This window comes from Enterobacter sp. Ap-1006 (assembly GCF_011752835.1).
Classification (GTDB): domain Bacteria; phylum Pseudomonadota; class Gammaproteobacteria; order Enterobacterales; family Enterobacteriaceae; genus Cedecea.
On sequence record NZ_VWWU01000003.1, the window covers coordinates 563131 to 678473 of the forward strand.

General features: G+C 54.0%; 106 protein-coding genes, 11 tRNA genes, 2 other RNA genes and 2 pseudogenes (1 of these 121 running past the window's edge). 57 read left to right on the forward strand and 64 right to left on the reverse strand.

The genetic code is table 11. The features are described from left to right. Nucleotides 1–24: 24 nt before the first annotated feature. Nucleotides 25–1077, reverse strand: a complete 1053-nt coding sequence (gene aroG, locus F3J28_RS10860) for a 3-deoxy-7-phosphoheptulonate synthase AroG (protein ID WP_166875767.1) — start codon at nucleotides 1075–1077, stop codon at nucleotides 25–27. A 331-nt stretch (nucleotides 1078–1408) separates the two neighbouring features. On the opposite strand from aroG, the gene zitB reads away from it, so the two are divergent. Further along, nucleotides 1409–2344 carry a CDF family zinc transporter ZitB gene (zitB, locus tag F3J28_RS10865; RefSeq protein ID WP_166875770.1) on the forward strand — a complete coding sequence of 312 codons (936 nt, stop codon included), beginning with the start codon at nucleotides 1409–1411 and terminating at the stop codon, nucleotides 2342–2344. On the opposite strand, the gene pnuC is transcribed toward zitB, so the two are convergent. The 26 genes from pnuC to sdhC form a co-directional block, all read right to left on the reverse strand. Further along, nucleotides 2345–3061 (reverse strand): nicotinamide riboside transporter PnuC, encoded by a 717-nt coding sequence (gene pnuC, locus F3J28_RS10870; RefSeq protein ID WP_166875773.1) that lies wholly within the window; start codon nucleotides 3059–3061, stop codon nucleotides 2345–2347. Between the two features lie 23 nt (nucleotides 3062–3084). After that, on the reverse strand, nucleotides 3085–4146 hold the full coding sequence (nadA, locus tag F3J28_RS10875; protein ID WP_166876608.1) for a quinolinate synthase NadA: 1062 nt from the start codon (nucleotides 4144–4146) through the stop codon (nucleotides 3085–3087). 369 nt (nucleotides 4147–4515) lie between these two features. After that, a tRNA-Lys gene (locus F3J28_RS10880) sits at nucleotides 4516–4591 on the reverse strand. Between the two features lie 40 nt (nucleotides 4592–4631). Further along, nucleotides 4632–4747: non-coding RNA, RtT sRNA (locus F3J28_RS10885), on the reverse strand. 13 nt (nucleotides 4748–4760) lie between these two features. Continuing rightward, nucleotides 4761–4836, reverse strand: a tRNA-Lys gene (locus tag F3J28_RS10890). 46 nt (nucleotides 4837–4882) lie between these two features. Continuing rightward, nucleotides 4883–4998: non-coding RNA, RtT sRNA (locus tag F3J28_RS10895), on the reverse strand. 13 nt (nucleotides 4999–5011) lie between these two features. Then, nucleotides 5012–5087: transfer RNA gene (locus tag F3J28_RS10900), tRNA-Lys, on the reverse strand. Between the two features lie 164 nt (nucleotides 5088–5251). Beyond that, nucleotides 5252–6037 carry a cell division protein CpoB gene (cpoB, locus tag F3J28_RS10905; RefSeq protein WP_008456174.1) on the reverse strand — a complete coding sequence of 262 codons (786 nt, stop codon included), beginning with the start codon at nucleotides 6035–6037 and terminating at the stop codon, nucleotides 5252–5254. Between the two features lie 9 nt (nucleotides 6038–6046). Further along, a complete protein-coding gene (gene pal, locus F3J28_RS10910) occupies nucleotides 6047–6568 on the reverse strand; it encodes a peptidoglycan-associated lipoprotein Pal (RefSeq protein WP_008456172.1) in 522 nt (173 codons plus the stop codon). Between the two features lie 31 nt (nucleotides 6569–6599). Then, nucleotides 6600–7892 (reverse strand): Tol-Pal system beta propeller repeat protein TolB, encoded by a 1293-nt coding sequence (gene tolB / locus F3J28_RS10915; protein ID WP_008456170.1) that lies wholly within the window; start codon nucleotides 7890–7892, stop codon nucleotides 6600–6602. Between the two features lie 131 nt (nucleotides 7893–8023). Further along, complete coding sequence (gene tolA, locus F3J28_RS10920; RefSeq protein WP_166875776.1) at nucleotides 8024–9319, reverse strand: cell envelope integrity protein TolA; 1296 nt, start codon at nucleotides 9317–9319, stop codon at nucleotides 8024–8026. A 32-nt stretch (nucleotides 9320–9351) separates the two neighbouring features. Then, nucleotides 9352–9777: a colicin uptake protein TolR gene (tolR, locus tag F3J28_RS10925; RefSeq protein ID WP_008456166.1), complete on the reverse strand. Its 426-nt coding sequence runs from the start codon at nucleotides 9775–9777 to the stop codon at nucleotides 9352–9354. Nucleotides 9778–9790: 13 nt separating this feature from the next. Continuing rightward, complete coding sequence (gene tolQ, locus F3J28_RS10930; protein ID WP_008456164.1) at nucleotides 9791–10477, reverse strand: Tol-Pal system protein TolQ; 687 nt, start codon at nucleotides 10475–10477, stop codon at nucleotides 9791–9793. Further along, nucleotides 10474–10878 (reverse strand): tol-pal system-associated acyl-CoA thioesterase, encoded by a 405-nt coding sequence (ybgC, locus tag F3J28_RS10935; protein WP_008456156.1) that lies wholly within the window; start codon nucleotides 10876–10878, stop codon nucleotides 10474–10476. The genes tolQ and ybgC overlap by 4 nt, the downstream gene beginning before the upstream one ends. A gap of 148 nt (nucleotides 10879–11026) precedes the next feature. Next, nucleotides 11027–11320 (reverse strand): cyd operon protein YbgE, encoded by a 294-nt coding sequence (gene ybgE, locus F3J28_RS10940; protein WP_008456154.1) that lies wholly within the window; start codon nucleotides 11318–11320, stop codon nucleotides 11027–11029. Then, entirely contained in the window at nucleotides 11320–11433 is a 114-nt protein-coding gene (gene cydX / locus F3J28_RS10945; protein ID WP_008456153.1) for a cytochrome bd-I oxidase subunit CydX, read from the reverse strand. Before cydX ends, ybgE begins: the two co-directional genes overlap by 1 nt. Before the next feature lie 13 nt (nucleotides 11434–11446). Beyond that, the gene (cydB, locus tag F3J28_RS10950) at nucleotides 11447–12586 is read right to left on the reverse strand and encodes a cytochrome d ubiquinol oxidase subunit II (RefSeq protein WP_008456151.1); all 1140 of its coding nucleotides are present in this window, start codon (nucleotides 12584–12586) and stop codon (nucleotides 11447–11449) included. Between the two features lie 15 nt (nucleotides 12587–12601). After that, nucleotides 12602–14170 carry a cytochrome ubiquinol oxidase subunit I gene (gene cydA / locus F3J28_RS10955; RefSeq protein WP_166875779.1) on the reverse strand — a complete coding sequence of 523 codons (1569 nt, stop codon included), beginning with the start codon at nucleotides 14168–14170 and terminating at the stop codon, nucleotides 12602–12604. An 820-nt stretch (nucleotides 14171–14990) separates the two neighbouring features. Continuing rightward, complete coding sequence (gene sucD / locus F3J28_RS10960) at nucleotides 14991–15863, reverse strand: succinate--CoA ligase subunit alpha (RefSeq protein WP_008456147.1); 873 nt, start codon at nucleotides 15861–15863, stop codon at nucleotides 14991–14993. After that, a complete protein-coding gene (sucC, locus tag F3J28_RS10965) occupies nucleotides 15863–17029 on the reverse strand; it encodes an ADP-forming succinate--CoA ligase subunit beta (RefSeq protein WP_008456146.1) in 1167 nt (388 codons plus the stop codon). The genes sucD and sucC overlap by 1 nt, the downstream gene beginning before the upstream one ends. Before the next feature lie 98 nt (nucleotides 17030–17127). Continuing rightward, on the reverse strand, nucleotides 17128–18354 hold the full coding sequence (odhB, locus tag F3J28_RS10970) for a 2-oxoglutarate dehydrogenase complex dihydrolipoyllysine-residue succinyltransferase (RefSeq protein ID WP_166875782.1): 1227 nt from the start codon (nucleotides 18352–18354) through the stop codon (nucleotides 17128–17130). Between the two features lie 15 nt (nucleotides 18355–18369). Next, nucleotides 18370–21177, reverse strand: a complete 2808-nt coding sequence (gene sucA, locus F3J28_RS10975) for a 2-oxoglutarate dehydrogenase E1 component (protein ID WP_166875785.1) — start codon at nucleotides 21175–21177, stop codon at nucleotides 18370–18372. Nucleotides 21178–21438: 261 nt separating this feature from the next. Further along, nucleotides 21439–22155, reverse strand: a complete 717-nt coding sequence (locus F3J28_RS10980) for a succinate dehydrogenase iron-sulfur subunit (protein WP_166875787.1) — start codon at nucleotides 22153–22155, stop codon at nucleotides 21439–21441. Nucleotides 22156–22170: 15 nt separating this feature from the next. Further along, nucleotides 22171–23937, reverse strand: a complete 1767-nt coding sequence (gene sdhA / locus F3J28_RS10985) for a succinate dehydrogenase flavoprotein subunit (protein WP_008456142.1) — start codon at nucleotides 23935–23937, stop codon at nucleotides 22171–22173. Beyond that, on the reverse strand, nucleotides 23937–24284 hold the full coding sequence (gene sdhD, locus F3J28_RS10990; RefSeq protein WP_008456141.1) for a succinate dehydrogenase membrane anchor subunit: 348 nt from the start codon (nucleotides 24282–24284) through the stop codon (nucleotides 23937–23939). The genes sdhA and sdhD overlap by 1 nt, the downstream gene beginning before the upstream one ends. Next, complete coding sequence (sdhC, locus tag F3J28_RS10995; RefSeq protein WP_034808195.1) at nucleotides 24278–24682, reverse strand: succinate dehydrogenase cytochrome b556 subunit; 405 nt, start codon at nucleotides 24680–24682, stop codon at nucleotides 24278–24280. Before sdhC ends, sdhD begins: the two co-directional genes overlap by 7 nt. 645 nt (nucleotides 24683–25327) lie before the next feature. Here sdhC and F3J28_RS11000 point away from each other — a divergent pair. Beyond that, nucleotides 25328–26614: a citrate synthase gene (locus F3J28_RS11000; RefSeq protein WP_008456139.1), complete on the forward strand. Its 1287-nt coding sequence runs from the start codon at nucleotides 25328–25330 to the stop codon at nucleotides 26612–26614. Between the two features lie 46 nt (nucleotides 26615–26660). On the opposite strand, the gene nei is transcribed toward F3J28_RS11000, so the two are convergent. The 6 genes from nei to F3J28_RS11030 form a co-directional block, all read right to left on the reverse strand. Further along, nucleotides 26661–27452, reverse strand: a complete 792-nt coding sequence (gene nei, locus F3J28_RS11005; protein ID WP_166875790.1) for an endonuclease VIII — start codon at nucleotides 27450–27452, stop codon at nucleotides 26661–26663. 18 nt (nucleotides 27453–27470) lie between these two features. Beyond that, a complete protein-coding gene (gene pxpC / locus F3J28_RS11010; RefSeq protein ID WP_166875793.1) occupies nucleotides 27471–28403 on the reverse strand; it encodes a 5-oxoprolinase subunit PxpC in 933 nt (310 codons plus the stop codon). Further along, entirely contained in the window at nucleotides 28397–29053 is a 657-nt protein-coding gene (gene pxpB, locus F3J28_RS11015) for a 5-oxoprolinase subunit PxpB (RefSeq protein ID WP_166875796.1), read from the reverse strand. Before pxpB ends, pxpC begins: the two co-directional genes overlap by 7 nt. A gap of 13 nt (nucleotides 29054–29066) precedes the next feature. Continuing rightward, complete coding sequence (locus tag F3J28_RS11020) at nucleotides 29067–29810, reverse strand: type 2 GTP cyclohydrolase I (RefSeq protein ID WP_166876611.1); 744 nt, start codon at nucleotides 29808–29810, stop codon at nucleotides 29067–29069. A gap of 15 nt (nucleotides 29811–29825) precedes the next feature. Beyond that, a complete protein-coding gene (gene phrB, locus F3J28_RS11025; protein ID WP_166875798.1) occupies nucleotides 29826–31235 on the reverse strand; it encodes a deoxyribodipyrimidine photo-lyase in 1410 nt (469 codons plus the stop codon). A 207-nt stretch (nucleotides 31236–31442) separates the two neighbouring features. Beyond that, nucleotides 31443–31649, reverse strand: coding sequence for a YbfA family protein (locus tag F3J28_RS11030; RefSeq protein ID WP_008456133.1), 207 nt, complete (start codon nucleotides 31647–31649; stop codon nucleotides 31443–31445). A 313-nt stretch (nucleotides 31650–31962) separates the two neighbouring features. Here F3J28_RS11030 and kdpF point away from each other — a divergent pair, with 313 nt between their 5' ends. Genes kdpF through F3J28_RS11065 form a run of 7 tightly spaced genes read left to right on the forward strand, consistent with a single transcriptional unit; the run spans nucleotide 31963 to nucleotide 40226 of the window. After that, on the forward strand, nucleotides 31963–32052 hold the full coding sequence (gene kdpF, locus F3J28_RS11035) for a K(+)-transporting ATPase subunit F (RefSeq protein WP_008456132.1): 90 nt from the start codon (nucleotides 31963–31965) through the stop codon (nucleotides 32050–32052). After that, nucleotides 32052–33737 carry a potassium-transporting ATPase subunit KdpA gene (gene kdpA, locus F3J28_RS11040; RefSeq protein ID WP_166875801.1) on the forward strand — a complete coding sequence of 562 codons (1686 nt, stop codon included), beginning with the start codon at nucleotides 32052–32054 and terminating at the stop codon, nucleotides 33735–33737. The genes kdpF and kdpA overlap by 1 nt, the downstream gene beginning before the upstream one ends. Before the next feature lie 13 nt (nucleotides 33738–33750). After that, nucleotides 33751–35799 (forward strand): potassium-transporting ATPase subunit KdpB, encoded by a 2049-nt coding sequence (gene kdpB, locus F3J28_RS11045; RefSeq protein WP_166875804.1) that lies wholly within the window; start codon nucleotides 33751–33753, stop codon nucleotides 35797–35799. 12 nt (nucleotides 35800–35811) lie between these two features. Then, nucleotides 35812–36387, forward strand: coding sequence for a potassium-transporting ATPase subunit KdpC (gene kdpC, locus F3J28_RS11050; protein WP_166875807.1), 576 nt, complete (start codon nucleotides 35812–35814; stop codon nucleotides 36385–36387). Between the two features lie 12 nt (nucleotides 36388–36399). After that, nucleotides 36400–39087: a two-component system sensor histidine kinase KdpD gene (gene kdpD / locus F3J28_RS11055; protein WP_166875810.1), complete on the forward strand. Its 2688-nt coding sequence runs from the start codon at nucleotides 36400–36402 to the stop codon at nucleotides 39085–39087. Further along, nucleotides 39084–39761, forward strand: a complete 678-nt coding sequence (gene kdpE, locus F3J28_RS11060) for a two-component system response regulator KdpE (RefSeq protein ID WP_008456119.1) — start codon at nucleotides 39084–39086, stop codon at nucleotides 39759–39761. The genes kdpD and kdpE overlap by 4 nt, the downstream gene beginning before the upstream one ends. A 36-nt stretch (nucleotides 39762–39797) precedes the next feature. Beyond that, entirely contained in the window at nucleotides 39798–40226 is a 429-nt protein-coding gene (locus tag F3J28_RS11065; RefSeq protein ID WP_166866165.1) for an EamA family transporter, read from the forward strand. Nucleotides 40227–40260: 34 nt separating this feature from the next. Here F3J28_RS11065 and pgm read toward each other — a convergent pair whose 3' ends face one another. After that, nucleotides 40261–41904 carry a phosphoglucomutase (alpha-D-glucose-1,6-bisphosphate-dependent) gene (gene pgm / locus F3J28_RS11070; protein WP_166875813.1) on the reverse strand — a complete coding sequence of 548 codons (1644 nt, stop codon included), beginning with the start codon at nucleotides 41902–41904 and terminating at the stop codon, nucleotides 40261–40263. A 27-nt stretch (nucleotides 41905–41931) separates the two neighbouring features. Continuing rightward, on the reverse strand, nucleotides 41932–42480 hold the full coding sequence (gene seqA / locus F3J28_RS11075) for a replication initiation negative regulator SeqA (RefSeq protein ID WP_166875816.1): 549 nt from the start codon (nucleotides 42478–42480) through the stop codon (nucleotides 41932–41934). 174 nt (nucleotides 42481–42654) lie between these two features. Between seqA and ybfF the strand changes: the two genes are divergently transcribed. The 4 genes from ybfF to fur all read left to right on the forward strand — a co-directional run bounded on the left by ybfF (nucleotide 42655) and on the right by fur (nucleotide 45278). Then, entirely contained in the window at nucleotides 42655–43422 is a 768-nt protein-coding gene (gene ybfF / locus F3J28_RS11080; RefSeq protein WP_166875819.1) for an esterase, read from the forward strand. Between the two features lie 141 nt (nucleotides 43423–43563). Next, nucleotides 43564–43842: a LexA regulated protein gene (gene ybfE / locus F3J28_RS11085; RefSeq protein ID WP_008456110.1), complete on the forward strand. Its 279-nt coding sequence runs from the start codon at nucleotides 43564–43566 to the stop codon at nucleotides 43840–43842. A gap of 179 nt (nucleotides 43843–44021) precedes the next feature. After that, the gene (gene fldA, locus F3J28_RS11090) at nucleotides 44022–44552 is read left to right on the forward strand and encodes a flavodoxin FldA (RefSeq protein ID WP_039291198.1); all 531 of its coding nucleotides are present in this window, start codon (nucleotides 44022–44024) and stop codon (nucleotides 44550–44552) included. 279 nt (nucleotides 44553–44831) lie between these two features. Beyond that, nucleotides 44832–45278: a ferric iron uptake transcriptional regulator gene (gene fur / locus F3J28_RS11095; RefSeq protein ID WP_008456106.1), complete on the forward strand. Its 447-nt coding sequence runs from the start codon at nucleotides 44832–44834 to the stop codon at nucleotides 45276–45278. Nucleotides 45279–45372: 94 nt separating this feature from the next. Here the strand turns inward: fur and F3J28_RS11100 are convergent, their stop codons facing one another. From F3J28_RS11100 to nagE, 4 genes are all read right to left on the reverse strand, one after another. After that, nucleotides 45373–45699, reverse strand: a complete 327-nt coding sequence (locus F3J28_RS11100; RefSeq protein ID WP_008456104.1) for a ChiQ/YbfN family lipoprotein — start codon at nucleotides 45697–45699, stop codon at nucleotides 45373–45375. A gap of 47 nt (nucleotides 45700–45746) precedes the next feature. Beyond that, nucleotides 45747–47153: a chitoporin ChiP gene (gene chiP, locus F3J28_RS11105; RefSeq protein ID WP_008456102.1), complete on the reverse strand. Its 1407-nt coding sequence runs from the start codon at nucleotides 47151–47153 to the stop codon at nucleotides 45747–45749. 464 nt (nucleotides 47154–47617) lie between these two features. Next, nucleotides 47618–49285, reverse strand: coding sequence for a glutamine--tRNA ligase (glnS, locus tag F3J28_RS11110; RefSeq protein ID WP_166875822.1), 1668 nt, complete (start codon nucleotides 49283–49285; stop codon nucleotides 47618–47620). A gap of 177 nt (nucleotides 49286–49462) precedes the next feature. After that, entirely contained in the window at nucleotides 49463–51487 is a 2025-nt protein-coding gene (gene nagE / locus F3J28_RS11115) for an N-acetylglucosamine-specific PTS transporter subunit IIBC (RefSeq protein ID WP_166875825.1), read from the reverse strand. Nucleotides 51488–51821: 334 nt separating this feature from the next. On the opposite strand from nagE, the gene nagB reads away from it, so the two are divergent. The 12 genes from nagB (at nucleotide 51822) to F3J28_RS11175 (ending at nucleotide 59080) form a co-directional block, all read left to right on the forward strand. Continuing rightward, the gene (gene nagB, locus F3J28_RS11120) at nucleotides 51822–52622 is read left to right on the forward strand and encodes a glucosamine-6-phosphate deaminase (RefSeq protein ID WP_008456097.1); all 801 of its coding nucleotides are present in this window, start codon (nucleotides 51822–51824) and stop codon (nucleotides 52620–52622) included. A gap of 175 nt (nucleotides 52623–52797) precedes the next feature. Beyond that, complete coding sequence (gene nagA, locus F3J28_RS11125) at nucleotides 52798–53946, forward strand: N-acetylglucosamine-6-phosphate deacetylase (RefSeq protein ID WP_166875829.1); 1149 nt, start codon at nucleotides 52798–52800, stop codon at nucleotides 53944–53946. A gap of 5 nt (nucleotides 53947–53951) precedes the next feature. Further along, nucleotides 53952–55172 carry a DNA-binding transcriptional regulator NagC gene (gene nagC, locus F3J28_RS11130; protein WP_008456092.1) on the forward strand — a complete coding sequence of 407 codons (1221 nt, stop codon included), beginning with the start codon at nucleotides 53952–53954 and terminating at the stop codon, nucleotides 55170–55172. A gap of 62 nt (nucleotides 55173–55234) precedes the next feature. Further along, nucleotides 55235–55990 carry an HAD-IIA family hydrolase gene (locus F3J28_RS11135; protein ID WP_008456091.1) on the forward strand — a complete coding sequence of 252 codons (756 nt, stop codon included), beginning with the start codon at nucleotides 55235–55237 and terminating at the stop codon, nucleotides 55988–55990. A 307-nt stretch (nucleotides 55991–56297) separates the two neighbouring features. Beyond that, nucleotides 56298–57959 carry an asparagine synthase B gene (asnB, locus tag F3J28_RS11140; protein WP_166875832.1) on the forward strand — a complete coding sequence of 554 codons (1662 nt, stop codon included), beginning with the start codon at nucleotides 56298–56300 and terminating at the stop codon, nucleotides 57957–57959. 412 nt (nucleotides 57960–58371) lie between these two features. Then, nucleotides 58372–58448 (forward strand) — tRNA-Met (locus F3J28_RS11145). Nucleotides 58449–58458: 10 nt separating this feature from the next. Further along, nucleotides 58459–58543 (forward strand) — tRNA-Leu (locus F3J28_RS11150). A gap of 22 nt (nucleotides 58544–58565) precedes the next feature. Further along, nucleotides 58566–58640, forward strand: a tRNA-Gln gene (locus tag F3J28_RS11155). A gap of 37 nt (nucleotides 58641–58677) precedes the next feature. After that, nucleotides 58678–58752, forward strand: a tRNA-Gln gene (locus F3J28_RS11160). A 21-nt stretch (nucleotides 58753–58773) separates the two neighbouring features. Next, nucleotides 58774–58850: transfer RNA gene (locus F3J28_RS11165), tRNA-Met, on the forward strand. A gap of 44 nt (nucleotides 58851–58894) precedes the next feature. Continuing rightward, nucleotides 58895–58969, forward strand: a tRNA-Gln gene (locus F3J28_RS11170). Between the two features lie 36 nt (nucleotides 58970–59005). After that, nucleotides 59006–59080: transfer RNA gene (locus F3J28_RS11175), tRNA-Gln, on the forward strand. Nucleotides 59081–59168: 88 nt separating this feature from the next. Here F3J28_RS11175 and ubiF read toward each other — a convergent pair. Beyond that, nucleotides 59169–60344 carry a 3-demethoxyubiquinol 3-hydroxylase gene (ubiF, locus tag F3J28_RS11180; protein WP_166875835.1) on the reverse strand — a complete coding sequence of 392 codons (1176 nt, stop codon included), beginning with the start codon at nucleotides 60342–60344 and terminating at the stop codon, nucleotides 59169–59171. A 123-nt stretch (nucleotides 60345–60467) separates the two neighbouring features. Here ubiF and miaB point away from each other — a divergent pair, with 123 nt between their 5' ends. The 5 genes from miaB (at nucleotide 60468) to lnt (ending at nucleotide 66155) form a co-directional block, all read left to right on the forward strand. Next, nucleotides 60468–61892 carry a tRNA (N6-isopentenyl adenosine(37)-C2)-methylthiotransferase MiaB gene (gene miaB / locus F3J28_RS11185; protein WP_008456083.1) on the forward strand — a complete coding sequence of 475 codons (1425 nt, stop codon included), beginning with the start codon at nucleotides 60468–60470 and terminating at the stop codon, nucleotides 61890–61892. Nucleotides 61893–62102: 210 nt separating this feature from the next. Next, nucleotides 62103–63164 (forward strand): PhoH family protein, encoded by a 1062-nt coding sequence (locus tag F3J28_RS11190; protein ID WP_166875838.1) that lies wholly within the window; start codon nucleotides 62103–62105, stop codon nucleotides 63162–63164. After that, a complete protein-coding gene (ybeY, locus tag F3J28_RS11195) occupies nucleotides 63161–63628 on the forward strand; it encodes an rRNA maturation RNase YbeY (RefSeq protein ID WP_008456081.1) in 468 nt (155 codons plus the stop codon). Before F3J28_RS11190 ends, ybeY begins: the two co-directional genes overlap by 4 nt. Nucleotides 63629–63727: 99 nt before the next feature. Next, the gene (corC, locus tag F3J28_RS11200) at nucleotides 63728–64606 is read left to right on the forward strand and encodes a CNNM family magnesium/cobalt transport protein CorC (RefSeq protein ID WP_008456079.1); all 879 of its coding nucleotides are present in this window, start codon (nucleotides 63728–63730) and stop codon (nucleotides 64604–64606) included. Nucleotides 64607–64613: 7 nt separating this feature from the next. Then, nucleotides 64614–66155: an apolipoprotein N-acyltransferase gene (gene lnt, locus F3J28_RS11205; RefSeq protein ID WP_166875841.1), complete on the forward strand. Its 1542-nt coding sequence runs from the start codon at nucleotides 64614–64616 to the stop codon at nucleotides 66153–66155. An 86-nt stretch (nucleotides 66156–66241) separates the two neighbouring features. Here lnt and F3J28_RS11210 read toward each other — a convergent pair whose 3' ends face one another. Then, the gene (locus tag F3J28_RS11210) at nucleotides 66242–66493 is read right to left on the reverse strand and encodes a hypothetical protein (protein ID WP_166866189.1); all 252 of its coding nucleotides are present in this window, start codon (nucleotides 66491–66493) and stop codon (nucleotides 66242–66244) included. Nucleotides 66494–66539: 46 nt separating this feature from the next. Between F3J28_RS11210 and F3J28_RS11215 the strand changes: the two genes are divergently transcribed. The 4 genes from F3J28_RS11215 to F3J28_RS11230 all read left to right on the forward strand — a co-directional run bounded on the left by F3J28_RS11215 (nucleotide 66540) and on the right by F3J28_RS11230 (nucleotide 69784). Beyond that, on the forward strand, nucleotides 66540–67445 hold the full coding sequence (locus tag F3J28_RS11215; RefSeq protein ID WP_039301102.1) for an amino acid ABC transporter substrate-binding protein: 906 nt from the start codon (nucleotides 66540–66542) through the stop codon (nucleotides 67443–67445). Between the two features lie 199 nt (nucleotides 67446–67644). Next, nucleotides 67645–68385 carry an amino acid ABC transporter permease gene (locus tag F3J28_RS11220; RefSeq protein WP_008456073.1) on the forward strand — a complete coding sequence of 247 codons (741 nt, stop codon included), beginning with the start codon at nucleotides 67645–67647 and terminating at the stop codon, nucleotides 68383–68385. Further along, nucleotides 68385–69059, forward strand: a complete 675-nt coding sequence (gene gltK, locus F3J28_RS11225) for a glutamate/aspartate ABC transporter permease GltK (RefSeq protein WP_166875843.1) — start codon at nucleotides 68385–68387, stop codon at nucleotides 69057–69059. The genes F3J28_RS11220 and gltK overlap by 1 nt, the downstream gene beginning before the upstream one ends. Beyond that, a complete protein-coding gene (locus F3J28_RS11230; RefSeq protein ID WP_008456069.1) occupies nucleotides 69059–69784 on the forward strand; it encodes an amino acid ABC transporter ATP-binding protein in 726 nt (241 codons plus the stop codon). The genes gltK and F3J28_RS11230 overlap by 1 nt, the downstream gene beginning before the upstream one ends. Nucleotides 69785–69835: 51 nt before the next feature. Here F3J28_RS11230 and F3J28_RS11235 read toward each other — a convergent pair whose 3' ends face one another. Further along, nucleotides 69836–70318: a zinc ribbon-containing protein gene (locus tag F3J28_RS11235; RefSeq protein ID WP_166875846.1), complete on the reverse strand. Its 483-nt coding sequence runs from the start codon at nucleotides 70316–70318 to the stop codon at nucleotides 69836–69838. A gap of 264 nt (nucleotides 70319–70582) precedes the next feature. Between F3J28_RS11235 and leuS the strand changes: the two genes are divergently transcribed. The 14 genes from leuS to lipA all read left to right on the forward strand — a co-directional run bounded on the left by leuS (nucleotide 70583) and on the right by lipA (nucleotide 85707). Further along, nucleotides 70583–73165: a leucine--tRNA ligase gene (leuS, locus tag F3J28_RS11240; RefSeq protein WP_166875848.1), complete on the forward strand. Its 2583-nt coding sequence runs from the start codon at nucleotides 70583–70585 to the stop codon at nucleotides 73163–73165. 14 nt (nucleotides 73166–73179) lie between these two features. After that, a complete protein-coding gene (lptE, locus tag F3J28_RS11245; RefSeq protein ID WP_166875851.1) occupies nucleotides 73180–73791 on the forward strand; it encodes an LPS assembly lipoprotein LptE in 612 nt (203 codons plus the stop codon). Further along, on the forward strand, nucleotides 73788–74819 hold the full coding sequence (holA, locus tag F3J28_RS11250; protein ID WP_166875854.1) for a DNA polymerase III subunit delta: 1032 nt from the start codon (nucleotides 73788–73790) through the stop codon (nucleotides 74817–74819). Before lptE ends, holA begins: the two co-directional genes overlap by 4 nt. Continuing rightward, nucleotides 74812–75459: a nicotinate-nucleotide adenylyltransferase gene (nadD, locus tag F3J28_RS11255; protein ID WP_166875857.1), complete on the forward strand. Its 648-nt coding sequence runs from the start codon at nucleotides 74812–74814 to the stop codon at nucleotides 75457–75459. The genes holA and nadD overlap by 8 nt, the downstream gene beginning before the upstream one ends. A gap of 312 nt (nucleotides 75460–75771) precedes the next feature. Continuing rightward, a complete protein-coding gene (rsfS, locus tag F3J28_RS11260; protein ID WP_008456058.1) occupies nucleotides 75772–76089 on the forward strand; it encodes a ribosome silencing factor in 318 nt (105 codons plus the stop codon). A 3-nt stretch (nucleotides 76090–76092) separates the two neighbouring features. Next, nucleotides 76093–76563, forward strand: a complete 471-nt coding sequence (gene rlmH / locus F3J28_RS11265) for a 23S rRNA (pseudouridine(1915)-N(3))-methyltransferase RlmH (RefSeq protein WP_008456055.1) — start codon at nucleotides 76093–76095, stop codon at nucleotides 76561–76563. A 27-nt stretch (nucleotides 76564–76590) separates the two neighbouring features. Beyond that, the gene (gene mrdA / locus F3J28_RS11270; RefSeq protein ID WP_039291156.1) at nucleotides 76591–78492 is read left to right on the forward strand and encodes a peptidoglycan DD-transpeptidase MrdA; all 1902 of its coding nucleotides are present in this window, start codon (nucleotides 76591–76593) and stop codon (nucleotides 78490–78492) included. A 2-nt stretch (nucleotides 78493–78494) separates the two neighbouring features. Further along, nucleotides 78495–79607, forward strand: a complete 1113-nt coding sequence (gene mrdB / locus F3J28_RS11275; protein WP_008456051.1) for a peptidoglycan glycosyltransferase MrdB — start codon at nucleotides 78495–78497, stop codon at nucleotides 79605–79607. A gap of 16 nt (nucleotides 79608–79623) precedes the next feature. Next, entirely contained in the window at nucleotides 79624–80853 is a 1230-nt protein-coding gene (gene rlpA / locus F3J28_RS11280) for an endolytic peptidoglycan transglycosylase RlpA (RefSeq protein WP_166875860.1), read from the forward strand. A gap of 143 nt (nucleotides 80854–80996) precedes the next feature. Then, nucleotides 80997–82208 (forward strand): D-alanyl-D-alanine carboxypeptidase DacA, encoded by a 1212-nt coding sequence (dacA, locus tag F3J28_RS11285; protein WP_039291151.1) that lies wholly within the window; start codon nucleotides 80997–80999, stop codon nucleotides 82206–82208. A gap of 109 nt (nucleotides 82209–82317) precedes the next feature. Continuing rightward, complete coding sequence (ybeD, locus tag F3J28_RS11290) at nucleotides 82318–82581, forward strand: DUF493 family protein YbeD (RefSeq protein ID WP_008456041.1); 264 nt, start codon at nucleotides 82318–82320, stop codon at nucleotides 82579–82581. A 74-nt stretch (nucleotides 82582–82655) separates the two neighbouring features. Continuing rightward, a complete protein-coding gene (gene lipB, locus F3J28_RS11295; protein ID WP_166875864.1) occupies nucleotides 82656–83300 on the forward strand; it encodes a lipoyl(octanoyl) transferase LipB in 645 nt (214 codons plus the stop codon). Between the two features lie 245 nt (nucleotides 83301–83545). Then, entirely contained in the window at nucleotides 83546–84502 is a 957-nt protein-coding gene (locus tag F3J28_RS11300) for a YbeF family transcriptional regulator (RefSeq protein ID WP_008456036.1), read from the forward strand. A 239-nt stretch (nucleotides 84503–84741) separates the two neighbouring features. After that, nucleotides 84742–85707, forward strand: a complete 966-nt coding sequence (lipA, locus tag F3J28_RS11305) for a lipoyl synthase (protein ID WP_008456035.1) — start codon at nucleotides 84742–84744, stop codon at nucleotides 85705–85707. 85 nt (nucleotides 85708–85792) lie between these two features. Here the strand turns inward: lipA and tatE are convergent, their stop codons facing one another. Then, on the reverse strand, nucleotides 85793–85999 hold the full coding sequence (tatE, locus tag F3J28_RS11310) for a twin-arginine translocase subunit TatE (RefSeq protein ID WP_008456034.1): 207 nt from the start codon (nucleotides 85997–85999) through the stop codon (nucleotides 85793–85795). A 129-nt stretch (nucleotides 86000–86128) separates the two neighbouring features. Further along, nucleotides 86129–86917, reverse strand: a complete 789-nt coding sequence (locus tag F3J28_RS11315) for a deaminated glutathione amidase (RefSeq protein WP_166875867.1) — start codon at nucleotides 86915–86917, stop codon at nucleotides 86129–86131. A 103-nt stretch (nucleotides 86918–87020) separates the two neighbouring features. Here F3J28_RS11315 and crcB point away from each other — a divergent pair, with 103 nt between their 5' ends. Next, the gene (crcB, locus tag F3J28_RS11320; RefSeq protein WP_166875870.1) at nucleotides 87021–87404 is read left to right on the forward strand and encodes a fluoride efflux transporter CrcB; all 384 of its coding nucleotides are present in this window, start codon (nucleotides 87021–87023) and stop codon (nucleotides 87402–87404) included. 215 nt (nucleotides 87405–87619) lie between these two features. Here the strand turns inward: crcB and cspE are convergent, their stop codons facing one another. The 7 genes from cspE to F3J28_RS11355 form a co-directional block, all read right to left on the reverse strand. Beyond that, entirely contained in the window at nucleotides 87620–87829 is a 210-nt protein-coding gene (gene cspE, locus F3J28_RS11325; protein ID WP_004100146.1) for a transcription antiterminator/RNA stability regulator CspE, read from the reverse strand. A gap of 195 nt (nucleotides 87830–88024) precedes the next feature. Beyond that, a complete protein-coding gene (gene pagP, locus F3J28_RS11330) occupies nucleotides 88025–88594 on the reverse strand; it encodes a lipid IV(A) palmitoyltransferase PagP (protein ID WP_166875873.1) in 570 nt (189 codons plus the stop codon). A gap of 197 nt (nucleotides 88595–88791) precedes the next feature. Then, a complete protein-coding gene (locus F3J28_RS11335) occupies nucleotides 88792–91911 on the reverse strand; it encodes an efflux RND transporter permease subunit (RefSeq protein WP_166875876.1) in 3120 nt (1039 codons plus the stop codon). Further along, on the reverse strand, nucleotides 91908–93374 hold the full coding sequence (locus F3J28_RS11340) for an efflux RND transporter periplasmic adaptor subunit (RefSeq protein WP_166875879.1): 1467 nt from the start codon (nucleotides 93372–93374) through the stop codon (nucleotides 91908–91910). The genes F3J28_RS11335 and F3J28_RS11340 overlap by 4 nt, the downstream gene beginning before the upstream one ends. Continuing rightward, nucleotides 93374–94627, reverse strand: a complete 1254-nt coding sequence (locus F3J28_RS11345; RefSeq protein ID WP_166875882.1) for a TolC family protein — start codon at nucleotides 94625–94627, stop codon at nucleotides 93374–93376. The genes F3J28_RS11340 and F3J28_RS11345 overlap by 1 nt, the downstream gene beginning before the upstream one ends. An 11-nt stretch (nucleotides 94628–94638) precedes the next feature. Beyond that, nucleotides 94639–95016, reverse strand: coding sequence for a copper-binding protein (locus F3J28_RS11350; RefSeq protein ID WP_166875885.1), 378 nt, complete (start codon nucleotides 95014–95016; stop codon nucleotides 94639–94641). A 66-nt stretch (nucleotides 95017–95082) separates the two neighbouring features. Then, nucleotides 95083–95436 carry a hypothetical protein gene (locus F3J28_RS11355; RefSeq protein WP_286178177.1) on the reverse strand — a complete coding sequence of 118 codons (354 nt, stop codon included), beginning with the start codon at nucleotides 95434–95436 and terminating at the stop codon, nucleotides 95083–95085. Nucleotides 95437–95903: 467 nt separating this feature from the next. Here F3J28_RS11355 and dcuC point away from each other — a divergent pair, with 467 nt between their 5' ends. The 5 genes from dcuC to rnk all read left to right on the forward strand — a co-directional run bounded on the left by dcuC (nucleotide 95904) and on the right by rnk (nucleotide 100654). Further along, nucleotides 95904–97280, forward strand: coding sequence for an anaerobic C4-dicarboxylate transporter DcuC (dcuC, locus tag F3J28_RS11360; RefSeq protein ID WP_008456010.1), 1377 nt, complete (start codon nucleotides 95904–95906; stop codon nucleotides 97278–97280). 87 nt (nucleotides 97281–97367) lie between these two features. Then, nucleotides 97368–98174 (forward strand): ribonuclease I, encoded by an 807-nt coding sequence (rna, locus tag F3J28_RS11365; RefSeq protein WP_205247156.1) that lies wholly within the window; start codon nucleotides 97368–97370, stop codon nucleotides 98172–98174. Nucleotides 98175–98265: 91 nt separating this feature from the next. After that, a complete protein-coding gene (locus F3J28_RS11370; RefSeq protein ID WP_166875888.1) occupies nucleotides 98266–98424 on the forward strand; it encodes a hypothetical protein in 159 nt (52 codons plus the stop codon). 281 nt (nucleotides 98425–98705) lie between these two features. Continuing rightward, nucleotides 98706–100082: a GntP family permease gene (locus tag F3J28_RS11375; RefSeq protein ID WP_166875892.1), complete on the forward strand. Its 1377-nt coding sequence runs from the start codon at nucleotides 98706–98708 to the stop codon at nucleotides 100080–100082. A 161-nt stretch (nucleotides 100083–100243) separates the two neighbouring features. Next, nucleotides 100244–100654 (forward strand): nucleoside diphosphate kinase regulator, encoded by a 411-nt coding sequence (gene rnk / locus F3J28_RS11380; RefSeq protein WP_166875895.1) that lies wholly within the window; start codon nucleotides 100244–100246, stop codon nucleotides 100652–100654. Nucleotides 100655–100869: 215 nt separating this feature from the next. Here rnk and F3J28_RS22545 read toward each other — a convergent pair whose 3' ends face one another. The 3 genes from F3J28_RS22545 to F3J28_RS11390 form a co-directional block, all read right to left on the reverse strand. Then, a complete protein-coding gene (locus F3J28_RS22545; RefSeq protein WP_502706900.1) occupies nucleotides 100870–101301 on the reverse strand; it encodes a C40 family peptidase in 432 nt (143 codons plus the stop codon). Then, entirely contained in the window at nucleotides 101286–101555 is a 270-nt protein-coding gene (locus F3J28_RS22550) for a hypothetical protein (RefSeq protein WP_353620577.1), read from the reverse strand. Before F3J28_RS22550 ends, F3J28_RS22545 begins: the two co-directional genes overlap by 16 nt. Nucleotides 101556–101721: 166 nt before the next feature. Then, complete coding sequence (locus F3J28_RS11390; RefSeq protein WP_502706901.1) at nucleotides 101722–102018, reverse strand: flagellin N-terminal helical domain-containing protein; 297 nt, start codon at nucleotides 102016–102018, stop codon at nucleotides 101722–101724. 792 nt (nucleotides 102019–102810) lie between these two features. Here F3J28_RS11390 and F3J28_RS11395 point away from each other — a divergent pair. Further along, the gene (locus F3J28_RS11395) at nucleotides 102811–103752 is read left to right on the forward strand and encodes a winged helix-turn-helix domain-containing protein (protein ID WP_166875898.1); all 942 of its coding nucleotides are present in this window, start codon (nucleotides 102811–102813) and stop codon (nucleotides 103750–103752) included. Then, the gene (locus F3J28_RS11400) at nucleotides 103745–104191 is read left to right on the forward strand and encodes a hypothetical protein (protein ID WP_166875901.1); all 447 of its coding nucleotides are present in this window, start codon (nucleotides 103745–103747) and stop codon (nucleotides 104189–104191) included. The genes F3J28_RS11395 and F3J28_RS11400 overlap by 8 nt, the downstream gene beginning before the upstream one ends. 68 nt (nucleotides 104192–104259) lie before the next feature. Here the strand turns inward: F3J28_RS11400 and F3J28_RS22490 are convergent. From F3J28_RS22490 to folD, 6 genes and pseudogenes are all read right to left on the reverse strand, one after another. Next, a pseudogene (locus tag F3J28_RS22490) lies at nucleotides 104260–104609 on the reverse strand (helix-turn-helix domain-containing protein); the annotation flags it as partial. Nucleotides 104610–104654: 45 nt separating this feature from the next. Continuing rightward, complete coding sequence (locus tag F3J28_RS11405; RefSeq protein ID WP_166875904.1) at nucleotides 104655–105647, reverse strand: lysozyme inhibitor LprI family protein; 993 nt, start codon at nucleotides 105645–105647, stop codon at nucleotides 104655–104657. Nucleotides 105648–105771: 124 nt separating this feature from the next. Further along, the gene (malI, locus tag F3J28_RS11410) at nucleotides 105772–106788 is read right to left on the reverse strand and encodes a Mal regulon transcriptional regulator MalI (RefSeq protein ID WP_166875907.1); all 1017 of its coding nucleotides are present in this window, start codon (nucleotides 106786–106788) and stop codon (nucleotides 105772–105774) included. Between the two features lie 70 nt (nucleotides 106789–106858). After that, complete coding sequence (locus tag F3J28_RS11415) at nucleotides 106859–108358, reverse strand: PTS transporter subunit EIIC (protein WP_008455993.1); 1500 nt, start codon at nucleotides 108356–108358, stop codon at nucleotides 106859–106861. Nucleotides 108359–108656: 298 nt separating this feature from the next. After that, the gene (ybcJ, locus tag F3J28_RS11420; RefSeq protein WP_166875910.1) at nucleotides 108657–108869 is read right to left on the reverse strand and encodes a ribosome-associated protein YbcJ; all 213 of its coding nucleotides are present in this window, start codon (nucleotides 108867–108869) and stop codon (nucleotides 108657–108659) included. Nucleotides 108870–108871: 2 nt separating this feature from the next. Continuing rightward, a complete protein-coding gene (gene folD, locus F3J28_RS11425; RefSeq protein WP_166875913.1) occupies nucleotides 108872–109738 on the reverse strand; it encodes a bifunctional methylenetetrahydrofolate dehydrogenase/methenyltetrahydrofolate cyclohydrolase FolD in 867 nt (288 codons plus the stop codon). A gap of 196 nt (nucleotides 109739–109934) precedes the next feature. Here folD and F3J28_RS11430 point away from each other — a divergent pair. Continuing rightward, nucleotides 109935–110011, forward strand: a tRNA-Arg gene (locus tag F3J28_RS11430). Nucleotides 110012–110617: 606 nt separating this feature from the next. Here F3J28_RS11430 and F3J28_RS11435 read toward each other — a convergent pair. The 4 genes and pseudogenes from F3J28_RS11435 to ebgA all read right to left on the reverse strand — a co-directional run. Next, nucleotides 110618–112052, reverse strand: a pseudogene (locus F3J28_RS11435) (amino acid permease). Nucleotides 112053–112234: 182 nt separating this feature from the next. After that, the gene (locus tag F3J28_RS11440; protein ID WP_008455984.1) at nucleotides 112235–113668 is read right to left on the reverse strand and encodes an amino acid permease; all 1434 of its coding nucleotides are present in this window, start codon (nucleotides 113666–113668) and stop codon (nucleotides 112235–112237) included. Between the two features lie 93 nt (nucleotides 113669–113761). Beyond that, nucleotides 113762–114211 carry a beta-galactosidase subunit beta gene (locus F3J28_RS11445; protein ID WP_166875917.1) on the reverse strand — a complete coding sequence of 150 codons (450 nt, stop codon included), beginning with the start codon at nucleotides 114209–114211 and terminating at the stop codon, nucleotides 113762–113764. Further along, nucleotides 114208–115343: the end of a beta-galactosidase subunit alpha gene (ebgA, locus tag F3J28_RS11450; protein WP_166875920.1), read on the reverse strand. The gene runs 1957 nt beyond the window's last position; only the last 1136 of its 3093 coding nucleotides appear in the window; the start codon falls outside the window, past its right edge; its stop codon occupies nucleotides 114208–114210. The genes F3J28_RS11445 and ebgA overlap by 4 nt, the downstream gene beginning before the upstream one ends.

Sequence of the window (115343 nt, forward strand, 5' to 3'; positions counted from 1 at the left end):
TTTTTTATTGCTCAAATCAGGCCATTAGCCGCGACGAGCTTTTACCGCAGCGGCAAGCTGACGCAGCGCCACTTCTGTATCATCCCAGCCGATGCAGGCGTCGGTAACGCTTTTGCCGTAGACCAGCGGCTCGCCGCTCTCCAGGCTTTGATTACCTTCTACCAGATGGCTTTCAATCATCACGCCGATGATAGCCTTTTCGCCACTGGCAATTTGGCCGCAAACGTCGGCAGAAACATCCATCTGCTTTTTAAACTGTTTGCTGCTGTTGGCGTGGCTGAAATCGATCATCACCTGTGGCTCAAGCCCCGCTTTAACCAGGCCAGCTTTGACTTCTTCCACATGCTTCGCGCTGTAGTTAGGCTCTTTGCCGCCACGCAGAATAATGTGGCAGTCACCGTTCCCGCTAGTGTTGACGATAGCGGAATGGCCCCACTTGGTTACGGACAGGAAGCAGTGCGGTGCTCCAGCGGCGTTGATGGCATCAATCGCAACTTTGATCGTGCCGTCGGTGCCGTTTTTAAAGCCAACCGGGCAAGAGAGGCCAGAAGCCAGTTCGCGGTGCACCTGTGATTCAGTGGTACGCGCGCCGATAGCGCCCCAGCTCATCAGATCCGCCAGATACTGAGGCGTGATCATATCGAGGAATTCCCCCGCCGCTGGCAGGCCGGAATCGTTGATATCCAGCAGCAGTTTACGCGCAATACGCAGACCGTCGTTAATCTGGTAGCTGCTGTCCATGTGCGGATCGTTAATCAGGCCTTTCCAACCCACCGTAGTGCGTGGTTTTTCAAAATAGACGCGCATCACCACTTCCAGCTCGCCCTGAAGCTCTTCACGCAATGCCAGCAGACGCGTGCCGTACTCTTTGGCGGCTTTTGTGTCGTGGATAGAGCATGGCCCAATCACCACCAGCAGGCGATCGTCGCTGCCTTTAAGGATTTTATGGATCGCTTTACGCGCCTGAGAGACAGTGTGGGCGGCTTTTTCAGTGGCGGGGAATTTTTCCAACAGCGCTACAGGGGGGAGAAGCTCGTTAATCTCTTTAATTCTTAAGTCGTCGTTCTGATAATTCATGATATTTCCGGGGTCGTCCTGATATTTTTCTTCGTTGCAATCCTTTCAATCTAACTCGCATAACCACAAGTGTAAACGGGCTTTTACACTTCTCATAAATTAATCCTGAAAACTCGAAAAAAACAGTGAAAACATAATGAGAATCTATGGATTAACGCCATATTTCAATGCTTACCACTGAAGGATGTTAAATTTTCAATATTGAATACTATTTTGAAAATTAAGGTCCCATTCCCATTTTTGACTCGCAGGATTTTTCAGCCTCTTTCAACCAGTTGAAACCATGGGCGGTTATAATTAGCCCACTGGGATTAATTTTTTGCGAGAGATCATGGCGCATTCACACCAACATACCTCTGCTGATAGCAACGTAAAACGCCTGCTGTTTGCCTTTCTCATCACGGCAATTTTTATGGTTGCCGAAGTTATCGGCGGCCTGCTTTCCGGCTCACTGGCTCTGCTGGCCGATGCCGGCCATATGCTCACCGACGCAGCGGCGCTGCTGTTTGCTTTGTTGGCCGTGCATTTTGCTCGTCGACCGCCCAACGCCCGGCATACCTTTGGCTGGCTGCGCCTGACGACGCTTGCCGCTTTTGTAAACGCTATCGCTTTAGTGGTTATCACCATACTTATCGTCTGGGAAGCGATTCAGCGCTTCTCAAATCCTCAGCCTATTGCAGGCTGGGCAATGCTGACTATTGCGATCGCCGGGCTGCTGGCGAACCTGGTTTCTTTCTGGATCCTGCACAGCGGCAGCGGAGAGAAAAACCTCAACGTCCGTGCGGCAGCGCTGCATGTGCTGGGTGATTTGCTGGGTTCAGTGGGGGCAATTGTGGCCGCGGTGGTGATCCTCTGGACCGGCTGGACGCCGATTGACCCAATCCTGTCGGTGCTGGTGTCCTGCCTGGTGCTACGCAGCGCCTGGAGTTTGTTGAAAGAGAGCGTCAATGAGCTATTAGAAGGTGCGCCGGGCGCCATCGACATTGCAGCCCTGAAGCGCAATCTTTCCCGCTCGATACCAGAAGTGCGTAACGTGCATCACGTCCATATCTGGCTGGTAGGTGAAAAACCGCTGATGACGCTGCATGTCCAGGTTGTACCGCCCCACGATCATGATGCTTTGCTGGCGCGCATACATCACTTCCTCGAGCACGAGTATCAGATAGAGCATGCCACGGTACAGATGGAGTATCAGGTTTGTCACGGCCCGGACTGCGACCTGAATGAGCATGACCACCACGCCGGTCATGCCCATCATCACCATTGATCAGGAGAAGGCGCGCGAGCCGGACTGCCGCGCGCTGTTAATCCACATCCGGCTGCCGTTCAGCGCAATGAACGTCAAAATGAGGTATTCCAGCGACATCGCGTAAACGCCCTGCAGGGCAAAGATAACCACGCTGATGACGTTAATGACCGTCCACAGCAGCCAGTTTTCCACGTATTTCCGCGTCATGAGAATCATCGCCACAATCGACAGCACCATCATGCACGAGTCCCAGAACGGATAAGCATCTGGCTGTAGTTCCGGCAAGGTGACGTTCAGCCCCAGACTCTGCATCACAGACACCGCAACCCGGGTCAGGAAGGCAAAGACCGGATCGATAAACAGCGTCATCAACCCAATCGCTGCGACGATAATCACCAGCCATGCAATTGCCTTAGGCAAAGGTAGCCAGCGAATTTGCAGCAAGGACTGATGGTTACTGCTTTGCCGTGACCAGGCGTACCAGCCATATATGTTCGCCACAAAAAAGAACAGCTGCAAAAGAAGGCTGGCGTAGAGCTGAATCTGGAAGAAAATGATGGCAAACAGCGTGACGTTGATTAACCCGAAGGCATAGTTGCCTATCTTCTCCAGGCTGGCAAGCCAGATACATAGCAATCCCGCCAGCGTTCCCACGGCTTCAATCCATGATAAGTCATACCCGCCCGCCCCAATGGGGATGTGGACGAGAATGTTCTGCGTGCTAAAAAAATCCATGAACTCCCCAGAGCGTAATGCTGTTACGCGTTGCCTTTAATCGTTCGACGCAATTCTGCCGCAAAGTCGAGCATGCGATTAAGTGGAACCAGCGCGCCTTCACGCAGCGCCGCATCCACTTCAATCGTGTGTGCGGCCCCGCCCTGCTCCAGCCCCTCAGCAATCGCTTTAAGCCCGTTCATTGCCATCCACGGGCAATGTGCACAGCTGCGGCAGGTTGCCCCTTCTCCTGCGGTTGGCGCCTCCAGTAGCTCCTTGTCCGGACACGCCTGCTGCATTTTATAAAATATCCCGCGATCTGTAGCCACAATAAGCCGCTGGTGAGGCAGAGTTTTAGCCGCATTGATCAGTTGGCTGGTCGAGCCTACAGCATCGGCCATATCCACCACGGCCTGCGGTGACTCAGGATGTACCAGCACTGCTGCATTCGGGTACAGCGCCTTCATCCGCGCCAGCGCCTGAGTTTTAAATTCATCGTGCACGATGCAGGCACCCTGCCAGCACAGCACATCGGCACCGGTCTGCTTTTGAACGTAGCTGCCAAGGTGACGATCCGGTGCCCAAATGATTTTCTCACCCAGGCTGTCGAGATGTTCAATCAGTTCTACCGCAATACTGGATGTCACGACCCAGTCCGCCCGAGCTTTTACCGCGGCAGAGGTATTAGCATAGACGACCACCGTGCGATCCGGGTGCTGGTCGCAGAAGGCGTTGAACGCCTCAATCGGGCAGCCGAGATCCAGTGAGCATTCGGCATTGAGGGTAGGCATTAAAATGGTTTTTTCGGGGCTAAGGATTTTCGCCGTTTCGCCCATGAAACGAACCCCTGCGACCAGTAACGTGGACGCCGGGTGGTTAGCGCCGAAGCGAGCCATCTCGAGCGAGTCAGAAATACACCCGCCGGTCTCTTCCGCAAGAGACTGGATTTCCGGGTCGGTATAGTAGTGCGCCACCATCACCGCATCCCGCTCTTTAAGCAGGCGCTTGATTTTTTCACGATAAAATTGTTTTTCATCCCTGCTCAAAGGCGTGGGTTTCGGCGGGAAGGGATAAATCGCAGTTTCCGGGTCAAACATTACGCTCATCATGCAATCTCGTTTTATTAACTTAACATTGCAGGCCAAATCAAGCGTAATTCACGCCATCTTTGGCACTCATTGTTTTATATGCTAAACAAGATAGCGAAATTTAGTCGAAATGTCGTGGGTTATTGCTCGATGCGCAGAGAGAAACAGAGCAATGGGGAATGAGTGCCGGGAATGACAGGGTTTTCAAATCGCAGTTAGCAAAAAGGCGCCTTTTTACACTGGTGGGTCGTGCAGGATGATTTCACCCTGCGGGTCGTCGCAAGCGACGTGCAAAATCAAAAAGCAATTTTGTCGAACCTGCTGCAGGCTCGAACCCTGCCCGAATTCAGAATAGCAAAAAGGCGCCTTTAGGGCGCCTTTCTACACTGGTGGGTCGTGCAGGATTCGAACCTGCGACCAATTGATTAAAAGTCAACTGCTCTACCAACTGAGCTAACGACCCGCTGTATGCGGTTACTACTAACTTCTTTACTACTTTAAAGTGGTGGGTCGTGCAGGATGACTATCACCCTTCGGGCCGTTGTTATCACAACGTTGTTTCGCTTTCGCTCAACTCAAACCTGCTGCAGGTTCGAACCCTTCACGCCTTACTACTGCTTACTACTTTAAAGTGGTGGGTCGTGCAGGATTCGAACCTGCGACCAATTGATTAAAAGTCAACTGCTCTACCAACTGAGCTAACGACCCGCTGTGCGGCTTACTGCAAACTTGTTTACTGCTTACTACTTTAAAGTGGTGGGTCGTGCAGGATGACTATCACCCTTCGGGCCGTTGTTATCACAACGTTGTTTCGCTTTCGCTCAACTCAAACCTGCTGCAGGTTCGAACCCTTCACGCCTTGCTACTGCTTACTACTTTAAAGTGGTGGGTCGTGCAGGATTCGAACCTGCGACCAATTGATTAAAAGTCAACTGCTCTACCAACTGAGCTAACGACCCACTTTTGCGTCACTTTGGGTTTGTTTAGTATCCCTTGGCAACGGCGGCATATATTACTGATTTAAGATTTTGACGCAACAATAATTTTGACGCAGATCGCTCAACTGCTTATGTTTCGCACGGCAAGACCAGAAAAACGACGATATCTGGTCAGGCCGCACGCATTATTGCGCATTCAGACGTTTTTGAGCCTGCTTTGCACCGTCAGTATTGGGATACTGTTTAACGACCTGCTGGTAGACGGCTTTCGCTTTTGCAGCGTCGCCTTTGTCCTGCATGATCACGCCAACCTTAAACATGGCGTCAGGCGCTTTAGGGGATTTCGGGTAGTTTTTCACCACGGAGGCAAAATAAAACGCCGCATCGTCCTTTTTGCCTTTGTTGTAATTCAACTGACCCAGCCAGTAATTGGCGTTAGGCAGATAAGTTGAATCCGGATACTTCTTCACAAAGGACTGAAACGCATTGATAGCATCGTCCTGGCGCGATTTATCCTGCACCAGCGCGATAGCAGCGTTGTAATCACTATTAGCATCACCGCCTTGCACTGGGGCAGCAGGCGCCGCGTTAGAGGCCCCTGCGTCCGGCGTGGCAGTCTGGGATGCACCGGCAGCAGGCTGTTGCCCTGCTCCCGCCGCAGCGCCGCTAAGGCTATCCATCTGCAGCAAAATTTGCTTTTGACGTTCCACAACCTGATTCAGTTGATACTGACTTTCCTGGATCTGACCACGCAGGGAATCAATGTCATTCTGGTTATCGGAGAGTTGCTGCTGGAGTTGGGTCAAAAGCTGACTGTGAGCGTTAGAAATACGCTCGAGTTGAGTGACACGGTCTTCGACCGAGCCTGAGCCGACACTACTGATTGGCGCCTGAGCAGTAGCGGCCCAGGGGGCCGCTATGCCAACCAGTAACGACAGACTCAACAAGTGATGTCTGAAGTTACTGCTCATGCGATTCTCTTAGTAAACCAGTACGGCACGACGGTTTTTAGCGTAAGCCGCTTCGTCATGACCCAGTACTGCAGGTTTTTCTTTACCGTAAGAAACGATGGAGATCTGGTCTGCAGAAACGCCTTTACCTTGCAGGTACATTTTAACAGCGTTAGCACGACGTTCGCCCAGTGCGATGTTGTACTCTGGGGTACCGCGCTCATCCGCATGACCTTCTACGGTCACTTTGTAAGACGGGTTGCTACGCAGGAAGTTAGCGTGTGCATCCAGCATTGCAGCGAATTCAGAGCTAACATCGTATTTGTCCAGACCGAAGTAAACGATGTTGTTCTGCTGCAGCTGTTGCATCTGCAGACGAGCCTGCTCTTCAGAAGACATGTTGCCGTGGCCGTTAGCGTCCATACCAGTGCCGGCACCCAGCATACCTTCACCGCTCTGACCATTGTTGGCGCTCTTGTTAGAAGAACACGCCGCGATAGCCATAACCGGCAGAGCAATCATCAGCCCTTTCAGCACTTTGTTCAGTTGCATTTCTTTGATCCTTTAATAATCAATATTGTTATCACAGATACGGCGACCAGGCAGGGAATTTGACCTGTCCATCAGTTGCCGGAAGACGCGCTTTGAAACGCCCATCTGTTGAAACCAAATTCAGCACGGATCCCATCCCCTGAGAAGAGCTGTAGATTACCATAGTGCCGTTAGGTGCCAGACTTGGCGTTTCATCCAGGAACGTTGACGATAAAGTTGTTACGCCACCCGCTACCAGATCCTGTTTGGCAATGTGCTGCTGACCGCTTGCGGAGCTGACCATTACCATAATTTTACCGTCGGCACTGACATCGGCATCCTGGTTCTGAGAACCTTCCCAGGACAGACGCTGCGGAGCACCGCCACTAATACTGACTTTATAAATCTGTGGACGACCCGCCTGGTCAGAGGTATAGGCCAGGGTTTGGTTGTCCGGGAACCAGGTCGGTTCGGTGTTGTTGCTGCGACCTTCAGTTACCTGACGAATCTGGCCAGAGCCCAGGTCCATCACGTACAGCTGCAGGCTGCCGGTTTTAGACAGCGCGAACGCCAGCTTAGAACCGTCCGGAGAGAACGCCGGTGCACCGTTGTGCTGCGGGAACGAAGCAATCTGACGTACTGCACCGTTAGCCAGCGTCTGCACCACCAGCGCAGAACGGCCGCTTTCGAAGGTCACATAAGCCAGTTTACTGCCGTCCGGAGACCAGGCTGGAGACATCAGCGGCTGCGGAGAACGGTGTACCACAAACTGGTTGTAGCCATCGTAATCAGACACGCGAAGCTCATACGGGAACTGGCCGCCATTGGTCTGTACAACGTAAGCAATACGGGTACGGAATGCGCCTTTAATTCCGGTCAGCTTCTCAAACACTTCATCGCTGGCGGTATGGCCGGCATAGCGCAGCCACTGTTTGTTCACTTTATAGGAGTTCTGCGCCAGCACCGTGCCCGGTGCACCTGAGGTGTCAACCAGCTGGTAAGCCACGGTGTAACTGCCGTCGCCGTTTGGCGTAACCTGACCTACCACGACGGCGTCAATACCGAGCGCGGTCCAGGCAGCAGGCTGAACTTCCTGAGCAGAACCCGGCTGCTGTGGCAGGCGAGATCTGTCGAGCGGGTTGAATTTACCGCTGTTACGCAGGTCAGCGGCAACAATACCGCCGATATCTTCAGGCGCGGCGCCAGGACCTGCCCAGGTGAACGGAACCACACCGATTGGACGAGCAGAATCCACGCCCTGGGTGATCTCGATACGAACTTCTGCGTGCAGCACTGCTGCCCACAGCATTAAGAAACTTAACGCTACACGAAATGCCTGCTTCATCATATCTCCCTTATCCGGGCGAAAAGCCCACGATAATTTAGCAGAATGTTAACAAACCCAAATACACAAAACTACCAAAACCCTGTAACTCAGCTTAGTGTGCTTTCCCCGTCGTGACGGGGAAAACCGCGTTAAGGCTTAAAGTCGATCGGTGCGTTCTTGAAGACTTCATAAACAGCTTCACTTGGCGGCTTCGGAATCTTCGCCAGACGCGCTGCCGCAACGGCAGCCTGACAAAGTGCTGGATCACCGCCTTCTGGCTTGATATCAAGCAGAAGGCCGTCTGGTGCCAACTTGATCCGCAGCGAACAGGTCTTACCGGCAAACGAAGGATCGTTATAGAACTTACTCTCGATCGCTGCCTTTATCTGACCAGCATAGCCGTTGATCTCCGCGCCACTAGCGCCGTTGTTCTTATTATTCCCTTTTCCAGCGGCAGCTGCGGCATTACCTTTCGCCCCACCGCCCGTTTTCGGTGCATTCTTACCTGAGCTTAAATCACCGAATAAATCGTCGACGCCCTGCGCTGCGGCCTTGTCAGAAGCAGCTTTCTCAGCAGCAGCCTTTTTCTTCGCGTCGGCGGCCGCTTTCTTATCTGCGGCGGCTTTCGCTGCGGCAGCCTTGTCAGCTGCGGCCTTCTCGGCAGCTTTTTCTGCCGCTGCCTTTTCTGCAGCAGCCTGTTTCGCAGCTTCAGCTTTTTCAGCAGCAGCCTGCTTAGCTGCTTCAGCGGCGGCTTTCTTCTCCGCATCCTGCGCAGCCTTCTTAGCGGCAGCATCTGCTGCTTTCTTCTCAGCATCCTGCTGAGCTTTTTTCGCTGCAGCAGCAGCGTCAGCGGCGGCTTTTTTCTCAGCGTCAGCTGCTTTCTTAGCAGCTTCTTCAGTGGCTTTCTTCTGAGCATCCGCAGCCGCTTTCTTCGCGGCTTCTTCCGCAGCTTTGGCCTGGGCATCAGCCTGAGCTTTTGCCTGCGCGTCAGCTTTTGCCTTCGCCGCTGCGGCCGCAGCTTCAGCCTGTTTTTGCTGCTCTTGAGCCTGCTTCGCGGCCGCTTCAGCCTGTTTCTGCTGTTCGGCCTGCGCTTTTGCCTGCTCCTGGGCGGCTAAACGCTCCTTCTCCAGCTCTTTCAGGCGCTGTTGTTCCGCCGCCTGTTTTTGCTGAAGCTCTTCTGCCTGCTGCTGCGCCTGTTTTTCACGCTGTTCGGCGGCGCGCTTGCTGCTTGCCTGCTGCTGCTGTTGGCGATTGTAGTTTTCCACTACCGCACCCGGGTCAACCATCACCGCGTCAATAGAAGAACCACCGCCACCGCCAGCGGATGCATCAATGTGCTCATCAAACGAGCTCCAGATCAGGATGGCAATCAAAATGATGTGCAGCACCACTGAAACGATGATCGCCCGTTTTAATTTAGCGTTCTCTTCGGTTGCCTTTGACACTCTCGGTTCCCAAACGGTTTAAGCGAAATGGATCAGATTGGCTGTGTCATCAAACCAACGGACTTCACGCCCGCCTGATGCAACAGATTCAGCGCCTTGATGATCTCGTCATACGGAACATCTTTTGCGCCGCCGATCAAAAAGACCGTTTTTGGATTCGCCTGCAGACGGCGCTGCGCTTCGGCAACAACCTGCTCTGACGGCAGCTGATCCATACGATCTTTTTCAACCACTACGCTGTACTGCCCTACCCCGGACACTTCAATAATGACCGGCGGTTCATCGTTACTGCTGACGGTCTGAGAATCTGTCGCATCCGGCAGATCCACCTCGACGCTCTGGGTGATGATCGGCGCTGTTGCCATAAAGATCAGCAGCAGCACCAGCAGCACGTCCAGCAATGGAACGATGTTAATTTCTGACTTCAGCTCACGACGACCACGTCCGCGTCTGGCCATGACTTACCCCTTGTTACTGCTTTTCGCTGCTGGTAAAAGCCTGACGGTGCAGGATAGCCGTGAACTCTTCCATGAAGTTGTCGTAATTCAATTCCAGTTTGTTCACGCGTTGGTTAAGGCGGTTGTACGCCATAACGGCCGGAATAGCAGCAAACAGACCAATCGCGGTCGCGATCAGCGCTTCGGCAATCCCTGGCGCAACCATCTGCAGCGTCGCCTGCTTCACCGCGCCCAGGGCGATAAACGCATGCATGATCCCCCACACCGTACCAAACAGGCCGATATACGGGCTGATGGAACCCACGGTGCCGAGGAAAGGAATATGGGTTTCCAGCGTTTCCAGCTCGCGGCTCATCGAGATACGCATCGCACGAGATGCCCCCTCAACCACAGCTTCTGGCGCATGGGTATTGGCGCGATGCAGTCGCGCGAACTCTTTAAAACCGGAATAGAAGATCTGCTCAGAACCGCTCAAGCTGTCGCGGCGGCCCTGGCTCTCCTGATACAGACGAGACAGTTCGATACCGGACCAGAACTTGTCTTCAAACGCCTCAGCTTCACGGCTGGCGGCATTAAGGATACGCGTTCGCTGAATGATGATTGCCCATGATGCGATGGAAAAACCAATCAAAATCAACATGATAAATTTGACCAGAAGGCTTGCCTTCAGGAACAAATCAAGGATATTCATGTCAGTCACTGCTTGAACTCCGCGACAATAGACTTGGGAAGCGCACGAGGCTTCATTAGGTGTGGATCAACACAAACAATCAGCACTTCAGCCTGGTTAAGCAACTGATTTTCAGCGTTGACTATTCGCTGCGTAAACACCATAGAAGTGCCGCGCATCGATGTAATTTCACTTTGGATTTCGAGTAAATCGTCGAGTCGGGCAGGCGCAAGATAATCAACCGTCATCCTGCGTACGACAAAGGCGACACGCTCCGCCAACAAGGAATGCTGATTAAAGTTGTGCTGGCGCAGCATCTCTGTGCGTGCTCTTTCATAAAAAGCAACATAACTGGCATGGTAAACCATACCACCGGCGTCTGTGTCTTCGTAGTAAACACGAACCGGCCATCGAAACAGCGTTGTACTCACTTTACATCCCGGTAATGCAATTAAACGCTGCTTACTATACGCAAGAGAATGAGGGTTTGGAATGGATTGTTTTAAACGTTAAGTAAATTTTTATGGGCTTGTTAAAGCCCATAATTTCTGCTTCAGGCGGGGGAATGTACGCAGACATTCAGAAGAAGAAAAACAGCAGTCCAGCAATGAGCACTAAATCGGCAACCAGCGGGCAGAAAATGCCCTGCCAGAGCACTTTGGTTGGGCGGAACCCCACCCCGTGAATGATCCCGGCACAAACGCCCCACATCAGCAGGAAGCCATGCCAAATCTCCAGCTCACTCGTTTTGGCGGCAAAACGAGACGGGTCCCAAAAAATACACCCAGCCAGCACCAGCGCCATCACTAAGGAAAGAGCCCGCAAGGGGCTCTTGTCCATTACCGCGTACAGTTTCGCGATAACGTATTCCATCAGTGCTCTTCTTTTCCGGCTTTGCTCGCCTCAACGTGCTCGAGAGCCAGCGCGGTAATAATCCCGAATGCACACGCCAGAAGCGTGCCCAGAATCCATGCAAAGTACCACATAATCAGCTCCTTATTAGTACAGAGAGGTGGAGTTGCTTTCGATGTGCTCTTTCGTGATACGACCGAACATTTTCCAGTAACACCAGGTGGTGTAGAGAAGAATGATTGGCACGAACACGATGGCAACATAGGTCATCACATTCAGCGTCAGCTGGCTGGATGTCGCATCCCACATGGTCAGGCTAGCGTTCATCATGGTGCTGGAAGGCATCACGAACGGGAACATCGCGATACCGGCCGTCAGGATCACACAGGCCAACGTCAGCGAAGAGAAGATAAACGCCAGAGCGCCTTTCTCCAGACGAGACATGAGAATGGTCAGCAGCGGCAGCACAACGCCCAGAGCAGGAATCAACCACAGCGCTGGTGTGTTGTTGAAGTTCACCAGCCAGGCACCCGCCTGACGCGCGACTTCTTTGGTCAGCGGGTTAGATGCAGCATGATGATCCAGAGCAGAAGTCACTACATAGCCATCAATGCCGTAGATCACCCAGACACCGGCCAGCGCGAAGCAAACCATCATCACCAGCGCAGCAATCTGAGCAGCCGCTTTAGCACGCAGATGTAACTCACCTACGGTACGCATCTGCAGATATGTTGCGCCCTGGGCCACGATCATCGACACGCTAACAACGCCTGCCAACAGGCCAAACGGATTCAGCAGCTGGAAGAAGTTACCGGTGTAGTAAAGGCGCAGGTAGTCATCAACGTGGAACGGAACGCCCTGCAGCAGGTTGCCGAAAGCGACACCTATCACCAGCGGTGGCACGAAGCTACCAATGAAAATGCCCCAGTCCCACATGTTACGCCAGCGGGTATCTTCGATCTTCGAGCGGTAGTCGAACCCTACCGGACGGAAGAACAAAGAAGCCAGCACCAGAATCATCGCGACATAGAAGCCGGAGAAGGCAGCGGCATAAACCATTGGCCAGGCAGCAAACAAAGCCCCGCCTGCGGTGATCAGCCAAACCTGGTTCCCGTCCCAGTGCGGCGCGATGGAGTTAACCATGATGCGGCGTTCAACGTCAGTACGGCCAATCACGCGCGACAGCATGCCCACGCCCATATCGAAGCCGTCGGTGACGGCAAAGCCAATCAGCAGAACGCCGACCAGCAGCCACCAGATAAAACGCAATACTTCATAATCGATCATTTGACGACTCCTGTCTTAGCGTGCCGGCTGAGAAGCCACGTTGGACTGCTCAAAGTGATAGCGCCCTGTTTTCAGACTGCTCGGCCCAAGGCGAGCAAATTTGAACATCAGGAACAGTTCCGCCACCATAAACAGCGTGTAAAGGCCGCAAATCAGTATCATGGAGAACAGCAGGTCGCCCACGCTCAATGACGAGTTTGCCACTGCCGTCGGCAGAACCTCACCCACCGCCCAAGGCTGACGCCCGTATTCCGCAACAAACCAGCCGGATTCGATAGCGATCCAGGGCAGTGGAATACCGTACAGCGCGGCACGCAGCAGCCATTTTTTCGAACCAATAGCGTTACGGGTCACGGTCCAGAAGGACACAGCAATAATGAACAGCATCAGGAAGCCACAGGCCACCATAATACGGAACGCGAAGTACAGCGGTGCTACGCGAGGAATAGAGTCTTTGGTTGCTTTCTGAATCTGCTCTTCGGTCGCGTCAGTGACGTTTTCCGTGTAGCGCTTCAGCAACAGACCATAGCCCAGGTCTTTTTTCACGTGGTTGAAGCTATCACGCACGCTTTGATCGGTTGAACCACTGCGCAGTTGCTCCAGCAGGCTGTAAGCCTTCATCCCGTTACGGATACGCTCTTCGTGCTGCATCATCAGCTCTTTCAGGCCCGTGACCGGCTTATCTACCGAGCGGGTAGCAATGATGCCCAGCGCGTAAGGAATTTGAATGGCGAAGCGGTTTTCTTGTTTATCCTGGTCAGGAATACCAAACAGGGTAAACGCCGCCGGCGCTGGCTGAGTTTCCCATTCGGCTTCAATCGCGGCCAGTTTGGTTTTCTGCACGTCACCCATTTCGTAGCCAGACTCATCGCCCAGTACGATAACGGAGAGAATAGCGGCCATACCGAAGCTCGCGGCAATCGCGAAGGAACGCTTCGCAAAAGCGACGTCGCGGCCTTTCAGCAGGTAGTAGGAGCTGATACCGAGCACGAACATGGCGCCACAAACATAGCCGGACGCTACGGTGTGTACGAATTTAACCTGCGCAACCGGGTTCAGGACCAGCTCGGCAAAGCTGACCATTTCCATACGCATGGTTTCGAAGTTGAAATCGGAAGCGATAGGGTTTTGCATCCAGCCGTTAGCGACCAGAATCCACAGCGCGGAGAGGTTGGAGCCCAATGCCACCAGCCAGGTGACGGCCATATGTTGAACTTTGCCGAGGCGATCCCAGCCAAAGAAGAACAGACCAACAAAGGTAGATTCGAGGAAGAATGCCATCAGGCCTTCGATCGCCAGCGGCGCACCGAAGATATCCCCTACATAGTGAGAATAGTAAGACCAGTTAGTCCCGAACTGGAACTCCATGGTCAAACCGGTTGCCACCCCCAACGCAAAGTTGATTGCAAACAACTTGCCCCAGAATTTGGTCATATCTTTATAAATCTGCTTACCTGACAGCACATAGACCGTTTCCATGATGGCCAGCAAGAACGCCATACCTAGCGTCAGCGGCACAAACAGGAAGTGGTACATCGCGGTCAAGGCAAACTGTAAGCGCGACAGTTCGACAATATCAAACATCTTGACTCCTTGCTCTTCGCATGAAGACTTCGACTGTGGTTCACCGGGAGGTTCACCACAAGCATGCCCTAATACAAATACATTCGCTTCCAGTCCCCTTTTTCTCGCCCACTTTATTCAAATGTGAAATCAAAAGGTGAAAGGTTACAAACACGTTAATTAAATCAAAAATAACCCGTAATTATATTACCCTGCAATTCCCTTACAATAAACAGGTCTTTGCTTAATGTTTTTTACGTTTTACGACGGCGATCAATTTATAGCTAAAACACCGTTATTCGGCCAGTTTGATCTGCAGCAATTTTGCCCCTTTATACCCCGCAACGCCAGCTTTAAACATTGGTCCAAAACAATTTACATTGGCAATGTTAATTATTTTTCAATAGAGAATTAATCGTGAATTTGTTGTTAATGATATGTTCCAACGCTTCGTTTGAGGTTAATTTCATGACGCTTATTCTCAACATAAAGCCGATATTTAAAGCTGAAGCTTAAATTTCTCCCATGCACGCCAGGTCATCTTTACACTATTTATCGGGCATCTTTTTCCGTAGTTTTGGCTCCCTCCTTTTAATATTCACAAATAATTCACTTTTGATATAAATTAAATTAACAAATCATTATTTTTTATAAGGTTACATCGGGAAAATATCGCAGAGAGAAATTATTCAGGAAAAGAATAAGTGCGTGGGAATGCGCGATACAACGTAAGAAGAGGCAGGGTTATCAAAGCCGAAACATAAAAAAAGGCCACCCAGGGTGGCCAACCATGTCGAACACTTATTATTACTGTTTCCCCCGCTTGCGCGGGGGCATCTGCTTACTGCGGCAGAATAGCTTTCAGCGCATCGCCAATGTCGGCGAGGCTGCGAACGGTTTTCACGCCAGCGGCTTCCAGAGCAGCGAATTTCTCATCCGCCGTCCCTTTTCCGCCCGCGATGATGGCGCCCGCGTGGCCCATACGCTTGCCTTTAGGCGCGGTAACGCCGGCAATGTAGCCCACAACAGGTTTGGTCACGTGCTCTTTGATATAGGCCGCAGCTTCTTCTTCTGCGCTCCCGCCGATTTCACCGATCATCACAATAGCTTCGGTTTTCGGGTCTGCCTGGAACATCTTCAGGATATCAATGAAGTTGGAGCCAGGAATCGGGTCACCGCCGATACCAACGCAGGTTGACTGGCCGAGGCCGATGTCAGTTGTCTGCTTAACGGCTTCATAGGTCAGCGTCCCGGAACGGGAAACGATGCCCACTTTGCCCGGCAGGTGAATGTGGCCCGGCATGATGCCGATTTTGCATTCACCTGGGGTGATAACGCCCGGGCAGTTTGGCCCGATCATGCGCACGCCAGCTTCATCCAGCGCCACTTTCACGGTCAGCATATCCAGCGTAGGGATGCCTTCAGTGATCGTGATGATAAGTTTAATACCCGCATCAATCGCTTCCAGGATGGAGTCTTTGCAGAACGGGGCTGGAACGTAAATCACGGAAGCGGTCGCGCCGGTAGCTTCAACGGCTTCACGCACGGTATTGAATACCGGCAGACCCAGATGTTCAGTACCGCCTTTGCCTGGCGTCACGCCGCCAACCATTTGCGTACCGTAGGCAATCGCCTGTTCGGAGTGGAAAGTCCCCTGGCTGCCGGTAAAGCCCTGGCAAATTACCTTGGTGTTTTTATCGATCAAAATGGACATTATTTCCCCTCCACGGCAGCAACAACCTGCTGTGCTGCGTCCGTCAGACTTTTCGCTGCAATGATGTTCAGGCCGCTATCTGCCAGTTTTTTCGCGCCCAGTTCGGCGTTGTTACCTTCCAGACGCACCACCACCGGCACGTTAACACCCACTTCAGCTACCGCACCAATGATGCCGTCGGCAATCAGGTCGCAGCGCACGATACCGCCGAAGATGTTCACCAGAACGGCTTTGACTTTGTCGTCGGACAGGATGATTTTGAACGCTTCGGTAACGCGCTCTTTGGTCGCACCGCCGCCCACGTCGAGGAAGTTAGCCGGCTCGCCGCCGTGCAGCTTAACGATGTCCATGGTGCCCATTGCCAGGCCCGCACCGTTAACCATACAGCCGATGTTGCCGTCCAGCGCCACGTAGTTCAGTTCCCACTGTGCAGCCTGGGCTTCACGCGGGTCTTCCTGAGACTGGTCACGCATTTCACGCAGATCCGGCTGGCGGAAAAGCGCGTTACCGTCAGCGCCCAGTTTGCCGTCGAGGCAGATCAGGTCGCCCTGCTTAGTGATCACCAGCGGGTTGATTTCGATCAGCGCCAGGTCACGCTCGAGGAAGATAGTCGCCAGCCCCATAAAGATCTTGGTGAACTGCTGAACCTGCTTACCTTCCAGACCCAGTTTGAACGCCAGCTCACGACCCTGGTAAGGCATTGGGCCCGCCAGCGGATCCAGCGCAACTTTGTGGATCAGGTGCGGCGTTTCTTCCGCTACTTTTTCGATTTCCACGCCGCCTTCGGTGGAGGCCATGAAGACCACGCGGCGAGAGCTACGGTCAACTACCGCGCCCAGATACAGCTCTTTGTCGATGTCGGTTGCAGCTTCAACCAGAATCTGGTGTACAGGCTGGCCAGTAGCGTCCGTTTGGTAAGTCACCAAACGTTTGCCCAGCCAGTGCTCGGCAAAAGCACGAATGTCTTCTTTGCTGTTAACCACTTTCACACCGCCCGCTTTACCGCGGCCACCGGCATGAACCTGACATTTCACCACCCAAGGACCCGCGCCAATTTTAGAGGCGGCTTCTTCCGCTTCACGCGGTGTGGTGCAGGCGTAACCGACGGGTGCCGGCAAACCATACCGAGCAAACAACTGTTTCGCCTGATATTCGTGTAAGTTCATGAGTTCTATCCATCCAGATAAAGAGCATTAATGCTCGGGGTAAGGTTAGATTTGGTTGTAGGGGCGGGTGTCATAGCACCCGCCAGAGTCTTGTTCGACTACACGTCCAGCAGCAGACGAGTTGGATCTTCCAGCAGCTCTTTAATGGCTACCAGGTAACCCACGGACTCGCGGCCATCGATCAGACGGTGATCGTAAGAGAGCGCCAGGTACATCATCGGCAGGATCTCTACTTTACCGTCAACCGCCATTGGGCGGTCTTTGATGGCGTGCATACCCAGGATCGCGCTTTGCGGTGGGTTGATGATTGGCGTAGACATCAGGGAGCCGAAGACGCCACCGTTTGTGATGGTGAAGTTACCACCGGTCAGCTCTTCCACGGTCAGCTTGCCGTCACGGCCTTTCACCGCCAGCTCTTTGATGCGTTTTTCGATGTCGGCCATGCCCAGGGTGTCAACGTCTTTCAGCACTGGAGTTACCAGGCCACGCGGGGTAGAAACCGCGATGCTGACATCAAAGTAGTTGTGGTAAACCACGTCTTCGCCATCAATGGAAGCATTCACTTCCGGATAGCGTTTCAGCGCTTCAACAACCGCTTTAATGTAGAAGGACATGAAGCCCAGACGCACACCGTGACGTTTTTCAAACGCTTCACCGTACTGCTTACGCAGTTCCATGATTGGCTTCATGTTCACTTCGTTGAACGTGGTGAGCATGGCGGTAGAGTTTTTCGCTTCCAGCAGACGCTCGGCTACGCGCTTGCGCAGACGGGTCATCGGCACGCGTTTTTCGCTGCGGCCAGCCAGTGGCGCAACCGGTGCCTGAGTGGCTTCGGCGGCTTTTGCCTGTGCAGGCTGTTTAGCTTTCGCTTCGCTCAGGTGTTTTTCAACATCTTCACGAGTGAGACGGCCACCTACGCCGCTGCCTTTGATAGCGCTGGCGTCGAGGTCGTTCTCTGCGATCAGGCGGCGGATAGCCGGGCTGAGGGCATCATTGCTCTGCTCTTCCAGGGAAGCCTGCTGGCGCTGAGCCGGAGTAGACTCTTTGGTATCAGCTTTCGCGGAGGTTTCTTTCCCGCCGCTATTGCCTTCACGCAGGCGGCCCAGAATCTGACGAGAGGTCACAGTTGTGCCTTCATCTTCCAGTACCGCATCCAGAACGCCGTCTGCAGACGCGGGTACTTCCAGTACCACTTTGTCAGTTTCGATTTCAACCAGTACTTCGTCACGTTTGACGCTGTCGCCCGGTTTTTTATGCCAGGTTGCCACTGTCGCGTCGGCTACGGACTCAGGCAGGTCAGGAACTAGAATATCTACGCTACTCATTATTTATCCTTTAATTTATTCGACGTTCAGCGCGTCATTAACCAGATCTTGCTGTTGCTTCTGGTGAACGGACATATACCCTACCGCCGGAGAGGCGGAGGCCGGGCGACCTGCATAACGCAGAGCGGACCCAAACGGAATCACTTCGCGGAAGTGGTGCTGGCTGCAGTACCAGGCGCCCTGGTTCAGCGGCTCTTCCTGGCACCAGACGAAGTCGTGTACGTGCGCGAACGGCTTCAGCGCTTCCTGTACCGCCTGATGCGGGAACGGATAGAGCTGCTCGATACGCACAATCGCCACATCCTTCTGCTCATTCTTACGGCGCTGCTCAAGCAGGTCGTAGTACACCTTACCGGAACACAGAACAACGCGCTTCACGCCTTTCGGATCCAGTTCGTCAATCTCACCAATTGCCGGCTGGAACGTGCCGTTGGCCAGTTCGTCGAGGCTGGATACCGCCAGCGGATGGCGCAATAGAGATTTCGGTGACATGACGACCAGTGGACGGCGCATCCCGCGCAGCGCCTGACGACGCAGCATGTGGTAAACCTGAGCCGGAGTCGACGGCACGCATACCTGCATGTTCTGCTCGGCGCACAGCTGGAGGTAACGCTCCAGACGCGCGGAGGAGTGCTCTGGGCCCTGGCCTTCATAGCCGTGTGGCAGCAGCATGACCAGGCCACACATACGGCCCCATTTCTGCTCGCCGGAGCTGATGAACTGGTCAATCACAACCTGTGCCCCGTTGGCGAAGTCGCCGAACTGCGCTTCCCAAATGGTCAGGGTGCGAGGTTCTGCCGTGGCATAGCCGTATTCAAAGGCCAGAACCGCTTCTTCAGACAACACGGAATCCCAGACTTTGAAGATGCCTTGGCTGTTGTGAACGTGCGCCAGCGGCGTATAGGTAGAGCCGTTGGTTTGGTTGTGGATCACGGCGTGGCGGTGGAAGAAGGTCCCACGGCCAGCATCTTCGCCGGACAGACGAACGGACACGCCTTCATCTACCAGCGTTGCATAAGCCAGGTTTTCCGCTGCACCCCAGTCGAACAGTTTGTTGCCGTTCGCCATGTCCTGGCGGTCGCTGTAGATTTTCGCCACGCGGGACTGCATTTCTACGGCTTCCGGCACGGTGCTGATGCGCTTAGCCAGTTCCTGAACGCGCTTCATCTCAACCTTGTTCGGGTAGCTTTCGTCCCACTCGTGGTTGAGGTACGGCGACCAGGTAAAGGAGTGCATGTTCATCGGACGCCACTCTTGCACGACACATTCGCCGGCATCCAGCGCATCGCGGTACAGATTCACCATTTCGGTGGCATCTTCCAGCGTGGCCAGTTTGTCCTGCTCCAGCTTGTCAGCATAGATCTTACGCGGGGTCGGATGTTTTTTGATTTTCTGGTACATCACCGGCTGCGTTGCGCTTGGCTCGTCAGCTTCGTTATGGCCGTGGCGGCGGTAGCAAACCAGGTCGATAAACACATCACGCTTGAAGGTATTACGGAAGTCCAGCGCCAGACGGGTAACGAAAGCTACGGCTTCCGGGTCATCCGCATTAACGTGGAAAATCGGCGCCATGACCATCTTACCGATGTCGGTACAGTATGGCGTGGAGCGCGCATCCAGCGGGTTAGAGGTGGTGAAACCAATCTGGTTGTTGATCACGATACGCACGGTACCGCCCACTTCGTAACCACGCGCTTTGGACATGTTCAGGGTTTCCTGAACCACGCCCTGCCCGGCTACCGCGGCATCACCATGAATGGTGATCGGAAGTACCTGGTTGCTGCCTGGCTTATCCAGACGATCCAGACGCGCACGCACGGAACCGATAACCACCGGGCTAACGATTTCCAGGTGAGACGGGTTAAACGCCAGCGCCAGGTGAACCAGGCCGCCTTCGGTTTCAACATCGGAAGAAAAGCCCATATGGTACTTCACGTCGCCGGTGCCGAGATGTTCTTTATGTTTGCCCGCAAATTCGTCAAACAGATCCTGCGGTTTTTTACCCAGCACGTTGATCAGCACGTTAAGACGACCGCGGTGCGCCATACCCAGCACCACTTCGCGCGTGCCGCTCTTACCGGCGTGGCGAATCATCTCTTTGAGCATCGGTACCAGCGCGTCGCCGCCTTCCAGCGAGAAGCGTTTGGCCCCAGGGAATTTAGCCCCCAGGTAACGTTCCAGACCTTCAGCTGCAGTCAGCTCGCTCAGGAAACGTTTTTTCTCTTCCTGAGTAAAGCTTGAACGCCCGGCTACCGATTCGATGCGCTGCTGGATCCAGCGTTTTTCTTCGGTATTGGTGATGTGCATGTATTCCGCACCGATCGACCCACCGTAGGTTTGCTTCAGCGCAGCGATCAGGTCGGCAAGCTTCATGGTCTCTTTGCCGATGGCAAACGATCCCACGTTGAAACTCTGCTGCAAATCTTCTTCGGTCAGGTTATGGAACGCCGGATCCAGATCGGCAACCGTTTCCTGCTGCCAAAGCCCGAGCGGATCGAGATTAGCAGCCTGATGGCCGCGGAAACGCCAGGCGTTGATCAGCTGCAACACTTTTACCTGTTTAGCATCGGTGTCAGGATCGGTGACTGCGGTGGAGTAACGTGAGGCATCCTTCGCCAGACGACGGAAATAATCACGCGTTTTTGAATGGAATTGATCCGGTCTGGCTCCGGTGCCAGGTAACTGCTGGAACATCGTGCGCCAGTGCGCATCAACAGAGTCAGGATCGGTTAAGAAGTCTTCATAGAGCTGCTCTATGTAGGACTGGTTTGCGCCCGCCAGCCAGGAAGAGTCCAGCCAGGGCTTCATCGCGCCGTTCTGCATCGTGATCCCTTAAGCATTTTATGCTTATTTCGCCGTGGATAACTATAACGCACACCGTAGGGTATACAGGTATACGTTCCAGGGTTCACTTTCTTCGAGCCTGTTGCCGTGGAGGGCGGCCCGCGAAGGAACCTTTAGAAACTGTCTGAAGGGTTTCCCCTCACCCCTTCCCCTTATAAGAGAGGGAAGATCGTCGGCAGTTTTTAAAGATTTCCTGCAATTTGTACCCTCTCCCCTGCAAGGAGAGGGTACTTTTCTGACTTAAGCGCTTTTTTGCAACAGCATCGACTTAATATGGCCGATAGCTTTCGTCGGGTTCAGCCCCTTAGGACAAACGCTGACGCAGTTCATAATGCTGTGGCAGCGGAATACGCTGAAAGCATCGCTCAGGCCGTCCAGACGCGCGTCCGTTTCGGTGTCGCGGCTGTCGATCAGGAAGCGATACGCAGCCAGCAAACCGGCCGGGCCGATAAACTTGTCCGGGTTCCACCAGAACGACGGGCAAGAAGTCGAGCAGCAAGCGCAAAGAATGCACTCGTACAGACCATCCAGCTTTTCACGCTGTTCAGGCGATTGCAAATGCTCGCGAGCGGGTGGATTTTGCCCATTATTCAACAAGTAAGGCTTAATCTTCTCATATTGAGCATAGAATTGCCCCATGTCTACCACCAGATCGCGGATCACCGGCAGGCCTGGCAGAGGACGGATGACTATCTTCTGCTTACCGTTGCCGAGCGCCGAGATTGGCGTGATACAGGCCAGCCCATTTTTGCCGTTCATGTTCAGGCCGTCGGAGCCACAAACGCCTTCACGGCAAGAGCGACGGAATGACAGACCAGGATCTTTTTCTTTCAGCTGCATTAAAGCGTCAAGCAGCATCATGTCGCGACCCTCTTCCGCTTCCAGGGTGTAATCCTGCATGCGCGGAGCGTCGTCTACATCCGGGTTATAACGATAAACTGAGAATTCGAGTTTCATTGTCCTGTCTCCGCATTAATAAGTACGAATCTTCGGCGGGAACGCCGGACGCAGTTTCGGTTCCATGTTAACGCTACGACGCGTCATGGATTCCGTCTCTGGCAGATACAGGGAATGGCACAGCCAGTTTTCGTCATCACGCTCCGGGAAGTCGAAGCGGCTATGCGCGCCACGGCTCTCGGTACGGAAGTTTGCCGACACAGCAGTGGCGTAAGCGGTTTCCATCAGGTTATCCAGCTCCAGGCACTCAACGCGCTGGGTGTTGAACTCGCTGGAAGTGTCGTCCAGACGGGCATTTTTCAGGCGCTCGCGGATTGCTTTCAGTTGCTCAAGCCCTTTGGCCATCGCGTCACCTTCGCGGAATACCGAGAAGTTGTGCTGCATACATTCCTGCAGCGCTTTGCGGATTTCCACCGGATCTTCACCGTTACGGTTGCCGTTCCAGCGGTTAAGGCGCTCAAGGGAGGCGTCGATTTCAGCGTCGGTTGCGTCAAGCAGATCGCCCTGCTCGGCAATGGATTCCTGCAGGTGCAGGCCAACAGCACGTCCGAACACCACCAGGTCAAGCAGGGAGTTGCCGCCCAGACGGTTCGCACCGTGTACGGAAACACAGGCAATTTCGCCCACGGCGAACAAACCAGGGATAACCACATCTTCGCCCTGCTCGTTCACGGTCAGCGCCTGGCCGGTCACTTTGGTCGGAATACCGCCCATCATATAGTGGCAGGTTGGGATAACCGGGATCGGCTCTTTCACCGGATCGACGTGGGCGAAGGTACGAGACAGTTCCAGAATGCCCGGCAGGCGGGATTCCAGCACTTCTTTACCCAGGTGGTCGAGTTTCAGTTTGGCATGTGGCCCCCACGGACCATCACAGCCGCGGCCTTCACGGATTTCAATCATGATGGAACGCGCCACCACGTCACGACCCGCCAGGTCTTTCGCATTCGGGGCATAACGCTCCATGAAGCGTTCGCCGTGTTTGTTCAGCAGGTAACCGCCTTCACCACGGCAGCCTTCTGTGACCAGAACCCCTGCCCCGGCAATGCCGGTTGGGTGGAACTGCCACATTTCCATATCCTGCACCGGCACGCCAGCGCGGATAGCCATACCAACGCCGTCACCGGTATTGATGTGGGCGTTGGTGGTGGATTGATAAATACGGCCTGCGCCGCCGGTTGCCAGCACGGTTGCGCGGGCTTTGAAGTAAACGACTTCACCGGTTTCGATGCACAGTGCGGTACAGCCAACCACTGCGCCATCGGCGTTTTTCACCAGATCCAGCGCATACCACTCGGAGAAGATGGTGGTGTGGTTTTTCAGGTTCTGCTGATACAGCGTGTGCAGTAAAGCGTGGCCGGTACGGTCAGCTGCTGCCGCAGTACGCGCTGCCTGCTCGCCGCCGAAGTCTTTCGACTGACCGCCGAACGGACGTTGATAAATGGTGCCGTTTTCCAGACGGGAGAAAGGCAGGCCCATGTGGTCCAGTTCCAGAATCGCTTCCGGGCCGGTTTTACACATATATTCGATGGCGTCCTGGTCACCGATATAATCGGAACCTTTTACCGTGTCATACATGTGCCATTCCCAGTTATCTTCATGGGTATTACCCAGCGCCACGGTGATACCACCCTGCGCAGATACGGTATGGGAACGAGTAGGGAACACTTTAGAAAGCAGCGCACAGGTCTGGCCGCTCTGGGAAATCTGTAGCGCCGCGCGCATACCTGCGCCGCCGGCACCAATCACTACAGCATCAAATTCTCTGACTGGCAGTTTCATTACACACCCCACACCACAACGAATCCATAAATGACGTAAACCAACAGCGCGACAACAATCAGCAGCTGTAAAGGAAGGCGAATCGCCAGTGGTTTAACGTAGTCGGTCAACACCTGCCACATGCCAATCCAGGCATGGATCAAAATAGAGAACAGTGCCAGCAGGGTGAAAACTTTGGTGAAGGCAGAGGCAAAGAAGCCGTGCCAGACGTCGTAGGTCAGCTCGCCGGTGACAGCGAAGAAGCCAATCATGTAGATGATGTACAGGGTGAGTACGATGGCGGTAGCGCGAACCAGCACATAATCGTGCACGCCATTGCGACCCAATGCGGAGGCATTGCTTACCATACGAGGACTCCTGCAAGAATTGAAAGCACGACAGTAATAACAAAGGCGATATGTGCGGATCGTTTGCCCGCTACAAAGGTCTCTTCCAGATAGCCAAAGTCCATCAGCAGATGGCGAATACCAACCACCACGTGATAGGCCAGAGCCGTCAGAATGCCCCACATTATAAATTTAACGATAAAGCTGCTCATCACGGCGGACGCGGTCAGAAAACCTTCCGGGGAGGAGAGTGACAGTCCCAGCAACCAAAGCAGAATGCCGACCGCCACAAATGTGATCACGCCGGAAACGCGGTGGAGGATGGAAGCGATTGCAGTGACGGGGAACCGGATCGTTTTCAGATCCAGATTGACAGGTCGTTGTTTTTTCACGTTTCTTATCATGAATAGCGCCCACATGCTCTTCTTATTGTTTCCTTCCTCCGGATCTGCATTCGGGGTCAGACAGCGCTAACTTTCTATAACTGTGCGTCATGCAAAAAACAGCTACATCCAGAGGCCAGAGATCTGGCTACAACGCTGGGTGGCTCCCGGTAGCAGGGTGTTCCGGAGACCTGGCGGCAGTATAGGCTCTTCACAAAATCATTACAATTAACCCACATAATGTTTGAAGGGTTTTGCTCGGAACAGTGAGCAGGATCACGATAACAACATTATTTTAAATTTTAATCATCTGATTTGACAAAAGTTAAACATTCTTGTTACAAACAGGGCCAGAAAAGCCGTATAATTCGTAAAAGTTATAGGGTCAGCCTTTCACCTGAGTAATAGTTATGTAACAGTGGATGGGTATTGACCCGAGAGATCAGGACAGTTATTAGTGATATACAGGTTTGAATGATACTGATTGCTAAGACGCTGATTTGCTGTAGTTTCGCCCTCAAAGCGAGTGTTACCTGCAAGCGCCCATCGCTCTGTACCCTGGTTGTACTCCTCTAAACAGAGCCGCGAGCCAATTAAAAAACTGGTAACCAACCATTGTGGGTTCGAATGCAAATCGGACGCCCGGCAGTCTTATGAAATAAGGCGCTAAGGAGACCGTAAATGGCTGATACTAAAGCAAACCTCACCCTTAATGGTGACGATGCTCTCGAACTTGATGTGCTAAAGGGCACGCTAGGTCAGGATGTAATTGATATCCGTAGTCTTGGTTCTAAAGGTGTATTTACTTTTGACCCAGGTTTCACCTCTACCGCATCCTGCGAATCCAAAATCACTTATATCGACGGTGACGAAGGCATTCTTTTGCACCGCGGTTTCCCGATTGACCAGCTGGCCACCGAATCCAGCTACCTGGAAGTGTGCTACATCCTGCTGAACGGTGAAAAACCGACTCAGGAACAGTTCGACGAATTCAAAACCACCGTTACCCGCCACACCATGATTCACGAGCAGATCACCCGTCTGTTCCACGGCTTCCGTCGCGACTCGCATCCGATGGCCGTGCTGTGCGGCGTAACCGGCGCGCTGGCGGCCTTCTACCACGACTCCCTTGACGTGAATAACCCACGTCACCGTGAAATCGCGGCGTTCCGTCTGCTCTCCAAAATGCCAACCGTAGCGGCAATGTGTTACAAGTATTCGATTGGCCAGCCGTTTGTTTACCCACGCAACGACCTCTCCTACTCGGCTAACTTCCTGAACATGATGTTCTCCACGCCGTGCGAAGAATACAAAGTTAACCCAATTCTGGAGCGCGCAATGGATCGTATTCTGATCCTGCACGCTGACCACGAGCAGAACGCATCGACGTCAACCGTACGTACCGCAGGTTCTTCCGGCGCTAACCCATTTGCGTGTATCGCGGCAGGGATCGCTTCCCTGTGGGGACCGGCTCACGGCGGCGCGAACGAAGCTGCACTGAAGATGCTGGAAGAAATCAGCACCGTGGAGCACATTCCAGAATTTATCCGTCGTGCCAAAGACAAGAACGACTCGTTCCGCCTGATGGGCTTCGGCCACCGCGTGTACAAAAACTACGACCCGCGCGCCACCGTGATGCGTGAAACCTGTCACGAAGTGCTGAAAGAGCTGAACCTGAAGGATAACAACCTGCTGGAAGTGGCGATGGAGCTGGAACACATCGCGCTGAACGACCCGTACTTCATCGAGAAGAAACTCTACCCGAACGTAGACTTCTACTCCGGCATCATCCTGAAGGCGATGGGCATTCCTTCCTCCATGTTTACCGTTATCTTCGCGATGGCGCGTACCGTGGGCTGGATTGCACACTGGAACGAAATGCACGACGACGGCATTAAAATTGCCCGTCCACGTCAGCTGTACACCGGCTACGACAAACGTGATTTCAAATCCGATCTCAAAAAGTAACATTTCTTACTTGATGAGTAAAAAACGCGCCCCGTGGCGCGTTTTTTTATTTCTGGCAGCGAGGGCACCAGTAAAACGGTCTTGAAGAGAGGTTGGTTCTTTCAATAATCCCTCCACATCGTTCGCACGGTTCACCCGCCCGGTGAAACACCCTAAAGCTGAACACAGCCCCGTGATGTTTGTTCTCATCTCCCTGGCCTCGGGTCTGATAAGAAAGCCGTGGAATCGCCAGCAAAGCAGTCGCTAACCGCTCAATCTGCTCTTCGCTTAAATCCTCCGCGCGGTGCTGCGGCGCAAGTTCCGCTTCCCAAAGGATTTCCACTCGCAGGTAATTCCCCAAACCGGCAAGAAAAGCCTGGTCGAGCAGTAACCCGCTGAACTGCCGACGGCGAAACTTCGGCGACAGCAAGCGTGTTTTGACCAGATCCACCGTCAGCTTTTCATCCAGCACATCCGGCCCCACGCGCTGCAAGAAAGGCTGTTGTTCAAGCTGCCCCTGATCGAGGATTTCGATGTCCGAGGCGCTGTAAAGAAGAATGGCTTTTTTAGCCGTTTGCAGCCTGACACGCAGCACACGGTTCGTTTCTGCTACTTTACCTACGTCAGCCACTCGCCATACGCCGTAAAGCTGATTATGGCTGTACAAGGTTAAGCCGTTGGAAAAATGCGTCAGCATTGCTTTCCCCCGGGTCTCGATACTGTCGATAGTTTTCCCCACCAGCATCGTTTCAAACGGCTTAAGCTCTTCAAAAGCAAACCAGGCTTCGGTTAATGGTTCCCCGCCCACGGCGGCTTCCAGCTTATCCGCCGCGCGGCGAATCTCCGGTCCTTCCGGCATACTAACCTCCCTGAAACGTTACGCTTCCTGTGCCAGTTGCCAGGCAATCTGCTCGAGATAAATAGCCTGTTCGCGGCGCGCTCTGAGCGCTTCCGCCAGCGTACACGGCACAAAATGAATGGGTTCCCCCAGCCTGACCTGAGCCAGATGATAAAGATCGGCCTCAATCACGCAGGCAATGCGAGGATAGCCCCCGGTTGTCTGGGCATCGTTCATTAACACAATCGGCTGGCCGTTATGTGGTACCTGAATCACGCCCGGCAGCAGGCCATGGGACAGCATTTCTCGCTGGGTCGTTCGCTCCAGCTCTGGCCCCTGAAGCCTGTAGCCCATCCGGTTACTCTGCGGGCTAATTTGCCAGGCCAATCGCCAGAAACTCTCCTGAGATGCCTGGCTGAACTCCTGATACTCCGGCCCGGTCACGGCGCGAATGCGATTTCCCCAAAGCAGTTGTTTTACGCCGCGGGGATGCTGAAATTTACGTTGAGGTTTACGCAAAGCTAAACGGTCACCATCCCGCAGCAAACGGCCATGATGCCCGCCGATCCCGGCTTTAAGATCGGTGCTGTAAGACCCCATCACTTCCGGCACATCCAGGCCACCGTCGACGGCAAGGTAGCTGCGCATACCGTGCGTAGGTTTTTTCAGCGTCAGCCTTTGGCCTTTTTTGACAGGCAGTCGCCAGCCCGTCCACACGGCGTTGCCATCCAGCTCCGCATGGCAGCCCGCCCCGGTAAGCGCAAACCATCCGCTACGCCCGAACTCAATCACGCATTGCCCAAGGGTGATTTCCAGCGCCGGGGCATCTGGCGCATTCCCAACCAGTAAATTGGCGACGGAGATGGCGGGGGTATCGAGCGCGCCGCAGCGGCTCACGCCCAAATGACGCTGCCCTTCCCGGCCCGTATCCTGCACGCTGGTTTGTATCCCGGCGCGAATAATATTCAGCATATGCCCCCCTGCTGCGGGACGAAACGCACGGTATCACCCGGCAACAATAAAGTGGGTGATGAGCCGTTGGGGTTAAACAAATCGAGTGAGGTGCGGCCGATGATTTGCCAGCCTCCCGGCGTCACCAGCGGATAAATGCCGGTTTGACTGCCACCAATGCCTACAGAGCCAGCGGCAACCTGCAGCCGGGGCTCCGCCCGGCGGGGCGTAGCGAGGACTTCAGGCAGCCCCCCGAGATAAGCAAACCCCGGCTGAAAGCCAAGGAAGTAGACGACATATTCCGCAGCAGAATGCAGGGCGACGACCTTTTCCGGCGTTAAGGTATTGTGGCGAGCCACGACATCAAGATCGGGTCCTGCCTCACCGCCGTACACCACCGGAATATCAATCTGGCGAGGCACAGGGATCACAGCCTCGCTTTCTTCCCACCAGCGCTGGAGCCATTCAATGCCATCCAGCGCCAGCCGCTGAGGATCTTTCAGCACCACGGTGATGTTATTCATGCCCGGAATAGCCTCGCTCACCTCGTCAGAGGCATTCAGGCGCTGCAGCAGTCCCCAAATGCGCTGCTGGCTGGCAAGACTTACGGGAGGATCCAGCTCCAGAACCACCGCTTTTTCACCCAATAAATAACAGCGAGCTCGTTGCACAGATCCTCCGGTATCAGGCTGGATTAGGAATATCGATAAAGATAACGTCGAGATCGGTTTCGCTGTTTAGCCAGTCGCTAAGTGCCTGGATCCCACCCCGCTCGGTGGCATGGTGACCCGCGGCGTAGAAATGCAGCCCCTGTTCGCGGGCGGAATGAATCGTCTGCTCGGAAACTTCGCCGGTAATAAACGCATCCACACCAAAGCGCGCCGCGCTATCGATAAAGCCCTGCCCACCGCCCGTGCACCACGCCACGCGGCGGATCTGATCCGGGCCGGTGTCTCCACACCACAGCGGCGTGCGGCCTAAGCGCATTTCAATCCAGGAAGCCAGCTCCACGCCGGAAAGCGGCGTCGGGAACTCGCCCCACGGGACCAGCGGCTCAACTTCCCCTTTCGTTTCAATCCCCAGCAGCGCGCCAAGTTGGGCGTTATTCCCCAACTGCGGATGGGCATCAAGCGGCAAATGCCAGCCGTAAAGGTTGATGTCGTTCGCCAGCAGCGTTTTCAGGCGGTTGCGCTTCATGCCGCGGATCACCGGCGATTCATTTTTCCAGAAATAACCGTGGTGGACGATCACCGCATCGGCCTGCTGGCGCACAGCTTCGTCCAGCAGCGCCTGGCTGGCGGTAACCCCAGTGACAATCTTGCGGATCGCTTCCCGGCCTTCAACCTGCAGGCCATTCGGGGCATAATCACTGATTGCCGCGTTGTTCAGCTTGTCATTAATCAGGCGTTCCAGTTCACTGTTTTTCATCATTATTCTCTTTGGTTATTTTCTTGCCGCTTCATAAGCCGTAAGCGTATTCAGTCGGGCCTGCCTATGGTCAACAATCGGGCGCGGGTAGTCCAGCGTTTGCTTTTGTTTATCAGCCCAGTCCCACGGCGAATGAATCTGTTTCCCTGGCACAGTTTTCAGTTCAGGTAGCCAGTGGCGAATAAAATCCCCTTCAGCATCAAAGCGTTCACCCTGAGTTGTCGGGTTAAAAATGCGAAAATAAGGCGCGGCGTCGGTGCCAGTAGAAGCCGCCCACTGCCAGCCCCCGTTGTTCGCCGCCAGATCTCCGTCAATCAGCTGCGACATAAAATAGCGCTCGCCCTGCCGCCAGTCGATCAGCAAATCCTTCACCAGAAAACTCGCCACGACCATACGTAAACGGTTATGCATCCAGCCCGTTTGGTTCAGCTGCCGCATCGCCGCATCGACAATGGGGTAACCCGTTTTACCCTGCTGCCAGGCTTCAAGCCATGCATTATTTCCGCTCCAGCGAACTTTATCCGTCCAGGCAATAAACGGCTGGTGACGGCAAAGTTTTGGGTACGCGACCATCAGATGGCGGTAAAACTCGCGCCAGATGAGTTCGTTGAGCCAGGTAGCTCCGGCTTCGCCCTCCAGCGCTTTAGGGTGCTCTTTTAGCAGACGATGCAGGCACTGGCGCGGAGACAAAACGCCGGTGGCCAGATAAGGCGACAGCCGGCTGGTACCTTCTATCGCCGGAAAATCACGCTGTTCCGGGTAGTCAGAAGCTGGCTTCAGGCAAAACTTACGCAGCATGCCGATAGCCTCTTGCTCACCCACCGGGAAGAGTTCGCGGTCAAACGCCTCACGGGGCATATCAAACGCAAAGCTTTCATTGAAGTCGCACTCTCCGCGGGCTTTTGGCGCAGGCACGCATTCCGGCAGCCCTTCCTGCAGGCGCCGAATAAACGCCTTGCTGAACGGGGTAAAGACTTTGTACATCTCGTGGTTGCCGGTAGTAACGCTGCCCGGCGCAAGCAGCAGGCTGTCATCAAATCCCTGCACGGTAACGTCCACATCCAGAGCTTTTTCCAGCGCGGCGTCACGAGCACGCTCGTTGACTTCATACTGGTAGTTGTAAAAAAGTGCATCGACTTTTTGTTCAGCGCAGAACGCTTTTATACAGTCTATCGACGCGGCAAAATCCGCAGCCTGTTGGATATGAAGTTCAATCCCACGCCCGGCCAGGGCATGACCCAATGCCCGTAAATGCTCAAAGATGAATTCGACCTGTTTTGGTGCCATGACGTGCTGCCGCCACTGTTCGGGCGTCACGACAAAAAATCCGATGACTTTTGCATCGGGATTACGGCAGGCGGCGTGTAAGGCGTAGTTATCGTGAATACGTAGATCGTTGCGGAACCAGACCAGATGGGTGGGCATAACTCTCCCTGGATTAATTACCTGACCGCCGCCATTGCGCGTTGGCGACGGTTCAATATTGGAAGTTATTCCGGGCAGCAGAAGCATACCAATGCCAGACTAAGCGACATCGCTGGCTGCCCGCGTCTCAGTTGTTAACTTAGTGTAGCAAGACGCAGGCAACAAAAAAGCTACCCGGAGGTAGCTTTCGTCAAATCGATTCAGCTTTTAGTAATAATCGAAGGCGGCGGCTTCAGATTGCGCCATCCACACCGGCTTGTCGCTGGTTTTGGACCAGACGCGGTGCAGGTAGCTGTAAAAACGCGCGCGATCTTTCCAGAACAGCATTACAGGCAGCGCCAGCACACCGGCAGCGACTGCGAAGGTGCGACGCAGGATGACCTGATGCGCAGGGTATTCTTTGTATAAAGACATAGGCTTCTCCTTATAATGTGTGACCGACACCGCATGTCGGAAAATCGAAACTTGTTATCTGGTCAAAATACTATCTCATTGTTTGAAAGCTTACTACTCCTCCGACCAGATAAATGCACTTTTTTGTGCGCTATTTATCTTTTTACCTGTAATTAAGTTACAAAATGGTTAAATAAATACTAACCATTAGTTAACTAATGGCTTTTGCCATTTTTATACTTTTTTTACACCCCGCCCCCGGACTTTTACGACATCTTTTCACCCGAAATCCTATTCTGCCGCGAAATGCTTAACGCACCGTTGGAGGTGGATTGTGAGTGCAGGCGTCATAACCGGCATCGTGCTGGTCTTCTTGCTGTTGGGTTACCTGGTTTATGCCCTGATTAAAGCGGAGGCGTTTTAATGGCTGCGTCCGGATTTTTACTGATCGCCAGCTTCCTGCTGGTGCTCTTTGCCCTTGCGAAACCGCTGGGCGCCGTGCTGGCACGACTCATCGACGGCGAACCGCTGCCGATCGTGGGCCGCATTGAGCCCATTTTGTGGTCCCTGATGGGCAGCAAAGGTGAAGAAATGGGCTGGAAACGCTATCTGATGGCGATTCTGGCATTTAACGTTTTTGGGCTGATCCTGCTGTTCGCGATGCTGCTGTTCCAGGACAGTTTGCCGCTTAACCCGCAGCATCTGCCGGGCCTCTCCTGGCATCTGGCGCTGAACACTGCCGTCAGTTTTGTCTCCAACACTAACTGGCAGTCGTACGGCGGCGAAACCACGCTGAGCTACTTCAGCCAGATGGTGGGCCTGACGGTACAAAACTTCGTTTCTGCCGCCACCGGCATTGCCGTAGTGTTTGCGCTGATCCGTGGTTTCTCTCGCCATTCCACCAGCACGCTGGGCAACGCCTGGGTCGATTTAACCCGCGTTACGCTGTACATCCTGCTGCCAATCTCGCTGGTGATGGCGCTGTTCTTTATTAGCCAGGGTTCGCTGCAAAACTTCTCTGCTTACCAGCCTTACACCACCATTGAAGGCGTTCAGCACCTGCTGCCGATGGGGCCGGTGGCTTCTCAGGAAGCGATAAAAATGCTGGGGACCAACGGCGGGGGCTTCTTCAACGCTAACTCCTCTCACCCGTTTGAGAACCCTACGGCGCTGACCAACTTCGTGCAGATGGTTTCCATCTTCCTGATCCCGGCCGCGCTCTGCTTCGCCTTTGGTGAAGCCGTGGGTGACCGCCGTCAGGGCCGCGCGCTGCTTTGGGCGATGACCATTATCTTCGTGGTCTGCGTGGTGGTAGTGATGTGGGCCGAGCTGCAGGGCAACCCGCACTTTATCCAGTTGGGTGCCAACAGCAGCATCAACATGGAAGGCAAAGAGAGCCGCTTCGGCATTCTGAATAGCAGCCTGTTCGCGGTGATTACTACCGCTGCATCCTGCGGGGCGGTCAACGCCATGCATGACTCCTTTACGGCGCTGGGCGGCATGGTGCCAATGTGGCTGATGCAGATCGGTGAAGTGGTCTTCGGCGGCGTAGGCGCTGGCCTGTACGGCATGCTGCTGTTCGTGCTGCTGGCCGTGTTTATCGCCGGGCTGATGATTGGGCGTACCCCGGAATACCTGGGTAAGAAAATTGACGTGCCGGAAATGAAGATGACTTCGCTGGCCATTCTTATCACCCCTGCCCTGGTGCTGCTCGGCACCGCGCTGGCGATGATGACGGAAGCAGGCCGCAGCGGCATGGCAAACCCAGGGATCCACGGCTTCAGCGAAGTGCTGTATGCGGTTTCTTCCGCCGCAAACAATAACGGCAGCGCCTTCGCCGGCCTGAGCACCAACACGCCGTTCTGGAACATGCTGCTGGCCGTGTGCATGTGGATTGGGCGCTTCGGGGTGATTATCCCGGTAATGGCTATTGCCGGTTCCCTGGCCGCGAAAAAATCCCAGGCCGTCAGCATCGGTACGCTGCCAACGCACGGCCCGCTGTTTATCGGTTTACTGATTGGGACAGTGCTGCTGGTTGGCGCCCTGACCTTTATCCCCGCCCTCGCTTTAGGCCCGGTTGCGGAACACCTTTCTCTGGTTAATTTCTGATTACGAGGCTTCCATGAGTCGCAAGCAACAGGCGCTGTTTGAACCTGGTCTGATCCGTCAGGCGCTAATTGATTCTTTTAAAAAGCTCGCCCCGCAGGTGCAGTGGCGCAACCCGGTGATGTTTATCGTCTGGGTGGGGAGCATCATCACTACCCTGCTCGGGATAGCGATGTTCACCGGCCTGCAGCAGGGGGATGCCCTCTTCACGCTCGCCATCAGCCTGTGGCTATGGTTTACCGTGCTGTTCGCCAACTTTGCTGAAGCGCTGGCAGAAGGCCGCAGCAAGGCCCAGGCGAACAGCCTGAAAGGGGTGAAAAAAACCAGCTGGGCGCGCAAACTGCGCAGCCCGCAGCATGATGCCCAGGTGGACCATATTCCGGCTGCCGATCTGCGTAAAGGCGACGTCGTGCTGGTGGAAGCCGGGGACATCATTCCTTGCGATGGCGAAGTCCTTGAAGGCGGCGCATCGGTGGATGAAAGCGCCATCACCGGGGAATCCGCCCCGGTTATCCGTGAGTCCGGCGGTGACTTTGCCTCGGTGACCGGCGGGACGCGCATTCTGTCCGACTGGCTGGTCATCCAGTGCAGCGTTAACCCAGGGGAAACCTTCCTCGACCGCATGATTGCCATGGTGGAGAGCGCCCAGCGTCGTAAAACGCCGAACGAAATCGCCCTGACTATCCTGCTGGTAGCGCTGACAATCGTCCTGCTGCTGGCGACCGCAACCCTGTGGCCGTTCTCTGCCTACGGCGGCCAGGCGGCTAGCGTAACCGTGCTGGTGGCCCTGCTGGTCTGCCTGATTCCCACCACCATCGGCGGTCTGCTTTCCGCCATCGGCGTGGCCGGGATGAGCCGCATGCTGGGTGCGAACGTGATCGCCACCAGCGGCCGTGCGGTTGAAGCTGCCGGAGATATCGACGTTCTGCTGCTGGATAAAACCGGTACCATCACGCTCGGTAACCGCCAGGCCTCAGCCTTCCTCCCTGCCCCAGGCGTGGATGAAAAAGAGCTGGCCGATGCCGCGCAGCTGGCCTCACTGGCGGATGAAACGCCAGAAGGCCGCAGTATCGTAGTGCTGGCAAAACAGCGCTTTAACCTGCGTGAACGCGACGTGCAGAACCTGCAGGCAACGTTTGTGCCGTTTACCGCGCAAACCCGTATGAGCGGCATCAATATTCAGGACCGCATGATCCGCAAAGGTTCTGTGGATGCCATCCGTCGCCACGTAGAAGTGAACAACGGCCACTTCCCGGCCCAGGTCGACACGCTGGTTGAAGGCGTGGCTCGCCAGGGCGGTACGCCGCTGGTGGTTGCCGAAGGCGCTAACGTGCTGGGCGTAATCGCGCTGAAAGACATCGTGAAAGGCGGCATTAAAGAGCGTTTCGCACAGCTGCGCCAGATGGGCATCAAAACGGTGATGATCACCGGGGATAATCGCCTGACCGCCGCGGCGATTGCCGCCGAAGCCGGGGTGGATGACTTCCTTTCTGAAGCCACACCGGAAGCCAAGCTGGCGCTGATTCGCCAGTATCAAGCCGAAGGACGTTTGGTGGCGATGACCGGCGACGGCACCAACGACGCCCCTGCTCTGGCGCAGGCAGACGTAGCGGTAGCCATGAACTCCGGGACTCAGGCAGCGAAGGAAGCCGGGAACATGGTTGACCTGGACTCTAACCCAACCAAGCTGATTGAAGTGGTCCACATCGGGAAACAAATGCTGATGACTCGCGGGTCACTGACCACCTTCAGTATCGCTAACGACGTGGCGAAATACTTCGCCATTATCCCGGCGGCGTTTGCGGTGACTTACCCGCAGCTGAACGCGCTGAACGTGATGCACCTGCACTCCCCTGCTTCGGCCATCTTGAGCGCGGTGATCTTCAATGCGCTGATCATCATCTGCCTCATTCCGCTGGCGCTAAAAGGCATTAGCTACAAGCCGCTGAGCGCGGCCGCGATGCTGCGTCGCAACCTGTGGATCTATGGCCTGGGCGGTATCGTCGTGCCGTTTATTGGTATCAAAGTGATTGACATGATCCTGACCGTACTCGGTCTGGTCTAAGAGGAAAAGAACATGACTACGTTACGCCCCGCTTTATTACTGCTGATTATCCTGACGCTGATTACCGGAGGGGTTTATCCCCTCCTCGCCACGCTGCTGGGGCAATGGTGGTTCCCGGCCCAGGCCAACGGCTCGTTAATCGTTGAAGACGGCAAGGTTCGCGGTTCAGAACTGATTGGTCAGGACTTCACTAACGCAAAATATTTCCAGGGCCGCCCCTCTGCCACCTCGGATAGCCCCTATAATCCAATGGCATCCGGCGGCAGCAACCTTGCGGCCAGCAACCCGGAGCTGGACAAAGAGGTTAAGGCTCGCGTTAGTGCGCTGCGTGCGGCTAACCCGGAGGCTAATCCAGCGGTACCCGTTGACTTAGTCACCACCTCCGCCAGCGGCCTGGACGGGCAGCTTTCTCCTGAAGCGACCGCGTGGCAAATCCCACGGGTAGCAAAAGCCAGAAATCTGCCGGTGGAGCAAATCGCTCGCCTGGTGGCGGAAAACACCACCACGCCGCTGGTGAATTTTATCGGCATGCCGGTAGTGAATATCGTTAAGCTGAACCTGGCGCTGGACCATCTCCAGGCGAAGTAAAAAGGACGTGTTATGACCGAGGAGCCGCTGCGCCCCAACCCCGATAAGCTGCTGGAAAAAGTCAACCGCCAGCCGCGTGGGAAACTGAAAATCTTCTTCGGCGCCTGTGCAGGCGTCGGGAAAACCTACGCGATGCTTCAGGAGGCGCAGCGCCTGCGGGCGCAGGGCCTCGATGTGCTGGTGGGCGTGGTGGAAACCCACGGCCGCCAGGAAACTGCCGAACTGTTAAAGGGGCTGACGATTCAGCCCCCTCGTCGTATTCACCACCGGGGGCGTCTGGTCCAGGAGTTTGACCTGGACGCCGCTCTCGCCCGCAACCCTGCCCTGATTCTGATGGACGAACTGGCGCACAGTAACGCGCCAGGCTCGCGCCACCCCAAACGCTGGCAGGACGTGGAAGAGCTGCTGGAAGCCGGAATCGACGTCCTGACCTCCGTTAACGTTCAGCATCTGGAAAGCCTGAATGACGTGGTGGGCGGAGTCACCGGGATTCAGGTACGCGAAACCGTCCCCGACCCTATTTTCGACGCCGCCGACGAAGTCGTGCTGGTTGACCTGCCGCCGGACGACCTCCGTCAGCGCCTGCACGAAGGCAAAGTTTATATCTCCGGCCAGGCCGAACGCGCCATCGAGCACTTCTTCCGTAAAGGCAACCTGATAGCGCTGCGAGAGCTGGCCTTGCGACGCACAGCCGACCGCGTTGACGATCAGATGCGCGCCTGGCGGGACAACCAGGGGCAGGAAAAAGTCTGGCACACGAGGGACGCCATTCTGCTGTGCATCGGCCATAGCAACGGCAATGAAAAACTGGTTCGCACCGCTGCTCGCCTTGCCGCCAAGCTCGGCAGCGTCTGGCACGCCGTCTACGTCGAAACGCCGCAGCTTCACCGCCTGCCGGAACATCAGCGCCGGACCATTTTAAGCGCTCTGCGGCTCGCCCAGGAGCTGGGAGCCGAAACCGCCACGCTTGCCGATCCCAATGAAGAAAAAGCGGTGCTGCGCTACGCCCGCGAACACAATCTCGGCAAAATCATTATTGGCCGTCATACCACGCGCCGCTGGTGGCACCGTACGTCTTTTGCCGACCGATTAGCCAAACGCGCCCCGGACCTCGACCTGGTGATTGTGGCGCTGGATGAAAAACCGCTCTCCTCCCCGACCAGAGCACCGGACACCAGAACGCTAAGCGAGAAATGGCGCATTCAACTGCGCGGCTGCGCCGTGGCGGTGGTGCTCTGTGCGTTTATTACCTTTATCGCCAATCAGTGGCTGGTGGCCTTTGATGCCGCCAACCTGGTGATGATCTACCTGCTTGGCGTGGTGATGGTCGCGCTGTTTTATGGCCGCTGGCCGTCCGTCCTCGCGACGGTCATCAACGTGATTAGCTTCGACCTGTTCTTTATTGCGCCACGAGGCACGCTCGCCGTGTCGGATGTTCAGTATCTGCTGACCTTCGGCGTAATGCTCACCGTCGGGCTGGTGATCGGTAATCTGACCGCCGGGGTACGTTATCAGGCACGCATCGCCCGCTACCGGGAACAGCGCACCCGTCATCTGTATGAGATGTCTAAAGCACTGGCCGATGACCGCACGCCGCAGGACGTCGCCGCCACCAGCGTGCAGTTTATTAACAACACCTTCCAGGCCCGCAGCCTGCTGCTGCTGCCGGACGATCACGGGAAACTCAGCCGTATCGCAGCCGAAGGGGAACCCGCTCAGTGGGATGAAGCGATTGCCCGCTGGAGCTTTGATAAAGGCCAACCCGCCGGTGCCGGAACGGATACGCTGCCGGGCGTGCCCTACCGCATCCTGCCGCTTAGCACCACGGAAAGGACCCTGGGTCTGCTGGTTGTTGAGCCGGAGAATCTGCGCCAGCTGATGATCCCCGAACAGCAGCGCCTGCTGGAAACCTTTACCCTGCTGGTCGCCACCGCGCTCGACAGGCTGCTGCTCACCGCCAGCGAAGAACAGGCCCGGCTTTCCAGCGAACGGGAGCAAATCCGCAACTCGCTGCTGGCCGCGCTTTCGCACGACCTGCGCACGCCGCTGACCGTGCTATTCGGCCAGGCGGAAATCCTCACGCTGGATCTCGCCAGCGAAGGATCAAAACATGCCCCGCAGGCCAACGAAATCCGTCAGCATGTGCTGAACACCACCCGACTGGTGAATAATCTGCTGGATATGGCCCGCATTCAGTCGGGCGGTTTTAACCTTCGCAAAGAGTGGCTAACGCTGGAAGAAGTCGTCGGCAGCGCGCTGAAGATGCTCGAACCGGGCCTCGGCGGCCGCCATATCGCCCTTAATTTGCCCGACCCGCTGATGCTGATTGAAGTCGACGGCCCGCTGTTCGAGCGCGTGCTGATCAACCTGCTGGAAAATGCGGTGAAATATGCCGGTTATAAAGCCAACATCGGTATAAAAGCGACCTCGACAGCAGACAAGCTGGACCTGGAAGTTTGGGACAGCGGTCCTGGCGTTCCCGCTGGCAAAGAGCTGCTGATTTTTGATAAATTTGCCCGAGGTAACAAAGAGTCAGCTATTCCAGGCGTTGGGCTGGGGCTGGCTATCTGCCGGGCGATTGTTGAAGTTCACGGCGGCACAATTTATGCGCTTAACCGCCCGGAAGGCGGTGCCAGCTTCCACGTTGTGCTACCTTTATCGCCTCCCCCCGAACTCCCTGAAATGATTGAGGTGCTGTGACAACGGTTCTGATAATTGAGGATGAAAAAGAGATCCGCCGCTTTCTGCGCACCGCGCTGGAAGATGAATCGTTACGCGTGTTTGATGCCGAAACCCTGCAGCGCGGCCTGATTGAAGCCGCTACCCGCAAGCCGGATCTGGTAATTCTGGATCTCGGCCTGCCGGACGGCGACGGCATCGATTTTATTCGTGACTTCCGCCAGTGGAGCCAGACGCCGGTCATTGTCCTGTCAGCGCGGAGTGACGAACAGGCGAAGATTGCCGCCCTGGACGCTGGCGCAGACGATTTTCTCAGCAAGCCGTTTGGCATCGGTGAACTGCAGGCCAGGCTTCGCGTTGCCCTGCGCCGCCATGCCAGCACCGTTCAGCCCGATCCGGTTTATCAATTTTCCGAAATCCGGGTCGACCTCGCCTCGCGCCGTATTACCCGCGGCGAAGAGGAGATTCACCTGACCCCCATAGAGTTCCGCCTGCTTGCCACTCTGCTGAATAACCACGGTAAAGTCCTGACCCAGCGGCAGTTGCTTAATCAGGTTTGGGGCCCGAATGCCGTGGAACACAGCCACTATCTGCGCATTTATATGGGCCACCTGCGCCAGAAGCTGGAGAGCGACCCCGCTCGCCCTCGCCATCTGCTCACCGAAACCGGGATCGGCTACCGTTTTATGCTCTGAAGGAGTAACCTCTGGCTCGTTCAAGAGGAGCCCGTTATGAGCGCATGGTTAGTCTACGCCCTGCTGTCTGCCGCTACGGCAGCGCTGGTCGCTATTTTTGGTAAGGTTGGTTTGCAGCATCTGGATGCTAATACCGCCACGGCCGTTCGAGCTGTGGTCATGGCATTATTTTTAGTTGGGGTGGTTGTCGTTCAGGGAAAACTGAACCTCATTAGCACCGTGTTTGCCGATAAAAAAGCGCTGCTGTTTATTTTGTTAAGCGGCGTGGCCGGGGCGCTGTCCTGGCTGTTCTATTTTATGGCGATCAAAAGTGGTGACGTGTCGAAGGTCGCCCCTATCGATAAGCTAAGCGTGGTGTTCGCGGTGATTCTGGCGGTGATTCTGTTTGGTGAGAAAGTGTCGCTGATTGCCGGGATAGGCGTGGCGCTTATCACCTGCGGCGCACTGATGGTGGCTTTGGGTTAAAAGAGAAAGGCTCCCTGGGGAGCCTTTTTGCATATTACTTCGCGCTTTTCAGCACTTCGCTGACAATCTCTACCGCTTCTTTCTCGATCTGCTCGCGGTGCTCTGCGCCGAGGAAGCTTTCACAGTAAATTTTGTAGGCGTCTTCGGTGCCGGACGGACGAGCGGCAAACCAGCCGTTCTTGGTCATCACCTTCAGGCCGCCGATGGAAGCGCCGTTGCCCGGAGCCGCCGTCAGACGCGCGGTGATCGGGTCACCTGCCAGCGTGTCTGCACTCACCATTTCAGGTGACAGCTTGGACAGCGCGGCTTTCTGTGCAGAAGTGGCTGGTGCCTGAATACGGTTATAGCTCGGTGCGCCAAAGCGCGCGGCTAACTCATCGTAATGCTGCTGCGGGTTTTTGCCCGTCACGGCGGTGATTTCTGCCGCCAGCAGACACATGATGATACCGTCTTTGTCGGTCGACCATGGGGTGCCGTTGAAGCGCAGGAACGATGCCCCGGCGCTTTCTTCGCCACCGAAGCCGAAGCTGCCGTCGAACAGGCCGTCAACGAACCACTTAAAGCCAACCGGGACTTCCACCAGCTTGCGGCCCAGATCTTCTACCACGCGGTCAATCATCGCGGAGGAAACCAGGGTTTTACCGACGGCCACATCTTTGCCCCACTGCGGACGGTGCTGGAACAGATAGTTAATAGCCACAGCCAGGTAATGGTTCGGGTTCATCAGGCCAGCCGGCGTGACGATACCGTGACGGTCGTAATCCGGGTCGTTGGCAAAAGCCAGATCGAATTTGTCGCGCAGCGCCAGCAGGCCTGCCATCGCACATTCGGAGGAGCAGTCCATACGGATTGCGCCGTCTTTATCCAGGTGCATAAAGCGGAAGGTCTGGTCGACCTGATCGTTCACGATGGTCAGATCGAGGTTGTAATGCTTCGCGATACGGTGCCAGTATTCGATCCCGGAACCGCCGAGAGGATCAACCCCCAGCTTCAGGCCCGCTTTTTGAATCGCGGCCATGTCGACGATATCCACCAGCCCTTCGATGAACGGCTGAACCAGATCCTGCGCCTGAACGTGGCCGCTTTCCCAGGCTTTATCCAGCGTAATGCGCTTCACGCCTTTCAGGCCGTCGGCCAGCAACGCGTTAGCGCGATCTTCAACGACTTTGGTGACGTTAGTATCAGCCGGGCCACCGTTTGGCGGGTTGTACTTGATGCCGCCGTCGTCCGGTGGGTTGTGGGATGGCGTGATAACGATCCCGTCCGCCTGAGGGCCGCCCTTTTGGTTATGCACCAGGATGGCGTTAGAAATCGCAGGCGTCGGCGTATAGCCGTTATCCTGCTGCACAATGACGTCCACGCCGTTAGCGGCCAGCACTTCCAGCACGGAGATAAACGCAGGTTCGGACAGCGCGTGGGTGTCTTTGCCCACATAGCATGGACCGGTGATCCCATTCTTTGCGCGTTCTTCAGCGATAGCTTGCGCAATCGCCAAAATATGAGGTTCGTTAAAGCTATGCCGTGCTGCACTGCCACGGTGGCCGGAGGTCCCGAATTTCACCGCGTGTTCGCTATTCCCCACCACAGGCTTAAGCACGTAATACTGCGCCGTAAGCTGGGCTACGTTAATCAAGTCGCTCTGTTGTGCAGGTTGGCCCGCACGATCGTGGTTAGCCATTGGCTCTTCCTTACTGACGCCAGGTTTTTAAATAGTGCCGCAAACCTTTTCAATCAGCTCCGCAGGGAACTGCATTGACTGCATGATGTGTTCGATCATGCTGCATTTACGACCAGTATTCGTATTGGTGATCACCCAGTATGGGGTGCCCGGAACATGTTTCGGCTTGGTTTGATTGCCGTTTGCCAGCAGCGTTTGCTCATCGCCAGCAAAATAGACGCGGGTGCGACCATGCAGCGACTCGGTGGCTTCGCCAAAGGTTTTTGCATCCAGCAGATACAGCGTGGACAGCACCATCATAAAGCGGTTTACGGCTTTATTCTGGGCAGCGTACTCGTCGGAAAGCAGCAGCTCACGAACGGCACGCACGCGATTACGAGCGGTGTTCGCAGGTTTTTCTTCGACAACGGGAGCCGCAGCGCGCTCAGGCGCAGCGGGCGTAGAAGTGGCTGCTGGTGTTTGCCCGGCGGTAAATTTAAGCATACGCCGTAAAATGTCTGACGCGCTCTCGCCGATGTGTTTAGTCTGGCTGGCAATATAGCGGTAAAGCTCGTCATCAACTTCGATTGTTTTCATCTTAATCCAGTGCGATATCTTTTCTGAATACAAGTCGTTGGGATTATAGGGTCAAATCCCAACAGCGAACAGGAGAGGCGACTCAAAGTCAGAGTAAACTGAATATTTGCCGCACGCCCGCGAGAATGCCAACATGATACCCTAACCAAACGAACCAAAATAAAGAACTTTGCCATGAAATTAAATGCTCGCCTGCAAACTGCGCAACAATTGAATAGCAATTCCCCTATCGTACTGATCCACGGCCTGTTCGGCAGCCTGGATAACCTGGGCGTTCTGGCACGGGATCTGGGTAAAGATCATGCGTTGCTGCAGATCGATCTGCGCAATCACGGGCTGTCACCGCGCAGTGATGATATGAGCTATGCCGCAATGGCCGGAGATGTTCTGGACACGCTGGACGAATACGGTATAGAGAAGGCCACATTTATTGGCCATTCCATGGGCGGCAAAGTGGTGATGGCGCTTACCGCAATCGCCCCTCAGCGTATTGATAAGCTTGTGATGATAGATATTGCGCCGGTTAACTATCAGGTTCGCCGTCACGACGAAATTTTCGCGGCTATCCGCGCGGTCACCGAAGCGGGCGTAAAAACTCGCCAGCAGGCGGCGCAAATCATGCGCGACCACGTAGCTGAGGAAGGCGTCATTCAGTTTCTGCTGAAATCCTTTGCTGACGGCGAGTGGAAGTTCAACGTGCCCGTGCTTTGGCAGCAATACGAAAATATCGTTGGCTGGCAGCCTGTCCCGGCCTGGCAACATCCTGCACTATTTATTCGCGGCGGGAATTCTCCATATGTTGATGAAAGCCACCGCGAGGCGCTGTTAAGTCAGTTCCCACAGGCCCGTGCTCACGTCATCGCTGGAGCGGGTCATTGGGTTCATGCGGAAAAACCGGATGCCGTTCTACGGGCGATCCACCGATTTATCGACGCAGAGTAGAAAAACTGATTAAAAACAGACCGACCGGGCAGTTGAAGTCGCTAACGCGTTGGCGGGAATGGCGCGCTGATGTATGATGGCGCGCTTAATTGCACCGGCACCCTGCCCCTGCAGCCAGAATTTCCTGTCAGTATTCTAATCATGGCAAAAGAACAAACGGACCGTACTACATTAGATCTGTTCGCGGACGAGCGTCGCCCCGGGCGGCCGAAAACCAATCCGCTCTCGCGCGATGAGCAGTTGCGTATCAATAAGCGCAATCAGCTGAAGCGCGATAAAGTGCGTGGTTTGAAGCGAGTTGAGCTAAAACTGAACAACGAGGCGGTCGATGCCCTCAACCAGCTGGCTGACGCCCGTAACATCAGCCGCAGCGAACTGATCGAAGAGATGCTGCTCGAGCAGCTTAAAAATCTCGGGTAACGCCTTCAGCCACCCTGCGGGTTATCTGAAATCTCAAAAGGGTGAGCAAAACCATGTTGCAGACTGTGCACCCGGGCGTGATAGCTGTTTCCGCTGCTGGAGCTGTTCTGCTATGATTGCCCTATACGTGGGCATTGAACGGCCAGCATACTATTAAGTTTCAAGAGGTTATTTTACTCATGGCAATCGTAGGCATTTTTTTCGGCAGCGACACCGGTAACACCGAAAATATCGCGAAAATGATTCAAAAACAGCTCGGTAAAGACGTTGCTGAGGTGCATGACATTGCTAAAAGCAGCAAAGAAGATCTCGAAGGTTTCGACATTCTCTTGCTCGGCATCCCGACCTGGTACTACGGCGAAGCCCAGTGCGACTGGGATGACTTCTTCCCTACGCTTGAAGAAGTCGATTTCAACGGTAAACTGGTGGCGCTGTTCGGCTGCGGCGACCAGGAAGACTACGCGGAATATTTCTGTGATGCGCTGGGCACCATTCGCGACATTATCGAACCGCGCGGCGCGGCAATTGTGGGCCACTGGCCAACCGCGGGCTACCACTTTGAAGCCTCCAAAGGCCTGGCGGATGACGACAATTTTGTCGGCCTGGCTATCGACGAAGATCGCCAGCCGGAACTGACCGCTGAGCGCGTTGAGAAGTGGGTTAAACAGGTTTCTGAAGAACTGAATCTGGCCGATATCATTAACGCCTGATTTCCATGGCGCAAATGCGATATTTGCGCCATCTTGATAGCTTGTAGCAATGAAAATAATTGCTACAAGTTTGTAACTTTCTCGTACATCCCTGTACAATGTCTTCCTGATAGCTTGGCTGATAATTACTGTAAATGGCGACGCCGCCACGATTTTTCAGCCTTATTTTGCACCATACTTGCGGTTCCCATTTAGAAGTAGCAGTTCTATAATGAGACGCATTACTCTTTACGCTCACTGCAGTTTGAGCGAATCGTTAAGCAACAGGACACTTTCCGCATGACTGACAACAATACCGCATTAAAGAAGGCCGGCTTGAAAGTCACGCTTCCGCGATTAAAAATCCTCGAAGTGCTGCAAGAGCCGGTAAATCATCACGTCAGCGCGGAAGACTTATATAAACGTCTGATCGACATGGGCGAAGAAATCGGCCTGGCGACCGTCTATCGCGTGCTGAACCAGTTTGATGATGCAGGGATCGTGACCCGCCATAATTTTGAAGGCGGCAAGTCCGTTTTTGAGTTGACCCAGCAGCATCACCACGACCACCTGATCTGCCTCGACTGCGGTAAAGTGATCGAGTTCAGCGATGATTCTATTGAATCCCGCCAGCGTGAAATTGCCACGCGCCACGGCATCCGCCTGACTAACCACAGCCTCTATCTGTACGGACACTGTGCTGAAGGTGACTGCCGCGAAGACGACACGGCCCACGATCCTAAATAAGTAATCCGCATTAACAAACGCTGCTTCGGTGGCGTTTAAAAGCAAAAACCGGCAGGTTTCCCTTGCCGGTTTTTTTATTGACTGAAAAAGGCTATCAGCTGTTATTGGCGCGAATCTCCTGCCAAATCTTATCGCAGCGTACCTTCGCGGCTTCATCATTGCCGCTCTTTCTTGCCTGGATACATTTCTGGTAATCCAGCACGTTCACCGTCTCTTTCTCAACAAACGCTTTATGCTGTTTTTCCTGACGCAGTACGTTCAGCACGCTCTGGCAGGCTTCAATTTTATCCGGATTGCCTTCCGCCGTATTGATACAGGCGCTATAGGCCTGCTTCAGGCGTGAATCTTCCGGAGGTGCGGGAGGTTGAACGCAGGCAGACAGCGTGAATACAGCGGCGGTAATCAGCAGAATCTTTTTCATGTTCGGTTCCTTATAGAAAAACGGGCGCTTGCGCGCCCGGTTTCACATCAGAAGATGGTGAACGGAGCAATCACGATGAATTTCACGTCACGCTCATCCTGGAAGATGTTGCCGTAACCACCGCCCCAGCTTGGGATGTCGGAGTGGTTGTCGTACTGAGTGAAGTGCAGTTTGAACAGCGTGCCTTTCGCACGGCCTTCCTGCACGGTATACATGGCGTCGAGGCTGTAAGAAGACTCTTTGATCTTGTTGGAAGCGAGATCCTGGCGGTTACCGGAAGCATCAAGCGCCCATGTAGATGGTTTTGCGTCCCATGCATAAACGTAAGAAGCACCGACTGCCCAACCCGGCAGGTTCCAGTTACTCAGGTCATACATTGCACCGAAGAACACGGCTTTTTCACCGTTGGCGTTGAAGTCAGAGCGGTTATCCCACCACACATCCAGACGACCGTTGGAAGACGCGTAGGTTGGCGTCATACGCTGCAGGAAGTAACCCTGCTGGCCTTCTGCCTTCACCATGGTCCCTTCCAGACGCAGGTCGACCTGGCCAATTTTATAGCCAAATGTCAGCGCCTGGAGCCATGCGGTGCCGTCATAAATATCATTGATGGTGTTGTTCGCGGCTTTATCACGGGTGCCGTAGAACTGGTAGCTGGTGCTCAGCGGGCTGCCTGCAACGTCGAATTTGTAGCTGGCTTTAGCGAAGTACTGATCAACAAAGCCCTGCGCCTGGCCAAATGCGGCTTCCAGAATCAGATCGTTTTTGAAGTCATACTTCGCGCCGATGGAGTGCAGATAATCAACTTTGGTCTTTTTATCGTTCTGGTAGAACTTATCGGTTTCAAGGTGCCATGGCGCCTTGTACTCGTTAGTCCACATGTAGGAGAAGCTCAGCGCACCGGCATCACCGTAGTCAAATGCAGCTCCTGCTTCAGCCCCCTGATAAGTACCAGGCATGAAGCTCCAGTGTGGTGCTAACAGCGTTTGACCGGTTGGCTGAATGTAACCTGCGCGAGCCCAAACCGGGCCGTATTTGAATTTGGCCGCCGCTTTATAAAGGCTGATGCCACCTTTATCGCCGGAGTAGTCTTCGTCGTAGGTTTTATTTTTAGAGGAGAATGCGATTTCGTTCGGGTGACCGCTGGCGCTGTCTTCGGCCATTTCAATGGCGGTGAAAGCGGCAATATCAAAACCAAACATATCGGCCGCATAGCCAGACTGGAAGTCGAGGTTGGCGTTCCAGGTTGAGTGCGACAGGTTAGTTTTGTACTTACCGTCGGACACATCTTTACGGTCACGTTCACGCTGCCAGTAATAGATGCCGCCGGTCAGCGTAGAGTCATCAACGAAGCCCGCGGCGCTAGCCTGCGGAGCCACGACAAAACCTGAAAGAGCGGTAACGCTTGCAATAGCAAGAGCAAGCGCACTACGTTTGCCACTAAACGTACGCATAGTTAAATTCCTCTTTGACGTAAAAATCATCGTCTGACGTGAAAAGCGCCAATGACGAAAAAAAGTAAAATTGCCTTACGGCTAAAAGCGGTTTTTGCCTAACACACCCGCATTACTGCTGCTCATAGACTATTTTTCGCGACGCGAATTATCAATGACTTTGTATCAGAGATTTCCTGGAGTATGACAGAGAGCACATAATCTATGTGCATTTGTAACAAAATTGCGCAGCAGATTATTAACCCTGATTACGATTGATTTTAAGAATAAAACTTCATTGAGAGCGCTTTCATTATAAGCATCAGGAGATTACGGGGAAGGCATGACTTCCTGTGAGGAGATTTTCACAAAAATGTGAATGAGAATTAATTCGCATCGCGAATGTGTACACAAGGTTAATAACAGGTAAGCAAAAAGAAAAAACGCCGCATTTAGCGGCGTTTTCATCAGGCAATAAACGGCAATTACTCGCCGATTTTAGCCCAGGTATCACGCAGGCCAACGGTGCGGTTAAACACCAGTTTTTCCGCCGTCGCATAGCGGCTGTCCAGGCAGAAGTAACCTTCTCGCTCGAACTGATATGCCTTACTTTTTTCAGCGTTCTGCAGACTAGGCTCAGCGAAGCCCTGGCGAATGACCAGAGAATCCGCATTAATGGTAGACAGGAAGTCTTCTGCAGCCCCTGGATTCGCGACGCTAAACAAGCGGTCGTACAGACGAATTTCAACCGGCAGCGCGTGTGCCGCGCTCACCCAATGAATAACACCCTTCACCTTGCGACCGTCCGCCGGATCCTTGCTCAGGGTTTCCGGATCGTAGGTGCAGTAAAGTTCGGTGATATTACCTTCTGCGTCTTTTTCTACGCGTTCGGCTTTGATCACATAGGCATTACGCAGGCGAACTTCTTTACCCAGCACCAGGCGCTTGTACTGCTTGTTTGCTTCTTCGCGGAAGTCAGCGCGATCGATATAGATCTCGCGGCTGAACGGCACTTCACGGCTACCCATTTCAGGTTTGTTAGGATGATTCGGCATGGTAACCGTCTCTTCTTCACCTTCAGGGTAGTTAGTGATAATAACTTTTACCGGATCCAGCACGGCCATTGCACGCGGCGCATTCTCGTTAAGATCGTCACGGATGCAGGATTCCAGAGAAGCCATTTCAACGGTGTTGTCCTGCTTGGTTACGCCAATGCGCTTACAGAACTCGCGAATGGATGCTGCGGTATAGCCGCGGCGACGCAGGCCGGAGATAGTCGGCATACGCGGGTCGTCCCAGCCTTCTACAATCTTCTCGGTCACCAGCAGGTTCAGCTTACGCTTGGACATGATGGCGTATTCGAGATTCAGGCGAGAAAATTCGTACTGACGCGGGTGAGCAGGGATGGTGATGTTATCCAGCACCCAATCATACAGACGGCGGTTGTCCTGGAACTCCAGAGTACACAGCGAGTGCGTAATGCCTTCCAGCGCATCGGAAATACAGTGGGTGAAGTCGTACATCGGGTAGATGCACCACTTGTTGCCGGTCTGGTGGTGATCGGCAAATTTAATGCGGTACAGCACCGGGTCGCGCATAACGATGAACGGCGAGGCCATATCGATTTTAGCACGCAGGCAGGCGGTACCTTCGGCAAACTCACCGTTGCGCATTTTCTCGAACAGCGCGAGGTTTTCCTCAACGCTACGATCGCGGAACGGGCTATTTTTTCCGGGCGCAGTTAGAGAGCCACGGTATTCACGAATTTGTTCCGGACTCAGCTCATCAACATAAGCCAGCCCTTTATTGATCAGCTCAACGGCATAATTAAAAAGCTGGTCAAAATAGTCAGACGAATAACGCACGTTGCCGGACCAGTGGAAGCCCAGCCATTCAACGTCGTGCTTGATGGACTCTACGTATTCGATGTCTTCTTTTACCGGGTTTGTGTCATCGAAGCGCAGGTTGCATTGCCCCTTGTAATCCTGGGCGATGCCAAAGTTCAGGCAAATAGACTTGGCGTGACCAATATGCAGATAGCCATTTGGCTCAGGCGGAAAACGGGTGCAAATACTGGTGTGCTTACCGTTCGCCAGGTCTTCATCAATAATCTGACGAATAAAGTTAGTTGGGCGGGCTTCAGCCTCACTCATCGCGGGTTCCTCAAAGCGTGTACCTTAGTTAACGGCGTATGATCTAATAAGCGGCCTCGGGAAACAACCTTTAGTTGCATAAATTAGGGTTATCCATGTCGACTAAAGGCAAGCAATAAAAAAGCGGCTGACGATTTACGTCAGCCGCTTAAGGCACAAATGCTTACTCAGGAGCGATTATTTGCCTTTAATCTCATACAGTGGCGTTTGGCCTGCAACCACCTGACCTTTAGCCTGGATAACCAGACCGCTGAAGTCGTCGATGTTGCTGCAAACTACCGGGCTAATCATGGAGCGAGCGTTGGCGTTCAGGAGATCGAGATCCATTTCCAGAATCGGCTGGCCGGCAACCACTTCGGCCCCTTCTTCCACCAGACGCGTGAAGCCTTTGCCACCCAGAGCAACGGTATCGATGCCCATGTGAACCACAATCTCTGCACCTTTTTCTGTTTCAAGGCAGAACGCGTGGTTGGTGTTGAAGATTTTCACGATGGTACCGGCGGCAGGAGAAACCACGGTTTTGTCCGTTGGCTTAACGGCTACGCCATCACCGACTGCTTTGCTGGCGAAAGCTTCGTCAGGCACCTGATCCAGTGCAACCACATCGCCAGTGACTGGAGAAACCAGAGCGGCAATAGTTGTGCTGGTCGCGTTTGGAACAGCCTGTGGTTTAGCCGCAGTAGCAGGTGCTGCACCAGCAACAGGCGCCGCAGCTTCTACAGTGCCCGCGGTTTTCATTGCGTTAGCAATTTTTTCTGCAGCAAAGCCGACGATGATTTGCACGCTAGTTTTGTTCAGGCGAATAACGCCAGTCGCACCCAGACGCTTAGCCAGCGCTTCGTTAACAACGGAAGAGTCTTTTACGCTCAAACGCAGACGAGTGATACAGGCATCAATACCGGTCAGGTTTGCAGAGCCACCTACCGCAGAGATGTACTGACGAGCCAGGCCAGAAACGTCCTGGTTTGCGTCACCGCTCACGTTCACGTCCTGACCATCAGCTTCGTCACCGGCTACAGCCAGTTCACGGCCTGGCGTCAGCAGGTTGAATTTGGTGATAGTGAAACGGAACACCACGTAGTAGAGAACGAAGAACACCAGACCCTGAGGGATCAGCATCCACCAGTGGGTTGCCAGCGGGTTACGGGAAGAAAGCACCATATCCACCAGGCCCGCGGAGAAGCCAAAGCCCGCAATCCAGTGCATGCTTGCTGCGATAAATACGGAGATACCGGTCAGCACTGCGTGAATCACGTACAGTACCGGCGCAACGAACATGAAGGAGAACTCCAGCGGTTCGGTGATACCGGTGAAGAACGCAGCGAAAGCAGCGGCCATCATGATACCGGCAACTTTTGCTTTGTTTTCAGGACGTGCACAGTGGTAGATGGCCAGCGCTGCACCCGGCAGACCGAACATCATGATTGGGAAGAAGCCCGCCTGGTAGCGACCGGTGATACCGACAACCGCTTTACCTGCTTCGATGGACTGAGCGCCACCCAGGAAGTTAGGGATGTCGTTAATCCCTGCCACGTCAAACCAGAACACGGAGTTCAGAGCGTGGTGCAGGCCAACCGGGATCAGCAGACGGTTGAAGAAGGCGTAGATACCTGCGCCCGCAGAACCCAGCTTCTGAATGTGCTCACCGAAGTTCACCAGACCGTCGAAGATCATCGGCCAGATGTACATCATGATGAAGGCAACAACGATCATCAGGAAGGAGGTGAGGATAGGAACCAAACGGCGACCGCTGAAGAACGAAAGCGCTTTCGGCAGCTCAACGCCGCTGAAGCGATTGTACAATTCCGCAGAGATAATACCGACCAGAATACCCACAAACTGGTTTTCAATTTTACCAAATGCCGCCGGAACCTGATCCACCGGAATTTTCTGGATCATAGCAACCGCTGCCGGTGAGCAGAGGGTGGTCAGAACCAGGAAGCCAACAAAGCCGGTCAGTGCCGCGGCACCGTCTTTGTCTTTGGACATACCGTAAGCGACGCCGATGGCGAACAACACGGACATGTGATCGATAATGGCGGAACCAGATTTAATGAAGAGCGCCGCTAACGCGTTGTCTCCACCCCAACTGACTGGGTCAATCCAGTAACCAACCCCCATTAATATTGCTGCTGCTGGCAGTGTAGCCACCGGCACCATAAGTGCCCGGCCCACGCGCTGTAGATAACCTAGAATACTCACTTTATTCCCCCTATGAGACCCCGTTAAGGCTCGCTCAAGCAGTGTTTTTATTGTCTTACTTACATTGAATACACGGCGACGATTCACATCACACGGTGAAGTGTGAAAAAAATTAATTCGTACCGCAAATTAAACACACCTTTTTTGTGATATTTATCACCAAATATCGCTTCAACCCTCCCCCTTCACTGGCTATCTCCGAAAACTTATTTTATGATTCAAAAAATCAAGGCGGATTGATCCCTGTTGGTTCAGTATAAAAGTGGTTTACCCTTATGCTTATCGAGATCGATTCAGCTAACCCTATTTTTACTCTTAAACTACGAGGTGAATGATGAGACTGATTCCCCTGGCTACCCCGGCACAAGTCGGCAAATGGGCAGCTCGCCATATTGTAAATCGCATTAATGCATTCAAACCGACCGCGGACCGCCCTTTTGTTCTGGGTCTGCCAACCGGCGGCACGCCGCTGGAAGCTTACAAAGCCCTGGTTGAGATGCATAAAGCAGGCCAGGTTAGCTTTAAGAACGTCGTCACGTTCAACATGGATGAATACGTCGGCCTGCCGAAAGAGCATCCGGAAAGTTATTATACTTTCATGCACCGCAACTTCTTTGATCACGTTGATATCCCTGCAGAAAACATCAACCTGCTAAACGGCAATGCGGAAGACGTTGATGCAGAGTGCCGCCGCTACGAAGAGAAAATTCGCTCCTACGGCAAAATTCACCTGTTCATGGGCGGCGTGGGTAACGACGGTCATATCGCGTTCAACGAACCAGCGTCTTCTTTGGCTTCCCGCACCCGTATTAAAACCCTGACCCATGACACACGCGTGGCAAACTCTCGCTTCTTCGGCGGTGACGTGACTCAGGTGCCTAAATACGCGCTGACCGTTGGCGTGGGCACCCTGCTGGATGCAGAAGAAGTGATGATCCTGGTGCTGGGCGGCGTCAAAGCGCTGGCGCTGCAGGCGGCCGTGGAAGGCAACGTTAACCATATGTGGACTATCACCTGCCTGCAGCTGCATCCGAAGGCTGTGATCGTGTGTGACGAGCCGTCCACCATGGAGCTGAAGGTGAAAACGTTGAAATATTTCAACGAGCTGGAAGCAGAAAACATTAAAGGCCTTTAAGGCCTGGTCGGCCACTGATGCGCCTCAAACGGCAACCGCTGAGGGCGTCAGTAGCTCTGGAAAATCAATGCATTGGTTTTCTAAAGTCAGTCATAAAGAGGAAGGTGTTTCGGCTTTTCCTCTTTATTAGCGCTCTTACAGTCTTAAAGCACGACGTTATTACCGGGGGTAGGATATGTATGCATTAATCCACGGTCGGATTTATACCGGCCACGAAATTTTGGATGACCACGCGGTAGTTATTGCCGATGGCCTGATTGAGCGCGTTTGCCCTGTTGATGCACTGCCAGCAGATATCGAAACGCGCGATGTGGGCGGAGCCGTCATTGCCCCCGGTTTTATTGATGTACAGCTGAACGGCTGCGGCGGCGTGCAGTTTAACGACACAGCAGAAGCCGTTTCCGTTGAAACGCTGGAAATCATGCAGAAAGCAAACGAACGCTCGGGCTGCACCAGCTACCTGCCAACGCTTATCACCACCAGCGACGAGCTGATGATGCAGGGCGTGAAAGTCATGCGCGACTATCTGGCGAAATACAGCCATCAGGCGCTGGGCTTGCACCTTGAAGGGCCGTGGCTCAACATCGTGAAAAAAGGGACGCACAACCCAGGCTTCGTCCGCAAGCCGGATGCGAAGCTGGTTGATTTCCTCTGCCAGAATGCCGATGTGATCACCAAAATCACCCTCGCACCTGAAATGGTTGAGCCAGAAGTCATTCAGAAACTGGTGGCATCAGGCATCATCGTTTCTGCCGGTCATTCCAATGCAACGATTAAAGAAGCCAAAATTGGCTTCCGCGCAGGGATCACCTTTGCAACCCACCTTTTCAACGCGATGCCGTATATTACCGGCCGTGAACCTGGCCTTGCGGGCGCAATTTTTGATGAAGCCGACGTTTACTGTGGCATCATTGCTGATGGTTTACATGTGGATTATGCGAACATCCGCACCGCAAAACGTGTGAAGGGCGATAAACTGTGCCTGGTTACCGACGCAACCGCGCCGGCAGGTGCCAACATCGATCAGTTCATTTTTGCTGGCAAAACAATATACTACCGTGACGGTCTGTGCGTAGATGAGAACGGTACGCTGAGCGGGTCTGCACTGACCATGATTCAAGGCGTTCGCAATTTGGTGGAACACGCGGCCATCGCCCTGGATGAAGTTCTGCGGATGGCAACCCTCTACCCTGCTCGCGCCATGGGCGTGGATAAACACCTGGGCGCAATCGAAGCCGGTAAAGTGGCCAACCTCACCGTGTTTAACCGCGACTATAAAATTATCAAGACCATCGTTAATGGTAACGAGGTCGTAACTGAGTAAATAGCATGACGACTGGCGGACAAGCCCAAATTGGTAACGTTGACCTGGTAAAACAGCTGAATAGCGCGGCGGTCTACCGCCTGATTGATCAGCACGGTCCTATCTCGCGGATCCAGATTGCCGAACAAAGCCAGCTTGCGCCCGCCAGCGTCACAAAAATTACTCGCCAGCTTATTGAGCGCGGCCTGATAAAAGAAGTCGATCAGCAGGCCTCCACCGGCGGCCGCCGCGCTATCTCTATTACCACCGAAACACGTAATTTTCACGCTATTGGCGTGCGTCTTGGTCGCCACGACGCCACTATCACCCTGTTCGACCTGAGCGCGAAATCCATCGCCGAAGAGCACTATCCGCTGCCGGAACGCACGCAGGAAACGCTCGAGCATGCGCTGCTTAACGCCATTAGCCACTTCATCGAAACCTGGCAGCGTAAAACCCGTGAACTTATCGCTATTTCCGTCATCCTGCCAGGGCTGGTTGACCCCGAAAGCGGCGTGATCCGCTATATGCCGCACATCGCCGTCAACAACTGGGCGCTGGTCGACAGCCTGGAAAAACGTTTCAAGGTGACCTGTTTTGTCGGCCATGATATTCGCAGTCTGGCGCTGGCCGAGCACTACTTCGGTGCAACCCACGACTGCGAAGACTCTATTTTGGTGCGAGTCCACCGCGGCACCGGGGCGGGAATTCTGTCAAACGGGCGGATTTTTATCGGCCGTAATGGGAACGTGGGTGAGATTGGCCACATTCAGGTCGATCCGCTGGGCGAGCGCTGCCACTGCGGTAATTTTGGCTGCCTGGAAACCATTGCCGCGAACGCCGCCATTGAAAAACGCGTCCGCCATTTGCTGGAACAAGGCTACAACAGCCGACTGACGCTGGATGATTGTAGTATTCAGGCCATCTGCAAAGCGGCCAATAAAGGCGATGCGCTGGCCTGTGAAGTGCTGGAACATGTTGGCCGCCATCTGGGGAAAGCCATCTCCATCGCCATTAACCTGTTTAACCCGCAAAAAGTCGTCCTTGCCGGCGAGATAATCGAAGCCGAAAAAGTGCTGCTGCCTGCCATCGAAGGCTGCATCAACACCCAGGTATTGAATGCCTTCCGTAAAAACTTGCCTATCGTCTGCTCAAAGCTGGACGACCGCTCGGCAATTGGCGCCTTTGCGCTGGTTAAGCGCTCAATGCTAAACGGCGTCTTGCTTCAGCATTTGCTGGAAAGTTAATGCTGCCCAGGCAGCATTTTACGCTATAGTTACCGACTTCATTCCGTGAGCCAGAGTTGTTAATGACCACCATCCAGAACGTAATTTGTGATATCGACGGCGTGCTGATGCACGACAACGTCGCCGTGCCGGGCGCTAATGAATTTCTGGCACGTATTCTTGAAAAAGAAATGCCGCTGGTGCTGCTAACCAACTACCCTTCCCAGACCAGCCAGGATCTTGCCAACCGCTTTGCCTCCGCGGGCATCGACGTGCCGGAGAGCGTGTTTTACACCTCGGCCATGGCCACGGCCGATTTCCTCCGTCGTCAGGAAGGTAAGAAAGCCTACGTCGTGGGTGAAGGGGCGCTGATTCACGAGCTCTATAAAGCTGGATTTACCATTACCGACATCAATCCTGATTTTGTCATCGTGGGTGAAACCCGCTCTTTTAACTGGGAGATGATGCATAAAGCCGCTTACTTTGTGGCGAACGGGGCGCGTTTTATTGCCACCAACCCTGACAGCCACGGCCACGGATTTAGCCCGGCCTGCGGCGCGCTTTGCGCTGGCATTGAGAAAATCTCCGGGCGCGAGCCGTTTTATGTCGGCAAACCAAGCCCGTGGATTATCCGCGCGGCGCTTAACAAAATGCAGGCGCATTCCGAGCAAACCGTTATCGTCGGCGATAACCTGCGGACGGATATTCTCGCGGGCTTCCAGGCCGGCCTTGAAACCATCCTTGTTCTGTCTGGCGTCTCCAGCCTGAACAACGTTGACGATATGCCCTTCAGGCCGAGCTGGATTTACCCCTCTGTGGCTGAAATCGATATCTTCTAATTCAGAATGCCGGTCCAGAGCCGGCATTTTTATATCGATAAAAAATCGCCGCGTAGCAGAAGCAAACCTCAGTGCAAATTGTTAAAAATTGACGATCCGTTAATTCTCACGCCCAAAACATCATCATTTTTCATAAATCAGCAATCCTCATTGCACTATTTATTAGCTGAAAGCTAAAAGCCTTGCATTCCCTTCAGCGATTGAGCATTTTCATTACTAAGCAACGCAGCAAAGCCGCAGTAAAAGCAAAAATCGGCAACGCAGCACCACAACTCAAATCGCTCAGGCAAGTGTACGGAGAAGTTATATGTGTTCTATCTTTGGCGTTCTGGATATCAAAACTGATGCAGTTGAATTGCGCAAAAAAGCGCTGGAATTATCGCGCCTGATGCGCCACCGTGGCCCGGACTGGTCAGGTGTTTACGCCAGCGATAAAGCGATTCTTGTGCACGAACGTCTGTCCATCGTTGACGTCAACGCGGGCGCTCAGCCGCTGTACAACACCGAAAAAACTCATGCCCTGGCGGTTAACGGCGAAATTTACAACCACCAGGCTCTGCGCGCCGAATACGGCGACCGCTATACCTTCCAGACCGGTTCAGACTGTGAAGTGATCCTGGCGCTGTATCAGGAAAAAGGCCCTGACTTCCTTGATGAGCTGCAGGGGATGTTCGCCTTCGCACTTTACGACAGCGAGAAAGACGCTTACCTGATTGGCCGTGATCACATCGGTATTATCCCGCTGTATATGGGCCACGATGAACACGGCAACCTGTACGTCGCTTCAGAAATGAAAGCCCTTGTGCCTGTTTGCCGCACCATCAAAGAGTTCCCGGCGGGCAGCTACCTGTGGAGCAAAGACGGCGAAATTCGCAGCTACTACCAGCGCGACTGGTTCAGCTACGAAGAAGTAAAAGACAACGTCACGGACAAAAACGCGCTGCGCCAGGCGCTGGAAGATTCCGTGAAGAGCCACCTGATGTCCGACGTGCCTTATGGTGTTCTGCTGTCCGGCGGGCTGGACTCTTCGGTGATTTCCGCGATCACCAAGAAATTTGCCGCACGTCGCGTAGAAGATGAAGAGCGCAGCGAAGCGTGGTGGCCACAGCTGCACTCCTTCGCCGTCGGCCTCGAAGGTTCTCCTGACCTGAAAGCCGCGCAGGAAGTCGCTAACCACCTGGGCACGGTACACCACGAGATCCATTTCACCGTGCAGGAAGGTCTGGATGCGATCCGGGATGTTATCTATCACATCGAAACTTACGATGTGACAACGATCCGCGCTTCAACACCGATGTACCTGATGTCGCGTAAGATTAAAGCGATGGGCATCAAAATGGTGTTGTCCGGGGAAGGCTCTGATGAGGTATTCGGCGGATACCTGTACTTCCACAAGGCGCCAAATGCCAAAGAACTGCATGAAGAAACCGTGCGTAAACTGCAGGCTCTGCACATGTTTGACTGTGCCCGTGCGAACAAGGCGATGTCTGCCTGGGGCGTTGAAGCCCGCGTGCCGTTCCTGGATAAAAAATTCCTCGACGTGGCAATGCGCATCAACCCGCAGGACAAAATGTGCGGCAACGGCAAAATGGAGAAGCATGTCCTGCGCGAGTGCTTCGAATCCTACCTGCCGGCAAGCGTGGCGTGGCGCCAGAAAGAGCAGTTCTCTGACGGCGTTGGCTACAGCTGGATTGATACGCTGAAAGAAGTGGCCGCTGAGCAGATTAGCGACCAGCAGTTGGCCACCGCCGCCTACCGCTTCCCGTACAACACACCGGGCTCGAAAGAAGCCTATTTGTACCGCGAAATCTTTGAAGAGCTATTCCCGCTGCAAAGCGCGGCAGAATGCGTACCTGGCGGCCCGTCAGTAGCCTGTTCTTCCGCAAAAGCAATCGAATGGGATGAGTCGTTCAAAACCATGAACGATCCATCAGGACGCGCGGTAGGTGTGCACCAGGCCGCCTATTAATCGCTGATTTAGCTTAAAACAACGGGCCTTATGGCCCGTTGAAGTTACTGACAAAGAGGGAAAAAGCGTGGTTTTTCCCTCTTTGTGGTGAGCAGCCGAAAATCAACGAATTGATTTTCCTTTTTTTAAAGATATGCGGTCTGGTATTTTCTCTCTCATCAGAGCGTTGCCAGCCGTCTGAACGGGCCTTATGGCCCGTTGTCGTTTCTGTATTCCTGTCGCGGCTTTATCCCTGTTTTTAAGCGGAATTAAAAACAAAAACGTGCGTTATTGTCGATATTTCAAGCAAGCTGTTCGCAAGTCATTCAAACGAGCATTCTGAGCGGGTTTTCGGGAAAAAACTAGTTGACGCTGTAGAGTCAACTCAGCATAATGCGCCCCGCAACGCCGATAAGGTAGCGCGTAAAAAGATGGCTACGTAGCTCAGCTGGTTAGAGCACATCACTCATAATGATGGGGTCACAGGTTCGAATCCCGTCGTAGCCACCATCTTTTTTATGCGGGAGTGGCGAAATTGGTAGACGCACCAGATTTAGGTTCTGGCGCCGCAAGGTGTGCGAGTTCAAGTCTCGCCTCCCGCACCATTTATCTCTCGCGTTGCACGGATGGGGTATCGCCAAGCGGTAAGGCACCGGTTTTTGATACCGGCATTCCCTGGTTCGAATCCAGGTACCCCAGCCATTATTTTTCGATACATGCGGTTCACCGCAACGGTTATTGGGGTATCGCCAAGCGGTAAGGCACCGGTTTTTGATACCGGCATTCCCTGGTTCGAATCCAGGTACCCCAGCCATCGAAAAATATGATAGAGTTTGGCTACGTAGCTCAGCTGGTTAGAGCACATCACTCATAATGATGGGGTCACAGGTTCGAATCCCGTCGTAGCCACCATATAAAGGAATTATTGATTAACTTCGATAAATCCAAAAAATTGTTGGGGTATCGCCAAGCGGTAAGGCTCTGGTTTCTGATACCAGCATTCCGAGGTTCGAATCCTCGTACCCCAGCCAATTTCAAAAGTCGTTCACTCTGTGAGCGCACCCTGTTGGGGTATCGCCAAGCGGTAAGGCTCTGGTTTCTGATACCAGCATTCCGAGGTTCGAATCCTCGTACCCCAGCCACACAATGAAAAGCCCGCGCAAGCGGGCTTTTTGCTATCTGGCATTTAGTCAGCATGAGCAGAGCGGGAAACCGCCCTGCTCGTCTTCATTATAATCCCAGGGCGTATTTCAGCGCTTTACGCTTCAGTCCAACGGATCTTTCCGCCGCCATCAGCCCAATATTTCGCACCACGCGCAGCGGCCCCAGGTTATTGCTGAATCCCGCATAGAACAGATCCATTCCACTCTGCATCAGGAAGTTATCCGCCTGACGGCGCCTCTGATAACGTTTCAGGATAGCCTCGCTCGCCCAGGCTTCCGCATGGCTACGGGCACCGATCAGGACATCAAGCAAAGCATCCACGTCACGATATCCCAGATTAACGCCCTGCCCGGCCAAAGGATGAATCGTATGCGCTGCGTCCCCTATCAGTGCCAGCCCTGGCTGGACGTACTGCAAAGCGTGTCGACGAGTCAGCGGAAATGCCCCACTGGCAACCGGCGTAACCGCCCCGAGTCGCTGAGGGAAAGCGGCCGTAATCGCTTTTTGCAGCTGGGGCATGTTCATTCCCTGCAGCTGCCGAATACGTGCCGGGGTGTCATACCAAACCAGAGAGGCCCAGTTATCGAACAGCGGCAGGAAAGCGTGCGGCCCTGTCGGCGTGAAATGCTGCCAGGTACTATCCCCCGGCTCAAACTCGCATTTAACGGTAATCAGCATACAGGCCTGGCGATACTGCCAGGCATGTACGCCAATCCCCGCCCATTTTCTGACCTGGGAATTCGCGCCATCCGCGCCAATCACCATTTCAGCATTGGGTGAAGCGCCGTCATCAAACTCGAGCGCCCAACCCTTATCCTGCCGATGAATTTGCCGCAGCTTCGCCGGGCAACGTAAAGAGATATTCGGATGCGCCTCAAGCGCTTGCCAAAGCACACGCTGCAGCACGTTATTCTCGACCATGAAGCCCAGCTCGGGTAAACCCAGTTCTTCGGCATTAAAGCTAACGTGTGCGCTCTCCCATTCCCAGGTTTCCAGCCGGCGATAAGGATGTGCGCGCATCGCTAAAACGCTGTCCCAGACGCCAAGAGACTTGAGCAGGCCAACCGATGCGCTGCTGATGGCCGAAATGCGGACATCAGGCTGGCTACCAGGAACAAAAGCCTCAGGGGCATGATGTTCAATCACCGCCACACGGAAACCGTGCTGTGCCAGCCCCAGCGCTGCCGCCGCGCCGACCATACCGCCGCCAACAACGGCTACTTCAATTGGTTGATTTACCATAAGTCTCTTTCCTTCATTCATCTTTGCTGATTCTACTGGCTTTTCCCAGGCTGGTCACATCCATAGCAAAGCATTACACTATCCGGCTTAATTCCTGACTTCACCTTGAGCAATGGCAAGTCGATGACAAAAAAACTCCATATAAAAACCTGGGGCTGTCAGATGAACGAATACGATTCATCGAAGATGGCCGACCTGCTGGACAGCACCCACGGCTTTACGCTGACCGATAACGCGAATGAAGCGGACGTTCTGCTGCTGAACACTTGTTCTATTCGCGAAAAAGCCCAGGAAAAGGTGTTTCACCTGCTGGGGCGCTGGAAGCATATCAAAGCCAAACGCCCGGACGTGATCATTGGCGTCGGCGGCTGCGTTGCCTCTCAGGAAGGAAAAAAAATTCGCCAGCGGGCGCACTATGTAGATATCGTCTTTGGGCCACAAACCCTGCACCGCCTGCCTGAAATGATCAACCAGGTTCGCGGCACCCGCAGCCCGGTGGTGGACGTCAGCTTCCCGGAAATCGAAAAATTTGACCGCCTGCCGGAGCCAAAGGCCGACGGCCCGACCGCCTACGTCTCCATCATGGAAGGCTGCAACAAATATTGCACCTATTGCGTGGTGCCTTATACCCGTGGCGAAGAAGTGAGCCGCCCTTGCGACGATATTCTGTTTGAAATCGCTCAACTGGCGGAACAGGGTGTGCGTGAAGTTAACCTGCTGGGTCAAAACGTTAACGCATACCGCGGCGCGGCTTACGACGGCGGCATCTGCTCGTTTGCCGAACTCCTGCGTCTGGTTGCCGCGATTGACGGTATCGACCGCATTCGCTTCACCACCAGCCACCCGATTGAATTTACCGATGACATTATCGAAGTGTACCGCGACACGCCGGAGCTGGTGAGTTTCCTGCACCTGCCGATTCAAAGCGGCGCCGACCGTGTGCTGAATATGATGGGCCGCACGCATACCGCGCTGGAGTATAAATCGACTATCCGCAAGCTGCGCGCTGCGCGCCCGGACATCCAGATCAGCTCAGACTTTATCGTCGGCTTCCCAGGCGAAACCAGCCAGGACTTCGAGCAAACCATGAAGCTGATTGCTGACGTCAACTTTGACACCAGCTTTAGCTTTATTTTCTCCGCTCGTCCGGGCACCCCGGCGGCCGACCTGGTTGATGACGTGCCGGAAGAAGAGAAAAAACAGCGCCTTTATATCCTGCAGGATCGTATTAACCAGCAGGTTATGGAATGGAGCCGTAAAATGCTGGGTACGGTGCAGCGTATTCTGGTGGAAGGGACTTCGCGTAAAAGCATTATGCAGCTGTCCGGCCGTACCGAAAATAACCGTGTGGTGAACTTCGAAGGGACGCCGGATATGGTAGGGAAATTCGTGGATGTCGAAATCACCGAAGTCCTGACTAACTCCCTGCGCGCGAAGCTGGTGCGCACAGAAAGCGAAATGGGCCTGCGTATTGCTGAAACCCCGGCTTCCGTTATTGCTCGTACCCGCAAAGAGAATGACATTGGCGTTGGGACTTACCAGCCTTAATTCTCTCCACGGCCTGCCGGAACGCTAATTCCGCGTCCCAGCGGGCTGTCTCATTGTTTGCACTTGCATTCTGAAGGCATAACCCAAATATCAATTGTGACGCTTGCGCCATCACGCTGCGGGATAAATAATTTCCCTGTAGCCGAACCGTATTTTCGGCTACGCGAGACCGTTTACTCTAACTGGCCCCGAGTGACCCAGAGGATAAGTTTGAATATCGAAACACGTGAATTAACGCTGGAACCGGCGGATAACGCCCGTCTGCTTAGTCTGTGCGGCCCTTTTGATGACAACATCAAACAGCTGGAACGCCGACTGGGGATTGAAATCAACCGCCGTGACAATCACTTCAGGCTCACCGGTCGTGAGCTTTCCGTTGACGCCGCGGCGGATATTCTGCGACATCTGTACGTAGACACCGCGCCAATGCGCGGCCAAAGCCAGGATATCGATCCGGAACAAATCCATCTGGCTATTAAAGAAAGCCGGGTGCTGGAGCAAACGGCCGACAGCGTGCCGGATTACGGTAAAGCTATCCATATTAAAACTAAGCGTGGCGTCATTAAGCCGCGTACGCCTAATCAGGCGCAGTACATCGCGAACATTCTCGACCACGACATCACATTCGGCATTGGTCCGGCAGGGACAGGGAAAACCTATCTTGCCGTTGCCGCCGCGGTTGATGCGCTGGAGCGCCAGGAGATCCGCCGCATTCTGCTGACCCGCCCGGCGGTTGAAGCGGGTGAAAAACTGGGCTTCTTGCCCGGCGATTTAAGCCAGAAGGTTGACCCGTACCTGCGCCCGCTGTACGACGCGCTGTTTGAAATGCTGGGCTTCGAGAAAGTCGAAAAGCTGATTGAGCGCAACGTTATCGAAGTGGCCCCGCTCGCCTACATGCGTGGCCGTACCCTGAACGATGCCTTTGTCATTCTCGATGAAAGTCAGAACACCACCACCGAACAGATGAAAATGTTCCTGACCCGTATAGGCTTCAACTCCAAGGCGGTGATTACCGGCGATGTGACGCAGATAGACCTGCCACGTAACCTCAAGTCCGGCTTACGTCATGCTATCGACGTCCTGTCCGAGGTGGATGAAATCAGCTTCAACTTCCTTAACAGCGAAGACGTGGTACGCCACCCGGTTGTGGCCCGCATTGTTAACGCCTATGAAGCCTGGGAAGCTGCCGATCAAAAACGCAAAGACGAGCTTGCCGCCGAGCGTAAACGTGAAGCCCTTGCCCTGCAGGCTACCGCTCAGGAGAGCAAATGAGTCAGGTTATTTTAGATTTACAGGTTGCCTGCGAAGCAGAAAGCGGCCTGCCGGATGAAGCACAAATTCAGCGCTGGCTGGATGCGGTTATTCCTCAGTTTCAGCCAGAGTCCGAGGTCACCGTTCGTCTGGTAGACGAAGCCGAAAGCCACGACCTGAACCTGACCTATCGCGGGAAAGATAAGTCCACCAACGTGCTTTCTTTTCCGTTTGAAGCCCCGCCAGGGATCGAGCTTCCGCTGCTAGGCGATCTGATCATCTGCCGTCAGGTGGTTGAGCAGGAAGCCAAAGAACAAGAGAAGCCGCTGGAAGCCCACTGGGCGCATATGGTTGTACACGGCAGCCTGCATCTGCTCGGTTACGACCACATCGAAGACGATGAAGCCGAAGAGATGGAAGCGCTGGAAACAGAGATAATGCTTGCTCTTGGGTATGCCGATCCGTACATTGCCGAGAAAGAGTAGTCGGCTCAGGGCTTTCCCTTTGCCGCCGTCACGCGCAGGCAGTGCACCATCAGGCTGCCTGTTAGTATTTGATTTATATGAGGCCTAAAACCTAACGCCATGAGCGACGACAATTCACAGAATAGTGACACGCCGGAAGCCAAAAAGGGATTCTTCTCCCTCATTCTCAACCAGCTGTTTCACGGTGAACCGAAAAACCGTGACGATCTGCTGACGCTTATTCGTGATTCTGAGCAAAACTCTCTGATAGACCAGGACACCCGCGACATGCTCGAAGGGGTGATGGATATCGCCGACCAGCGCGTCCGCGATATCATGATCCCGCGTTCGCAGATGGTGACGCTCAAACACAACCAGACGCTGGACGAGTGCCTCGATGTCATTATCGATTCCGCTCACTCCCGTTTCCCGGTGATAAGCGAAGACAAAGATCACATCGAAGGGATTCTGATGGCGAAAGATCTGCTGCCGTTCATGCGCAGCGACTCTGAGCCTTTCAGCATGGAAAAAGTGTTACGTCAGGTGGTTGTCGTGCCTGAAAGCAAGCGGGTTGACCGCATGCTGAAAGAGTTTCGTCAGCAGCGCTATCATATGGCGATTGTCATTGATGAATTTGGCGGCGTTTCAGGTCTCGTGACGATCGAAGATATTCTCGAACTGATTGTCGGGGAAATCGAAGATGAGTACGACGACGAGGAAGACGGCGATTTCCGTCAGCTGAGCCGCCATACGTGGACGGTGCGCGCCCTCGCCTCTATTGAAGACTTCAACGAAACCTTCGACACGCACTTTAGCGATGAAGAAGTCGACACCATCGGTGGTCTGGTGATGCAAGCCTTTGGGCACCTGCCAGCCCGTGGCGAAACCATTGAAATAGATGGTTACCAGTTCAAAGTCGCCATGGCCGATAGCCGTCGTATTATTCAGGTTCATGTCAGAATTCCGGACGACTCGCCGCAACCAAAACTGGACGAATAACTCAGCTATGGCTATAGCTCAACTTCTTCAACGCCAGCGCATTCGCCTGCTGCTGGCGCTTTTCTTTGGGGCCTGCGGAACGCTGGCTTTTTCCCCTTATGATTTCTGGCCTGCAGCTATTGTTTCTCTTGCTGGCTTGCAGGGCCTGACGCTTAACCGTCGCCCGGTACAAAGCGCCGCGATTGGCTTCTTCTGGGGGCTTGGGCTGTTCGGCAGCGGGGTCAACTGGGTCTATGTCAGCATCGCACAGTTTGGCGGTATGCCGGGCCCGGTGAACGTGTTCCTTGTGGTTCTGCTGGCCGCTTATTTGTCGCTCTACACAGGTTTGTTCGCTGGTATTCTCAGCAAGCTGTGGCCAAAAACAACGTGGTGGCGCGTAGCTATTGCCGCCCCGGTCGTCTGGCAAATTACCGAATTCCTGCGCGGCTGGGTGCTGACCGGCTTCCCCTGGCTGCAGTTTGGCTACAGCCAGATCGATGGCCCACTAAAAGGCATCGCGCCGATTTTTGGCGTCGACACCATTACCTTCCTACTGATGATTATCAGTGGCCTTCTGGTGTACGCCCTGCAGGCGCGGAAATGGGCTCCTGCAGTGGTTTCTGCGGCTTTACTGTTATTACCCTGGCCGCTGCGCAACATTCAATGGTTCCAGCCTCTGCCAGAGCGTTCCGTTGACGTAGCGATGGTACAAGGCAACATTCCCCAGTCTCTGAAGTGGAATGAAAGCCAGCTGCTGGACACGCTGAAAATTTATCTGGATAAAACAGAGCCGGAGATGGGCAAAGCCAAGCTTATCATCTGGCCGGAATCGGCTATCTCCGATCTGGAAATTAATCAGCAGCAGTTCCTTGCCATGATGAATGACCTGCTGCGGGCAAAACACAGCTCATTAATTACCGGTATCGTCGACGCGCGTCTGAATAAGCAAAACCGGTACGATACCTACAACACCATTATCACGCTCGGTGAAGGTAGCCCTTACAGCTACACCAGCAGTAACCGCTACAACAAAAACCACCTTGTGCCATTCGGTGAGTTTGTGCCGCTTGAATCGATTCTGCGCCCACTGGCCCCGTTCTTCGATCTGCCCATGTCATCGTTCAGCCGTGGGCCCTATGTTCAGCCGCAATTGCTCTCTAACGGCGTCAAGCTGACGGCGGCAATCTGCTACGAAATTATCCTGGGTGAACAAGTTCGGGACAATTTCCGGCCAGACACTGACTTCCTGCTGACTATCTCCAACGATGCCTGGTTCGGTAAATCCATCGGCCCATGGCAGCACCTGCAAATGGCGCGTATGCGCTCGCTGGAACTGGGGCGGCCTTTGCTGCGCAGCACTAACAACGGCGTAACTGCCGTGGTCAACGCCGAAGGTGAGATCACTAACATCATCCCGCAGTTCACTCGCGAAGTGCTGGAAGCGAAAGTCACGCCAACCACAGGTTTAACGCCTTATGCACGCTTCGGCTTCTGGCCGATGTGGATGGTGACCGCTTTATTCGGTTTCACCGCACTGGTGATAAGCCTGCGTAACCGCAGCAAAAAGTAGCACACCCTTCTCGCTCATAGAGGCCGGCAAATTTGTTGGCCTTTTTCATTTCTGGCACAAGCTTTGCTAGATATAAACAGTTGAAATCAAATAGCTGGCGCAAAGACGCCCTGTGGCCTGGCTGTATCGGGCAGTGAAAAATGCATGCACCAAAAGGCGACATCGCAAGCACCGTTATAGTGCACTGGCATATCTTTGCCTTTAAATGGTGCGGCGCGCTTCGCAAAAATAAACATCTTATTAGCAATTTCTTTACATTCAGCTAGGTTAGATGCTAACAAAAGGGCATTGCATGACGCTTTTAGCAGCATGAAAAAACAACAAAACACAACACTCACATCGGATACCGGTGCCTCCTCTGGCACTAAGATTAAGGAGTTGGATATGCAACTACGTAAACTGGCCACGGCAATGCTGGTGATGGGCATGAGCGCCACAATGGTTCATGCAGAAGACGCGACGCCTCAGCAGTCAACGCTGGATAAAATCAAAGCCAACGGCGTTATCGTGGTCGGCCACCGTGAATCATCTGTACCTTTCTCTTACTACGACAATCAGCAAAAAGTGGTTGGCTACTCTCAGGACTACTCTAATGCCATCGTAGAAGCGGTGAAAAAGCAGCTGAATAAGCCTGATCTGCAGGTAAAACTCATTCCTATCACCTCTCAAAACCGTATTCCGCTGCTGCAAAACGGCACTTTCGATTTTGAATGTGGTTCCACCACCAACAACGTAGAACGTCAAAAACAAGCCGCATTCTCCGACACCATCTTCGTTGTCGGCACCCGTTTGCTGGTGAAAAAAGGCGGCCCAATTAAAGACTTCCCTGACCTGAAAGGGAAAACCGTTGTTGTGACCTCTGGCACCACTTCCGAAATCCTGCTCAACAAGCTGAACGACGAGCAGAAAATGGGCATGCGTATTATCAGCGCCAAAGACCACGGTGACTCCTTCCGTACCCTGGAAAGCGGCCGTGCGGTTGCCTTTATGATGGATGATGCCCTGCTGGCCGGGGAACGTGCGAAAGCTAAACAGCCGGATAACTGGGAGATCGTCGGCAAGCCACAGTCCCAGGAAGCTTACGGCTGTATGCTGCGTAAAGATGACCCAGAGTTTAAAAAGCTGATGGATACCACCATCGCGCAGGCACAAACCTCAGGTGAAGCCGCGAAATGGTTCGATAAATGGTTTAAACAGCCGATTCCACCGAAAAACCTCAACATGAACTTCGACCTTTCTGACGAAATGAAAGCGCTGTTCAAGGAACCAAACGACAAAGCTCTCAACTAATTAGAAACACAGGGGCCGGAAAAATCCGCCCTCCCGATTGACGAACTGAAGCCAGGACAGACTATGCGTTGGTGGGTCGTTCCCCCACCAGCGTGAAGGTGCTCAAAAACGCAGACAAAGATCTGCTTCAGGGCACCGGCTTCTCATCAATCTTCGAGGGTAGCCTGCGCTACCCTCTTTTTTTATCTCGGAGTAAGTTATGTCTATAGACTGGAACTGGGGAATCTTTTTACAGCCCGCCCCGTTCGGCAACACTACCTATCTGGGCTGGATTTGGAATGGCTTCCAGGTCACCGTCGCCCTGTCAATAACCGCATGGATCATTGCTTTTCTGGTGGGGTCTCTGTTTGGTATTTTGCGTACGGTCCCTAACAAATTCCTGTCCGGGCTAGGTACGCTCTACGTTGAACTCTTTCGCAACGTTCCCCTGATCGTCCAATTCTTTACCTGGTATCTGGTGGTGCCTGAACTGCTGCCGGAAAACATTGGCATGTGGTTTAAGTCCGAGCTGGATCCCAATATTCAGTTCTTCCTCTCGTCAATGATTTGCCTCGGACTGTTTACCGCCGCTCGCGTTTGTGAACAGGTACGAGCCGCCATTCAATCCCTGCCTCGCGGCCAGAAGAACGCGGCTCTGGCAATGGGACTGACGCTGCCTCAGGCCTATCGCTACGTGCTGTTGCCTAATGCCTATCGCGTTATTGTGCCACCGATGACCTCCGAAATGATGAACCTGGTGAAGAACTCGGCCATCGCTTCAACCATTGGTCTGGTGGATATGGCGGCGCAGGCTGGCAAGCTGCTGGATTACTCGGCACACGCCTATGAATCCTTTACGGCGATTACCCTTGCCTATGTACTGATCAACGCCGTCATCATGGGCGTGATGTATGTGGTAGAACGTAAAATTCGCCTGCCTGGCAATATGGGGGGCAAATAATGCTCAGTCTTGACTGGAGTTCTATTCTACCTGCCCTGCCTTACTTAATGCAGGGGCTGGTCATTACGCTCAAAATCACCGTTACCGCGGTGGTGATCGGTATTGTCTGGGGCACGCTGCTGGCCGTCATGCGCCTGTCGAGCTTCAAGCCGATCGCGTGGTTTGCTACCGCTTACGTGAACGTTTTCCGCTCCGTGCCGCTGGTGATGGTACTGCTGTGGTTCTATCTGGTGGTGCCTGGCTTCCTGCAGTCGGTGCTTGGCCTGTCGCCAAAAACCGATATCCGCTTGATTTCCGCGATGGTCGCCTTCTCCATGTTTGAAGCCGCCTACTATTCGGAAATCATTCGCGCCGGTATTCAGAGTATTTCCAGAGGGCAGTCAAATGCCGCCCTGGCGCTGGGCATGACCCACTGGCAGTCGATGAAACTCATCATTCTGCCGCAGGCCTTCCGCGCGATGGTGCCGCTGCTGTTAACCCAGGGCATCGTTTTGTTCCAGGATACCTCGCTGGTGTACGTTTTAAGCCTGGCAGACTTCTTCCGCACCGCCTCCACCATTGGCGAGCGTGACGGTACACAGGTCGAGATGATCCTGTTTGCCGGCCTGGTCTATTTTGTGATTAGCCTCAGTGCATCGCTGTTGGTCAGCTACTTGAAGAAAAGGACTGTGTAATGATTACCCTGAAAAATGTTTCTAAATGGTATGGTCACTTTCAGGTGCTGACCGAGTGCTCCACCGAAGTGAAGAAAGGCGAAGTTGTCGTCGTGTGCGGGCCTTCTGGTTCTGGCAAATCCACGCTGATTAAAACCGTCAACGGCCTTGAGCCCGTACAGAAAGGCGAAATTCTGGTGAACGGCACCCAGGTGAACGACAAGAAAACCAATCTGGCGCAGCTCCGCTCCCACGTTGGCATGGTGTTCCAGCACTTCGAGCTGTTCCCTCACCTGTCGATTATCGAAAACCTGACGCTTGCCCAGGTCAAAGTGCTGAAACGTGATAAAGCAGCTTCCCGCGCTAAAGGGTTAAAATTACTTGAGCGCGTAGGGCTGGCCGCACACGCCGATAAATATCCGGCGCAGCTCTCCGGCGGCCAGCAGCAGCGTGTTGCGATTGCCCGCGCCCTGTGCATGGATCCGATTGCAATGCTGTTTGACGAACCAACCTCCGCGCTAGATCCGGAAATGATCAACGAAGTGCTGGACGTGATGGTTGAGTTGGCAAACGAGGGCATGACCATGATGGTGGTAACCCACGAAATGGGCTTTGCCCGCAAAGTGGCTAACCGCGTGATCTTTATGGATGAGGGGAAAATTGTCGAAGACTCGAACAAAGACGACTTCTTCAATAATCCTCAGTCTGAACGTGCCAAAGACTTCCTGGCGAAGATCCTGCACTAAGCAAATTGCCTAATCCAGGTAAAAGGCCTTCCCAAACGGGAAGGCTTTTTTTTAAGGCTCAAACGGCCGACGATGAAACTGATTATGGCCGCATTTCGGGCAAACCGGCAGCACATCAGGGGTGTAAATCGCAATGTGATGATGACAGTTTTCACACACCAGATTGCCTAACCCAACAACTTCCCCGCTGTGATACACCCCGTGATGGCTGAGATCTTTAAACACTTCCCGCCACTCAAGCTGCGTTTTGTCGGTAATGTCCGCCAGCTCCTGCCATAAACTCTCTTTAATCACCCGCATAAAAACGCTGTCGGTGAACTCTTCCTGACTTTCCCCGTAGCTACGAGCAAACTCTTCAAGGTCACGGCGCACCGCACGCGTTACCTCTTCTATCTCCGTTCGGGTCAGCTCGCCTGTATCATTCATCTGCTTACGGGCGCTGGCAACCAACGCATCAATATCGAGCTCACCCTTGCGTAGCCGTTCACTTAGCGATTCGACCAGTTCCCGATAAAATTGAGCAACCTTGTTCATCGTTAGCCTGCCTCCTTGAAGGATTCCCGCGTTTGCGGCGTGGTAACTGACTCTAATAGTAGACGTTAATCCGGCAACGCTTTGTTAGATTAGCCACACCCTGGGTAAAAAACTGCAAGCGTTACGGAACGGTGAAATGGTTACTGAGGGCGTTGAAAGGCTGTTTTGCCGCTGTCGAATCGGCTATGCTATGGCGATCTAAACTCGAATTCATTAAAGGCTACGTTTCGTAGCCGTCTTTCATACACAGGACTACTGGCTGCCATGCAAGAGCAATACCGCCCGGAAGAGATAGAATCCAATGTCCAGCAACACTGGCAAGAGAACCGTACTTTTGAAGTGACCGAAGACGAAGGCAAAGAGAAATACTACTGCCTCTCCATGTTGCCCTATCCTTCCGGCCGACTACATATGGGCCACGTCCGTAACTACACCATCGGCGACGTTATCGCACGCTACCAGCGTATGCTGGGTAAAAACGTCCTGCAGCCGATCGGCTGGGATGCATTCGGCCTGCCGGCTGAAGGCGCTGCGGTAAAAAACAACACCGCGCCAGCCCCGTGGACCTACGACAACATCAATTACATGAAGAACCAGCTGAAAACGCTGGGCTTCGGTTACGACTGGAGCCGTGAACTGGCTACCTGTACGCCTGAGTACTATCGCTGGGAACAACAGTTCTTCACTCAGCTGTACAACAAAGGTCTGGTTTACAAAAAAACCTCCGCGGTTAACTGGTGCCCGAACGATCAGACCGTGCTGGCGAATGAGCAGGTTATCGACGGCTGCTGCTGGCGCTGCGACACCAAAGTTGAGCGCAAAGAGATCCCGCAGTGGTTCATCAAAATCACCGCCTACGCCGACGAACTGCTGAACGACCTGGATACGCTGAATCACTGGCCTGATCAGGTTAAAACCATGCAGCGCAACTGGATTGGCCGCTCCGAAGGCGTGGAAATCACCTTCGACGTACAAAACAGCGCCGAGAAGCTGACTGTTTATACAACCCGCCCTGATACCTTTATGGGTGTGACTTATCTGGCCGTTGCCGCCGGTCACCCTCTGGCGCAGCAGGCTGCAGTCAATAACCCTACCCTTGCCGAATTCATTGAAGAATGCCGTAACACCAAAGTGGCCGAAGCCGACATGGCGACCATGGAGAAGAAAGGCATCGCCACCGGCATTAATGCCATTCATCCGCTGACCGGCGAAAGCGTTCCGGTTTGGGTGGCCAACTTCGTGCTGATGGAATACGGCACCGGTGCCGTAATGGCCGTTCCAGGCCACGATCAGCGTGACTGGGAATTCGCCACAAAATACAGCCTGCCAATCAAGCCGGTAATTCTGAATGCCGACGGCAGCGAGCCGGATCTTTCCGTCTCCGCAATGACCGAAAAAGGCGCGTTGTTTAACTCTGGCGAGTTCGACGGTCTGGACTTCCAGCAGGCGTTTAACGCCATTGCCGATAAGCTGGCCGCTAAAGGCGTGGGCGAGCGTAAAGTGAACTTCCGTCTGCGCGACTGGGGCGTTTCCCGTCAGCGTTACTGGGGTGCACCAATCCCAATGGTCACCCTGGAAGACGGCACAGTGATGCCAACCCCGGAAGATCAGCTGCCGGTTATTCTGCCGGAAGACGTGGTCATGGACGGCATCACCAGCCCGATTAAAGCCGATCCTGAGTGGGCGAAAACCACCGTCAACGGCATGCCTGCGCTGCGTGAAACCGACACCTTCGACACCTTTATGGAGTCCTCCTGGTACTACGCGCGCTACACCTGCCCTCAGTACGGCAAAGGCATGCTGGATTCCAAAGCCGCTAACTACTGGCTGCCGGTGGATATCTACATCGGCGGGATTGAACACGCCATCATGCACCTGCTTTACTTCCGCTTCTTCCACAAGCTGATGCGCGATGCAGGCATGGTGACTTCCAACGAACCAGCCAAACAGCTGCTTTGCCAGGGCATGGTGCTGGCGGACGCCTTCTATTACACCGGCGTTAACGGCGAGCGTAACTGGGTTTCCCCAGTCGACGCTATCGTTGAGCGCGATGATAAAGGCCGCATTGTCAAAGCCCGTGACGCAGAAGGCCGTGAACTGGTCTATGCTGGCATGAGCAAAATGTCGAAGTCGAAAAACAACGGCATCGACCCACAGGTCATGGTTGAACGCTACGGCGCGGATACCGTGCGTCTGTTTATGATGTTTGCTTCACCTGCAGACATGACGCTTGAGTGGCAAGAATCCGGCGTTGAAGGCGCCAACCGCTTCCTGAAACGCGTCTGGAAACTGGTCTACGAACACACCAACCGTGGTGCTGCGCCAGCGCTGGACATTGCTGCCCTGGGCGAAGATCAAAAAGCCCTGCGTCGCGATGTGCATAAAACCATTGCTAAAGTGACCGACGATATCGGCCGCCGTCAGACCTTCAACACCGCCATCGCTGCCATCATGGAGCTGATGAACAAACTGGCAAAAGCACCGCAGGACGGCGAACAGGATCGTGCGCTGCTGAACGAAGCGCTGCTGGCCGTTGTACGTATGCTGTATCCGTTCACCCCGCACGTTTGTTTCGATATGTGGCAGTCGCTGGGCGGTGAAGGTGATGTGGATAACGCACCGTGGCCGCAGGCTGACGAAAAGGCAATGGTCGAAGACTCTCGCCTGGTGGTCGTTCAGGTGAACGGTAAAGTACGCGGTAAAGTCACCGTGCCTGCCGATGCCACTGAAGAACAAGTGCGCGAGCGCGCCGGTCAGGAACATCTGGTCGCGAAATATCTTGAGGGGGTAACCGTACGTAAAGTGATTTACGTTCCGGGTAAACTGCTCAACCTGGTTGTGGGCTAAGCGCAGGAGGAAGCGTGCGACATCCCTTTATCACCCTGTTAGTAACCCTGGCGGTGCTGGTCACCGCTGGATGTGGTTTTCACCTGCGTGGTAACACGCAGGTCCCTTCAGAGATGAAGACGCTGGTCCTCAACTCTAGCGATCCTAACGGCCCGCTAACGCGTGAAATTCGTAAACAGCTGCGCTTAAACGGCGTAACGATTGTTGACGATACCGGCACTGGCGTACGCAAGGATATTCCATCCCTGCGCGTGGGTGGCTTCGGTCTTGGTCAGGACACAGCTTCAGTGTTCCAGAACGGCCAGACGGCGGAATACCAGATGGTAATGACCGTCAATGCTCAGGTCCTGATCCCGGGTCACGATATTTATCCAATCAGTGCGAAGACATACCGTTCATTCTTTGATAACCCACTGACCGCCCTGGCAAAAGACGCCGAGCAGGATCTGATCATCAAAGAGATGTACACCAATGTTGCCCAACAGCTGGTCCGCAAACTGATGGCAGTTCACGCGGCTGACCTTGCAGCAACAAAAGACGAGGAAAAGCCCGTTAGCGCAGTGAAACCAGCCGAACCAGCAAGCCGGGTGTCCACCACTCTGCCGGCAACCTCTGTTAGCAAATGATCCGAGTGTATCCGGAACAACTCCACGCGCAGCTCAATGAAGGGCTGCGCGCGGCGTATCTGCTTTTAGGTAACGATCCTCTCTTATTACAGGAAAGCCAGGATGCGGTGCGCAAACACGCCCAGCAAAACGGCTTTGAAGAACATCACGCCGTTCAGATAGAAGCCTCCACGGACTGGCAGGCGCTGTTTTCGATTTGCCAGGCTCTGAGTCTGTTTGCCAGCCGCCAGACGCTGCTCTTACTGCTGCCGGAAAACGGTCCCAACGCCGCCATTAACGCTCAGCTAGAAACACTGGTTAGCCTGCTTCACGACGATATTCTGTTACTGGTTCGCGGCAACAAACTGACGAAAGCGCAGGAAAATGCCACCTGGTTTACCCAACTGGCAAACCGCTCCGTGTTGGTGACCTGCCAGACGCCAGAACAGGCAAATCTGCCCCGCTGGGTATCCCAGCGCGCAAAACAGATGAATCTGACGCTGGACGAGGCTGCCAATCAGCTGCTCTGCTACTGCTATGAGGGCAATTTGCTGGCGCTTTCTCAGGCATTAGAGAGGCTGTCGCTCATCTGGACAGACGGTAAATTGACGCTACCGCGCGTTGAGCAAGCCGTAAACGATGCAGCCCATTTCACGCCTTTTCACTGGGTAGATGCACTGCTCGCCGGAAAGAGCAAACGAGCGCTGCATATATTGCAGCAGCTTCGTCTGGAAGCCAGCGAGCCGGTCATTCTGCTGCGAACCCTGCAGCGGGAACTGCTGCAGCTGGTCAATCTCAAACGTCAGTCGGCAACGACGCCCTTACGGACGCTGTTCGATCAGCAACGCGTGTGGCAAAACCGCCGCCAGTTGGTGACTGAAGCGCTCAATCGCGTTTCTTCGGAACAGCTTTATCAGGCCGTTCGTTTACTGACGCGTATCGAACTGACGCTGAAGCAGGACTACGGGCAGTCAGTCTGGGACGAACTCGAAGGCCTTTCTCTGCTGATCTGCCATAAAGCCTTACCGGAAATCTTCATTGATGCCTGATTCCTCTTTGTTAGCGCTGTACGGCGGCACCTTTGATCCTATCCATTATGGTCATTTGAAATCCGTTGAAGCGCTGGCCCGGCTGGTGAAACTCAGAAGCGTCACCATCATGCCCAATAACGTGCCGCCGCATCGCCCACAGCCGGAAGCGAGCAGCGCGCAGCGCAAAGAGATGATTGAGCTAGCAATAGCAGGCAACCCGCTTTTCACGCTGGATGATCGGGAGCTGACCCGGACGACACCGTCCTGGACCGTGGAAACGCTGGAGCAGCTTCGCGCCGAGCTGGGGCCAAAACAGCCGCTGGCCTTTATTATTGGTCAGGACTCATTGCTCAGCCTGCACCGCTGGCACCGTTGGGAAACGCTGCTCACGCTGTGCCACCTGTTAGTTACCCAGCGGCCCGGCTATCCGCTAACCATGGAAACGCCCGAACAGCAGACGTGGCTCGCGCAAAACGTCACTGATTCTGTCGTAACACTGCACCAGCAGCCCGCCGGGAAAGTCTTTCTAGCCCAAACGCCGCTCTACGATATCTCCGCAACCACCATTCGTCATCGGCTTGAGAGCAATCAGCCCTGCGACGATCTGCTCCCGCCTGATGTACTGGCTTTTATTCTCCAGCACGGGCTTTATCGCTAAGCGTTGGGGCTCGTCTACATTACGGGAGGAGAACGGTGAAGCGCACTGGATTACGCTATTATGATTTACCGGGAAAGCCAGCCATTGACACCACTTCTCAGGCTGTTATGCTCCGCTGCCATAATTTCCTGCCCATAATCCGGCTTTTCTGAAATAGTTTTACAAAAATGGCAATGCAAACTCCGGCGCGCAATGGGATGATAGCCCGCGATTCGCGCTGGTCGGCCAATTTTTCAGCCAAAGCCGCCTGCCCTGCTGGTCCAGGGTTATTACGGGCTAAACCAAACACTCTCATTCTCTCAGGGGGAACACTTGCAGGGTAAAGCACTTCAGGATTTCATTGTCGATAAAATCGACGACCTCAAAGCCCAGGACATCATCGCAATTGATGTTAAAGGCAAATCCAGCATCACCGATTGCATGGTTATCTGCACCGGGACATCTAACCGCCACGTCATGTCAATTGCTGAACACGTTGTGCAATCCTCTCGCGAAGTTGGCCTGTCGCCGATGGGCGTGAAAGGCATCAACGCTTCCGACTGGGTTGTTGTCGATCTGGGCGAAATTATCGTTCACGTCATGCAGGAAGAGAGCCGCCAGCTGTACGAACTGGAAAAACTCTGGAGCTAACGGGTGAAGCTGCAACTGGTGGCCGTTGGAACCAAAATGCCTGACTGGGTACAGACAGGCTTTACCGAATACCTGCGTCGCTTCCCGAAAGATATGCCTTTTGAGCTGGTAGAAATTCCGGCTGGAAAACGCGGCAAAAATGCCGATATCAAACGTATCCTCGAAAAAGAGGGTGAAATGATGCTGGCCGCCGCGGGCAAAGGTAATCGAATCGTGACGCTGGATATTCCCGGTCAACCGTGGGATACCCCCCAGCTTGCCACGCAGCTCGAACGCTGGAAGCAGGATGGCCGCGATGTCAGCCTGTTAATCGGTGGTCCCGAAGGATTAGCACCAGCCTGTAAGGCCGCAGCCGAGCAAAGCTGGTCGCTCTCCACGCTAACCATGCCTCATCCGCTGGTCAGAGTGCTGGTGGCGGAAAGTCTCTATCGGGCGTGGAGCATTACCACCAACCACCCTTACCATCGTGAGTAAACCTGAGCGGGTAATACTAAGCAGCGAATGAAATTACAGAATTCTTTTCGCGACTATACTGCTGAGTCTGCGCTCTTTGTGCGCCGGGCGCTGGTCGCTTTTATCGGCATTTTGCTGCTTACCGGCGTGCTGATCGCCAACCTTTATAATCTGCAAATCGTTCGCTTTAACGACTATCAGACGCGCTCCAATGAAAACCGGATCAAGCTGGTGCCCATCCCGCCCAGCCGCGGCATTATTTACGATCGTAACGGCACCCCGCTGGCGCTGAACCGCACCATCTATCAAATCGAGATGATGCCGGAGAAAGTCGATAACGTTCAGGATACGCTGGAGGCGCTGCGCCCGGTGGTTGACCTGACCGATGACGATATCGCGAATTTCAAGAAAGAGCGTGCCCGCTCGCACCGCTTCACCTCCATTGCGGTCAAAACTAACCTGACGGAAGTTCAGGTTGCCCGCTTTGCCGTAAACCAGTACCGCTTCCCTGGTGTGGAAGTGAAAGGCTACAAACGCCGCTTCTATCCTTATGGCTCCGCGCTAACCCACGTCATTGGCTACGTTTCTAAAATCAACGACAAAGACGTTGAACGCCTGGATAAAGAAGGCAAGCTGGCCAACTACGCCTCGACCCACGACATCGGCAAGCTCGGTATCGAGCGCTATTACGAAGATGTCCTGCACGGGCAAACGGGCTACGAAGAGGTTGAGGTTAACAACCGTGGCCGCGTCATCCGCCAGCTTAAAGAAGTGCCGCCTCAGGCCGGGCATGATATTTATCTGACCCTCGATCTGAAGCTGCAAACCTACATCGAAACCCTGCTCGCTGGCAGCCGTGCTGCGGTGGTCGTTACCGATCCGCGTACCGGCGGCATTCTGGCGCTGGTTTCTATGCCAAGCTATAACCCGAACCTGTTCGTCGACGGTATCTCCAGCAAAGACTACTCGGGCCTGCTAAACGACCCGAACACGCCGTTAATTAACCGCGCGACTCAGGGCGTGTATCCACCGGCCTCTACCGTGAAGCCTTATATGGCAGTTTCTGCATTGAGCGCCGGAGTGATCACCCGCAACACCTCGCTGTTTGACCCCGGCTGGTGGCAACTGCCCGGATCGGAAAAACGCTACCGCGACTGGAAAAAATGGGGCCACGGCCGCCTGAACGTCACAAAATCCCTGGAAGAATCGGCGGATACCTTCTTCTACCAGGTCGCCTATGACATGGGGATCGACCGCATTGGCGAATGGATGAGTAAGTTTGGCTACGGTCACCTGACGGGCATCGACCTTTCAGAAGAGCGCGCGGGCAACATGCCGACTCGCGAGTGGAAGCTGAAGCGCTTTAAAAAACCGTGGTATCAGGGTGACACCATTCCGGTCGGTATCGGCCAGGGTTACTGGACGGCCACGCCAATCCAGATGAGCAAGGCGATGATGATCCTGATTAACGACGGCATCGTTCGCGTTCCGCACCTGCTGATGAGCACCACCGAAAACGGTAAACAGGTTCCCTGGCAGCAGCCGACTGAAGCGCCGGTGGGCGACATCCACTCTGGCTATTGGGAAATTGCCAAAGACGGGATGTATGGCGTAGCCAACAGGCCTAACGGTACTGCGCATAAATACTTCGCGAACGCGCCTTATAAAGTGGCAGCAAAATCAGGTACTGCGCAGGTCTTTGGCCTGAAAGCCAACGAAACGTATAACGCGCATAAAATTGCCGAACGCCTACGTGACCACAAGCTGATGACAGCATTTGCGCCGTATGACAATCCACAGTACGCCGTGACCATGATTCTGGAGAACGGCGGCGCAGGCCCGGCCGTCGGGACCATCATGCGTCAGATCCTCGACCACGTCATGTTAGGGGATAACAACACGGTACTGCCGTCGGAAGCACCGGCCGCCTCGGCCGCAGAGGATCAATAAGCATGACTGACAATCCTAATAAAAAAACAATTTGGGATAAGGTTCACCTCGACCCGACCTTCCTGGTGACCATCCTCGCGCTGCTGGTGTTCAGCGCCCTGGTGGTATGGAGCGCCAGCGGCCAGGATATGGGCATGATGGAGCGTAAAATCGGCCAGATTCTGATGGGGCTGGTGATCATGGTCGTCATGGCGCAAATTCCGCCTCGCGTCTACGAAGGCTGGGCGCCCTATCTCTATATCTTCTGTATTATTCTGCTGGTGGCGGTTGATGCCTTCGGGGCCATTTCAAAAGGGGCCCAGCGCTGGCTCGATCTGGGCTTCGTGCGTTTCCAGCCTTCGGAAATCGCCAAGATTGCCGTTCCGCTAATGGTTGCCCGCTTTATTAACCGCGACGTTTGCCCGCCCACGCTGAAAAATACCGGTATTGCGCTCGTCCTGATCTTCATGCCGACCCTGCTGGTCGCCGCCCAGCCGGACCTGGGCACCTCCATTCTGGTCGCCGCATCGGGCCTGTTTGTGCTGTTCCTTTCCGGCATGAGCTGGCGACTTATTCTGGTTGCCGTTCTGCTGGTAGCCGCCTTCGTGCCGATCCTGTGGTTCTTCCTGATGCATGACTACCAGCGCGCGCGCGTGATGATGCTGTTAGATCCAGAAAGCGATCCGCTCGGCGCGGGCTATCATATAATTCAGTCCAAAATCGCCATCGGCTCGGGGGGCCTGCGCGGTAAGGGCTGGCTACACGGCACGCAGTCGCAGCTAGAGTTCTTGCCCGAACGTCATACGGACTTTATCTTCGCGGTGCTTGCGGAAGAGCTAGGCTTAGTCGGCATTCTGGTGCTGCTGGCGCTCTATCTGCTGCTGATCATGCGCGGCCTGTTTATTGCCGCTCGGGCACAGACCACCTTTGGCCGCGTAATGGCCGGCGGGCTGATGCTGATCCTGTTCGTCTATGTATTTGTAAATATTGGCATGGTTAGTGGTATCTTACCGGTGGTCGGCGTACCGCTGCCGCTCGTCAGCTACGGGGGGTCGGCGCTAATCGTGCTGATGGCCGGGTTTGGTATCGTCATGTCGATACATACTCACAGAAAAATGTTATCAAAAAGCGTGTAACTGGATGAGGTGCGCAATGGGTAAGCAAAAACGGTGGGCTGGCGTCTGCATCGCAGCAGCGTTACTGGCAGCATGTTCGTCAAATGATGAGAGTCAGCAGCCGGTTAATCAGGCGCCACAGCCGGCCGTGTGCAACGGTCCAGTCGTGGAAATCAGCGGCGCCGAGCCACGTTACGAGCCGCTGAATCCGTCAGTTAATCAGGATTACCAGAACAACGGCAAAAGCTACAAAATTGTTCAGAATCCTGCAAACTTCAGCCAGGCAGGCTTCGCGGCTATCTACGACGCCGAACCAGGCAGCAACCTGACCGCCTCTGGCGAAGCGTTTGATGCTAATGCGCTGACCGCAGCACACCCAACGCTGCCTATTCCAAGCTATGCGCGAATCACTAACCTCGCGAATGGCCGCATGATTGTGGTTCGCATCAACGATCGCGGCCCTTACGGCAACGATCGGGTGATCTCGCTGTCTCGCGCGGCAGCAGACAGGCTGAACACCTCAAACAATACCAAAGTCCGTATCGACCCTATTATCGTTGCACAGGATGGCACCATGTCCGGTCCAGGTACGGCCTGTACGACTATCGCCAAACAGACTTATGCGCTGCCGGCCCGTCCGGATCTTAGCGGCGGCATGGGAAGCGCCTCCTCCCCTGCTCAGCCAGCGGCACCACAGGGCGATGTGCGCGCCATCAGCAACTCGACGCTGCAAAGCGCAGACACCACCGGCGCACCTGTTCAGAGCAGCGGTTTTCTCGGTGCTCCTACGCCACTGGCGGCAGGCGTGGTAGAAACACCTGATGCTCCGGCAACGGCTGCAGCAGCCCCCGCGACGCAGCAACCTGTCGCAGCAACAGCGGCACCAGCTGTGGCGCCTACTCCGCCAGTAGCCCCACAGCCAGCGCCGATCGTTGAGCAGCCAGCGCCTGCCGTTTCTGCGCCAGTCACCGCACCTGGTTCAACTCAAGGTCACGTTCAGCGCAGTGTAGCTACAGCAAGCGTACCCGCCAGCAGCGGCCGTTACGTTGTTCAGGTCGGTGCCGTGAGCGACGGGGCACGCGCCAGCCAGTGGCAGCAGAAGTTAAGCCAGCAGTTTGGCGTGCCGGGCGCAGTGTCTCATAACGGCACCGTGTATCGCGTTCAGCTTGGCCCGTTCAGCAGCCGCACTGAAGCCACCGCCCTGCAGCAGCGCCTGATGTCGGAAGCGCAACAGCAGTCATTTGTGACCAACGCTCCCGCTATGTAAAGCTATGACTGGCCTGTTTCTTGCCCGTAAATTTGTGTAAAGACCATTAACAAACTCACGCGCAAAGTCAGATGCCAGTCAAAAATGCTTTTGCTATAGTAAGGCACTTTTTTTAATTCCATCACGGACGTCGTAGTTCCATCATGAATACAGCTCCTTCTGCACGTTTTGTTAAGCGCCTGGCGCTCACCTCGGCTTTCGCTCTTGCGGCTATGGCCTCTGCTCAAGCTGACGACCTCAACATTAAAACTATGATCCCGGGCGTCCCGCAGATTGATGCAGAAGCGTATATCCTGATTGACTACAACTCAGGCAAAGTGCTGGCCGAATCAAATGCTGACGCACGCCGCGACCCGGCCAGCCTCACCAAGATGATGACCAGCTATGTCATTGGCCAGGCGATGAAAGCCGGTAAATTCGACGACAATGCGATGGTCACCATCGGCAAAGACGCCTGGGCCACCGGTAATCCGGTGTTTAAAGGCTCCTCGCTGATGTTCCTGCAGCCGGGTATGCAGGTACCGGTCAACAAACTGGTTCGCGGTATTAACCTGCAGTCAGGTAACGACGCCTGTGTGGCGATGGCCGACTTCGTCGCCGGCAGCCAGGATGCTTTCGTAAGCCTGATGAACGGCTACGTTTCAGCCCTGGGCCTGAAAAACACCCACTTCCAGACCGTGCACGGCCTGGACGCCGAGGGTCAGTACAGCTCTGCTCGTGATATGGCGCTTATCGGCCAGGCGCTGATCCGCGATGTGCCGAACGAATACGCTATCTACAAAGAAAAAGAGTTCACCTTCAACAACATTCGTCAGACCAACCGTAACGGTCTGCTGTGGGATACCAGCCTCAACGTTGACGGTATTAAAACCGGCCATACCGATGCGGCAGGGTATAACCTCGTGGCCTCCGCTACCGAAGGCCAGATGCGCCTGATCTCTGCGGTTCTTGGCGGGCACACCTACAAAGGCCGTGAAACAGAAAGCAAAAAGCTGCTGACCTGGGGCTTCCGCTTCTTTGAAACGGTTTCTCCGCTGAAAGCCGGCAAAGAGTTTGCTTCTGAGCCAGCCTGGTTCGGCGATAACGACCGTGCTTCCCTCGGCGTGGATAAAGACGTTTACCTGACCATTCCTCGCGGCCGTATGAAAGATCTGAAAGCCAGCTACGTGCTGACCACGACTGAACTGCATGCCCCGCTGCAGAAAAACCAGGTTGTGGGCACCATCAACTTCCAGCTGGACGGTAAAACCATCGAGCAGCGTCCGTTAGTTGTGCTGCAGGAGATGCCGGAAGGGAATTTCTTCAGCCGAATCATTGATTACATCAAGCTGATGTTCCACCACTGGTTCGGTTAATTATTGAACACTTGAAAGTGTCGAATCTGACCCCATATACTTAGCATCAAAGCAACTCCCGCCCGCCGGCGGGAGTTATTATTTTTATTGCCGTAACGCTGGAGCTACCATGAAAACCAAACTGAACGAATTGCTCGAATTCCCCACCTCTTTTACTTACAAAGTAATGGGCCTGGCGAAACCGGAGCTGGTTGATCTGGTCGTTGAGGTGGTGCAGCGCCACGCCCCTGGCGACTACACGCCGCAGGTTAAACCAAGCAGCAAAGGAAACTACCACTCAGTTTCCATTACCATCAATGCCACCCACATTGAGCAGGTTGAAACCCTGTATGAAGAGTTAGGCAACATCGAAATCGTTCGTATGGTGCTGTAATCTGATAACCCGGCTCAGGCCGGGTTTTAGCTGTGATATACTTCCCGCCACCCTTTTCTCCCGGAGACGCTGTTTTGTCTCAAGACACTATCCTGATCCGCACCCTTGGACTGCAGCCTTATGAACCTGTCTCGCAGGCAATGCATGACTTTACCGACACCCGCGATGAGACGACGGCCGACGAGATCTGGCTGGTGGAGCATCCTCAGGTTTTCACCCAGGGCCAGGCCGGTAAAGCCGAGCACGTCCTGATGCCGGGCGATATTCCCGTTGTGCAAAGCGATCGCGGCGGCCAGGTGACCTTTCACGGCCCAGGGCAGCAGGTTATGTATTTCCTGCTGAACTTAAAACGACGCAAGCTGGGCGTACGGGAACTGGTCACCATGCTGGAACAGACCGTGGTTAACACGCTGGCAGAATATGATATTGAGGCTTACCCCCGCGCCGACGCACCGGGCGTGTATGTCGACAGACGCAAAATTTGCTCTCTGGGGCTTCGTATTCGGAGGGGATGTTCCTTCCACGGTCTGGCGTTAAACATCAACATGGATTTATCCCCTTTCCTGCGGATTAACCCCTGTGGCTACGCCGGGCTGGAGATGACCCAGGTCAGCCATTTTGCAGAAGGCATCACCGTAGCGGATATCCAGCCCCGGCTGGTAGAAAACTTTATCTCCCTGCTAAACCATCCGCCATACGAATACCGCGAAGTGGAGTAAACGTCAGGCCTGCCTCCCGCAGGCCTGATATTGTCTTTTTATCACTTTTTCGCCCATCGGTTATAATCACTAATTGGATAATTCAGCAACGTCATTATTTAAATAATATGACAGCTGGGAATAGCTTCTGAGGCTTAATTTTTCTCATTCGTGCTTGGGTTGGCAAAATAGCTATGCTAATTCCCCCAAACGGTCTATTTGTATCTATAAATATAATATTCTTTATTTTTTAGCGGAGACCTGACATGGGGCAAAACCCACTGTCTGAGAAAAAAATCGTGGATCGCGATGGTGAGAACAACTATCCCGTATTCAAGACATTACGCAACATAGATTTAAACTTGCTGACCATTTTTGAAGCTGTCTACATTCATAAAGGCATCGTCAATGCAGCCAGAGTGCTAAATCTCACGCCCTCGGCTATCAGCCAGTCTATCCAAAAGTTGCGCTATATTTTTCCCGATCCTTTATTCATTCGCAAAGGCCAGGGCGTCACGCCGACGGCGTATGCGGCACACCTGCACGAATATATCAGCCAGGGCCTGGAATCCATTCTCGGCGCGCTGGATTTCAACAACAGCAATGACCAGCAGCGCACCATCACCATTGCCACCCAGCCGTCTATTGGGGCTTTAGTTATCCCTAAAGTCTATTCGGCGATCCGCAAGGTCAATCCAAATCTGCTTATTCGCAATGTGCCCATTAACGATGGTGAGTCCCAGCTCAGCCAGTTTCAAACCGATTTGATTATTGACACCAGTCGCCACTATGCACGCACCATCACCAGCGTGCCGCTGTATCAGGAAAGTATCGCCGTGGTCTGCCGGGAAGGTCATCCCTGTCTTGAACAGCGGCTCACTCGCGAAGATCTGCAAAATATGGAGCACACCTTCCTGATCATGCAGGATGATTTGCTGCGCGACCTACGCCAGGAGATCAGCGAGCGGCTGCCCAACAGGCAGATAGCGTTTAGCAGCTACAACTATGTCACCCTGTCTTCATTACTTGGCAGCAGCGATTTGCTGGGCTTCATGCCCTGGCGGCTGTACGAAATGTTCAAAGAGACCTGGAACCTGCGAGCCGTTGACTGCGATCTGTTTGCGGATAAAACAATGGAAACCAGCATGCATTTTAACAAGCTAAGCATCCGGGACACGGTTTTGCAGGAGATAATCAAAGCCATTCACACCGAGTTCGCTTGATCCTCAGTGGTTTTCACCTCTTACCGGACGTTTCAGAGGTGAACACCATGCCCGTTAACCTCGCATTTAGCACAAAACAACAACCCATTTACAATTCTTTCTCCATTTCACGTTGGGGTATACTGATTCTCCCTGGCCGTGATGATATACTTCCGGCCATTAATTCAAAAATAGTTGATAGATCCTAACTTAGCTTGAATTAGCCTGACTTCATTATCCGCAACTGGAACACGCACCCTATGAGCAAACCCATTGTGATGGAACGCGGCGTTAAATACCGCGACGCCGATAAAATGGCTCTGATCCCGGTTAAAAACGTGGCGACAGAGCGCCAGGAGCTGTTGAGAAAACCAGAATGGATGAAAATCAAACTCCCGTCTGACTCAACCCGTATCCAGGGCATTAAAGCGGCGATGCGCAAAAATGGTCTGCACTCCGTTTGCGAAGAAGCCTCCTGCCCTAACCTCGCTGAATGTTTTAACCACGGCACCGCGACCTTCATGATCCTGGGCGCCATTTGTACCCGCCGCTGCCCATTCTGCGACGTCGCACACGGTCGCCCTGTTGCGCCAGATGCTAACGAGCCCGAAAAACTGGCACAGACCATCGCCGATATGGGTCTGCGTTACGTCGTAATTACCTCCGTTGACCGGGACGATCTTCGCGACGGCGGTGCCCAGCACTTTGCCGACTGCATCCGCGCTATTCGCGAAAAGAACCCGACCATCAAAATCGAGACGCTGGTGCCTGACTTCCGTGGGCGTATGGACCGTGCGCTGGATATTCTGACCGCAACGCCGCCGGACGTGTTCAACCACAACCTGGAAAACGTACCGCGCGTCTACCGCAACGTCCGCCCAGGTGCTGACTACAACTGGTCTCTGAAGCTGCTTGAGCGCTTTAAAGAAGCTCATCCGAATATTCCAACCAAGTCCGGCCTGATGGTGGGCCTGGGTGAAACAAACGAAGAGATCATCGAAGTGATGCGCGACCTGCGTCGTCACGGCGTGACCATGCTGACGCTGGGCCAGTATCTCCAGCCAAGTCGTCACCACTTGCCGGTACAGCGTTACGTTAGCCCGGATGAGTTTGAAGAGATGAAAGCCGAAGCGCTGGCAATGGGCTTCACCCACGCCGCCTGTGGCCCGTTTGTTCGCTCCTCTTACCATGCGGACCTGCAGGCAAAAGGGATGGAAGTGAAGTAACATTGGTTACATCTTGTTACTTATAAACTGACATTCATAAAAAAACCGGCCATTCTGAGCCGGTTTTTTATTTTGCCGTCGTCGTTCAGTCTTTATGAACGATGCGTTGCTCTGCAGCGGCTTCAGCTTCGGTATCGGGCTTTTTGCCATTGTCGTCTTCAGCCATCGCTTTCTTAAAGCCTTTGATGGCAGAACCGAGATCGCCGCCCAGCGTGCGCAGCTTCTTGGTACCAAACAGCAATACGATCAGCGCGCCGACAACCAGCAGCTTAGTAATACTAATCTCTCCCATACCTACCTTCTTTTGTGATGCGTGCCGTGGCAACGGCGAATAAAAGACCTGATTGCATTAACGGACATTTGTCCGCGCGACACAATAGCAATCTGTAACAAGGTGAATCAAGATTTGATTAAAAAAACATCATAACATTTGCGGCGGCGCAAACCGCCGGTTACGCAGCACCGGCAGCATTTGCCGGACTTCCATCACTCGCTCTGCCGTAATTTCGGCAAAAATCAGCGCGGCTGATTCTGCTGCTGCCGCAACGGTGACGCCCAGCGGGTCAATGATTCGGCTCTGGCCGATATTTTTATTGCCGCACTCCCCGGAAGCAACCATGTAGCAGGTTGAATCCAGCGCGCGAGCGGCGAGCAGTGTAGCCCAGTGAGCCTCTTTATGCGGGCCTTTTAGCCACGCTGCAGGCAAAACCAGCACTTCTGCTCCGCTAAGCGCCAGGCTCAACGCCATATCAGGAAAACGAAGATCGTAGCAGGTCATCAGCCCGACGTTCATGCCGGCCACCTTAATCAAGGGGGCCAGGCTTGCTCCGGCATCCACCTGCTTAGATTCCTGCACGCTGAAAGCGTCATACAGATGCACCTTCTGGTAGCTCGCCACAATCTCACCGCCACGAATGGCCAGCAAAGTGTTTGCCGCCCGTCCATCACGGGTAGGGACATGCAGCGTTAGCACCGTTGTCATCTCGTTCTTCCGGCTTTCAGCCCGCAGCTGTTGTACATAGCCGTCATCCAGCTTCTGCGCGGACTTGACTGACATATCCGGGTCGGTATCACTCCGGGCTAGCACCGCTTCGGGTAAGACTAACAAATCGGCCTCTTTGGCCGCCGCTTGCGCCATAAGACTGGCACAGGTCGTCGCATTTTCCTGCCAGACTGGCCCCACCACAAACTGCCCGACCGCCACCTTCATATTCGCCTCGCCGTTCAATGGATGAATTACAGCACATTGGGTATAAATCTCCCAACCTGAACGCTACACTTTTCCCATTGTTGATGTTTAATAAGGATTAACCGTGATTCAGATGCTATTCGCCGTCTTTATCGGCGGCGGGATGGGCAGCGTAGCACGCTGGTTTCTTAGTATGAAGTTCAATCCCCTGCATATGGGGATCCCCATCGGGACGCTAATCGCTAACCTGACCGGGGCGTTTATCATCGGCCTTGGGCTGGCGCTGTTCAGCCGCTTCAGCAACGTCGACCCGATGTGGAAGCTGCTGATAACCACCGGTTTCTGCGGCGGCCTGACCACGTTTTCGACGTTTTCTGCGGAAGTGGTTTTGCTGCTGCAGGATGGGCGATTGATGTGGGCCAGCATGAACGTCCTGCTCAACCTGGCCGGCTCGTTTATCATGACCGCGCTCGCATTTTGGCTGGTTTCTCTCTTCGTGACCCAATAAGCCCTGAAGCGTTAATGTTAGCTTAATTTTTCTCTGCCACTATCCCAGCCATATCTTTGGCGGAGCGGGCAATGAAAGAGCAAATAACCGGCTGGGCGAGCGTGCTGATAAGCGTCGTTATCGTTGGGCTGTTTTTGAAAACCTATCTGTTTGCCTAAAATCACAGGCAAAAAAAAACCCGCCTTGGCGGGTTTTTATATTCTACTGGTAATGACTTAGATAGGCATTACGTTTGCAGCAGAAGGGCCTTTGGCACCGTTAGTGATTTCAAACTCAACGCGCTGGCCTTCAGCCAGGGTTTTGAAACCATTGCTCTGGATTGCAGAGAAGTGTACGAACACGTCTTTGCTGCCATCTTCCGGAGTAATGAAGCCGAAGCCTTTGGATTCATTAAACCACTTAACGTTACCTTTAATCTTAGACATCAAAATTACCTTTACATGAAAAAACGACACAAATGCTGTGTCGGGCATCAGTACAACAATTGTGGTGGCTTTTGTCCAGTCCAGAATTGCTAAAAAGTGATAAAAGTCGCTAACTTTTTACTAGCTTGCGCATTACACCTTGTTTTTTAAGGGGTATAAAAACCCTCAGTTTTCACCGGCTTCAGGCCGACAAAATCAGAACTGGAAACGCATCCACGCGAAGTAGACGTTACCGTTGTTATAGGTGCCTGGAATGTAGGTCATCTGGAAGGTTGCCGGGCCGTAGCCAATAGACGCCAGCGGCAGCACAACCGGGATTGGGATGTATTTCCAGTTGTCGCGAGCAGTAACCCCGACGGTGTACCCCAACCCTAAATGGAAATTATCATCGCTCAGCGGGCGCCAGGTTTTCTCCCAACCATAGCCGCCGATTGGCTCCCATTTATTGAAGGAGTCCTTGAACGCCATCAAATAGATACCGTTCCAGTTACCATTTTCATCCCAGCGGGACTGGCCAAAACCTGCACCCCACGGCCGCTCGTTGTAGCGATCCGTTTTTTCTTTGTCATAGGCAAAGCGGGCGTGCCAGGTAATCGCCGGCACGTAAAGATCGTAGTGTTCTGGCTCATTCCAGGTTTTAGAGACCTGGCCCGAGAAAGTTTCCCATGCATTGCTGAAAAAGCCGCCTTCCGCAGCAGCAGAAGCGCTCAACCCAAGCGTGCAAACAAAAATCAAAATTGAGAACAGTTTATTTGCGTAAGTCACGTCTTTATTACCATATTAAAATTCGACAGGTACCTTACTGAATTATATCTCAATGAAGGCTAAATCAGCACATGACTTGTAAAGAAAATTGTCCACTGCCAGTTGTCAATACGCTGAATTCCCAAACAGATGTCAGACAACGTTGAATAAAATTGCAAGCCGGAGCGCATAACTATATCCGCTCCGGCGAACAACACTTATTTCCGTTTTTTAATCAGCATATATACCGCAGGGATAACCAGCATCGACAGCAATGGCGCCGTCACCATCCCCCCAATCATCGGGGCGGCAATACGTCGCATCACTTCCGATCCGGTCCCGTTGCCCCACATAATCGGCAGTAAACCTGCCATAATAGTGGCCACCGTCATCACCTTTGGCCTGACGCGCAGGACAGCCCCCTCGTGAATGGCGCGCCGCAGCGTACCGTCATCCTTTACCTCATCGGCTTTTTGATGCTTAGTCAGTGCCTGGTTTAAATAAAGTACCATGATCACGCCAAATTCAGCGGCAACCCCCGCCAGGGCAATAAAGCCTACGGCTCCGGCCACCGACAGGTTATATCCCAACAGGTAAAGCAGCCACACGCCGCCAATTAGCGAGAACGGTAAAGTCCCCATAATTAATAGCGCATCCTTCACTCGCGAGAAGGTGACATATAACAGTACAAATATGATTAACAAGGTAAAAGGCAGAACAACTTTTAATTTCGCCGTCGCACGTTCCAGGTATTCAAACTGCCCTGACCATGAAAGAGAAACGCCTTCAGGCAATTTCACCTGCGCGGCCACCGCACGCTGCATATCTTCCACGGCGGACTTCAAATCACGGCCACGCAGATCGACATAGATCCAGTTTGAAAGACGCGCATTTTCGCTTTTCAGCATCGGCGGCCCTTCTGTAATCGCAATATTTGCCAGCTCAGAAAGCACTACCTGGCTGCCGTTGGAGGTAATAACCGGTAAATCACGCAGTTTCTGCAGGTTATCGCGCAGTTCACGCGGGTAGCGCACATTTATTGGGAAACGCTCACGCCCTTCGATAGTTTCACCCATGTTTTCCCCCCCGATAACCGTGGCAACGAGCGACTGCAGTTCTTTAACCGAAACGCCATAGCGCGCCGCTTTACGCCTGTCGATGTCAATGTCCACATAGCGCCCGCCGCCCAGGCGCTCAGCCAACGCGGACGTCACACCCGGCACCTGCTTGACCGCATGTTCAATCTGCTCGGCGACCGACTCAATGGCGGCAATATTATTGCCGTTCACCTTTATCCCTACCGGACTTTTAATCCCGGTGGCCAGCATGTCCAGTCGGTTACGAATAGGCGGTACCCACACGTTGGCAATGCCCGGCACCTTCACCACGCTGTCCAGCTCATTCACCAGCTTGTCCATCGTCATTCCCGGCCGCCACTGGTCGCCTGGCTTAAAGCGAATGGTGGTTTCAATCATTGTTAGCGGCGCAGGGTCGGTGGCCGTTTCAGCGCGTCCCGCTTTGCCAAAAACGGTTTCAACTTCCGGCACCGTTTTGATCAGGCGATCGGTCTGCTGTAGCAATCGTCCTGCCTCACGCGCCGAAATACCTGGCAACGTGGAAGGCATATACAGTAAATCCCCCTCATCCAGCGGCGGCATAAATTCGCTGCCCAGTTTGCTCAGCGGCCAAAGCGTGGCGACCAGCAACACACCGGCTACAGCAAGCGTGGTTTTCGGCCTGTCGAGCACCTTTTCCAGTACAGGCTCGTAGGCCGCAATCAGCCAGCGGTTAATCGGGTTGGCCTTTTCATCGGGGATCTTGCCGCGAATAAACCAGCCCATCAGCACCGGCACCAGCGTAATCCCCAGCCCCGCGGCCACCGCCATAGAATAAGTCTTGGTGAAGGCCAGCGGCGAAAACATCCTTCCCTCCTGCGCTTCAAGAGAGAACACCGGGATAAACGACAGGGTAATAATCAGCAGGCTGCAAAATAATGCCGGCCCCACTTCTACCGCAGCCTGCTGGGAAATTTGCCAGTAATCTTCGCCGCGCGGCTGCTCTCCCGGATGATCGTGCCGCCACTGCTCAAGCACTTTGTGCATGTTTTCAATCATCACTATCGCCGCGTCGACCATCGCGCCAATGGCAATTGCTATCCCGCCCAGCGACATGATATTGGCGTTCACGCCCTGGTAATGCATGACGATAAACGCCCCTAAAATCCCCAGCGGCAAAGTAATAATTGCCACCAGCGCAGAGCGGAAGTGGAACAGGAACAGCGAACAAATAATGGCGACCACGATAAACTCTTCCAGCAGCTTGTGGGAGAGCGTTTCAATCGCGCTTTCAATAAGGTGCGAGCGGTCGTACACCGGCACAATTTCAACGCCGGCGGGCAAACTCTTCTGCAGCTGAGCCAGCTTTGCTTTTACCGCATTAATCGTTTCAAGGGCGTTTTTGCCGTAGCGCATCACGATAATGCCACCCGCGACTTCGCCTTCACCGTTAAACTCCGCCACGCCCCGACGAATTTCAGGCCCAAGCCTCACGGAAGCGACATCGGAAAGCAGCACCGGCACGCCGTCCCGGCTGGTGATAACAACCTGCTTGAAGTCATCCAGATTTTTGAGATAGCCAGAGGTCCGCACCATATACTCGGCTTCGCCCATCTCGATCACCGAACCACCGCCTTCCTGGTTGGCGCTTTTCACCGCGTTAATGACCTGCTCATGGGTAACATTCAGCGCCTTCATGCGCTCCGGATCGAGCACAATCTGGTACTGACGCACCATGCCGCCGACGCTTGCCACCTCAGAGACGTTGGGCACGGTTTTCAACTCAAACTTCAGCGTCCAGTCCTGAAGAGCTCGCAGATCCGCCAGGCTGTGCTTGCCGGTTCTGTCCACCAACGCATATTCGTATACCCAGCCAACCCCGGTAGCGTCTGGCCCCAGCGAGGCTTTAGCCTCCGGCGGCAGCTGAGACTGCACCTGGCTCAGGTATTCAAGTACCCTGGAACGGGCCCAGTAAGGATCGGTCCCATCATCGAACAGAATGTAGACATAAGAATCGCCAAACATGGAGAAGCCACGCACCGTTTTGGCTCCCGGAACTGACAGCATGGTATTGGTTAGCGGATAGGTGACCTGATCCTCCACGATTTGCGGTGCTTTACCCGGATAGCTGACCCGCACAATCACCTGCACGTCGGAGAGATCCGGCAGCGCATCCAGCGGCGCTCTCTGCAGCGACCAAAGCCCCCATGCCGCCATAATGATGGCGGCCAGCACCACCAGCAGGCGATTTTTAAGCGACCAGCGAATAACGGCGGCAATCATTTGTGCGCCCCCGCCATCGGCATCAGGTGAGTAATAACGGCCCCTTTTTCATCGTCCATTGTAAAGCTGAACATGACTGCATCACCCGATTTCAGGCTGGTCGGCGATGTCAGCGCAAAAGGCATCACCATAGCGCCCCAGTTCAGCGCGGGGATAGGATGATGGGCAATAGTAATAGCGTCCGCACTCACCGCTTTGACCACGCCTTCGCCGTCGTAGGTTTTTGCTGCAGGCGGCGCTTTTGGCTGAGCGTCTGTTTCAGGCAACGCGCTGCGCAGGCTCGCCTCTGAGTCGATAAGGAACTGGCCGGAAGTGACCACTTTCTCGCCCTCATTCAGCCCGGAACGAATCTCCACCCAGCCCTTGTCGCTGATGCCCGGCACCACGTTCACCGGGCGGAAATGGCCGCCGTCTTCGGCAACCAGCACGCGGCTTTGGCTTCCGGTTTCAATCAGCGACTCCTCCGGCACGGCCAGAACCGCGGCGCGGGGCTGCTGATTTGTCAGATGCACACTGAGGTACATGCCGGGCTTGAGCTTCATTTGCGGATTATCCAGCACAATGCGCGCCTTCAGCGTGCGGGTGGTGGTTTCGAGGTTCGGCAGCAGTTCGCTTACTCGCCCGTGGAATACCTCTCCAGGCCAGCTGTCGGCGGTCGCCACAATCTCGCTTCCCGGCTGCAATGCCTGAGCCTGAGACTGCGGGTAATCCACCACAATCCAGACGGAATCAAGGCTTGCCACTTCGAACAGCGGGGCATTCGCGGTCACCTGCTGCCCTTCCCGCGCCTCCAGTTTATTTACATACCCGGCAAGCTTTGCGCGAACGGTAACGCGGGTTTGCGGCTTGCCGCTGCGCTCAACCTGGCGAATCACTTCCGTGGGCATAAACTGCAGCTGCAGCCGCTCTCTGGCCGCAGCGGTTAAAGCGCTGTCTCCCAGCTTGCGCACCGCCAGAAACTCCTGCTGTGCGGCGGTCCATTCCGGGAACCACAGCTGCGCCAACGGTTCCCCGGCTTTCACGTACTGCTGAGGGGCTTTGACATACAGCGTTTCCACAATGCCGTTAGCGCTGGCCGGGATGATTTGCACGCTGCGTTCGTCCAGCGTTACGGTGGCAAAAGCGGCGAACGGCACGCTCAGAGCCTTGCGCTCAACGGCGGCAGTCTTGATGCCCAGGTTTTGCTGCTGGCGGTTGCTGACCGTCACGCCGCCATCGTTGGCCACTTCATCGGCATAGCGCGGGACCAGCGCCATATCCATAAACGGCGATTTCCCCGGCTTGTCGAACCGCTGACCGGGCACCATAGGATCGTACCAATAAAGCACTTTGCGGCCGCTTTCTTGCTGGGGTTGAGCTTCGGCATGTTGGTAAGAGGTTTGCTGCTTTCCGGCGTAATATACTGCAGCCAGCGCGGCAATAACCGCCACCGCCAGCAGGGAAAAAGTGAGTGATTTTTTCATTAGTTAACATCCTGAGGCGTAAGGTAGCGGATCGCCGCCCAGTTGGTGGCCACGGCTTTTTCCGCACTGCTGGCGGTCAGCTCGGTGTCCAGAAGATCCCGGCGAGCGGCCAGTAGCTCAGTCAGAGAGGATTGTCCGGCTCGGTACTGCGACTCCAGCAGAGACAGACGCTGGCGCTGAAGCGGTAAAGCCTGATCCTGCTGCCGCTGCCAGACGCTTTGCGCAGCCTGGTAATTCGCCACCAGCGAGTGAACCAGCGCAATACGCTCCCGACGAGCCAGCGCCAGCTGATCGTTCGCTTCCATCGCCCGGGAAACGTCGGCGGAGTAATCTTTATCCTGCCGCTGAGGCTTAAACAGAGGCAGATCGACGGTGAACATCACGCCCGCCATATCGTCATAACCTTCAGCGCGGCGTCCGTAATACACCTCAATCCCAACATCAGGTTTAGCGGCTACGGCGGACTGGGCTGATTTCGCACGAGCAACGTCGGCTTCACGGGCGGCTTCAATCACCTCCGGGTGCTGCATCACGCCTTCTTCAAGCACTGCCGGATCGGCCGGTAACCGCTGGTAGCGGGGCAATGTCCCCACCACGCTATCGACCGTCTGCCCGGTCAGTTGCAGAAGCCGGGTCTGCGCCAGGGTGACATCCCGCTCGGCAAGCGTGACTTTGTCCTGCATGGAGAGCAGCGTCATACGAATATCTACCACGCCGGAAGCGGGCGAGCTGCCGCTGGCCACGGTGGCTTTCTGGACGCCAATCTGCTGCTCGGTTTCGCTCACCAGCTTACGGGCAGCCGTCAGCACTCGCTCAGACAAGGCAAGATCCAGCCACGCCTGCGCGGTATCGCGCTGAAGGCTGGCGCGAATCACCTCCGCTTTGGCCTGGCTGCTGGCCGACTGCGCCAGAATAGTGTCCGCTTTACGGTCGCGTTTATCTTCGCTGACGTAGTCCTGCATGATACCGATGCGCTGCATGGTCATGCCGTCACGGCTAAAGCGATGGTTATTACTCCCCCCCACCGGCACGTTTTCGATGCCAAACTTCAGCTTTGGATCGGGCAATTGCCGGGCAGAGTCAGCCATGGCGTTCAGCGCGTCGCTCTGATTACGGTTGGCGGACAGCGCCGCAGAATAGTGCTCGGCGGCCAGCAGAGTCTGTTGCAGGCTGAGCTCCGCCGCCTGAGCGGAGGAGACAGACGTAGCCAACAGCACTCCACCAAGCCAGAGGCTCAGGGTGTGTTGTTTCATAGCAACCTCGGTTAGTTAAGCGGGGTTGCGGAAGCCAGCTGATACCCGGCCGCATGCTGGGTGAAAGAGAAGGCAATCTTCTCCCCCACTTTAAACGCCGGCAGCGAACCGTTTTTCGGCAAAGCGAACGTCATCGTCATGGCTGGCCAGCCAAGCTCGGCGACGGGATGATGGGCAATAGACACGCTATCGGCAGTGATGGTCTTCACCACGCCTTCGGTTTTGTAGACTCTGGTCGCCGAAGTCGCATCAGAAGACATCGTCATGCCAGGCATGTCAGACATCCCCTTCATAGAGGACATATCGTGGGAAGTTTCAGCGGAAAAAGCAGGGAAAGCGGCAACAACAAGCAGCGCACCGGCCGCAGCAGAACGAATAGCATTAAACATGATTAATCTCCAAAACACAGTCAAAAAGGGAATGGGCAAAGCCCCAAAACATTGACGGTGCTGGAGTTATTCTCTAAAGCGGCAAAAACGAATGGTTGCCGGAGGTCCTGTTGCGGGAGGGGTAACATAAGGAGCGGATTCAACGACCGTTGAACACTGAGGCTCAACCAGCGCAAGGGTATCTGCAACCGGTAACGCCACCAGCGAGCTGTGCCCGTTGTCTTTTTGCATTACGTCAGGCACGCAGTGTTTTTCACACAGCGGGTTACTGAGTTTCGCCTGCATCGCCTTGTCAGGCATCAGCATGGTGTCGGAATGCGGGGCTGCCATGGGGCCAGCGGTCATATCAACCGGGCAATCGTAGGACGCTATCGCCACCTGACTGTTGACAAAAAACCAGCCCAACGCCAACAGCAGCATCAAAAGATGCTTCCTGATAAAGCGCCAGCGGCTTGTCGACCAGAGGGAGGTGTGCAGCATAAAAACCCCGACATAAAAGAGATCGGCAGTATAGGCGGCAGCCTGTCGCGTTTTAAAGTTTTTTTTAACTGCTTTACGTAAAAGCCCCTCGTTAACAATCAGGCAAAATAATCATTGTTTTTACATAACCGATCGTCGGTTATACCGCCAAAACTCGCACAATTTTTATGCCTTACTTTTTATCGACCACGTCGATAAATGTAATGCAGCCAACAAAAGCTTTGCCTAAAGTTGATCCGTTGCAACGAAAGTTGATGCTTATCAGAAACTCCAAACGGGTTCTGAGGCAAATTCTTAGCCCTTTACAGTCGCCTGTAAAAAATCACTATTTTAATTTCTGAGAGAAAACCACTTTTAGCCGCAAGCGTAAGGACGCCGAAGAGCGCCTTAGCGTATCAGGGGATATTATGCTTACCATTCTGGAACTTATTATCGGGGTCGTGGTGATTGTGGGCGTTGCCCGCTACATCATCAAAGGCTATTCCGCCACCGGCGTGCTGTTCGTCGGCGGGTTATTGTTACTTATCGTCAGCGCGTTGATGGGGCATAAAGTGTTGCCCGCCAGCGCGGAAAGCACCGGCTACACCGCCACGGACATCTTTGAATACGTCAAAATCCTGCTGATGAGCCGCGGCGGCGATCTTGGCATGATGATCATGATGCTCTGCGGGTTTGCCGCCTACATGACCCATATCGGCGCCAACGATGTGGTGGTCAAACTGGCCTCTAAGCCGCTGAAATTCATCAACTCGCCTTACTTACTGATGATTGCCGCCTACTTCGTCGCCTGCCTGATGTCGCTGGCGGTCTCTTCCGCAACCGGGCTTGGGGTGCTGTTAATGGCTACGCTGTTCCCGGTCATGGTCAATGTCGGTATCAGCCGCGGAGCCGCCGCAGCCATTTGCGCTTCCCCGGCGGCGATTATTCTGGCTCCAACGTCCGGAGACGTGGTGCTGGCCGCTCAGGCTTCTGAAATGTCGCTGGTCGACTTTGCCTTTAAAACGACCATTCCTATCTCCATCGCCGCCATCATCAGCATGGCAATCGCGCATTTCTTCTGGCAGCGCTATCTCGACAAGAAAGAGCACATCAACCACGAAATGCTGGACGTGAGTGAAATTCAGACTTCCGCACCCGCTTTCTACGCCATCCTGCCGTTTACGCCGATTGTCGGGGTACTGATTTTCGACGGCAAATGGGGCCCGCAGCTGCATATCATTACTATCCTGGTGATATGTATTCTGATCGCCGCGCTGATTGAGTTTTTCCGCAGCTTCAATACGCAGCACGTCTTCTCAGGGATGGAAGTTTGCTATCGCGGCATGGCGGACGCTTTTGCCAACGTGGTGATGCTGCTGGTTGCCGCCGGCGTCTTTGCCCAGGGCTTAAGCACCATCGGCTTTATTCAGAGCCTGATCTCCATTGCCACCTCATTCGGTTCCGCAAGCATTATTCTGATGCTGGTGCTGGTCGTGCTGACCATGCTGGCGGCCATGACCACCGGCTCCGGTAACGCACCGTTCTATGCCTTCGTCGAAATGATCCCGAAACTGGCTCACTCTTCAGGGATTAACCCGGCATACCTGACCATTCCGATGCTGCAGGCTTCCAACCTGGGCCGCACCATTTCTCCGGTTTCCGGCGTGGTAGTGGCCGTTGCCGGGATGGCAAAAATCTCACCTTTCGAAGTGGTGAAGCGTACGTCTGTGCCGGTCGCCGTCGGTCTTATTGTGGTGATTATCGCCACGGAGATTCTGGTTCCTGCTGCAGCGATCGTTCACTAACCCGCAGTCATCATCGTTTCAAGCGCCTGCATCAGGCGCTTTTTTTATGCCTATAATAAGCCCGCCTCCAGGACAGATAAGAGAATAATGATGAATTTCACACCGCGACATTTACTGCTTTGCACGCCGCTTTTACTTAGTCCACTTGCGTTTGCCGACGCCCTGCAGCCCAGCCAGTACGGGGATTTTGATCGCTACGTGCTGGCGCTCTCCTGGCAAACCGGCTTCTGTCAGAGCATGCACGACCGCAATCGCAACGAACCCGCGGAGTGTAAAGCCCAGCAGGAACAGGCGGATAAAAGTGCCTTCCTGACCGTTCACGGCCTCTGGCCCGGTCTGCCAAAATCTGTCGCGTCACGCGGCGTCGATGAAAAACGCTGGATGCGCTACGGCTGCGCCACTCGCCCGGTGCCGAATATGGCCGAAGCCAGGGCTTCAAACAAATGCGCCGCGCCGGATACCGGGCTTTCCGTTGAAATGGCCTCAAAGCTGGCGGGCGTGATGCCCGGCGCCGGGGGGCAATCCTGCCTCGAGCGCTACGAATACGCCAAGCACGGCGTTTGCTTTGGCTTTAACCCCGACGATTACTTCGGCACGATGGTGCGCCTGAATGGAGAAGTGAAACACAGCGCTTTTGGCCAGTTCCTGGCTCAGAACTATGGCCAGGTGGTGACGCGTAAGGCGTTTAACCAAGCCGTGAAGCAAACCTGGGGCAGCGATGCAGTGGATGCCATCAAGCTAACCTGTGACGGTAATCCCGCCTACCTCACGGAAATGCAGATCTCCCTGCTGGCAGACAAGATTAACCAACCGCTGCAAACCGCTTCATTCGCCCCACAGAAACACCCCGGCAACTGCGGGAAGAGCTTCCGCCTGGACGCAGTTGGCTACTGACGGGATAAACACTGAAGTCAAAAATTAATCGTGTCACTATTTGTTCCGGTTTTTTGGTTATAGCCTTCAGGTAACGAACCTGGAGGTGACCATGAACAGAACAAAACGGTATTTACTGCAGCTGAGGGCGCAGTTCGAGCGTGAAGGCAGCCAGCAAAAGCTGCTGGGGTTTATCTGGCTCTCGCCGCAGCAGCGCTATGAAATCCTCAAAGAGCTCATGTTGCCGATAGCGGAACATCATTCTCGTTAAAAACAGTCGGGCCCCGTGCAGCACGGTGGCCCGCGCCTTCTTTCGTTTACTGGCGATAAAAGTCTGGCGCGTGTCAGATTTTTCCCAGCCAAACAATTCCCCCGCTCACCTTTCGCACTGATTATTTTGATTGTTTGAACTTCGTCCCAGAATGTTAACAAACATTACAGAGTTCATTTACAGGTAACCGGATGTTACCGATATCATGTTACCGGTATCAGCATCACCCAATAACACGCTTTTGGTGCATTCATCTGAGAATTTGCCACTGGGGAAATAAAATGACCGAAATAACAACAAGTTTAGGCGCAGGAAGCCTGCTGGGTATTGCCGCCTGTTCCGTCGTGCTCCTGCTCGTATTGATCATGCGCTTTCGCGTACATGCCTTCCTGGCGCTGACCCTGGTCAGCGTCATTGTGGCACTCGTCACAGGCGTGCCGTTCGATAAAATTGTACCCACGATCCTGGGCGGCTTTGGCAGCACCCTGGCAGGCGTCGCTTTATTAGTTGGACTCGGCGCCATGATTGGCCGCCTGTTGGAAATTTCCGGCGGCGCAAAAGTGCTGGCGGACACCCTGGTTGGGACCTTTGGCGCTCACCGGGCACCTTTTGCCCTTGGCGTCGCGTCACTGCTTTTTGGCTTCCCGATCTTCTTTGACGCGGGTCTGGTGGTGATGCTGCCGATCATCTTCAGCGTCGCCAAGCAATTCGGCGGCTCAACGCTGAAATATGCGCTCCCGGCGGCCGGTGCTTTTGCGGTGATGCACGCGCTTCTGCCGCCGCATCCAGGCCCGGTGGCCGCCAGCGAACTGCTGGGGGCGAACATCGGCCTGCTGGTTGTGGTAGGGCTGATTATCGCCATCCCGACCTGGTATATCGGGGCCTATCTCTTCGGGCTGTACGCCGGGAAGAAATTCGATATTCCTCTGCCGACTTCTTTCCTCGGTAAAGTCGAAGTGGACCAGAATCACCAGCCGCCGTCATTCGGCATGGTCATGACAATTTTACTGATGCCGCTGGTGCTGATCTTCCTCGATACCGGCCTCAACACCGCCACTGTGCTCGGCTGGGTCAGCGCCGACAATACGCTGGTGAACTTCTTGCGCATGCTGGGCAAAACGCCTATTGCGCTGCTGATTACCGTCTTTTTTGCCCTGATGGTCTTCAGCGGCAAACATAGCCGCCAGCATCTTGAAAAGGTATGTGACGGCGCACTCGGCCCGATTTGCGGCATTATCCTGGTGACCGGAGCGGGCGGTATGTTCGGCGGCGTGCTACGCGCAAGCGGCATTGGTGACGCGCTGGCTGGCGTACTCTCAGACACCGGCATGCCGGTTATCGTTGCCGCCTTTGTTATCTCGACCGCGCTTCGCGTTGCTCAAGGGTCAGCCACCGTTGCCCTGACCACTACCGCCGCGCTGGTCTCACCGATGGTCGAAGCCACCACGGGCCTGAGCCAGTTTGACCTGTGCTTTATCGTTATCGCGATTGCCGGTGGCGCTACCGTCCTGTCTCACGTGAATGACTCCGGCTTCTGGCTGGTGGGTCGTTTCCTGGAAATGGATGAGAAAACGACGCTGAAAACTTGGACCGTGATGGAAACGCTGATCGGCACCATCGCCTTCCTGCTGGCGGCGCTGGGAAGCGTGATTCTGTAAGGGAATCGGGGGAAGTCAAAATGTGACTGATCTCGCTTTCAACTCCGGGCTAAGCTCAGTATCATCGTTCCTACATGAACAACCCTCGCCGGTTTCGGTGGGGGTTTTTCTTTGTACGATTTCAGCACATGAGTGCCCTGCTTTTTTACACGGAGAGAACTATGTCCAGACCTGCCATCATCATTAACGAACTAGACGCCGAACGCCTTGACCGCCTGCTGGAACAGCCGCAGTACGCCAAAGCCCCGGTGGCAGAGGCGCTCAACGCCGAACTGGATCGCGCCCAGATGTGCAGCCCGGAGAAGATGCCGTCGGATGTGGTGTCCATGAACAGCCGCGTAGAGTTTCGCGATTTAAGCACTCAGGAAGTCCACGTACGCACGCTGGTTTACCCGGCAAACCTGACCGACAGCGATAACCAGCTTTCTGTTATGGCTCCGGTCGGTGCTGCCCTGCTCGGCCTGAGGGTTGGCGATAGTATCAACTGGGCGTTGCCAAACGGCAGCCAGACTCACCTTGAAGTGCTGGCTTTGCACTACCAGCCTGAATCTGCGGGTGAATTTCACCGCTAATTCAATTCGCAGCTGCGGCCTCTCTATCGGGAGGGACGGCTTCTTACCCTCACCCTGACCCTCTCCCTAAAAGGGAGAGGGGAAAGATTGCGTCCTGTCCCACCCTGTTATTTTCCTCTCCCGGGAAGGAAGAAAGAGGGAAAAGATTGCGTCCTGTCCCACCCTCTTATTTTCCCCCTCTCCCTCTGGGAGAGGGCCGGGGTGAGGGGCTGACCTCACAGAATCGCCTCCTCAGTCAAAATACGCTTCGCCCCCAGGTAATGATCCTGCCAGTAATTGTCTGCCAGTTGGCTGATGCGAATATTCAGCCCGGTTCTGGGTGCCTCGATAAACTGCCCTTCTCCTAAATAAACCCCGACGTGATCGGCGCGATCCTGGCTTTTGATACTGAAAAACACCAGATCGCCACGCTGAAGCTGGCGCTGACTTATTCGCTTTAATCGCCGATCCTGAAACATACCGTTGGCGGTACGCGGCAGCTTTTGGCTAAGCAGCTTGTTATAGGCGTAATAGATTAGCCCGCTGCAGTCGAAGCCCTGCTCGGGCGTCTGTCCACCCCAGACATAGGGTTTGCCCAACTGTTGCCTGAGCCGCGCTATCACTTTGTGGAGAGTGGCTTCCACACGCGGGCTTACCATCTCAGCCATAAGCGCTTCGGTCGCCAACGGCCACAGACCTTCTGAGCCCCCATCAGCCCAGGACGCCAGCGAGTGTGCAGGGCGAGCTGCTCACGGTTCAGGGCACGAGCGACCAGTTTTTCAGCAGCCTGACGCTTTTTCTGTTCGGGCGCAGGCGGGACAACTGCAAGGCGCTTTTTGGCACTGGTAAGCAGCCTTGCACGCTTTTTCATCCGTTCACGGGCTTCTTTACTCTGCGGCTGAGCGATCTGTGTGCGCTTCACGCTTGCTTTAGACTTTTTCTCGGGTGAAGCCCAGGCCTGGGACGAAAACAGGACGAATAGCAGCAGAAAAAAAATCCCGCCCTACGCCGGGAGAGTTCGGACGCAGGCGAAAAAGTGGAGACAATTGAGGAGGAAATAGACATAAGCAACACAAATACCTGAAAACTTAGCGTGCCGCGGAGGGCTGCTGCGCCACGCGCTCGGCCAGCTCAGAGTTGATTGCGTTGCGGTCATCCTGAGTATTGGTGTCGTTCGCGCCCTGAGTAGCAAGGTCTTTCATGCGGTACATGATGTTGCTCACTTCATCGAACGCGCCTTCAGCTGTCTGCAGCATTGCGGTGGCATCAGAGATGTTGCGCTGTGCAACCGCCATACCGTTGCTCTGGCCTTGCAGGCGGGAAGCTATCTGCAAACCTGCCGCATCGTCGGCCGCAGAGTTGATGCGCTTGCGGTACCCAGACATTCCATTGCGGTGGACAGCATGCTGTTAGATTTATTCAGCGCGTTGATGTACGCCATGGAAGAGCCGCTGGTGAAAATTGATAATGCCATTTTATATTCTCCTTAATGAACCTGACCATCAGGTCCCTTGATGTTGTACTGAGATAAAACGACATCTGGCTCAAAAAATTAAATCAAGCAGCAATATTTTTTCGCACTTCACCGCCACTCCTGCCTAATCCTTTATATTTAGACAATTACCTCACCCAGCACTAATAGTCATTCTCATTTACACTGAAAATAAAAAAAACAGAAAATACAAAAGAAAACAATAACGACACATTTAAGAAGCTCCTTAATCAATAAATAATAAAAATAAAAGCAAAATAGCCATCACCTTATTATTATGGTTAATTATATTAGCAACAAAAAACATCACTTTCACATTTATTGTTATTTTTATAACATTCAATCCCAAGCATCACATTTGTTAACATTACCTCAGGATATTTAATAAGAATTCGAATCATTTATTTCAAAACACATTGCCAATCACATTTTTATAGCGTAAAAAAGAAGGCAGGAAGGACATTTCACTTTTTATGGCCTGTCAATTGACACTTTACTTCCGCCTTGACACCGTTAAAACTGTCCCCATACACAAGAACAGGCAGTTCTTTCTTTCCCTCCGCAGCGAGCGGCAATTCAGTGATGAATTCTAAATGGACTTAATGATGACGTATTAATTCACCTCGTCAGGCTTATGTCACAGGTGATATCCGTTAATTACTAAAGGAATGGCTGCTGCCAAAAAATGAATAAACACTACTGTTCAGTAAACGACTGGTTAATTGATATCAGCTCTGGCTCAATCCTCAATTTAACCACCGGGGAGCGTAAACGCCTCGGCGAATATCAATTAAAGCTACTGGATACCCTTACAAAAAACGCGGGTAAGATTCTCACCAGGGAAGAACTCACCACGCTAGTATGGGAGCGCAGGGTTATTGGTAATAATAGTTTACCCAATGCCATTCATGCTTTACGCACCGCTTTTGAAGATGATGGAAAAAAACAACGAATAATCAAGACCATACCTAAAAAGGGTTATTTGCTGGAGCAGGATTATTGCTGCGTTATTGAAAAAGAAGAAGAAGAGGTTCGTGATAACTCAGATGGCATCCTGCTCAGCGAAAGCACTCTTTATGCCGAACAGCCTGACGCTGAACCAGAAACAGCGGAAATAGTCCCGCTGCAATCAGAGCCAGCACTTCCTCAGCCTATCGTGGCCGCCGAGCCGAGCCGCCGCCGGTGGCGAAACATATCGGGCATTGCGTTGCTGACTGTCGCAGCGATACTGATTATTTCCAGCACCACCTGGTTCTTTTTTGACTCCGGACGTAATCGGCTGATGTACAGAGAACAAGAGAGCAACGTCTACAGCAATATTAATTTCTACGAAATTTACCCCGCCAGCCACGACGATGTTGACAAAGATCAGCTCTATACCAAGCTAAAAGACACGCTCTACCAGATGAATCAGCTGCTAAAAGGGCAGTCCATCATGATGAATATTTACTATCAGAGTGTCGACCAGACGCTGAATTACACCTTTTCGCTGGAGAGCAGCTGCGACCGCAAACAGCTGGCGATGGCCATCTACCATTGGCGCATTGACGGCAATCAACTCAACAATTTGATCCTGCGTGAAACCAGACGAAAAATTGGCGAAATGGAGGGCTGTACCGTTGGTTAAGTGGATCCTGAGTACATTAATTGCCGTACTGGTGCTGAGTATGCTCGGCTTTTACAACTGGTCATACAGCGGCGAAGCACCAGCCCGGCAGGTTACCGGCGACGTTCAAATGGGTTTTTATGACTTGATGTCACACCGTAAAGAAGTTTACGGCTCCCGCATGGAGACGGTGAACCACACGATTTTAACCACCATCACCAGCCCGGACGATCCGCGTTTTATGCTCAAGGGAAAATTCACCCGCATCGACTCCCGGCATGGCCAGGAGTGGTTCTCGTGGTCACCGATTTACTACAGCACTCCCAGCAAAGGCCTGATGATAGATGGTCTGGTGGATTTGATGATGAATATGGATGTCTGGATGCAACCGCTGAAGCTTAACGGACAGTCGCTGGTAGTGGGGCAAAGCGGAATTATATTTCTTTATCCGCTGCATTGAGTTTTCTTGCTGCGCAGGTGAACGGAGCATAACCAACCTTCAGAAGTTATCTCTTCTGGTTACAACGGTTCCGCCCGCAGATATTCAAGCTCATCCTGTGTCATCTCGCTGAAAGATTTTGAGTCAGAAGGGGATTTTATTTTTGACACACGACCTCCGATATTTGCAGGATGAAGCGCCTCAGCCCCACCGTCACGATAACCTTTTAACCATTACTGGATGCGCGTTTCATTGGGGATGTCAAAGTGCGCGGAAGCCTCCGCGCAGCTGCATTTATTTTTCATTATGTAGCGGATAACCTGAATGCCTGAATATAAGTGCGGGCAGCACGGTGCTCCAGTCCTGCGGTACCGCGTTGTCTGAACGCACGGATCCAAAGGCCTAAAGGTGATTCACCGACGCCAAACAAACGCGCTGAACCAGGCCCAGCAGGCCGGTAAAGTTCTTGGGGTGAGGGTAAAAATTACTTCTCTAAAAACCTTAGCTTCCAGCTTTGAAGCGTCCGAGGAAGGGGGCCTTTCTCGTTGCCTTTAGAACGGTAAAACTTGGCTTCCTGCACGCCGTTTTTACCCGGAGTGGTGCGGGCGGCCCACATTTTGCCTTCCGGCGTATACATAATAATTGCGGTGTGACGGTTTGCCTGGCCTCGCACCCACATTAAAATCACCTTCGCGCCAATATTATCTATATCATCCTGATAAATATAAACATTAGCGGTATCAACAAAGCGCTGATAATCCTCGCCAACCATCTCCCGGAAGCGGGTATCCGTTGCTTCATCCGGGAAAACGCCAATTGATAGTAGCGTGGCCTTCGGGCGCGGGTCGGTCTCGCTTTTCACATAGCGACCATCCACGAAAACACCGTTCGGCATCGACATTCTACAGCCCCAGTCAGCGTTACTGTTAACCTGGATAGAGCCATCCTGGCGAGGAATCAACAGCAGTTTACAGTTGCTGGTATCTTCAACTTTTTCCACCACCGCTAGGCCGTAAAGCTTTCTCGCTTCGGCGGTAAAATCGTCACGATTAACCCCGGCCCAGGCCCGGATATCAACGGTTAAAGACCATTCAGCATTGCGGCTAAAAGTTAAAGTGCCGCCGCTGCGGTTTGGCGCTGTGGTATTCCACCACTTGCCCTGCCAGTCAAAGTTTTCATTCGTATCTGAAATACGGCTAATGCCTTCGTAGTAGGCACGCTCAATGCAGCTATCCGAGGTACAGCTTTCAAGCGATTTCTCCCACTCCAGGTACTCTTTATGTACCGTAGGAGCGTCAGACTTGATAAGCATCGCACGGTAGATAATAGTCATCGTGGCGTCAAGCCACTGGAGATTGTCATTATTGCAGATGGTGTTTTCCAGCGGCGTTGCGGCCCGCTGGCAGTTGACTGCCAAAGCATTACCGGAATAAAAACCGAGGCAAACCAGCAAAATGAGCGCGAATCGTCTTAGCATTTTTCACAGAAAATTCTTAGTGACGGAATGCTATTTTGACCGGGTTATATGTCCATTGCAATCTAAATGCCTTAATCATTATTGATTTATAACATAATGAAAAATATACGTTAATAAAATGAAATTAAGCCGAACCACGCAAAACCAGCTCTCCGGAAATGATAATGCGCTGGGCAGGTAATTCCGGCTGCTTAATTTTGCTGACGATAAGCGAAGCGGCTTGTCGCCCGGTCTCTTCACTGGAGGCAGAAACATAGGTAAAGCTCGGCGAGGTCAGATTAATGTACATCATATCCTCAAAACCAATCAGCGAGACCTGCTGCGTTAAGAAAACATCTTTCCCAACTGTGCGGCCCACTTGCTGAATACCGGTGATGGCGCCGATGATCGCCGCCGGAGAATGACACAGCATGGCGGTAATTTGGTTGCTCTTTTCCAGCATCAGACGCGTGGCAAAAGCCGAAGCCGATGTGTCGTCTGCACATTCCGGCGCCCACTCTTCTCTGAACGGCAAGCCATACTGCTGCAGGGCGCTGCGGTAGCCAGACAGCCGCTCGGCGCGGATCAGACAGTTTTTTGTGCCTCCCAGCCAGGCAATATTGCGGTGGCCGCGCTCAATGAGAAAACGCGTGGCCTGGTTACCGGCCTGACGATTATCCCGCCCAATCACATCGCGGGTGCTGGTAATGGTTGATTCAGAGATAACCACCGTGGGCAGCGGGCAGTCGGTAATGGCCTGGGGAACCTGCGCGGAGTGGCAGTCGGCGGCCAGATAAATGACCCCGGCAACGCCCTGCTGGCTAAACGAGGTCAGGCAGTTGCGCAGCTGTTGCTCTCCGTCGCGCGGCTGGCCAAGAAACACCATGTAGCCTTGTTTTTCGAGCTGCTGAACAACGCTCGCGGTGACGTTGACGGAGAAAGAGTTGTTAAAGTCACGAATAACCAGGCCGATCAGGTTAGAGGTGCTGGAACGAAGATTGGCGGCGGCAACGTTATGCACGTAGCCCAGTTCCTTGATAGCGGCATTGACCTTATCAATGGTCGCCTCAGAGATCTTGCCCTTCTGGCGAAGCACCAGCGAAACCGTCGAAACCGATACGCCCGCCAGCTCAGCGACATCAATGATGTTGACCTTTTTCATTCCACCCCTGTAACCGCACATCCATAAATTTCAGCCCCCTGAAACATACAGGAGGCCGAAAGGTATTACATTATTTACCGATCATCGTCGACATTGTCTGTGCAATAAATTGCGCTCTGGCACCAAATATGACCTGGATCCCCGAATCGCCGACGAATACCACGCCGCGAGCGCCCAGGCTGTTCAGGCCGTCTTTGTCGACCATCGAACTGTCGTCCACTTCCAGACGCAGGCGGGTGATGCAGGACCCCACGGAGTTGATGTTTGGTGCCCCGCCCAGCAGGCCGATGATATCGCCCGCCAGTTCGGTGTCGGTTTTGTCTCCTGCATTAGCGGTGACTTCGGTACGGCCCGGCGTTTTCACGTCGAAACGGCGAATCACGAAGCGGAAAGTGAAGTAGTAAATCAGCGCCATCGGCACGCCCACGACCACCGCCATCAGGAAGTTAGTCTGGTAGCCGTTGAACGACGGCAGGATCCCGAAGGAGATGTAGTCGATCATCCCGGCGGAGAACGATTTGGCGATATGGGCATGCAGCAGGTACATGCACATATAAGACAGGCCGGCCATCACCGCGTTGAACACATACAGAATCGGAGCCACGAAGATGAAGGTGAACTCAACGGGCTCGGTGATCCCGGTGAGGAAGCAGGTCAGCGCCGCGGAGAACAGAATACCGGAGGCAATTTTCTTATTCTTGGTGTTGGCTTCATGGTACATCGCCAGACAGGCCGCAGGCAGCGCAAACAGCATCAGCGGGAACTCGCCCTGCATGAATTTACCGGCATTCTGGTAGCTGTCGCTGCTGAAGGACTTCACGCCCTCTTCCAGCATTTTGAACCAAATCGTCTGGTCGCCGTGAATCACCTGCCCTGTATGGGTGGTGTATTCCCCGAAGGAGTACCAGAAGGACGGATACCAGATGTGGTGCAGGCCCAGCGGGATTAATGCGCGCTCAACCAGCCCGAAGATAAAGGTTGATGCGGCCTGATTATCCCCGTTAACCACCACCGACAGCGCATCAATGCCGGACTGAATGTACGACCACACCCACGGCAGCACCATCCCCAACAGGAAGGAGAGAAACGCCGTCGCGATGGCGACAAAACGCTTGCCGGAGAAGAAGCCGAGGAATTCCGGCAATTGCATGGTGTGGAATTTGTTGTAGCACCACGCCGCCAGGATACCGGAGATTAGCCCACCAAAAACGCCCATTTGCAGCGTCGGGATGCCGACCACCATGGCATATTTCCCGCCCGCAGAGGCCATTTCCGGCGTGATGTGCATGACGGTGCCAATGGTAATGTTGATGATAAACACCGACACCGCCGCCGACAGCGCGGCAATACCCGATTCTGCAGCAAGACCCACGGCAGAACCGATAGCAAACAGCATTGGCAGGTTATCAAAGATAACCCCGCCCGCGTTCATCATCAGCGGTAAGTGAAACTTATCGCCGAACGCCAGCAGTAAACCTGCGGCAGGCAGCAGAGAGATAGGCAGCATTAACGCACGGCCAATCATGGAAAGCTTTGATAACGATTTAACAACACTGGACAACAGACTCATGGACGTTTCCCCCGGTGCAGACGCAGTAACCGCGTTTTGTCTGTTCACGCGTTTTTATGGTAGGTAGAACGTTCTAGTAGAACGTTCTACCTAGAGTGCCGAAACGGTTTTTGCCCCGCAACTGAATTCTGCGCTGTTGCCATATTGTTATCGAATATTTGAAGTGACGCAGGTTTTTAAGCCTGGTATTGATAAGGTAATTTGGTTCTGAGGCGGGAAAGGCTCTGCAACTCTCCTTCACCCAAACGGCAAGGAGAGTTGATGCCAGCCCTTTTCGTTCAGAAAAGGGCGCGCGCGATTAAGGCTGAATGGTAATGCTCAGGCTCTCAAAGACGACGGTCTGCCCCGCCACAATTTTGCAGCGCTTGCGGGTTTCAACTTCACCGTCCACCTTCACGAGGCCTTCGGCAATCACCGCTTTTGCCTGCGCGCCGCTTTCACACCAGCCTTCCAGCTTGAGCAAGTCGCACAGTTCAACGTGAGGGTGTTTACCTAATGAGAAGGTCGCCATTATTACTCTCCATCAACATCATGATATTCCTCGCAGGCCTGCAAGGTATTCTGAATTAGGGTGGCAACCGTCATTGGGCCTACGCCACCCGGAACCGGCGTAATATACGAGGCTTTGGCGGCTGCTTCATCATAAATTACGTCCCCGACCACTTTCCCACTTTCCAGACGGTTGATGCCGACGTCCACCACAATAGCGCCTTCTTTAATCCATTCACCCGGAATAAAGCCAGGTTTGCCCACGGCGACAATCACCAGATCGGCGTTCTCAACATGCTGGCGAAGATTTTTGGTGAAACGGTGCGTTACGGTCGTGGTGCAACCGGCCAGCAGCAGTTCCATGCTCATCGGGCGACCCACGATGTTGGACGCACCAATGATCACCGCATTCAGGCCGTAGGTGTCGATGTTGTAACGCTCAAGCAGCGTCACGATACCGCGTGGCGTACATGGGCGCAGGCGCGGCGCACGCTGGCACAGGCGGCCAATGTTGTATGGATGGAAGCCATCCACGTCTTTGTCCGGGTCGATACGCTCAAGCACTTTGACGTTATCGATCCCGGCAGGCAGCGGCAGCTGTACCAGAATGCCGTCAATCTCGGCGTCCGCGTTTAGCGCATCGATCAGCCCTAACAGCTCCGCTTCGCTGGTGGTTTCCGGCAAATCATAAGAGCGGGAGACAAAACCAACCTCTTCGCAGGCTTTGCGTTTGTTCGCGACATAAATCTGGGACGCAGGGTTCGCTCCCACCAATACAACGGCCAGACCAGGGGCACGTTTTCCTGCGGCAATTCGGGCCTTTACTTTTTCAGCAACTTCAAGCCGGACCTGCTGCGCAATCGTTTTACCGTCAATAATCTTTGCTGCCATCAGAGAGAGAATTCCATCTGTAAACTTAAAGGAAGGGGATTGCGGCTATTTTGTCAGATGCGCGGCCCGCTGTCAGGCACTGATGTGGGTTTATGCTCATTTGTCGCGCAGGTGGTTGAAAAGCCATTGACTCAAGAGGTGCTGACCGTATAATCCACCCCGCATCAAGCCGTAATGTTTCTCTGCATTACTCCGTGCGCCCTTAGCTCAGCTGGATAGAGCAACGGCCTTCTAAGCCGTAGGTCACAGGTTCGAACCCTGTAGGGCGTACCAAATTCATGTCAACACACCTCTACTGAATTCGCTTTTTCTCTGCCCCATTATCTTCACGCCCCCTTGTTGCAAGCCACTGTGAAACAACGCCACCACCGCATTGCCGATTCTTTTTTGCCAGAGCGTCCTGCTGCATGGCCTTGTTAAGGCTCAAGCCTGCCCCCCGCTATTTAAGGCGAAAATCTTCCTCTTAGAGCAACCGTATATGTTTCCGTTCTGAAGGAGAGTGAGACGTTTCCATTCTTAGCCACCCGGCATTGAATTAAAAAGCAAGAACCAGGGTTTTTATTGCACAGCCCGAACATAGGCTTACGGATAAGCCGTTGAAATCACCCGGCGACACACATCAGGAAAATTAACAGAAAGATTCATATTGAGATTCGGAATCTCATGAATGAAATGGGGAACGTTATGAAGTTACTTGCCGGTAAAGTCGTTGTTATTACCGGGGGATTGGCCGGGCGGTTGCCGTTTTGTTTGCCCTGCTGGTTTGTCAGTTTTGATTAATGATGTTCCGACCCAGTATGTCAAACTGCCCCCGGCTGTTCTGTCCGGGGGCATCCAGCCTTGATTGAAGCCAGCGTCTGCGATGACGTGCCGTTGAGATCAGACCGAATGCACCACCGGCCAGGCTTCCTTTACTTGCTCTTCTGTAGTCAATCCTTTGATGTATCTGTTGTATTTCCACCACGCAAAACCAAGAAAAATAACGATCCCTCCGACGTTATAGAAAACGATCGTCAATATATTGCCGCCGGTTGGGAACGTGGAGGCGATAAAACCGACGGTGAAAATCGCAATGAGCATTGAGACAATGGCCATGCCTGTTCTCTGCGATCCCATTTTAAAATCACGCGGCAGATGATCGTATTTACGGCGTAAATTGAGATACGCCAGCATGATGAACAGCGGGGGTAACATGGAAGCGGCGGCTGTCATGTTGATTATGGTGTTCATTAAATACTGGACGGTGCTGGAGCCCAGCATGGGGATAATCATCATCGGGATCACAATCAGGAACTGAATCCAGGCGGCACGCGCGGGCACGCCGTTTTTATTTAGCACCACGGTTTTTTCACCAAAAATACCGCCGGGGATTTCCGAGAAGAAGATTTTCACCGGCGTTGCCGTCCACATCAGCAGCGACCCAAACATCGCGGTAAATGACACCAGGCCCACGAAGCGGTTGACCACGATTTCCGGGAGACCGAAATAGACCGCCATGCCGTGGAAAACCTGTACCGATCCCCCGGTAAATTTCAGCTCTTTACTGCTGATAAAAACATTAATCAGCACCGAGGAGACGGAATACAGTACGCCGATAAATATTCCGGCCAGGATTATCACTTTCACAAAGGATTTAGACCCGCCTTTCAAGTCGTTGACGTACACGGCCACCGATTCGGCCCCGCCCGCCGCCATAAATATCCAGGTTGTGATCCCAAGAAATGCCCAGTTAAAGTTGGGAATCATCGCCTCTACGGAGATGGGGTCTGCCTGTTGAATACCGCCCACCAGCGCCACCCCTGACAATAAGACATAGGAGAGCGTCAGCAGTAGCATCAGGGAGGATGTCACCGAGGTGATTGGCCCCAGCATTTTTGCCCCATTGGTTGAAACCCACGTTGATAAGGCGAACAGCGCCATGCTCAGCACCGTGGTGGCGACCGGCGTCAGCATATATTCATATCCGAGGAACGCGTAGGACGCATAGGCGATAACGCGCGGCAGCAGAGAAGTAAAAAAGAACAGGTTAACAAACCAGTAAGTGTAGGCCGTAATAAAAGCCCAGCGGCCCCCCAGCGCGCTTTTAACCCAGGCATAAACCCCGGCCTCCGAGTTTTTTATTCAGCGAAACAAACTCGGCGATGATTAAACAGAACGGAATGAAATAAAGCAGCGTGGCCAGGAAAAACATCGGCGCCGACGCTAACCCAAGTTCGATATTGTTATTAATGACGTTATTAAAACTGTATACGGCCGCGAACGTCAGGGAGAGCAGACCGAATTTACCGATAGTATTACGCTTCGTCTCAGACATAACACATCTCCACGCAGTCTTCAGGGCTGCGTTCTTTTGTAGGGAAGAGGACGTTAATTTTTAGAATTTATTTTGGTAAAAATTTAGTAAAAAACACGAAGCCAGTTTGCTTTAACCCCATCGCGAAAATGGCGGGAGGGTGAAGGCTTAGCCAGCCACAAAACGGCTGGCCAGGGGCGGAATTATTTCGATGGTCGGGAGGCGAAATCCGGGCTGCTCTGCCGTTTTGCCTTCTGTTTATTCTCAAAGCGGCTGATCCACCACCAGGCCAGGCCCGAGAATACGGCCGTCATAAAGACGTTAATAAAGAACGCGTTGACCAGATCGACCCCCGGTGGGAATGCCGAGGCGGTCATGCTGACGACAAAGATCAGCATCAGCATGGAGACAACCCCCATCCCCACTTTTCTTGACCCCATACGGAAATCTCGCGGCGTGTCATCGTGTTTCCAACGGAAGACAAAGTAAGCCGCCATAATAAATATTGGCGGCAGCATGGCCGTGCCCGCCGTCAGGTTAATGGCCGTGTTCATCATTTGCTGGACGCTGGCGGAACCGAAACCGTTGACGATAAGCATTAACAGTACGAAGACAAACTGCCACCAGGCCGCCCGTACCGGCACGCCGTGCTCATTCAGCTCAGTGGTTTTCTTGCCATAAATGCCTTCCGGAATTTCTGAGAAATGGATTTTGACCGGCGCGGCAGTCCACATCATCATGCTGCCGAAAATGGCAATAAACAGAATAATGCCGACAAATCGCCCCATTAATGCTTCAGAAACATGGAAATATGCGCCCAGGCCGGTGAAGATTTCTACCATACCGGCCGCATAGGTGAGATCTTCCCGCGCGACAAAAACGTTCACCAACAGCGAGCCCAGCGCGTACATGCCGCCAATCAGCACCCCGGCGGTAATGATCACTTTGATGAAGGATTTTTGGCCCCCTTTGGTGTCGTTCAGATACGCCGCAACGGTTTCTGCCCCGCCTGCCGCCTGGAAAATCCAGCACATAATGCCCAAGGTGGCCCAGTTGATGGTTGGTGCCATCGCTTCCAGCGTGATCGGCTGCGCAGGAACGTGCCCGCTGCCCAACGCCGTTAATGCCCCGACCACGTAGATAGCAAACAGCGCAAAGACACCATAGGCCACGCACTCTGAGATTTTCCCCAGCCACGTCGCCCCTTTGGTCGAGATGTGCGTCGCCATCGCAAACAGCACAATCGAAATCAGCGACGTGATCATCGGTGAGAACGGAATGGCGTAGCCCATGATGGCGTAGGAGGCGTAGGCCACCACGTTTGGCAGCAGCGACAGGAAAAAGAATAGGTTCACAAACCAGTACAGAAACGACCCCAGGTAGGCCGCCCGCGTGCCCAGCGGCTGTTTCAGCCAGGCGTACATGCCTGATTCAGAATTTTTATTCGCCGAGACAAATTCGGCGATGATAAAGACGAAGGGAATGAAGTACACCACCGTCGCAAATAAGAAAATCGGCGCCGAGCTTAGGCCTAACTCAATGTTGTTATTGACGATGTTTCGTACGTTAAAGACCGCCGTAAACGCCATCGACAGCAGGGCAAACTTGCCTATTTTTGCCCGAATGGATGTGGACATAAGTCCTCCGAAAATTCACATCCCCGTCATGGGGAGGGTACAGGGAAGACCAGCGGAGTATACCGCTGGCCGTGGTACGCATCGAAACTGGCTTTATTTATTAAGGAAATAGCCGTCTTCAATCGTGACTCTGAGGACCACTTTTTTTACCCACTCATCGCTGATGAAACGGTAAGCTTCCTCGGGGTCGCAGATCACCATCTGCCCTTCGGTCACCGTCACGATGTCGCCGATGCCTTTCAGGTATTCCCGGTCGGTTTCGTCCCGGTAGCAGGCCACCGTTTTCAACTGCCCTTTCGGCGCAAACTCAATTTTTTGCCGACCCTGAAGGTAGTAGTGCACGTCAAAATAGCGACGACTCCCCACAAACAGCGCGTCGGTGCAGCTGTCGGTGCTCACCCGATATGAGAGGGAATCACCAATGGAATGGGCCACGCCGGGACGAATGTTGTCGACGTTATTGATAGCTTCCACGCAGCGCTGCCACTTCCGGCCGCTGTGATAGATCTGCTTAAACTGTTCTAAATTCTCGAGAACTCTCATTGTTCAGCCTCGCTATGTGAAACAGGAGAAAAGAAATCTGCGCCGAAATCGTGATTAACCAGCGCCTGCGAGGTGTTACGCCCGCCTTCCAGCGGCAACAGCGTAAAACCGTAGCTGAAGGCGTGGAGCCACACGCGCCAGCTGTCCAGCACCTCGCTTCCCCACGAGTTGGAGCCGAGTCCGAGCAGTTGAGCGTCAAGGTTTAGCGTGATGTCGTCGCTGCGCTGCAGCTCATTGCAGTGCTGCGCGGCGTGCAGATTTTCAGCGGTGTAATGCCAGGCACTGAGGTTGATAGGCTGACGCGGCACAACCAGCAGCCCGCTGCCGTGGCGATCGGTCAATGAAGCCCAGCGCACGTGCTGGCGATTGCCGTTATTTTGTGGGAAGGGATAATTGATGAACATGTCGTCCACGGTGGTATGCCAGAGGTCAATGATGTTGCTTTGCTGGCTGTCGGCGTAGTTCTCGCCCGGGCCACGGCCGTAATAATCCACCTGTTCAAAGGCGCCGTTAATGCCTAACGTAAAGCCAATGCACGGCACAATATGCGGATAATCACCGTAGCGCTCGCCCTGAACTTCGACGTTGATATGCCCTTGCGGGGTGACCTGCCAGCGGTAGGTACAGCGCATACCAAAATCAAACACCGGCGGGGCGATGATAGTCTGCGTAACGATCGTCACGGCATCGCCGTGCATTTCAGCGCTGAATCCGCGTAAATGCTCCTGCATAATCGGCAAATGTGCCGGCTGCCACAGCCCCTCGAACTCCTGCTTGTGGTTATCTATCATGGGCTTGAAGAAGTTGATCTTCGGCTCACGCGTCACCTGTTCGACCCCATTGACCAGCCACGCCGTAAGCTTGCCGCTGACTTTTGAGAACACAGCCTGGAAATTGTGGCCGATGACACGATAGCTCAGGCGGTCATCAACGATTTGCAGCGGCGTCGCGTTGGTATTGCAGTGCGGTACTTTTGCCAACGTGCTCGCTTTTAACGGGAACTGATAGACCGCAATCGGGTGGTTGGCTTCGCTATAGAGCGTGCGGGAGTCTTTGGTCACGGTGATATTGACGAAGGTTTCGCGTTCGTCGAGCGCCGGCAATGTTATGGCTACATCGCGGCCGCTGTTGG

What these genes read in the sequence shown, in the direction of transcription:
- ybeD (WP_008456041.1), top strand. Translation starts at nt 82,318, where the DNA reads ATGAAAACCAAACTGAACGAATTGCTCGAATTCCCCACCTCTTTTACT.
- fur (WP_008456106.1), top strand. Translation starts at nt 44,832, where the DNA reads ATGACTGACAACAATACCGCATTAAAGAAGGCCGGCTTGAAAGTCACG.
- fldA (WP_039291198.1), top strand. Translation starts at nt 44,022, where the DNA reads ATGGCAATCGTAGGCATTTTTTTCGGCAGCGACACCGGTAACACCGAA.
- dcuC (WP_008456010.1), top strand. Translation starts at nt 95,904, where the DNA reads ATGCTTACCATTCTGGAACTTATTATCGGGGTCGTGGTGATTGTGGGC.
- sdhD (WP_008456141.1), bottom strand. Translation starts at nt 24,284, where the DNA reads ATGGTAAGCAATGCCTCCGCATTGGGTCGCAATGGCGTGCACGATTAT.
- sdhC (WP_034808195.1), bottom strand. Translation starts at nt 24,682, where the DNA reads ATGTGGGCGCTATTCATGATAAGAAACGTGAAAAAACAACGACCTGTC.
- pxpC (WP_166875793.1), bottom strand. Translation starts at nt 28,403, where the DNA reads ATGCTGAATATTATTCGCGCCGGGATACAAACCAGCGTGCAGGATACG.
- malI (WP_166875907.1), bottom strand. Translation starts at nt 106,788, where the DNA reads ATGAAAAAGGTCAACATCATTGATGTCGCTGAGCTGGCGGGCGTATCG.
- gltK (WP_166875843.1), top strand. Translation starts at nt 68,385, where the DNA reads ATGCTCAGTCTTGACTGGAGTTCTATTCTACCTGCCCTGCCTTACTTA.
- miaB (WP_008456083.1), top strand. Translation starts at nt 60,468, where the DNA reads ATGACAAAAAAACTCCATATAAAAACCTGGGGCTGTCAGATGAACGAA.
- F3J28_RS11370 (WP_166875888.1), top strand. Translation starts at nt 98,266, where the DNA reads ATGAACAGAACAAAACGGTATTTACTGCAGCTGAGGGCGCAGTTCGAG.
- kdpA (WP_166875801.1), top strand. Translation starts at nt 32,052, where the DNA reads ATGGCTGCGTCCGGATTTTTACTGATCGCCAGCTTCCTGCTGGTGCTC.
- nei (WP_166875790.1), bottom strand. Translation starts at nt 27,452, where the DNA reads ATGCCGGAAGGACCGGAGATTCGCCGCGCGGCGGATAAGCTGGAAGCC.
- tolR (WP_008456166.1), bottom strand. Translation starts at nt 9,777, where the DNA reads ATGGCCAGACGCGGACGTGGTCGTCGTGAGCTGAAGTCAGAAATTAAC.
- corC (WP_008456079.1), top strand. Translation starts at nt 63,728, where the DNA reads ATGAGCGACGACAATTCACAGAATAGTGACACGCCGGAAGCCAAAAAG.
- F3J28_RS11375 (WP_166875892.1), top strand. Translation starts at nt 98,706, where the DNA reads ATGACCGAAATAACAACAAGTTTAGGCGCAGGAAGCCTGCTGGGTATT.
- cydX (WP_008456153.1), bottom strand. Translation starts at nt 11,433, where the DNA reads ATGTGGTACTTTGCATGGATTCTGGGCACGCTTCTGGCGTGTGCATTC.
- F3J28_RS11020 (WP_166876611.1), bottom strand. Translation starts at nt 29,810, where the DNA reads ATGAAAAACAGTGAACTGGAACGCCTGATTAATGACAAGCTGAACAAC.
- ubiF (WP_166875835.1), bottom strand. Translation starts at nt 60,344, where the DNA reads ATGGTAAATCAACCAATTGAAGTAGCCGTTGTTGGCGGCGGTATGGTC.
- phrB (WP_166875798.1), bottom strand. Translation starts at nt 31,235, where the DNA reads ATGCCCACCCATCTGGTCTGGTTCCGCAACGATCTACGTATTCACGAT.
- F3J28_RS11440 (WP_008455984.1), bottom strand. Translation starts at nt 113,668, where the DNA reads ATGTCCACATCCATTCGGGCAAAAATAGGCAAGTTTGCCCTGCTGTCG.
- lipA (WP_008456035.1), top strand. Translation starts at nt 84,742, where the DNA reads ATGAGCAAACCCATTGTGATGGAACGCGGCGTTAAATACCGCGACGCC.
- F3J28_RS11220 (WP_008456073.1), top strand. Translation starts at nt 67,645, where the DNA reads ATGTCTATAGACTGGAACTGGGGAATCTTTTTACAGCCCGCCCCGTTC.
- kdpD (WP_166875810.1), top strand. Translation starts at nt 36,400, where the DNA reads ATGACCGAGGAGCCGCTGCGCCCCAACCCCGATAAGCTGCTGGAAAAA.
- F3J28_RS11390 (WP_502706901.1), bottom strand. Translation starts at nt 102,018, where the DNA reads ATGTCTGGGTACCGCAAGCGCATCAACTCTGCGGCCGACGATGCGGCA.
- F3J28_RS11065 (WP_166866165.1), top strand. Translation starts at nt 39,798, where the DNA reads ATGAGCGCATGGTTAGTCTACGCCCTGCTGTCTGCCGCTACGGCAGCG.
- seqA (WP_166875816.1), bottom strand. Translation starts at nt 42,480, where the DNA reads ATGAAAACAATCGAAGTTGATGACGAGCTTTACCGCTATATTGCCAGC.
- kdpC (WP_166875807.1), top strand. Translation starts at nt 35,812, where the DNA reads ATGACTACGTTACGCCCCGCTTTATTACTGCTGATTATCCTGACGCTG.
- tolB (WP_008456170.1), bottom strand. Translation starts at nt 7,892, where the DNA reads ATGAAGCAGGCATTTCGTGTAGCGTTAAGTTTCTTAATGCTGTGGGCA.
- F3J28_RS22545 (WP_502706900.1), bottom strand. Translation starts at nt 101,301, where the DNA reads ATGGCTGAGATGGTAAGCCCGCGTGTGGAAGCCACTCTCCACAAAGTG.
- holA (WP_166875854.1), top strand. Translation starts at nt 73,788, where the DNA reads ATGATCCGAGTGTATCCGGAACAACTCCACGCGCAGCTCAATGAAGGG.
- odhB (WP_166875782.1), bottom strand. Translation starts at nt 18,354, where the DNA reads ATGAGTAGCGTAGATATTCTAGTTCCTGACCTGCCTGAGTCCGTAGCC.
- F3J28_RS11215 (WP_039301102.1), top strand. Translation starts at nt 66,540, where the DNA reads ATGCAACTACGTAAACTGGCCACGGCAATGCTGGTGATGGGCATGAGC.
- F3J28_RS11350 (WP_166875885.1), bottom strand. Translation starts at nt 95,016, where the DNA reads ATGTTTAATGCTATTCGTTCTGCTGCGGCCGGTGCGCTGCTTGTTGTT.
- F3J28_RS11300 (WP_008456036.1), top strand. Translation starts at nt 83,546, where the DNA reads ATGGGGCAAAACCCACTGTCTGAGAAAAAAATCGTGGATCGCGATGGT.
- asnB (WP_166875832.1), top strand. Translation starts at nt 56,298, where the DNA reads ATGTGTTCTATCTTTGGCGTTCTGGATATCAAAACTGATGCAGTTGAA.
- F3J28_RS11000 (WP_008456139.1), top strand. Translation starts at nt 25,328, where the DNA reads ATGGCTGATACTAAAGCAAACCTCACCCTTAATGGTGACGATGCTCTC.
- chiP (WP_008456102.1), bottom strand. Translation starts at nt 47,153, where the DNA reads ATGCGTACGTTTAGTGGCAAACGTAGTGCGCTTGCTCTTGCTATTGCA.
- ybcJ (WP_166875910.1), bottom strand. Translation starts at nt 108,869, where the DNA reads ATGGCGACCTTCTCATTAGGTAAACACCCTCACGTTGAACTGTGCGAC.
- aroG (WP_166875767.1), bottom strand. Translation starts at nt 1,077, where the DNA reads ATGAATTATCAGAACGACGACTTAAGAATTAAAGAGATTAACGAGCTT.
- glnS (WP_166875822.1), bottom strand. Translation starts at nt 49,285, where the DNA reads ATGAGTGAGGCTGAAGCCCGCCCAACTAACTTTATTCGTCAGATTATT.
- F3J28_RS11445 (WP_166875917.1), bottom strand. Translation starts at nt 114,211, where the DNA reads ATGAGAGTTCTCGAGAATTTAGAACAGTTTAAGCAGATCTATCACAGC.
- zitB (WP_166875770.1), top strand. Translation starts at nt 1,409, where the DNA reads ATGGCGCATTCACACCAACATACCTCTGCTGATAGCAACGTAAAACGC.
- nadA (WP_166876608.1), bottom strand. Translation starts at nt 4,146, where the DNA reads ATGAGCGTAATGTTTGACCCGGAAACTGCGATTTATCCCTTCCCGCCG.
- pal (WP_008456172.1), bottom strand. Translation starts at nt 6,568, where the DNA reads ATGCAACTGAACAAAGTGCTGAAAGGGCTGATGATTGCTCTGCCGGTT.
- mrdB (WP_008456051.1), top strand. Translation starts at nt 78,495, where the DNA reads ATGACTGACAATCCTAATAAAAAAACAATTTGGGATAAGGTTCACCTC.
- ybgE (WP_008456154.1), bottom strand. Translation starts at nt 11,320, where the DNA reads ATGGAATACGTTATCGCGAAACTGTACGCGGTAATGGACAAGAGCCCC.
- folD (WP_166875913.1), bottom strand. Translation starts at nt 109,738, where the DNA reads ATGGCAGCAAAGATTATTGACGGTAAAACGATTGCGCAGCAGGTCCGG.
- lnt (WP_166875841.1), top strand. Translation starts at nt 64,614, where the DNA reads ATGGCTATAGCTCAACTTCTTCAACGCCAGCGCATTCGCCTGCTGCTG.
- tatE (WP_008456034.1), bottom strand. Translation starts at nt 85,999, where the DNA reads ATGGGAGAGATTAGTATTACTAAGCTGCTGGTTGTCGGCGCGCTGATC.
- F3J28_RS11415 (WP_008455993.1), bottom strand. Translation starts at nt 108,358, where the DNA reads ATGAGTCTGTTGTCCAGTGTTGTTAAATCGTTATCAAAGCTTTCCATG.
- pgm (WP_166875813.1), bottom strand. Translation starts at nt 41,904, where the DNA reads ATGGCTAACCACGATCGTGCGGGCCAACCTGCACAACAGAGCGACTTG.
- rna (WP_205247156.1), top strand. Translation starts at nt 97,368, where the DNA reads ATGATGAATTTCACACCGCGACATTTACTGCTTTGCACGCCGCTTTTA.
- F3J28_RS10980 (WP_166875787.1), bottom strand. Translation starts at nt 22,155, where the DNA reads ATGAAACTCGAATTCTCAGTTTATCGTTATAACCCGGATGTAGACGAC.
- leuS (WP_166875848.1), top strand. Translation starts at nt 70,583, where the DNA reads ATGCAAGAGCAATACCGCCCGGAAGAGATAGAATCCAATGTCCAGCAA.
- cpoB (WP_008456174.1), bottom strand. Translation starts at nt 6,037, where the DNA reads ATGAGCAGTAACTTCAGACATCACTTGTTGAGTCTGTCGTTACTGGTT.
- nagB (WP_008456097.1), top strand. Translation starts at nt 51,822, where the DNA reads ATGAGACTGATTCCCCTGGCTACCCCGGCACAAGTCGGCAAATGGGCA.
- cydB (WP_008456151.1), bottom strand. Translation starts at nt 12,586, where the DNA reads ATGATCGATTATGAAGTATTGCGTTTTATCTGGTGGCTGCTGGTCGGC.
- mrdA (WP_039291156.1), top strand. Translation starts at nt 76,591, where the DNA reads ATGAAATTACAGAATTCTTTTCGCGACTATACTGCTGAGTCTGCGCTC.
- nagC (WP_008456092.1), top strand. Translation starts at nt 53,952, where the DNA reads ATGACGACTGGCGGACAAGCCCAAATTGGTAACGTTGACCTGGTAAAA.
- pnuC (WP_166875773.1), bottom strand. Translation starts at nt 3,061, where the DNA reads ATGGATTTTTTTAGCACGCAGAACATTCTCGTCCACATCCCCATTGGG.
- F3J28_RS11230 (WP_008456069.1), top strand. Translation starts at nt 69,059, where the DNA reads ATGATTACCCTGAAAAATGTTTCTAAATGGTATGGTCACTTTCAGGTG.
- F3J28_RS11405 (WP_166875904.1), bottom strand. Translation starts at nt 105,647, where the DNA reads ATGCTAAGACGATTCGCGCTCATTTTGCTGGTTTGCCTCGGTTTTTAT.
- ybeY (WP_008456081.1), top strand. Translation starts at nt 63,161, where the DNA reads ATGAGTCAGGTTATTTTAGATTTACAGGTTGCCTGCGAAGCAGAAAGC.
- cydA (WP_166875779.1), bottom strand. Translation starts at nt 14,170, where the DNA reads ATGTTTGATATTGTCGAACTGTCGCGCTTACAGTTTGCCTTGACCGCG.
- sucA (WP_166875785.1), bottom strand. Translation starts at nt 21,177, where the DNA reads ATGCAGAACGGCGCGATGAAGCCCTGGCTGGACTCTTCCTGGCTGGCG.
- F3J28_RS11235 (WP_166875846.1), bottom strand. Translation starts at nt 70,318, where the DNA reads ATGAACAAGGTTGCTCAATTTTATCGGGAACTGGTCGAATCGCTAAGT.
- ybfF (WP_166875819.1), top strand. Translation starts at nt 42,655, where the DNA reads ATGAAATTAAATGCTCGCCTGCAAACTGCGCAACAATTGAATAGCAAT.
- sdhA (WP_008456142.1), bottom strand. Translation starts at nt 23,937, where the DNA reads ATGAAACTGCCAGTCAGAGAATTTGATGCTGTAGTGATTGGTGCCGGC.
- F3J28_RS11395 (WP_166875898.1), top strand. Translation starts at nt 102,811, where the DNA reads ATGAATAAACACTACTGTTCAGTAAACGACTGGTTAATTGATATCAGC.
- F3J28_RS11315 (WP_166875867.1), bottom strand. Translation starts at nt 86,917, where the DNA reads ATGAAGGTGGCGGTCGGGCAGTTTGTGGTGGGGCCAGTCTGGCAGGAA.
- sucC (WP_008456146.1), bottom strand. Translation starts at nt 17,029, where the DNA reads ATGAACTTACACGAATATCAGGCGAAACAGTTGTTTGCTCGGTATGGT.
- F3J28_RS11345 (WP_166875882.1), bottom strand. Translation starts at nt 94,627, where the DNA reads ATGAAACAACACACCCTGAGCCTCTGGCTTGGTGGAGTGCTGTTGGCT.
- F3J28_RS11100 (WP_008456104.1), bottom strand. Translation starts at nt 45,699, where the DNA reads ATGAAAAAGATTCTGCTGATTACCGCCGCTGTATTCACGCTGTCTGCC.
- F3J28_RS11355 (WP_286178177.1), bottom strand. Translation starts at nt 95,436, where the DNA reads ATGCTGCTGTTGGCGTTGGGCTGGTTTTTTGTCAACAGTCAGGTGGCG.
- ybfE (WP_008456110.1), top strand. Translation starts at nt 43,564, where the DNA reads ATGGCAAAAGAACAAACGGACCGTACTACATTAGATCTGTTCGCGGAC.
- rnk (WP_166875895.1), top strand. Translation starts at nt 100,244, where the DNA reads ATGTCCAGACCTGCCATCATCATTAACGAACTAGACGCCGAACGCCTT.
- F3J28_RS11335 (WP_166875876.1), bottom strand. Translation starts at nt 91,911, where the DNA reads ATGATTGCCGCCGTTATTCGCTGGTCGCTTAAAAATCGCCTGCTGGTG.
- sucD (WP_008456147.1), bottom strand. Translation starts at nt 15,863, where the DNA reads ATGTCCATTTTGATCGATAAAAACACCAAGGTAATTTGCCAGGGCTTT.
- nagA (WP_166875829.1), top strand. Translation starts at nt 52,798, where the DNA reads ATGTATGCATTAATCCACGGTCGGATTTATACCGGCCACGAAATTTTG.
- cspE (WP_004100146.1), bottom strand. Translation starts at nt 87,829, where the DNA reads ATGTCTAAGATTAAAGGTAACGTTAAGTGGTTTAATGAATCCAAAGGC.
- F3J28_RS11340 (WP_166875879.1), bottom strand. Translation starts at nt 93,374, where the DNA reads ATGAAAAAATCACTCACTTTTTCCCTGCTGGCGGTGGCGGTTATTGCC.
- nadD (WP_166875857.1), top strand. Translation starts at nt 74,812, where the DNA reads ATGCCTGATTCCTCTTTGTTAGCGCTGTACGGCGGCACCTTTGATCCT.
- dacA (WP_039291151.1), top strand. Translation starts at nt 80,997, where the DNA reads ATGAATACAGCTCCTTCTGCACGTTTTGTTAAGCGCCTGGCGCTCACC.
- F3J28_RS11030 (WP_008456133.1), bottom strand. Translation starts at nt 31,649, where the DNA reads ATGTCTTTATACAAAGAATACCCTGCGCATCAGGTCATCCTGCGTCGC.
- kdpB (WP_166875804.1), top strand. Translation starts at nt 33,751, where the DNA reads ATGAGTCGCAAGCAACAGGCGCTGTTTGAACCTGGTCTGATCCGTCAG.
- rlpA (WP_166875860.1), top strand. Translation starts at nt 79,624, where the DNA reads ATGGGTAAGCAAAAACGGTGGGCTGGCGTCTGCATCGCAGCAGCGTTA.
- F3J28_RS11135 (WP_008456091.1), top strand. Translation starts at nt 55,235, where the DNA reads ATGACCACCATCCAGAACGTAATTTGTGATATCGACGGCGTGCTGATG.